This window comes from Marinobacterium stanieri (assembly GCF_900155945.1).
Lineage (GTDB): Bacteria > Pseudomonadota > Gammaproteobacteria > Pseudomonadales > Balneatricaceae > Marinobacterium > Marinobacterium stanieri.
In genome coordinates this window covers 1-115,343 of sequence record NZ_FTMN01000013.1, presented here as the reverse complement: position 1 = coordinate 115,343, position 115,343 = coordinate 1, and the positions used below count along the sequence as shown (strand labels likewise).

Below are 115,343 nucleotides of genomic sequence, written 5' to 3'. Positions count from 1 at the left end.
CGAAAGGAGTCTGCCATAAAGGCCTCTGTATTCAAGATCCGAGTGCTTTACATCATGCAAGATGTCTGGCTCACCAGGGAGCGTTTCTGTTATGAAGTGAACTGTTTGCATACTCTGGTCTGCTGTCGGTAGTGTTAGCCGCAATGAAAATGCGTATATTTCCACTATACAGAATATACAACAAATAGATTATCAGATGTGTTCGAGACTAGTGGCGACAACGTGAGCGCATTAGGTTTTCTCGATAGGACCGCCATCCTGATTCCGCATCAACCGCAGCATCCTGAACGTGATACTTGCCAAAACCAAAATTCCAATCAAGCTAGCGTGAGGGATGAAAGCGATCATTAACCAACATCCCTATGGCAAGCTCTCTATACTGTGCCCAGATACTGCGTACAAGCTCGTCAGAGCATATAGGCCCCCAATCTCGGATCGTGCCACCGTCGCGGCCGTCTCTGAACAACAGCCAAACTCTATTGGAGCCAGTGAGTTGATTGAAATCAAACATGCCAGTATTCAAATTCTAATGACGCCCTTGAGCTTTACTTCGGGGCAAGTGGTGACATGACGGAGTATTCATCCTCCGGATGGGCGTCAGACCAGCTATCACACACTGGACGCCCGTCGATTCGGCCAGGGTACGGCCCATGTGCATAGTCGTCAGTGATAGCTCCACAATCCGGGCACTGCCATTGAATGATGGGCTTCCGTATATACAGATCTCTGTGTCGAAACCCGGTCCCGAGATGGCGCCAGCGTGATTCCAGTTTTTCAAACAGGTCATCACCATTTTCAATGACAGAATGGGGCTCCATGCGAGACTCTGCACGACCACGAATAACCGAAAGAGCTGCGTTGTACCCTTTCTCGTCAAGCAATGTCAGATCAACCAAAGCGACGTGGTAGTTATATGAGTTATAGGTTGAGAGTAGAACCTGAGCAGCTGTACTAGCTCCACTCCCTGACTGGTTAAGAGCGTAATCCAAAAGCAGCTTTACTGAAGCCGAGTAGTTGGGGTCCATTTCGGGAAAATCCTCATCCTTTGATATTCAACTTAGTGCATGTGTGGTCGTACAGAGTTTTCGTAACCTAACTTTTAGAACCAAGACGATGACGTAGTTTGCTATTTACTTTCTAGGATTGGAAGGGTGCCTCCGAAATCTGCAATCTCTATACCGGCCTTTGTGTGGATTTAATATGTGCAGGCAGTAGGAAGTGGTTGGTTTGCCATGGAATCCCGCGTTGAAATGCTATGCCTGACAATGGCCCAAAGCGGACCTTAACTCGATGGTCCACGAAGACGCCTCCAACAGCTGAATAGCCACGCATCCGCCTAATGTGCAAAGGAAGTACGCGATCAAAGTAAAGGGAGGCTTCCGTAAAGTTTTCTACGCGTAGCATTGCGCTCGATGGGTGATAGTTTTCGTTTGCCATCTTGCTTATGCGCAGTGGGGTTCAACTATGGTTGTCCCATCTAAAACTTCTACTCCCGCAGGAGCAAGCAATTGCTGTATCCAACCAATAGCACGTCCTCTTTCAACGCATTGAGAAAAGAACGCACGCTGTTTTGCTCTGGTAAAGGCAACGAATAAGGTATTCAGCTCTTCACCACTATTCGGTTTAAGGCTCCACCAAGTCTGATGGTCGAGTCCGTAAAATATCATCGTATGGAACTCAAGACCTTTGCTTTTATGGACCGTCATCAGAGCCACCTGGCCAACACCTTCGAACTCATCCAGCGCTTCCGTCCAGCTACTGCTATGTTCTGCGCACTCTTTCAGGAGTATGACAAATCCACGCCACACCCTCTCAAAATCTCTTTCCCGTTGATAAGCAGGAAAGGATTGCCGCAAAACGGGCCTCCCGACGAACTCAAGAAGCATCTGTGCAACCTCTTCCGCCGACTCCGGGTCAGTCTGGCGGCACGCCAGTTTTGCTCTTAATTGACGAACGAATGCTTCAAGCTTAACCAGCAATCGCTCCTGAGTGAGGTCGTTATCCGGATCGGCAGTCTCCAAAAACAGATAGTTCTGCTGGGCTTGCTCCCAATTTTCCGGACTTCGGTCCGTCGCTCCCAAACGGAGCAAAGGAACGAAGATGCCGGTCAGCTCTTCACCAAGAAGGTCCTGTATCTGAATTTCACCGGCTAACCGGGCCGCATTTCTAATCCTGAGACCTCGTGCCGCAAAAGCAGGGGCGATCTCAGTCTCTACCTGATCTGCCCGCATTCTGATCAGAATAGCTACATCATGTGGTGCAACACGCCCCGACTGAACCTCACGGCTCACCCATTCAGCCAGATAATTGTTCTCGTCATCTGCGCTCCGGAATTGCCAGATAGCAGAAACCTCACCTTCGATTTCACGGGTCCCTTGTGCCTGCACTTCTTCCACATTGTCGTCTATCCGGCGGGCAATCTCGTGCTGAATACGAACCAGATCCACATGTGAGCGCCAGTTTGAAAGCAACGTTATACGTCTGGCATCAAAGTCGTTTTCAAACTGGCCAAAGGCGTCATCTATAGCTCCCGCCCACCCCATGATTCGCTGCTTATCATCGCCGACTGCCGTAAAGACAGCATCACTACCATCGAACGCCGTTAGCAGCATGTCGTACTGAGCATATGTGGTATCTTGGTACTCATCAAAAAATACGATGGGATATGTTGCCTGTAAGGCCCAGCGGATATATGAATTTTCCTGCAGCAACAGTTTCACAAGCCTGTTTATCATCGGGAAGGACAGGGATATTTCCTCTCCCCCGAAAAATTGGTCATGCCAGTAATCTGCTAAGGCGCGATGTAGTTCAGAGCCATTAGATTGATCAATTGGCAAGTCTGTCAGCGGCACTCTTTTCTCAAGACGTTGAGCACTAACGCTGCGATATCCGTAACGTTCAAGAAAATCCTCATAATCCCGTCGAAACGGCGTAACGATATGATACGTGCCCGAAGCATTGAACGGCTCTGGTATGGTAGGGCGGAACCGGTCCAAAAGCCCCTTGGTAAAAGCATCAAAGGTCATTGAATCAAAGCGCTTTGCCTGATCTCTCGGACAACGCTTTGCAACCCTTTCGGCAAGGTTTCGGGCGGCATCTTTTTTAAAGCTGATAGCCAGAATACGTTTGGGTGCTGGACAAATACCTGTCTGCAAAAGATAAGTCGCCTTCTGTGCCAGAAACTCAGTTTTTCCGGCACCGGCACCAGCGGTCACAAGGATGCTCCTATCGGTTTCACGTAAAGCCTCCCACGCTCTGTCTTCCAGCAGATCGACACCCTGAGGTACCCACTCGTGCCTGCTTACGCGGGTCATTCATCCTCTCCTGACAGATTGAGTTTATGCGTAACGTATTCAATGAGAGCCTTCAGCTCAGCAGGAGCGGACGTAGCAACATTGCCTTCCGTGATACGGGAAAACGCCGCCAGATGAGTTTCCGGCTTACTGCGGCTCAGGAACAGATACGGATACCATTTAAAAGCATCATCATAATGCGCGGTATACAGGTCAGGATTACCACCTGTTTTCAGCGTGCTGACCTTTTTGGCCTGAATAGCGTCAGCACTACCCTGAGGCCCATTGCCACCTGAATTGGCGACCTGATAAGCGGCTGGAAAGGCAAGCAACATGGCAAAATCGAGATCAATGGGAGCGGAAAAGAAAACTCCCTGCTCATTGAAAGCTTGAAGCCATTGACCTTGCGGACCTTCGTTATAAAGCTGTTGGTCGGTAAGCTGAGCAGCATTTGCACTACTTCTGCTCCCCCAATCGTTCCCAATATCAGCCAGATTCTGAAGACAACTCCTCATGGCGTTCGCCCCACCATGCCTGCGCCCCAGATCAAGATCGAGCAATGTGGCATGTGGAATCTCAAGATCATTCAGCAGCCGCCAGAAATGCGCCACGAATCGCCCGCCGAGCGGAACGACGGGAACGAATGATGGATCAAGGGGAACACCCATTTCCTCCGCAATTTTTGGAATAACGACTCGCTCTGAGTCTCCCTCACCTAGGATTACAAATCGCGCAAAATAAAGTTCGGGATATGCCTTTACGGCCAGCCTGACATATACACTTGCCTCAGTACCATCCTCCGGTAAGGTGAGCTCGCGAATCGAGGAGCATCGGGCGCCTCGATCCATACGATGATATCTCACTTCATTCGGCTCTATTCGGCTCAGAATCGCCGGTGAATGGCTAGATAGCAGAACCTGTGCGGAAGGTAGTGCGCCTACTTCCCTCGCTTGCCTGATAATACGAGACAAAAAGAACGGTGAAAGGCTATTTTCAGGCTCTTCGATGGCAAGGATTGTTAGGTGAACACGGCGTAACTTATCCTGTTCAAATGAGCTGGCATCAGCAGGCAAAGAAAAAGCTTCCCGCTCGGTTTCGAGCGTTGCCGCTGTAAGTGCAATATGGAACAGAGAGCGCTGACCGTCACTCAGCTCGGACAAACCGCGCTCCTGACCTTCTTCATCAGGCGTAAACGTAAATTCGGCTTTACGAACAAGCTCCTCAAAACGGTTTTCGATAAGCCTTAAACGCGGCTGACTGTCTGTATCGGCTTCATGGACCTGTTGCCACCGTCTTGAAAGACGCCCCAGCAAGACCCTTAACGGCTCTTCCTCCTCAAAACTGCTCTGGATCTGACCGGCATTATTAGAGCTTGCATCCCTAAATGCTGTCGACCATTTGGCAGCCTGCCATAACCGCCCCTTTAGAAGTGCGGTCACCTGCGTCGTCGCATCACGATTTGCCGGTAAGTAAATAAACTGGATTGAAGAGCGCTCTACAGCCTGAACCCTAGAACAGTCATTCCATTCAAAATTATCATCCAAGGCTCTTATCCAGCGTATATCCTCCTCGATTGCTCCTTCCGGCGTACCGTCATCCGTCCATGTTGCTTGAAGTCGTATCCGGGCCTTAAGGGGCTCTCCTGCACCTGAAGCAGCCATCTGATTGAAGAACTCTGGAATAGCATCAAGAAGAGAGTTGTCCTGTTCTGCCAGCTCAGGGAAAGCAAGTACCGCCTCAACAAACAGGATATCTCCGGACTGCAGTTCCTGCCGTTCAACCGATATGTGAAAATCACGGCGCTGTACCGCTCGTTGTGCTGATGATATGCCAAACAACCTGGACACAGCTTGCAGTACTGCAGTCTTTCCGGAGCCGTTTCCGCCAACAAGTGTTGTTAGAATTTCCTCGAAATTGAGCTTGACCACCTCATGCCCGAAACAACGAAAATTCTTTAGCCTTATCTGCTCTATTTTCATCCCTGATTTCCTTTGGTTAAGAGGTATCTTCAATACTCGATGATGAAGACCATTTCGAATCCAGCCAGCAGAAGGCGATCCTGGTCAGATAACGATAGATGGGAACCGTTTTTTGATAACACCTGCTTTGTGTGCGAAGGGGGTACCTGGTGATTCGGCAACCGTCAAAGTGGCCAGAACACCAAGTGTTGGCCCTTTGCAAACTTTAACCAAGTTGTGAATATAGCTTAATATGCACGCTGTTCAATGTCGTCATTTACGTCAAAGTTGAGCGGCGCGAGCCAGCGCGTCCGCTCGAACGACTTGTTTGGCAAGCGTATTTCGGACCTTCGGAGGAAATAGGTTCGCGTTCAGCCCGACTTACATGCAGTTGAAGCATTACGGCCTCGCGGAAACCGGCAAGAAGCCGTACCGCCCCACAGAATTCCTCGAGAAGTGGATGTGGTTACAGGACGCTTGCACATCAGCAGGGGGAGCAACGTTCTCGAAGACGACCACCTGGCCAATCGTGCTCGACAAATAGAGGTTCCGATAGAAGGCATCCTTCACCGAGGTGGCGACCTCGCCATCGTCGTCGGCGTCAGCCTCTTTGTACGGGTTTAACGGGGTATCCAGGACAACGAAGCCAGGGTGTCCCGTGTTTGCCACGAGTGCCTCTTGCATAAGTCCGATCACATAGCTGGCGCACATGACCGCACGCACGCCCTTGCCATGGCTAGTTCGCTTCCGACCATTCACAACGAGATCAGCACTTTTCTCGTCGAATGCCACGGTAATGTCGTCAGCCACCCTCCATGCGATGAGGAGCGCCCTGATCCTCGAACACACGTCGGACATGGTGTTCGCTGAGAGCTTGATGAACTCAAGCTTCTCTTTCTTGTCAGGAATGGTATCCAGGTCGAATATTTGGCTCTTGAGCGAGTCAATCTGGGCGCGCAGTTGCTCCACCCTGACAAACGCTCCGTAGCTGCCTTGGATCGTTCGTAGCTCGTTGGCCGTGGCTCGGACTTTCGGTGCAAGGGCTACCTCAATCTCTTCGGAAATCTCTTGGATCGCTGCTTCGATCTCCTTCAGGCTCGCCGCCAAAACACGCTGCTCGGTGGACAGCTGGTCCGATGCAACGCGAAGTTCCGCTCGGAGGCGCTTGACCTTGGCCGCTTCCGCTTGAGCGGCCTGGAGTGTGGACTCGGGTGAGTGCGTATCAGCGTCCCGCTGATGTTCTGGTTCAGCACCACAGTAGTCGCACGACTTGTCGCGGTACATCTGCAGGAGATAGGAAGACTCTCCCATCGCCTCGAGCCGAAGCAGATCAGACTCGTAATGAGCATCGAGCAACGAAGCACGTACAAGCATCCCGTCGAGTTCATCCAACCGTCTACGCTGCTCGCGTTGCTCGTTCACAAGCTTTCCTCGCTTAGACTCAGCAGCGCGCAAATCAGCCAAGGCCGTACTCGACAGCTCGCCCAGCTCACGCAGTTTGGCTTCAAGTTCGGACACCTCTTCCGGTGTCACCTCCATGTTCTCAAGGAGCTCGTCAAGCACGGCTTGATCGCGTTCTAGCAGCCCCTCAATCGCCTCCTTCCGTCCGGCCAAGCGGCCCGCGGACGTCTTCGGATCTTCTAGCTGGACAATGCCGGAGTCATCGACGCCCGTAAGCAACATCCGGATCGTGCTTGCGGCGGCGGTGTTGCCGGTTTTCTGGGAACCGAAGAGGGGGGAGCGTTTCGCGATGATTCGTTCTTCATCGACGAGCAAGGCCTTGGATAGGACCCTGAAGCTAACCTCCTGAGTCGTCCCTCTGTCGTTCTTGCGGACTCGCCTGCCATCAAGGCCACACAGGCCCAGCAAGAAGCCCGAGACAGACTCTTTGGCGTTGGTGGTCTCGCCCATTACCTCCCACTTGTCGTCGGCTCCGAGCGCTTCATCAATCCGCCCATGATAGAGTCCGATTTTCCCGCCAACAAGCGGACGCTTCAGGGTGTAGATCTGGCCGTCCGCCGCTTGGATGCAAAGATAGGCAACATCGTACTTTCGAGCTTGCGGGATTTCCTCGGGAGGCGTGCTAGCACCCATCACGAAGTCGATACAGCTTAGCGCATACGACTTCCCCGTGTCCGACGCCCCATCGATGACGTTGAGCCCGGGCGCGAAGTTAAGACTCCCGGACTCCTGACCTGGGCCACAGAGACGAAGCTCCCGAAGCTCGAACCCGTGTCGTGCGCGCTCTTTTGTCATGGTGTCCTCCCCGACCCACGATACTCGGCAAACTGCCCACCCCATCGGTCGAGCTCGCTACTGACGTATCGGGTGATCTCGCTGGTTTCCAACTCCCCGAAGCTCGCCGCGATCCAGCTTGCGCGGCTCCGCAAGGCTTCGACATACCTGCTGCGCAGCGAGTCCAGGAAGCAACCGCCCCGATCCGTCGCGCCGTAGCTGAAACCGTTCGCGTCCATCGTCACTGAGACAAGACCACGCCTGGCATACAGGGCAAGGCCAGGTTCCAGCATGGCACGTCGCACGAGAACCTCAGCTCCGCGTTGTGGCACTGCAGGATGGATACTCTCGGGGCCTCCGTCCACGTCGGCCGAGTGGACCAGCAGGTAGTCGAGCAGAACGAGCCGCTGAAGGTCGTGGCGGTGAGGGTCGAGTTCGACAAGGACGCACAGCGAGCGCAGTCCTAGCTCGACTGGCGAGTTGAACACCCAGGATGTTGTTGCATCCAGCGTACCCATCACGGAACCCACTTGAGTCGAGCGTTGTCGGCGAGCTGGTGGCAGATGCCAGCCTTGTCCTTGACCCCGAGCACCTGTCGCAGGGCGTTGTTCGTCGGGTCAAGCTGCTGAGCGACTCCTGTCGCGGCCTTCACCCGCTGAAATCCATCAGTGTGGCTGGTGTCCTCCACGGTGTCGATGACTGCATCGAAGAACTCCTCCTGGAGATTTTCGAATTGCCCTGGTGGAAGGCTTTCGCGGGAGAAGTTGCGAAGTGATTCAGCATGAAAGAAGCGCTCGCGACTCCGCAGCAGATGCCGAAGGAGAGGCTCGTGCGCGGCCAAGTCCACGGCGCTGAGGACCATGCCGGTGTGATCGGAGTATGCCTCGAGGAGTCGACTAATGTATGGGCTCTCAAACCTTTCCTCGTCGATGTGCGGGACTTCGGTTGGCGGTCGAGGCGGTAGGCCCCCTGGAAATCGAGCGGCATGCCATCGCGTGAGCGCATGTTGCTCAATGAGATCCATCGGCGGGACGTAGCTGACGATGCTGAAGTCGAAGCCCTCGACGAGGTCCAGGAGCTCGCCGGTCAGCGGGACCTTCTTCGTGGAGGTAATGTGTTCCTCGCACTTTGTCGCCCAGTCCTTGATTAGCCGCTCGCGGAGCTCCTCGGGCTTTTTGAAGAGCAGTGACAGACTGTTCCCTGCCCCTTGGGGAGCTACGAAGTAGTACTCGGTTGGGGCCGAATACGCCCTTTCGTGAACGTAGTAGCAGAGCTTCCCCAGCTCGAGGACGACCTGGTTCGGTTGCAGCGGGTCCTTATAGTGCTTGCACTGGTAGTTGTGCCACTCGTCGTCGGAGACGAATGCCACAACGTCGCGGCCGAGGTCGCCCGCTCCGCCGCAGCGCTCAACACGTTGGTACCGGCTCTTCAGGCTGTGGGCCCACTCCAGAGCGAAGTCTTCCCACTGGCCTGGGGAGAAGACGCGCAGGAGGTCGATGGCGGGCACAATCGCACTGCTCGCAGGCGTTGGCGCCACGGTGGCTACTGCGGGCTCCTTCAGCGGCTGCGTCGTTGTCTTGAAAAGGCTCATGGCCGGGGTCCTCGCTCGCTCTGCCTGCGCCCGGTTGCCCAGCGCCCACTTTCTTTAAACGCTATAACCGCTTTTGCGGTAGCAAAAGTGCGCAGCGGGTCAAACGTCACCTGCAACGTGTTGTTGGGCGAAAGTGCTAAGCGGCTCACAGAACAATACCCACGATAATTCCAGCTATCCCAAACACGACACTCCAAACCGCGAGCATGGTTTGAATCCTGAGTTTTTTATGGTGTGACGCATATAGCTCGCTTAATGAATTTGCGAGTTGGGCCGCTTGAGTGGAAATGTTGCCTTCTGCCGATGAAAGGGCTGACAACTGCAAGCTGACATTTTCGGGAAGCTCAGCAAAAGGCTCTGCCTGCTCATGCTCATGAAGTAGCTGTCTAAGCGCATCGCTGTGTTCCCTAAGCTTATCTTCATCACCGGATACAGCCTGCGAAAGTAGTACGCGAAGGCTTAGAAGAACAGACTTTCTATCTTGCGACCAACGCTCTGCTATGTGCTGGATGTCAGGGTATTTGAGATTTCCGTTGGCTATACCCTCGGTAAGTTGACGGCGAAACTGCTTTTTCCAATTCTGCTCACCGTATTCCTTCATGATGGGGATTAGACCTAATACGGTACCAATCAGACCACCAACAACAGCGGATGCAACGGATATAGACATAGAAATTAGTACTCTCCCTTACATGGCGACCAACATATTAATAATACGCATGCGCATATCTGTCTCAGCCAGAGATTAGTAGGGCCGTATCTAAATATATGAAGAGAAGGGATAAAGCGAGATATCACAGCCATTCACTCCCTGAAAACGAGCATGCGCGTTTTGCTGCTTTGCCGTGCGCATTATCATACAACGGCCAGTCCATAGTTCTCTGATGGTGAACGATTTTCCGGTCTGTTACCAGTCACAAATGAGCACAGCAAAGTAACAAAACAAGCACTCAAGGCACATGACCCTCAGTACACTGTATGTAATCACAGAAATTCAAAGCAGCTTGCCCACAGGTGCTGTGGTGCGCGGAACGACTGGCTGATCATCACCAACGTCCGCTATGTGCGCGAAGGGGCTACCTATTGCTTCGGCAAGTGTCCAGGTAGCTAGCACACCAGGTGATGGCCCATAGCAGACGTTAAATATAGTAACAGCTACTGGTGCCTTTTGATCCGGTTTAATAGGCGAACACCGTCTTGCGGATACAAGTTATGATTTGTTTGGTGCGGTTTAGTGAAAGGCCGGCTGCCCCAAGAGATTCAGGCAGCCGGGTACGTGTGGTTAGAAGAGCAGTTCGCTGACGCCTCCCTCACCGATCAGAATAATGGGGTCGCCCGTGTCTGCCACATCATCACGGATCAGGCTGTGGGTAGCGCCAGTGCCCGGGGCTTCCACATCGGCGGTGATGCCCTGCAACCACTGACGCACGCTGTCGAGATCACCGGCGTCAAATGTCGCCAGTACTTCGCCATCCGCATCCGGGTCTAGCAGCCATGTGAAAGTCTGGGCCGCGTCCAGCTTGTTTGTAATGGCAGCAGCATCCTCACCCTGGGCCCCCTCCAGAATATCCAGCATCAGACTACCGGCAGTAGCCGGACGGCCATCTTCGTAAGTACCATTGACGAAAGCGTTACGATAAAACATCAGTCCACCAGACTCTGGCACGCGATCAAACAGGGCCTGATAGAGATCACCGATAAAGTCGCTGACACTGGTATTTCTGATATTGCCGTACAGATCCTGAGACTCGGCTGAAGTGGCAAAAGCATCGACAATGCCATCCAGGTTGCCGTTCTGCTGTTCCAACTGCCCACGCCAGTAGGCCATACCGCCGCTGTCGGCCGGACGCTGATAATAGGCAACGTAGAGCGCCTGAATCTGTTCGCTGAAGGCATCGCTGCCAAAGCCCAGCGCCCCCGGGTCCTGAATCACGCCATTGGCTATGCCGTCGGCATCAAACTCGCCGCCATCGGTCAGCTCGAAGTCCAGGCGCAGTTTATCCCCTTCCAGCACGATCTTGCCGCCATTGTCGGCGGACGCCAGATTAACCCAGTCCCCCACGGCATTTTGCTTCCAGTAGCCGTTCACGGCGACCGAGCCTTCAACATAGAGGCTGAAGGTTTCCGTTGCGCCGGCTTCCTCGATGTCGGCATCGAATGCGATCAGGCCCAGTGGCATATCCAGCTCATCGGGGGCATTCTCGGGCCGATCCTGCTGATGCACGTTGGTCAGCTTGGTGCCGCTGCCTGTGGACTTGCCGTCTCCACTGCCACCGACAAGTGAAACAAAGATTGGCTTGGCATCCGGTTGCTGTGACGGCAGAGGCGTATCCCGGAACGGCACGGAAGCTACATCCTGCTGGTTGCGGTCGGCGATGCCATCGCCATTACCGTCACCGTTGCTTGCACCACCGCCGATTGACGGGACAAAATCCTCGACCGACTCGGGTACACCATCGCCATCCTCATCCGGCAAATCATCCCAGTCACCGGTATCCGGCAACTCGGGTTCCGGTTCCGGCTCTGGTTCCGGCTCAGGCTCGGGCTCGGGCTCAGGTTCTGGCTCGGGTTCCGGCGTGGGAGGGGGTGCCGGGGGCGCTGTGACATTGACCGTCAGCGTGTTCTGCGTTGGGTCGCTGGTGTTGGTGCTGTCCTCAACCGTGAAGGTGAAGCTGTCGCCTCCGGTGGCTGTGGAGGTGTATACCAGCTTGCCGATATCGGCCAGTGCTATCCATTGTCCATCCGTGACTGCCACGCCATCCAGTTTTAGTGTGCCGTTGTTGATGCTCTGCACATTGACCTGTACGCGGGCCAGGGTGTCGCCGGTATCGGCATCCGTGAAACCGAAGTCACTGGCGCTGAAGGTATGCGAAGCCCCTCGGGTCAGTGACAGTGTCTTGTCAGTGCCAGCAGGGTCATCCGGAGTATTCGTCAGATCCAGAGTGTAGGTCGCGGTTGGCGAGATATGGCCGCCCGCATCGGTGACAGTCCAGTCAAAGCTGGCAGCACCGATACCGGCCAGGTTCGCCGTCGGTGTGAAGTCCAGTTTGCCAATATCCAGGATATTGATATGTACGGTACCGGTCAGATTGCCCTGCGTGGTGTAGTAGCTGACACCGCCAACGCTTGATGTACCTGAAGTGCCGGTGGAATCCAGCGAGAGTGTACCGCCGGTGACGGTGGATATATCAATCGTGATGTATTCCAGTGCATCAGGGGTGCTCTGTGAGTCCTGTGTGGTCGGCAGTTCGGTTGCAGACAGGCTGGCCGGGGTGTCTTCATTCCCGCTGTCGGTGTAGCTGGTGGCAACCGGCTTGGTGTCATCAATAACCGTCACGCTAAAGCTCGCCGCAGCGGAGGTTTCACCATCGCCATCATTCACCGTAGCACTAAAGGTACGAGCGCCTTCGGTGGGTGCACCGTATTTAAGGTAACTGAGAAAATACCCAGCTGTTGCTGGGGTACTTGTCTCGTTCAGATTGATTTGGAAATCGGCACCGTTCTGGCCGGTTTTAGTGTTATCTACGGTGCCGATGGCCACAAAGGAACCGCCACCAGAGTACCAAACCGTATCACCCGCTGCAGGTGTGCCATCAGCGCCTGCCTCAGTGGTACCAAACTTGATTGTTTCGTCGCCTGTGTCACTCAGGAATGAGCCGTCGGTTGTGCCTGAGGTTTGTGTAATCAGGACATAACCGCCATCGAAATCGTCAGAATCAATATCCGTGACACCAGCAACAGCTGCTGTTTGGTCATCAATATACTCAGAACCAGCCAGGCTGGCTGTAACGGCGTCGCCGTCAAGACCCACAATCACCGGCGCATCGTTGACCGGGGTAAAGTTAACCGTAATAGTCGCTGTGGACGCGTCCGTGCCACCCTCACCGTCATTCACTGAAACCGTCACCGTATCGGTGGTGGTGTTATCGGTGGAGCCGGTGTAGGTAATGTTACTCGGCGTTGCCAGGAAGGTGTTGATCTCCGTGGCGGTACCCGTCAGCGTAATGGCATGGGTGCCGCTATTGCTGACGACGACACCGCTCGCATCAGAGGCGGTCAATACGGCTGAATTATCCGTTGCCGTTAGCGTTGCCACCACATCACCCGTGGTGTCTACATCGGCAAACACCGGGGTGCCGGTAATCAGGTTAGTGGCGGTGTCTTCCAGTGCAGTGATGGGCGATGTGACACCACTCAGAGTGGGCGCATCTTCAACGGCGGCCAGGGTCACGGTCAGTGTTGCGGCACTGGATACATCACCCCCGGCATCCGTCACGGTATAGACAACGGATGCATCACTGGTGGCGTCGGCGGTCGGGGTAAACTGGATATTGGCAATATTATCAACATGGACATGCTGCCCCGCTGTGAGAGTGGCGGCGGCATCAACCAGTGTCACACTGCCTGATCCGGCCGTTGATGTGGTGCCCGCTGTTGTTGCCGTGCCCGTAAAGGCCAGGGTGCCGCCGGACACGCTGCCGATGGTGATATATTCCAGCGCATCGGTAGCATTGGTTTCCTGGCCAACCACAATTTCCGAGGTGGTCAGGGTAAACGGTGTATCTTCGGTGCCCGCTTTGGTGGCGTTGCTGGCGGTCGGCGTATCGCCATTGGCGACCGCGATGGTGGCGGCAATATCGGCGGTGGTCCAGCTATTGGTGCCTGTTCCCTCATCGGTCACATTGGTGAGGGTAAAGACGCGGTCCCCGGCTGTGACGGCCCCCTGAGTGTTCTCATAGGTCATGCCATTCAGTGCTGCCTGGAAGACAGTATTGGCAGCCGTCGCTTCACTTGGACCTTTAAAGGTAACCGTTGCCGTTGAACCACTCACCGAAACGGCGTAGGAGATCAGCCCGGAAGTTGCTGTATTCGTAAAACTGCCGGATGTATCGGTCAGCAGATCAATCGCTGTGCCATCATAATTCAGCTTTTCATGGCCGGTATCTGCCAGGCCGCTGACGGTAAAGGTGACACTGGCGATATTTTCAGCTTCGATCGGATCAATGGCGGTAGCGGAAAATACTGAAACTGCAGAGCCTGCGCCGGTTGCTGCGCCGCTATCGCCCGTGGCGGAGACGGTTGGCGCATCGTTGACGGCGCTAATGTCGAGATTCACGGTTGGATTCGTCGATAAATTACCGCCATTACCATCATTAGCAGCAATCGTTATCGTAGCCGCATTGTCACCACTGGCATCTTGAGCGCCGGTGTATTGGATATTGGAAGCGGTATTGAGGTAGGTGTTAATGTCTGTCGCTGAACCGACCAGCGTAATGATATTACTGCCCGAGCTGCTATTCAGGGTTTCAGTCACGCCGCTTCCTACACTGCTCCCATCCGCAGGCGCGGCAAAAGTGCCGGCAGAAGCGGTCAGGGTTACGGTCAGCGTATCGTCATCGTCGTCCGCAAAGGTCACTGCCGATAGATCAATATTGCCCTGGGTATCTTCACTTAGTGTGGTGATATCCGTAGGCGCCCCGGTTACTGTGGGGGCGGCATTCGAACTCGGTGCAACCCAGCTATTACTGGTCACCGTGCCTTTAATCTGATCGGTTGAACTACCCGCAACAGCCGTTCCACCACCGGAGCCACCGACCCCATCGTTATTGGTAATAGTCGTACTACCAGCAGCATAATTCAGCGTTCCGGTTGTCCAAATGGCACCAACGCCATCACCACCAACGCCATCAGTAGCAAAAGCACCGCCGCCACCACCGCCAGCCCCTAGGTTAACACTGAAGGATGTATCCGCAATATTTAGAGTGCCGCTGCTGTAAATACCACCAACTGCGTGTCCTCCGGTTCCACCGTTTATGCTCCCGCCGTTATATGAAGCGCCACCGCCACCGCCGCCTATACTGTAAGCACCAGCACTGGCCGTTGCACCTAAACCACCATCATCACCACTGAAAGTACCATATCCATTAAGACCTCCAGTTGTAGTCCCCCCTAATCCCCCCGTAGTACCTTTTCGACCGTTGTAATACGAATTACCACCATTACCACCAGAACCGGCGCTGCCCGAAGTTCCACCATTTTCTGGAGAGGCACCTCCAGTGCCACCAATACCTGAACCGTAACCCCCGCCACCGCCGCCACCGGCACCGCCATAATCCCCAGCATCTTGACCGCCGCCGCCGCCGCCGCCGCCGGAGGCAAAGTTTTTAGTGATCACACTATTCAGTAGAGTCAGGGTACCAGCATTTTTAATAGCGGCGCCTAAGGCACTACCGCCATTTTCGGCATCCCCTCCACCATCACCCGCCAGTAGGCCTCCAGTGATGGTTAAACCATCCAGAGTAACGTCAGCACCACTGGCAATTTCCAGAATACGGCCGTTATAACCACCGGCTAGCGTAATATCAGCATTGCCGTCGTTATCCCGATCACCGTCGATATAGAGGTTTTTATTAATGTATAGCAGGCTATCATCATTTACCCCCGCCTTATCTTGAGCAAGAGTAGCGAGATTGATAGTCGTCACACCGGCATTAAATTCAATAGTGTCGCCCGCACTTGCACTGGCAATGGTATCGCGCAATGACCCGGCACCAGTATCATTAGCATTGGTTACAGTTAGCGTCGCTAATGAATAGTCATATGCCTGCAAGGCCTCTTGATTAATTGCCCCAGAGGCTTCAATAGCGCCGGTGGTGATCTCCAGTTCGAGATCACCACCCAAGGCTTCAGCTGCCGTACGGTCATTGGATGCGGCTATATCGGCCCCAGTCGCTTCTGATAGCGCTGAGATCAATGCTTGCCCTTCGTCTCCTTCAGCAATATTACAGCCGTAGAGCAGAATATCCCCTTGCTCGCTTAGTGACTGGCCAATACTGGCAAACTCTTCCTGATACTCAGACAGGTTATCTCGTGTAACCCGTGCCGTTCCCAGGATCAGCTCTGCACTATTACCATGGGAAATAATATGCAGTGCATCCAGATTCTGATACCCCTCTAGCATCTCAGCTAACTGCTGGATACCATCTAACTCAGGCTGCAATACGAGTACTTCAGCATCGCCATCTATCGTGTCAAGTAAAGCCTGATAGTTAGGTAAACGAGCATCAACGATGATCAATTTTTGAGCCTCTGTGGTAACAGATTTATCTTGAGAATTAGAGTCAGAAGACATGGAAACATCCTTGATATTATCTTATATTTTATTGGATATACTGCTATGGGAAATTTATAGACAGTCATAATAAATAACTTGTTAGCATACATCTATAATAATTTTTCAATATATAAATTGAGAGCATTAAAGGTAGAAGACAACGCCATAAAAAATCCTTTTTTTCTGCAACAATAGATAACGCGACCATAAACACACCACTCTTTTTTATTAATCACTATCCTTTATTCGAATGATATTCGCCTGACTGCCAGTTGTGTCTTTCCAAAATTCCATATGGCTATATTTCTCGAATAAGTCTGGCGGCAACACCGATTGATGCGTTTGATAACGAACAGGACCTTCGACATTATGAAGCCCGGGAATACCTAGGTTTTGATCAAAAGCGGTTTCACTGTAGCTGATATAATTGAAGTCATGTTGAAAATAAGGTTCATCAATAAAATGATAAATTAGCGAAAGCGTTTTTTCTGGTTGCTGTACCAGAAGATCATAATCAACCAGTAATAAAGAGGAAGAGTGGTCACTATAGAAGGCTTCCTTTAATGCTGACCATGCGAAGCCCACCACTCGGTCTCTCTGCCCGAGGGTATCAAGTCGACTATAGACCGTATTCGATTCTACAGCGTTATTAAACATCTTATTGTTTTGCAGAGAGTTTTTACGAAAACTCTTCTCGAAACTGTTCATAACCCAAGCGACATTACGTACACAGCAAATTATTTTTGCGTCGGGATATAGCTGCTTTAGCGCAGGAAGTTTGGCACACCACTGCCGATTGGTATCAAAAATAACCGCTTCTTCCTGACTGGCATAAAAGCTATCAAAAACGCCTTTGAGCACATCTTTACGTTGCTGCTCATTAATTAACACAGAACCTTCATTACGGCTGCTCATAGACTCTAACAATGATGAAAACAGTGCCGCTAACGGACTACTCATAGCAGCATGAAAATGAGGGTTCTGCCGTAATATTGCGGCCAGTAATGTAGAGCCAGAACGGGGTAACCCGGAAATAAAATACAATTTTTTTGACATATAAGGGCAATCTAATAAATAAATTAAAAATATAATTAAGGGCGTCGGACGCTTCAGTCACAAGCTCTAGGTTAGTTACTTGGTAGCGAAAATCCCTTCCAAAACAATACAAAATGGGACGCATGAATAGGGTTTACGGTTTTCATGGGCCTGAATATCCCCGGCAAATGCTCCCGGCAGAGGCCAAACCTGGTCACGAGCGGCAACAATAGCTAAGCCCATTGCCGTCCCAACCGCCCGAACAATAAAATACCCCTTACTCTCTTCACTCATACCCAGAAAGATAATATAGCCGGATTGATAGGTTGATAGTACAAAGAAGCCCCCTGTCACCTTTAGCCATTGATCAAACTGTGGAGATAGATGAAACTGAGACTGATCTGCTTCTTTAAAAATTTCATCCGTGCGCTCACCTTCCTCGTTAAAGATCGATTTTTTCAGACCAGATGGTGTCCATTCGTTCAGCGGTTTATTTGTTGTCAAAGGTGTCTTCTCATCCATTATTCAACTGTCCGTTTTTATCAGAGTCATCGGTTATACCAGCTAAAATGTGCTGCACAGAGGCATCAATGCTGAACGCTGCTGTATCCAGGCGGAGTTCAGGCCTGAGCGGTGGCTCATAGGGGGATTTCACCCCGGTCATTTGGGGTACAGCGCCGGTAGCGGTTTTGGCATACAGCTGTTTCGGGTCGCGCAGCCGGCACACCTCAAGCGGCGTGCTGAGATGGACTTCTATAAAACGCCCTTCCGGTAACAACTCCCTTACCATCGCCTGCTGTCGGTTAAGCGGCGTAATAAAGGATGCCAACACCCAATAGCCCTCATCCAGAAACATGCGGGCAATATGGGCGGCACGGCGCAGGTTTTCGTCGCGGTCGGTCAGGCTAAAGCCCAAATCTGAATTGATATCCTTGCGCAGCTGGTCGCCATCAAGATGGTAGGTTTTGTGAACTCCCAAAGCAGTCAGGCGTTGCTGCAGAGCAAGTGCCAGCGTAGTTTTGCCACTGCCGCTCAGACCGGTGAACCAGATGACACGAGGTATATGGGGCTGATGTCCGTCCATGGTGATGAACAATCCTCTTCCATAGGTACTCGACTCTCTCTTGAGGTGCAGCAAAGAGCCTTGGAATGATATCAGTGAAGCCAGAGTAGGTAATGTACACAATAAAACAAATATTTGAATTTTGTCTATTGAGGACAGTAGTGAAAGCTACACGACTGTTGGAATACACTGACGTTATCTCAAATTCGCCTGATGTAAGACAATAGCTCATGGCCAAATATGTTACTGCGTGTACCAAAAAAGCGAAGATGGCACACCCTTCTGTGATAGCAGCCACCTAACAATCAGTAGGTGCTTCTTCGGTTAAATCCGCTCTGCGCTCCGGCGTAGCCCTGCGGGCTGGTCAATACTTAGCCTCCCCAGTGTGAAGAGGATAGAACAATGATCGAACACAGTCTTGATGCAGGGCATCTGAACTCACCTTGGAATAAGGGAAAGCTACTGGGCCAAAAGCGCCCTCTGAAACTTAAAGAGATTTGGGGCATTCGCATTCGTCTTGAGCTTGCCGGCAAAACGCGTGACCTGGCGATGTTCAACCTCGCGATCGATAGTAAGCTGCGCGGCTGTGACTTGATGAACCTCAAAGTAAAAGATATCAGCCACGGTACAACGATCCAGAGTAGAGCCATCATCATCCAAAAGAAAACAGGTAAGCCAGTACAGTTCGAAATCACAAAGGAGACCCGAAAGTCTCTACGCGATTGGATCGGCCAAAAACGGCTGACGAGCAACGACTTTCTGTTCCCCAGTAGGGTGGTATCCAACCGACCTCTGACTACACGGCAATATGCCCGCATCGTCGATCAGTGGGTTACAAGTGTTGGTCTGGATGTCTGTGACTACGGGACGCACACAATGAGAAGGACCAAGCCAACTCTGATATACAGACGTACGCATGACCTGAGGGCTGTCCAGCTACTACTCGGTCATTCGAAGCTGGATAGCACTATCCGTTATTTGGGAGTGGAATTGGATGACGCTCTAGTTCTGGCCGAACAAACTGATGTTTAAGGGGGCTGAAAGGGCCGGCATGCGCTGGCCCATAGCAGACCATAGGGTGTGCTGAAGATTGCTACCTGCAAAGACGAAGCGCTTGCTTTCCCGATTTTGCAATAATTACACGTTTTTTGCTTTTAAGTGCTTTGAGTTTATCCATGATTACAGGTTTTGATTTTTCTGGATACTCCCAGATAAACTTAATAAAATCGATATCAAATCTCTCGTTGCAACCATCTGCTAAATACTGACGCTTACTACTAAAAATAATTCTCTTTAGTACTCGATAAATGCAGGCATACCGATTCACATCCAAGAATATTACTGTATCACAGGCTTTTAGCCTTATATCGAGAGTGCTCTGGTAATTGCCATCGATAATCCAATATTCGCTATCACAGATGCTGCTCTGAACTTTTATCCAGTCTTCTTTAGGAGGCTTAACCCAATTCGGCTTCCAATACAGCTGATCAAGATGATGAACAGGTAAATTCAATTCTTTACCTAATAAAGCCGAAAATGTAGATTTTCCCGAACCGCTAGAGCCAATGACTGCAATTTTCTTCATCACACCTACTTCGTCATAAATCCATTTACGTGTTCAATCGTGAAACTTCATGTTTTACATAGTTGTCGTAAGCACTATCCAGCAATGCCTAGAGCATAACTCTGATGTTGGACGATTCTCACACCTGTTGTCGGTTACAAATGCGCATAGTCATGTAAAAGAACAAACGGTCAGATATATAAATTGCAACTTTCCCAAAGCTCACTTGAAGCCTCCGTCCTTGTCCTATATAGCCAGTGTAACCATGACTTCAGACGCTGGCCCTTTGCAGACTTTTATGGAGTTCTAATGAGCGTACGCCGACAATGCACCTACCCACAAAAACATGTCACAAATTTTCTTTGCAAAAATATCGCCATGTTTTTTGTCAATTGATGCACTTGTTTTCTCGCAATCCTGCTGGCTGGGCCATGTCTGTGTCACCAAACACCGCGCTAGTGAAAAAGGCTCTGACAACCGCCTATGCATCCCGTGGCGAGCCACAAGGTGAACTGTTCCACTCCGGTCAGGGCTGCCAATATACAAGTCTCGATATTTGGAACAGGGGGTACATATAGTGTTTCAACCCAACTGCGTAATCCACATGTATGAATTAGGGCCTGATCACAGTCAGAATCCTTAACTAAAAATTCAAAAACCTACATCCCCCCCCCTGTTTTTTATTGTGTCCATATGAATTAGGATGCAAGGAGGGGAGATGTGATTTAATAAGCGTTTGACCTTTTGATTTTCAAAAAAACCGATGCTCAACTTTAAACATCTATTTGCACTTGTTTGGGAAATACCTTCTTACATATGTGTCAAGGAGAGAGTTAAGCTCCTTATCTAGCGCATCATGTTTTTGAGGATTTCTAAGCTTCTTAAGATGTTTCTCAATAAATTTATAAGACAATACAATTATGATTTTCTTATGCTCATAATAAAGTTCGCGAGCCCAATTTAGTTCTTTTCCTTTTTCAAGGTTATTATTTAATGCACGTGTAACAATGAATGCAAAGCTACCATAATCATTACTTAAATAAGAATTCAACTGTCTGTACTCTACTGCCCCGATCTCTTTGTAATTCTTAATCTCAAAAATTATTTGCCTAGTTTTATAATCATTAAACACCCTTTTCCAAAACTTACTTTCTTCTAAGTTTGTTGCAACAATATCTCGTTGCTGGAGAGCATTTTTATTTGGATGGGCTTCAACATTACACAAAGTTCCGGCGAATATTATCTTAATAGCATTCATGCACCAAGATTCAAAATCATACGCACCTTCCCGTCCCTCTTTGATCTCATGAAGCTCTTGAACAAGTGACTCAATTCGCCTATTTCTTATCGCTTTAGACTCTGATGTAATTTCGATTTCATATTCATCATGGATTTCTTCAGCCTCCTCCAATTTAATTCCGGACTTACCTATTGCCAATGATAACCAATAGCATGGATGTACTAGAATTCGGGTCTCTTCTGAAAATTCTCTATCGGGGTCCTTACCGTCATGGCAAAAAACAAATGATGCTGATTGCTCATTGTGAATCCCAATAAAACCGACGCTATACAAGCGCTGCAGTACTTGTCGAGAATCGCTAAAAATAAAAATATCTTGTTGTTTTCTTCGTTCAAAACGATCCTGAGAAAGCACGTTATCAATAAGAGGCTTTGCATCTCTAACTGAAATTTCAGATGCGCAGCCATAAAAGGACTTTGTGAATTCTTCTATTGAAGGAAATATGTATTCATATTCTTTATGAAGATCATTTAGTCTGTTTGTTGATATTGTCTTAGCAGTATATTCAATGTCTTCCAGAATTATTTGATTTCTATCATTGGAGTTCGCTTTCAAAAAGGCTTCATTTAGTAGAACTAAGATATCTCTTGGTCTATACAAAGTGAGCTTTAAAGCAAGCCTAAACCCCTCTCTACCCTTGAGTTCTTTTGCAGCATAGTGATTCCATATTCGTACGCTATTCTCATGCTCGCAATTGAAAGCTGATTTTAGTCGAAAGCAAACCAAGTTAAACAAATTGTACTCATCCCAATGGAGACGCAATGTTTGTCCTTCAATGTTTCTTGTAAAGTCAGGATCTAGTTTGGAAATTGCGCGATATATATTGTCACGTACAAAGGCAAAAGCTACGATCTTCTCTTTCATGCGCGACTTAATGTCTATCGCAGCTTGAATGAAACCATCAATTATGCCTACTCCAAGGTTGTCAGGGCTATAGCCTTCATCTAGACGATCTGCAAAAACAACGTACTGCACTTCAGATTTTTCTAGTGCCTCTAATAGAACCTCTTCTAAAAGATCAAGCTCAAGATTATCTGATAGATCAGCAATCCTAGACTGAGGAGAATCAGATTCATTCAATACTGATTTTAACTTCTTTCTGATTTTCGTAGAAATAGACTGACGCCTACTACCCCACGAAGTATAATGATCACGAACCTGGCTGATATCAACATTATTTTTATATTTATAGTGGCCTACAAGCTCGACAAGAATTTCCATGTATATGGCATATCTCCAAGCCATTTTTGTTCCAGCTTTTATGTGAAGATACTTTTCACCAAACTGTTCGAAAATATCTCTCAAGCCAATAACTTGCTCTTCTTCTGGTGAGATAGATAAAGCCAATGTCTTCGGCTTTGAGCTCCAATGTTTTGACAGTCGATATGCTAAGGCGCTCTTTCCTGTACCTCTTCGGCCCACTACAATTGGTCGATCATATGACTCCAGTAAAGACTTATAATCAGCAGATTCCCAAAAAGCTGTATCAAGCATATTTTGATCTTGCTCTGCCCGAATATCACCTAGTACGTTCCCTTTCAATGTAGCCTCCCCTAGTAAGACCTAGTGCCTTAAACGTTTGATTTTAAACTATACATCCCGACTTGAGGAATCGAACTCAATATCTTCAGGCTTTTGTATCCTTATTCTTACTTATTTAAGCAATGTTAACCAGACTGGCTATCGCATCGGGGTCAAGTTAGCATTTCTGATTTGACGTGTTTTAACGTGTTTAGCATCCACATGTAGCCGATTGCTAAAATTGTAGCTCGGCCATTCTAAGGTCCGCTATGTGCGCTTTGTGGCACCACTGTATCCGTGCAGCGGCGGAAAGTCGGTCGCGGTGTAGCCGTTTTTTACACAGCCACTGACTGTAAGGTGACTATGCCCACATAGTCCAACCTATCGATCGAGTCGGACGCGAAGCCGCCTCGCCCGTTCCCGGAAAGCAGCTTCACCACCTTCAAGAATGTCGCAAACCACCCTGCGGATCGCAACGTCCTCTAGCCCACCCGCTACATAGCTGATCGGTGGCAGACCACCTGAAAGATGTGGTCCAGCTTCGGCAACGATGATCTGATCCGCGTCGGTGTTGATCACGAGATTGGCGTTGTGTGTCACCATTATCACTTGGCGTTTCGCCTTCGCTGCGATGAACAGCGCCACCAGCTCGTCGAAGACCGACTTTGGATCTAGATTTTCCTCTGGCTGATCGATAATCAACGGTCGGTCGTCGGAATCGTCGAGCGCAAGGTAGAGCAGTAGTAGGACGATCCCCCGCGTTCCTGGCGACAACTTGCGGATGTCGACACCGTCGTAGGAAATCTCGTAGCGGACGGTGATGTGTTCGGTTCCGAAAAGCCAATGTGCGAACCGCTTCGACCACGCGCGGAATTCAGTTTGCTGCGTCGGGGAAAAAGGCGCGTGCGATAAAAGATCCTTCAGGTATTTTCCCATAAAGGTCGTCATGGCAGCCTGAACATCAGCGGCAGAGCCCTTTTCCCATGCAGGTTTGAGCGCATCCGTTGCGGCCGCGATCAATGAGCCGCGCCCGTAAAATGGCCCCGCCTTGCGTCGGTCGAGGAGCTCCTCTTCGGCAAGAGCACCCCAAGTCTCAACATCGGCAATTCTGCGGACTGAAAAACTCAGCTTCTTAAGCGTACCCGATGATGAAGAAAGGCGCTCCATGAGCGGTGTATACAGGCTAGCTAGTGTGTCTTGCTCGTTTATGATGGCCTCGAACACGCGGCCATAGGTGTCGTCGCGTTCTGCCTGCAGGTCCTTCCGTCGCGCTGCTGCGCCCTTGGCGTCAGTGAGCCGTTCTTCCAAGGTCTGAAGTGCCGAGTTCTCTTGTGCAATCCGCTTTGTAAGCGCTGCGTATTGCTCACGAACTACCTTGTCTGCGCCGAACAGCGCCTCGAGTCGTGCCATTTCTGCTTCGATCGGAGCAAGCGAAAGCATCGCAAGATCTTCGTCATCAGCAATCAGGGCAACATTTGGATCGCCGGGCGCTGGCGGAGCACCGCTTAGTTTGCGAAGCTTGCGGTCGGCCCATGCGGTGTAGTCCGTGAGGATCTTGTCGACATCGCCCTTGTAGATCAGCAGGAACTCATCCCATTGGTTGGCATCTAGGCCACTGTTGTTATGTCGCGCTTGGATCTGACGGAGCATTTCAGGCGCGCCGGTGGCGCGCATACTGCGAACTTCGTCCTGTAAAGCTACAAAGGTTCGGCGCTGATTGTTGTACGCTTGTATCTTGTTCCTTAGCTTCTGCGCCGCCTCGCTGAGCTGGGTGTGCCTTGCGACCTGTGCTTCGGTACCCTTGACTACCAGCTTAGCTTGGTCAGCGGTATAGCCGGCGCTCAGCTTCTTCTTTTGCTCAACCTGCTTGCTCAGGTTGGCCACGATGCTCTCTTTCTCTAGCTCGGTAGCAATGCGGTCGGAGATGTCGGCGATCGCATCCGCCTCTCGCTCGCGGGCTTGCTGGAAGCGAGCGGTCCGTTGCTCGCGGAGTTCGTTGAAATTAAGCGCCCACTCGCGGTCGTCCTGCGAGTGGGAATCGAAGATAACGCGCTCGATCTCATCAACGAGACCATCGGAGACACCCTTAGCCGAGCATAGCTCCTCGACGAATTGCTGAGAGAGATATCTCGCACGAGGGAACGACATATGGCCATTCGCGTCACTGCCATCAAGAGCACGCCTCTCCGTCGCACCACCGCCCCAAGTCAGTGTCACTGAGGCGTCCCCAATCAGTTTGCGTGCGCGTGCAAGGAACGATGGGCTGACGTTCTCGTCAGCCTCCCAGCCAGCTGGAGTTATTGCATCGCAACCGGCGGCGATCACATCGGCCAGAGCCGTCTTACCCGATCCCCGCGGGCCAATAATAGCCACTAGACCTGGATTGAGCGGAATATCGGGCGAGACCGCCCAATCCGCGCCCTCAATGTGTACATACGAGATGACCTGCGATGGCATGGCCGAGCTTGGTGGTTTCTCGCCGACATAGGCCCGGCCTTCCGGGTCGATGCAGGCCTGCCGTAGGGCGTCGAATGTCAGTGCACCCTTGATCCACGTGAAGCGGTTTTCGACTGGCTGCCCTACGGACTTCTGGTCGTGGGAATCGCTGCCATGGAGGCACGGCTTGCACCCGTCATAACGCGAGCTCAGTTCTTCGATGCTGAGGTTCCGTTGGCCGATCCAGAATTCACGTTGTGCGGGGCTGCTCGAAAAGATGATGTGGGCGAATTTCTCTATCTCCTGGCGCACAGTCGCGTCCGCAGCCTGACGGACGCCAGAAGTGCCGTCGCTGGAGCCACCGGCAACAGCGATCAAAATGTTCTTTTTCGCCCATTCGCTCTCAGCGATAACCTTTCGCAATTGATCGAAGTTGACTTTGAACTGTGTGGCGCCATGTCGGAGCGCAGCGCCGTCGTCAGTGATGGTCGTATCTGCACGCTTGCCCAGTTGTATTAGTTCCTCGCGCGTGCAGTCAAAGCGATCACCAAAAGCATGGAATTGAAGGCGCTTCAGGATGCGCTTCACTTCAGAGAGGTGTTCAGGGTCTTCAGGGCTTACCAACAAATGGACGTTCACGAAGCCTGTTTTCGCTGCCACATCGAGGCGCAGCTCGATGTTAGGGAAGATTAGCGACACATCGGGCAATCGGCCTGCGTCCTTATGCTGAAGGAGTTCCTCATATGTGTCGGTAACATAGTAGTCAGTGACCGCGACCGCCTCGATCTTCGGCGTCAAGGTTTCTAGCGTCGAGAGGTAGGAACTCCAAGGTTCAGATACACCGAACTGATTGTTTAGGATAGTGCCAGGCGCGTGGATATGGGGCTCCCACCTGTGCCATTCAGAACCGCGATTGCTCACTTCCATCTCCAGATTTTCATCCTTGCTTGGGCCGTTACGACCCGATTAGATAGGGAAGGCATAACGCTGATGGTAGCCAGCGCCGGAGCGCAGCGACGAAACCAAAAACAGTACGCTTTTACCTAACGTTAAGCCAACTCATACATCTCTGATGCTGAACGATTTTCCCTCGTGGTGCCAGTCACAAATGAGGACAGCTTAGTGACAAAATAAGCACTCAGTCCACTTAACCATCAATATACTGTATGGAATCACAAGAAATCAGAGCAGCTTGTCCACAGTCATCCATGATGTAAGGAGAGGCTGGTAGGTTCCGCCTAATGTCCGCTTTGTGCGCAGGCTGTGTGAAAACAACACGTCTGCGAGTGACTGGTGGTGCCGGTGTGACGCGATAGTTGCGGTCTCATATGGCAGATGACATGCCGCTCGCATCGATCCTGTTCTGTTAGATGGCATCCAGGGGCCTCCCGTCGCTTATACAGACGGCGGCGGCGAGGAAAAGCCGCTGAAACGGCTATTCTTTCAGCGCTCTCAACAAGTTTTTCGGTCCCGTTATGGAGAGCATTCGCTTCAGATTATACGCGAGCACGTGCAGCCCCATCTCTGTGCTGACATTTTTAAATCGTCTGGTCAGGAAGTGGGTCGCTCCCATCCAGGCCTTGATGGTGCCGAAGGGGTGCTCAACAGTACTCTTTCGTATCAACATGGTGTCAGGTGCCGCTTGTAGCCGTCGCTCCATGTCCTCCATTTCATCTTCATGGACCCAGCGACGCATCTTCCGCGGCTCTTTCTTTGAGCGTGTGCACTTGGCCCGGATCGAACAGTCCCTGCACGCTGCGCCGTTGAAATACACTTTCAAAGCCTGTCCCTTTTCAAGGGACTCGAAACGATACTGTAGTTCCTGGCCTGCCGGGCAGGTATAGAGATCCCGTTCCTGTTCATAGCGGAATAACGACTTGTTGAAAAAGCCATTTTTCTCTGACCCGGAAGTATCCCCTTTGGGAACCAGGGCAGTGACGCCCGTATCCTGAGCCTCTTTGATATCTGGCGGCTGTAATAACCTTTGTCGGCAATCACTGTAATTTCATCGTTGGCAAAAGCCGATTGGGCCAGCCTAGCCACATGGGTGAGCTGGCCTCGGTCATTGGTATTCGTGACCTCATGGGCGACGATGAGGTGATGCTTGGTATCAACAGCACTTTGAACGTTGTAACACACCTGCCGAGTCATACCTTTAGTCTTCAGTAGACGAGAATCTGGGTCTGTCGTTGAAACCTGTTTTTCTGGGTGTCGATTGACTTGGTCTTCGATGATCCTTAGTTCAGAGATGCGCTGTTTCATCCATGAAATCTTCTGAGCGACTGTGACTTCGTCTTCCCGGTGAAAATCTGCGGCATCAGCTTGGTCGAGTTGAGCAAGATATTGTTCGATGTGCTTTTCGAAGCGTTCGATATGCGCTCGTACTTTCTGTGGTGTGTAATTGTTCTGTTTACTGTTAACCGCTTTGAATTTACTGCCGTCGATGGCGACCACGGCCTCGGAAAACATATTCATGCTTCGACACAATTCGATGAAGGTCCGACATGCGTTCTTGATACCCTTGCCGTTATCTTTTCGGAAGTCGGCAATAGTTTTGAAATCCGGAGTCAGTCGCTCCATCAACCACATCAGCTCAACATTGCGATGAGCTTCTCGCTCAAGCCTACGTGATGACTGAATGCGGTTCAGGTATCCGTAGATATATAGCTTCAGCAGTGTAGCTGGGTGGTAGCCGGGGCGACCGGTAGACTTCGCTTTTGTTCTCAGGAATCCAAGACTATGTAGGTCGAGTTGATCCACAAAAGCATCAATGACTCTGATCGGGTTATCTTCCGTTACGAAGTCATCAAGAGCTTCGGGGAACAAGGTGACTTGGGATCGATCCTGTCCTTGAATATGGCATGACATATCAGCGATACCTTGGCTGGCTCGCTGCTAAGTGTAGTCAAATATCATATTTGAAGTGTCAAATTTGGATTATGGAATGGTTTTCACACAGCCTGTGCGCAAAGCGGCTGTTTTGAAATCTAACTAGACCAACCAGCTTATCTCTGAAATTTGATCCTGCCTCGGTGTGCTAAACTCCCGATGCTTCTGAAACGGTCCTTCTCAGTAGGTGAGTTATGGCCAAGATTTAACTTACAGAGTGGGCAGTCCATGGAGCGCAGTACATCGCTCCGACCCGCAATGCGATTAAGTAACGGCTGGTAATTTGGTCTTACAGCAAGGCCATCAGCAACCCATGTCCAAGGCGCGCCAAAGAGGCCATCATTTTGCGGCTCAGGGAAGCTCTGGTGCAGGTGGATATAAGATCTTACTGTTTCCTTTATCATATCTCCGTCAAGAGCGGTGCATGACTTGCAGCTCCTGTGGGAGTGGCCTGCGAGGCCTCCCATTTTAGATAGCTTTTAACACTAGAAGTAGCTTGTCTGAGGGTTTAGCCTCAACGGAAATGACGATCGAATAAAATACTATGGCAACGCGCCGCCAAGCAGCCGTAGAACCAAATTGTCAAACCCTGGCCGCCAAGGAACGTAAATGCTGCTACGCCAATCCAGGTCAATCCGGTTTGATTCGTAGTGGTAACCAAGTCCGGCAAAACTTCAGTCACCGCCATTGTCCAGTACCCGGCAATCAAGAACGCGATGGTGCCAAGGGGAGCAAGCACCCAATCACTCAAGTCATGTAGGTGCCGTGTACGCCTAGTCAAAAACGAGGCAGCTATGCGCTTGAAGAGTTGCATACCTATGTTTCCCTTGTTCAGTAAAAAACTATTAGTGTGTATAGAGGTACTCTCGAGCAACGGCCCAAGTGCACCTCAGACCGGCTTCATCGAGCCAAATTTGAGGATACAGAACAAACGGCGTATTCATCTACTCTTGCTCCAGGACTGTCTGCAATGGCAGTATGTCCATGACATCAGAGAACAAAGCCCGATTCCTCCAGTCTTCTCTATCACCAATCACATATAAGCGCCGTTTGGCACGTGTTGCCGCTACGTTCAGGAGATTCGGTTCCGATACAACCCAGTCTCGGGCAGCTGGACTCACCGTATTACCGCCTAACACCACGATAACGACGGATGCCTCCTTGCCTTGCATGGTATGGATCGTGCCGAACACCATCTTGTTGCGAAGCATGCGCTTGAGATTCTCTTGGACGGTTTTGAAGGGCGTGATAACCGCAATGTCGTTAGCCTCCACGCCATCCTCATGTAGCAGTGAAAGCAGCTCCTGCAGGGCTTTGCCTTCGGCGGGCACCCAGTTGCCTTGCGACGTTCCGCTCGCTTGAATCCATCCTGTTGGGAGGCTGGCAGGCGTTTCCTTGTCGGGGCGAGGTGCAAACGTTCCGTATACCATCGCTCCGTCATAAGCGATGCGGTTGGCGAGCGCGTGCATAGGCTTGTCGCAACGGCGGTGAACTACCAGCGGCAACCCTACCCAGGTTTTGCCATCGGCCGGACCCGCCATACGTCCCCAACGGGTGGCTTCATCGGCCAAGGTCTGTGCGGATTGTCGATTGGGGAGCCAATGGGTATCGACCTGGTAGCGCGTGCGCATGTGTTCGAGCACTGCGTCGGAGACGGTGACGATCGGCTTGAGTTGCAGGGGATCGCCCACCAACAATGCACGCCTAGATCGCCATAACGCACCGACCGCCGCTTGGGGGGCAGCCTGGCCTGCCTCGTCCACCAGCAGCCAGCCAATCTCGCTAGCTCCCAACGAGCCGAATGAGCGCGCAAACGACGCAAAGGTGCTACTCAATACCGGCACGACCATGAATAGCGAGGCCCAGGCCGAACGAATAGCATCACGCGAAGGGCCTTGGTAGCGCGTGCCCGTCAACATTCCATTGATAAGGAACAGGTTGGAGCGCATGCGGGATGCCTCCAACTCAAAAAACACCCGATGAAGTTTGAGTGCCTGAATGAAGACGCGAGCGCGTGCTTGGCGCCATCCCTCAATACACCAAGGTTCGGCCAGCTCGATGGCACCACCGCGACCGATAGCGCCGTCTTGCAGCCAGGTAAGCAGGTGATCGGCTTGGCCGTCCCTTGCCACGTCGATAGCAGCTTGTATATGTGCTTGGCATTGATCGCGCAAGCGCTGAAGCCCACGTTGCGTATCGGTAATCTGCTTTTCCAGACTCTCTCGCGTGGCATCCAATTGCTTGGTGAGGCGCGCTATCCGGCTGAACTCGGATTTGGCCAAGTCGTGCTGGCCTTCGAGCCATTTCCGTTTGGCATCCCAGTCTCGCTTCGCGCCCCACAAACTGAAAACTTTTACCCAGAATCCTGGCTTGCGCGCTTGATGTTCCTCAAGTTCATCCAAGCAGTGCTTGAGCGCAATGCTGGCAGGACGGCTCTCCTCAGCATCCAGGCGAGAGAGTTGATTGACCGCATCGGCTAGTTCCATTTCCATAGCGCGTAGCGATTCAGATTGATCCGTAACCTGCTGTTTTGTCTTGCAGAGGGCTTGGATCAACTCGCGAATACGGATGGCAACGGCACGTGCCTTGTGCTCCTCTATTTTAGAGGCTTCGTAATCGGCGACGGCAAGCTGCCACACCTCTTGGCGTTGTTCCGGAGAGCGTGTCTTGTTGACCTCAGCGCATACATTGAGCCATCCGAGAAAGCCTTTCGGCCCTTCCTCCTTGTCTGCCGGTGCCTCGGCGAGGTCCTCCTTTGTACCAGGATTCTCCTCCGCCGTGGAGGGCGTGGAAAGAAACGCGTTCAAAGCATCGCCAAATTCATCGTCTAACTCAGCCTCATCTTCGGCTTCAGGGGCCGCCTTGTCGTCGCTACCGAACGGGCGCTGACCGTAGAAGTAGCGCTCCACGAACTTAGTTCGCCGCGCCTTGCTGCCCAGCGCACCGGCAATCAATCCCCACGCGGGTTTCCCGCTCACCAGTTCGCCCAGCTCGGCAAAATACTCCGCCTCAGGCAGCCAGCTTTCGTCGATCTTGTCGCGCTGGGGTAACTCGAGCGTGACATTTTCAACTGCGCCATTATTGGACGACGCCACTACGATCTCAAAGCCATACAACGCCTGATTGAGTTTGAAGCAAGCATGTTGTTTACCTCCGTCGTTGGCTTCTTCGCGCCCGTTACCGATGAAGCCATCGGAGGCACGTTTCAGCTTGGAGAGCGCATCGGCTCGGTCGGTCACAATTGCAGCAATCAAGTCGCGGAGCAGTGTCGTCTTCCCGGTGCCAGGGGGGCCGTTGATTCCTAGTAGTCCTTGGGCATTGCCAAGGGTTCCCAGGATCGTATTGACGGCTAGTTGTTGGGAGTGCACCAGTCCCAGATGTCGCTCCGAAGGCCAGCAGCTCACAGCATAGGCATCTGGCATAAGGCGGTTGATCAGTGACAGTGATAAGCGGTCATCGTCTACATGCAAACGCTGCCGCGAATCGTGTTGGCGCAAATAGTGATTCAGCGGTTCGCTTTTCACGTCGTTAGCTATGCTGCTGGCGACTGTGGCAAGATCGTCTAGCAAGAAGCTATTAAGTGGATCATCTTCCGGTTCTAACTTATTGGGATTAACGGGCTGGGAACGAAAACGGAAGACTTGGAGATCAATGTCACGAAAGAAACCCGCTAGACCGAGATATTGGAGAGTCCAGAGGGTCAATTCACGCAGCGCGTCGCCGGATACTCTACCCTCTAATAACTCTTTGGCCTTATCGCCTAGAGCCCTTTGATCATCGTCGAAACCATGGGTCCAATCCTTCCCCGCCAACACACGCCCCAGAAACCATGCCTCGCTGGAGAGGACGAAACTGTCATTGACGAACTGCCCCTCCATGGTGAACTTCGCAGCGAACAGCGCCGATTCTCGAGACTGCGGTTCTCGATAGCCTTGGTCAGCGCCAAAAGCCTTTTTTAACTGTTCAGCAACCTTCCGACTGTCATAGAGATGGGCAAAGAGCGTATGACTCCAAACACGTCGCTTGGGCAAATACTGTCTTGAAACGATACTTGCTGCCGACCATGGCGGGATAACCTCCCCAATTCGCAAATCGTGAATATACGCACTGTAGTGATTGCTGCGTCTTTTTACCTTGGGGGCGGATTGCGGCTGCAGTAACTCAACAGCATGCCAATAACGGACAATGCTCTCCTGCTCAGTCAAAGCTCACTCCTTGAGTTAGCCAATATTGTTCTTCCATTTTTCTTACTGTTAAATTGTGAATGACGATAAACTAAGAAACGCTGTGCGCTACCGCTTGGAACCTGCACAATACTCTCAAGGGTAGTAACAGTAGTTTTTTCGACTCCTACATACCCTTTGGACTTCATCTAAAACAGATAACTTCTAGTAAACGGAGCTAAGTAATCTTAGAGCTTTTCACTCCGTACCGGATCTTCACCGATCAGTGTGAGAGGCAATTTATTTTCAGTCATGGTAGCTATGCCCTGCATTTGAGTGTTTACTCCCATTAGATGGTATTTCAGTCAGTATTAAGCTCGGCAACTTCTTCCAGACAGAGCTTGAAGGCGCGAAGCATCAGAGCTTTTACAGTTTCTGTTTAGTACGCAAACATTACCGATCTAGTACCTGATTCAGCGCTGAATTCCATGCCTCTTCAGCATAAGCAACTTCCTAGTGGTGGGCGCCGTTGCTAAATCAATGAGATTAGCTGTAATGGGATACGATGCTTGATTATATGTTCTTGTGTGATCGCCAGCTGGTTTAGCTCGATGTGCTGAATCAGTGTAGTTAGCGAAGCTGGCGCATGCTGCTTTAAGTATTGAAGAGCAACGCCTTGATGCCAAAAAGACTCTGGCTTATTGTAGTCTCTGACCCAATTGGCATCAGCCGTCAGGGCCGGCCAATCAGCCGGAATCAGCAGCCCATCAATGGGTAGCGTAAGGCCCATCTGAAGACCAGCAGGATCAAAATCAAAGAACCCCACCCTGCAGGCGGCTCCTCCGCCTTTCAATAGGTTCAGCACATGCTGCGCATCGCCCCCATGCCCCCGGTAGATGAGTATGGCTGATTTGATATGGTCCGGTAGATTGATTTCCTGCCAGTTGCGCATCGCGGCGCCATTTTCCACGATAACAACAGGTTCCTGCGCCACGATCAGGGCTTCGGACTCCACATTGAGCAGGGAGCCGGGGGGTACGATGGCTGGGCCAGCTGTTAATTTGAGAGCAGTACCATCGGCACGCGCCACCTTGATCATGCCCCCGAAAACAGGCTCCATCGCCAGTTTTTCATCCCTCCCCTGTTGCGCAAGGTCCATGCGTGTAGCACCGAGCTTTTCCTTCGACAGAGGGTCGACACCGGTCTTACGATTTAGCCAGTCCCTCAACTGGGCACGATCACCATGAGACAGCACCAGGGATGCCCCCACAAGGTCACCGATGCCCGTTTCTTCATGAATGCGCCGCCAAGTGACGTTCAACTTTACTTTGCTCTCAGCCCTCTGTAGGGCACGTTGAACGACTTCAAATTCACGCCGCATGGACACGCCCTTCCTTTCGCCGAAGCACTATATCGCTCACCCAACGATTACCGGACAGGACCGAATCAATGGCTTCGACAAACATCATGTCGAGTTGCTGTCGTTGCTTGTCTGACAGTGCATTCACCGTATTCACAAGCGTCAGCAGCCACATCTCCAGATCTGACTCGACGGGATAGGCACCATGAATTTGCCTTGCCGACACGGGGCGAGAGCTTTCAAGTGCCAGTTCGATCATCAAGTTGGCCGCGATTTGAACAGGATGGGGGGCAATAACCTCCGTTACCTGTTCCAGCCCATCCTGTATCAATGTTGGCGTAAATGCTTCCTCTTCCAAGGGATCCAGTCGAGGTAATCCATTCACGATGGCGATCAGGTCATCCTCATGCTCGGGGTTGCGCGGATCGACCATCGAACGCTGAAGTAAGGGAGGCGCTATGTTCAAGGCAGGTGGTACATCCTCCAGCCACTCGATGCTCGGCACGTATGCATGATCGGTCTGGTACAACCCGGCAATAGCATCAATGAGCTGGGAAAGCCGCTGATGACGGGTAATGGTATGTAGCATTTCGGTCAGCCGGGCGATCGCATGCACCAGCTCCTTGCCACATGCCTCAAGCGCTTTTGGCAAGGCGCGGAGCAGCAGGCGCCTGAGCTGGGGATCAACCCCGGCTAGTTGCTGCAAGGAAGCGTGGTCGAAGGTTTCCAGGACATCGTTGAGTTGACTGGCGCGGCGGATGACGCGCCGGTTCTCCCTCGCCCGGAGTTTGAGATCATGGATATAGGTAAAGCCGCTGCTGATATGATGGCTGAATTGCGCGACCCCCTCCCTCAGGTTTTCGATCAGCTGGTGCCCCAAGTCATAGGCCGTCCCAATATAGGTTTCGCAGTCAATGTGGGAACCACGTTGCTTGGCATCGCGGTATCCCTCAATCGCTTCCTGTATCTCTCGCCACAGGTGGGCAATCGACAGATCCGCTGTTGTCATGCGATAGCTTCGAGTCACTGCCGACAAAGTGGGGATTAGGGCGCTGCTGATCTGGACGGGTTCATCCTCTTCCAGACGCCAGGCCAAGTGGTGCTTTAATAAAGCTCGAATGACGGGCTTGTTATCCTCACTATCAGAAATCGCGCCATGATGGTTCAAGTAGGCGTCCAACAGCGCATCGCGATGAAGGCCAATCGCACGCAACCCATCGGCCGCATCATCCATTCGGGCCATTAGATCAGCTCCCCTTGGTCACTAATCTGGTCATCCGATTCCAGATCGAGATTCTCAAGCGTCCTCACTGTGTCCAGTACATCGTAGAGGTAACTGAAACGGCCCGTGGCTTTGAACCGTGAGCCTGTCGTGTCGAGCTTAATCAAATATCCCTCTTCGACAAGCTTCTCCAAAACTTGCCGGATACGGCCCTTGCCATCCTGAGCCTGGGACTTAAACAGCTTGTTCTTCGTCAGCTCTGTCAGCATCTCCGTCAATACTGGGGAGCGCTCTATGTACCCCAACATCTCACTGCCGTTCAGCAGTTCACCTGCTTCCAAAGGGCGGCCTGAGGGGTGGCATTCGCGTGCCAATTGAAGCCATTTCACCAACGGCTCCAGGTCACGCATGAACTCGCGGAACAGGCCTTTCACCGCTGTTTTAGCTCCGGTTTCGGATAGATCCAGGTAGGCACAGAAATAGGCCTTACCGTCCCCGGTGATCCGTACCGTACGGTCAATTCGGGTCAGGTAGTCGCGCACTACTTCCAGGTTGCTTTCCATTTGCAAGAAACTGTAGGGCATAGGGGCTGAGGCCTCGCAGATCACACGTCCGGACAAGAGTAATTGAGTGGTTTGAGCAAACGCATGTGTGTCCATATCAACCCTTCACCTCCATCATGGCTTGTTTCATGCGCTGGCGCGCCGGATCATCTTCGCCCAGCTCTACGAAGGCCACGGCTCTAATGCCGGTTTGACGGTCAATCAGGGTCCGATGCTTGAAGAACTTAAGTAGGTTCGGGTCTGTGCTGGGGAATGCCGAGAAGAGGTACAGGCCCGCTTCGTCAAACATCTCGAACACCCGTGCAATATTTTCCGGCGAAAGATTGGCGAGCTCATCGACCGGCCAGTGCAGCGCAATGTTCGGATTCGGGCAGAGATACCGAGCCATACCGATATAGATCACGATCAGGGCCAGGTATGACAGGCCGTTGCTGCTCAACTCATCAAATTCACGTGAATTGTTCACTACCGCCATGCGGCCGTTCTCCACTACCGTAATACGCAAGCCTATAAGAGATTTCAGGTCCTGCCGTATATCGGCATGTTGCAACGCATCGTTGGCATCGGTGAGCGCCGCCATCAGCCTGTCTGAGGGAAGCCCTGAGTCACGTCGTTCACGCCACTCGATCCACTGCTTATTGAATGCACTGAGTCGCTCCCAGTAGTCGCCTTCAACAACCTTGGATGTCACATGCAGCTCAATATTCGTCAGGCTGTCGATACGCTGATTGGTATTGATCTTCTCACGAAGATGGCGGGATACCTTGATGACTTCATCATTCAGCACTTTGAGCGACCCGTGGTAACGCGACAGGCTATCTCCCACGGCACGAATCTGTTCAAAAAGTGAATTACGCAGGTCCGGTAACTGCTCATCAACCAGGTAGGCCAGATCGTCCGGTAATTGCAGCTTGAACTCCATATCGAACTCATCCAATCCTGTTCGGGCCTTGCGCTGTTCGAGGAGGTATACCCAGGCGTTGTGTATCTTGGAGTCGCCATACTGGCGAAGAATATCCCCGATGCGTTCAACTTTGCGCAGCAGTTGCTGTCGCAGACGACTCTCGGCTTCCAGCATGCCCTCCAGTGAATCGGCAAGCGGGTCGAGATACGCTAAGTCATCCTCATGCACACCGTTTTCGACGGTGCCCACACGCTGCAGGACCAATTGAGCGCGAGACAGCGCCTGGCTCAAGGTATCCAGGGCTGACTGCTGGGTATGCAGTGTTTCCCGAAATTGATGCTCCTCCTGTTTGAAGCGCCTTTCCCGTGCGAGCACCCGCTCACGCGCTTCATCCCGCGCCAGACTCAGTTGGTGGAAGCGTGACTGTTTGGCCTCCAGCGTTTGCCAACGTTCCTTGAGCCATACGTCATACCGCAACAGGTCGGTTTCATACCCTTTCACCGTTTCGATCCGGACAGATTGGGCTTTCAAGGCCTCGCGGGCCGCCCGGATCTGTCTAGGATCGACACCTTCACGCAGGCATTGCTCGCTGAAGCATTGATCAATAAGGGCCACATCAACATCATGGTCACGGATAGCCTGTGCCAGCTGGGCCTTGACCCGCTTGATATCGTCCTCAATCACCTGGCGATTGCTTTGGTAAAGCGCATCCGCCTCCCGCGCCTGTTCATCAAATCGCTCCCGAATTGCTTGCTTGCGCTCCCGAATCGATTCTCGTACTGCCCGTATTTCCCCTTCGACTTCTTTCAGGGCTTGTCTTGCATCTACTTGACGCTGCTCAGCTGCAGTCTGGGTCTCGGCCCTATAGGTGCTGTAGCGTGCCTGCAGTGCTTCCGCTTCCCGTTGAATTCGGTAGAGTTCGTGCTTGGCCGCTAATTGTGCCTCCTGAAAAGGCTTCATTTTCGCGGTCAGTTGTTCACATCCCTGTTGCTGGTTCTTTTCAGTCTCTTTGGCATTACGCAGGACGGACTCAGCATGCTCAAGTCGCTCTTTCAGAACTGCTTCACTGGCGGCCGCGGGGACCGGATCTAGTTTTGACAGCGCCAGCGACCAGCCGTAGAAGGTCTCTTGCTCAGGCAAAAAGTGGGGTTCGAGATCCTTGCGGGCCAGTAGATCCGGGTTGATAACACGCCCGATCGAGTGCGCCCAACCAGGATGGTGCTGGCGCAGTTCGGAAAGCAATGTTCCATCCACTGGGTGCAAAAGGTTGGTCAGATAGGTGCACTTTTCTTCGGCTTTAGCCACAGCCTGCTTGGCCGCTTGGAGGGCCTCCAATGCTTGGTCAATCAGTTTTTGATGCTGGCGGGTTTGCTCTTCTGCATCCTGCCACTTCTTTCGGGCCAGTGTCTGCTGATCAACTGCCAGCTGGTGCCCCTGCTCCAGGCGAGTCAACGTTTGTTCTTCGTTCGAAGTGCGGGACGCCGTTCGGGCTTGGGCCGCCAAGTCACCGATCTTCTGGTTCAGCGGTTCCAGTGCCGAGTGAATGTCACTCGATTCGAAGTCATCGAGTGCCTGATCGCGTTCACAGGTGAGCTGCTGGGCATTTTCATGACGCAGCCGGTCCAGATCCCCCTGTTGCTGGGTGAGCGCCAGCTCGCGTGCGGCGAGCTTACTGCGATGCTGCTCATATGCCTGATCCGCTTCGGTGCTTGCCTTTGCCCGCTCTAACTCCAGATTTACAACTTTCGTGGTGAGCTGGTCTAGCGCTCTGCTCAGCTCTGACTCGCGTTGCGTTAGTTGCTCAAGATTCTTAAAGTCGGCCTTTTTCTGCGTGATATCCTGTCCCAGCCAGTCGGCATGCTCTTCATGAATATTTTTGATCGTGATATCAAGCTGCTCAACCTCGGATTGCAGGCGATTACGTTCGTTCAGCAGATCCCTGTGCTCGACTTCAAAGCATTGGCTCAATTCGGTGAGATCTGCCTCTAGGGCCTTGATCCTGCCTCCCAGCTGAACCCGTCTTTGTTCCCCCGCGACAACGGCCGACTTCAACTGGCCTGCAGCCTGATCAAGGTCCTGCAACAGAAGCGAGCGTGATTGGTGCAGTTCCACGCATTGACGTATATCCCCTTCCGCAGCACTGAAACTACGTAGGCTGCTGATATCATCGACCAGTGACTTATCACGCAGGTGGGCAGGTTTATCATCGATGTGGATGTCACCGAATTGGGTGTCGGCAATCATCTGTTGAAGGCGGTTAAACATGTCCTCCCGCTTCAAAACCGAATAACTCATTCGATCCAAGTGGCTCATGTGAGAATCGGGGCCACCGAGACAGTATTGCCGGGCTAGCGCCATGTCGCGGTTTCGATTGCTTCCGCCACGTCTGAGAAGGCGTCTATCGTTTTGGATAATCGCCCGGTAGTCCGTGATATTGTCGATCTGCCGACTGACTTCTATACCCTGTGCCAGCAACACACCCATGATTTCCGTTATCGGTCGACCGGCATTCAGCAGGGGCCGAATATCATCTCGAAGGAACGTGTCCTCCAGGGACCCGTGGACAAAACGATAAATGGTTCTGACGCCGGTGGTGTGTCGGTACATGAGCGCTAAGCGATGCCCGTCTTCCCTCAGATGCTCGAACACCAGTGCGCTGGCTTGGGTTGGCAGGTAGTAGTCGATGAAGGGTAGCTTACCGCTGACTTGACTGACCAACTGGTTGGGTTCTGCCCCGTATAGAATTGGAATGAGGTTGAGGGCTGAGGTCTTGCCGGCGCCATTGCCCCCACTGGCGTTCGAGTGCCCATCGGTATTGAAACAGACTGTCAGGCCATTGAAGTAGGAGTTGTGGAGCAGAATCCGAGTCAGTCCGTAGAGAGTGTTAGTCATTGAGCTTCCATTTCCATGAGTTCCCATTTTCTACCCTTTACCCTTACATGGTGCCTAGTGCAAGGCTCTCGGTTGATGTTCGAACGCGGCCGTCCCACCTCTTATTAGCAAATCTCCTGCAACTGGGTGGGAGTTAAGGCTCTGCGGTCGATGGTCATATAACCTACACCATACCCGTTCTTTCAGATGCTCGGTTCGTACGTACAAGGCTCAGGCGCATGATCTCTAACTTTGGCTATTCCCCAGACTTTGTTTTCCATTGACAATCTTTTCCTTATCAGCTCGCAGCTACTACTTATCGCCGTAGAAACTAGCAAACCAACTGATTGAGTTCATACATGGAAATCCAAATAGCACTACCAAACAAGGGTGCTGGTACACTTTTAACTCTTTCTGTTGATTCAGACACAATTCTCCCGACGATAAATCAAACTTTTTCCTGGGCAAGTTACCCGTTGCCATTATGTTAGCTTGCGTGTTTGCAGGTAGGCCTTCAGTTTGAAGGGTGTCTGACGATTCAAGGCTCCTAGCCCTGATACCATGCCTGTCGAAACAGCGATGTTCGTCACTCCAAAAGAGCGGCGTTTCACCTACAGACGGTAAATTATTATCAATCGATATCCATTGATTTCCGTTCTTACCCATCCACGCATGTGAATCAAGTCCGATCCTTCAAATACGAATCACTTCCCGAGGGTACATAGCGTGGGTATGACTGGGCTTCAGCATTGGGCACCTCTGCCATCAAGACGCATACGCTCCAACGTATGCCAAAGTGGCACACATTGTTGACCTTCTGGGGTTCGTATGCCAATATGGCATACAGGTATCGAGCACAAGTCAGAGAGACACTACGCACATGCCTACTCCCCGTGGCGCACTACGCCCCGGTTTGATGAATGAAAAGAGTGAGAATCTTTGTAATGGCAACAGTTGAGAAAGCTTCAAAATCATCACGGCTCGTAAGTCGTGCTGCACCGGAAGTGATCGAGCTAGTACAAGATGCGGCGGACATTATGGGCACCAGCGTTTCAGACTTCCTCCGTGAGATCGCCATTGAGCGAGCTCGGGAAGTGGTAACCAAACATGAAAAGTTTGAACTCTCCTTAAAGGGGCAAGCTCAAATCATGGACGCCATCATGAATCCGCCTCCGATTAATGAAGAACTACTGAATATCGCGAGGAAAATGAAAGAAAATGGTGGAATCAACATCCAACTCTAAAACCAAGCTGACACAGGTTCAGCTTGATAAATCTGTACATGATCGAAATGGATTTGACTGCGGCTCAGAAGAGCTGAACAAATTTCTGCAACAACAGGCCGCCGCAATGGATAAGCGGGGCCTAGCCAAAACGCAAGTGCTCGTGGATGAGCAGAATCCTAGCGAAATTCTGGCCTTCATGACACTGAAGAACTCTGAGGTTGTTTTTGCACCAGGCACAAAGGTGCCGGGCCGCTCAAACCCGCCCAACAATACTGCCCCTGCACTTCTGCTTGCTCGCATGGGTGTGGCTCAGCAACACCAGGGCAAAACCCTGGGTAAGCATCTAATCACCTCTGTAATACTGCAAGTTGCTGAATGTTACCGGCACCCTGCCATCCCGCCCTTTATTGGTATAGTCGTAGATCCAAAAGACGGTGCAGACGGGTTCTATCAGAAATTTGGCTTCGTTGAATTTGAAGCTCCTGATGGACAAACCCGCCTGTTTTTACCCCTTGAGACCTGTCTCCAGTTTGCTCAAGCCGCTGGCTATTAATTAGCAAGCAGGCAACACAAGGAATTTCAACAAAGCGGGATATGTCCCGCTTTGTTAGTCTCAATTTGTAAACACTGACCCCTACAGAACTTTCCGGGCCTTATCCCTAGCCCCCGTAAAGTCGAGGCTAGAAGTGAAACTGCCTTTCTACAGCTCGCAGGGTAGTAGAGCTAACTTTGATACCAGCGCTACTCATTGAACAAAAGGCGTTCGCTTTCCGTATTCCAGCTCCATCTCTGGGTTGTGAAACAACAGTATGCAGTGCAGTCAGACTGCATCATATTGGCCTACAAATGCAATTCTGCGAAGTTTAAATGTACCCATTTTTTAGCTTGCGTAATTTCAGCAATGGTTTACCGAGAAAACTTTTCAATACGAGGCTCACGATTCAAATGATCATGAATCTGATCGCAATCGAACAGGCGAAACCACTCTACAACAAATTCGTTTTTCTCTTGTTGGCCGTATTGGGCATGAGCTGCTCTAATCGCCCTTGCTTATGGTCGAGCATCAGCTAACGTTGTAAGCTCAACCATATAGAAGTTCCGATTATTTAATTAACCTATCACCATATATACACTAACTATCTGTGCAATAATGCCTGATCTACCCCCTTAACAGAGTGAAGTGCGACTATAAGAGCTATAGCAATCCCTTGATGCAAAATCGGAAGCCCGCAATGCAGTTAAAGGTATGAATCTTACAAGTTTCAACTATTTCAACACCAATCAAAAGCAACCATTCACTGTTAAATAAAGGCTCCTAATATTGCATCCTGACTGCACCGCGAACATTGATTCCATCAAGCAGCTGGCACCAGCAACTCCAAAGCCAACGCTGCGGGAATACACGAATCTAACTTGGACTTTTTTATGATGGAGTCGATTGAAAATCATAGGTTTATTGCAGACCAACCAGAACGTTATCGACCGGATGTGAAACTCCTAGCCATCGTTAAGAATGGTGCAATTCAATTAGCATTCTGTGATACCGAAAAGTCCCTAAACCTGAATGGTAGGCAATGGAACCATCTTTATGGACCTGAAGCCTCATACATTACGAATCATTGGTTGGACTTTGACCCGGATGGATTCGGTTTTGCGGGCGGTGCATCTACATTTAATTCCAACCGGCTCAAAACATATCGAGTGGGCTAATTGAAATGATATTGATGAAATCTACTCCAGTACTAAATACCATTGCGCTGCGCACCAGTTCTGATTCTGACCAGTACTTGAAAAGGGTCGGTACACGTACCCTTCTGGCTATTCCTGCCCCCCTTGGATATTCCGGCAGGATCAGCTTTTCAGAACCAGGAGGGTTAAAGGATTCATTGATTCATGCTCGAAAAGAGCGTGATCGCTTTTTGGGGTCTTTTGCCCCAACCGATTTACCCCGCAATCTGGTTTCACTACCAGCCGAAGATCTCCCTGAAGATTTCGCCAATGCTATAACAACATTCGTGAACCTGCTGGATTTGCACAGTATCAGCTGCAGCTCGCTGTTGGTGCTTGGCTGTTTCAAAGATAAGGCCCTAACCTTCCGACACGTTCAGAGTGACCTGCAAGTTGCACGCCAGGATATACTCAATCGGTTCTATGACCTGGTTAACAACGGATATGTTGAGGAGTACAAAACGAGTCAAGCCCCTGCAAAGCAGTTAACCACTAAAGGGATGGAAGTACTGAAGTCGGTAAAGGAAGTTCTGTTTCATTTGCGTGAATGGTACGAGGACATTTCTGCTCCCCCGTTCACATGGTACCAACAACACTGGTCACATGGCCGGTTGGGGCTTATCCCAGTATTACTACTACTTTTATCAGGAATGCACTCTGCAGCTGAAATAGCAGGTGTACTTCGTACGCATAGAAGTGTCATTTTTACAAAGCTGAATAGGCTCACCGAACTTGGCTTTGTTTGCAAACATACGCCCAGTGTTCACGGTGAAGCCTACCCGGTTATTACTGCGCTTGGTATTCAGGCACTCGCGGGCCTATACCGCGCAGTTTGACCCTTACTTACGCTTTAACGGACTAAGGCCTGAAGGTATTACGCGCCTGCTTAGGGCCAACGTAGTGCTTAACGTCAAAGACGTATTCAACGAGCCCCGTATCCGTGATCCAGGATCTCGTCATCTGTATGCTGATTACATCAAGACCTTCGTCACTGAAATGCTCCTTCAGCAATCGTTCGGCCTGGTGTAGATCGTGAGCTTCAACCGTGATCTGGCTTGTGGGCTCCAGAGCTGACTCAGTGCTTGTTTGATCAATCATAGGCCCTCTCGGATCTCCTGTGTGTAGATAGCACGCCCATGCTCAATGATGCTGTCTTTCAGGCCTTCCAATACGTTCTTGTTGTCCTGGGTTTCTTCCAGCGTCATCAGGCCCATATCCTCTGACTCACTCAATCGGTGTAGCCGCGTCTGGTATTCATCTTCGATCGAACCACTGGGGTACATCTTGGCCAGCAGTCGGCGTCCTGGTTCATCACCGAACTCCTGGTAGATGGCATCACGAACTCGTGAATCACGGTTCTTTGTTGAAAGCCCCCACAACTTTTGTGGCCCCATCTTCACGTTTACCAGCTGCGAGTAATAGCCTTCATCAGCATCCATCATTAGCAGGATCCACGCGCCCTCTTTAGATGGTGGGCGTATGCGTCTGATAACAAGCTCACGCTCGTTATCCGTAAGTTCAAGGCTCTTAGCAGCATCATCAATGGACTTCTTGGTGAATCCACAAATGATCCTGCAGGTAGAGAACTTGATAACACGCTGCGGCATCTCAGTCACGTCCTGGGAACTCAGGATAATACCAATTTCCCACTTTCGGCCTTCGTTGGTGATCTTGGTACGCATAGAGTCTGCCTGTGGGATACCGGCAGTACGCTGCACCTCATCCTCCATGAACACGTTCGTCGTCTGACGAATGGAACGGATCCAGTCTGAGTAATATGCCCGGTACCGCTCGGGAATGTAGGCCAGGCGGTCTTCCTTCCAGAAGAACCGGCTGGTCAGTATCCTCGCGGCCACAGTTACAAAAATGGCGCCCTGCTTCTTAAGCGAAAAGTCTGATTTCTTATCACCGGCCGGCACAACCTCTTCCATATCCAGCGCAATGATTCGAGCATCGCCAAGATCCAGTTGCGAAATGTTCGACAGTGCCGGGTAACGCTCGCTGACCTCACCAATACGGCGAGCGAAATACTCAACCAACTTTGTGCTGGTATCGTAATCTCCCGGGTACTCTTCGCGGATTTCAGATCGTGACGCGACTCGGGCAAGGAACGGCAATGTTGGAGCGGCAAAGCGCTGAACCAATGACGCAGCACGGTGTTCACCTGCATCATGAAGCTCATCGAAGATATACCACCAAGTGTCAGTCTTCTCCGGGCGTAGTCCAATGCGCTGAAGTGCAGAACCGATTTCTGGCCAGTAGCGATCGTTATGAGCGCTGCCGGTGTAGTAGTTCGGTGAAGACTTAGGGCCCTTATCCGCTTTCAGGTCGTATGCCAGTTTGAGCACTGCCTGTATAAGGCCTGGTAGATCAGGATGGATAGACTGAGTGCGGTCATCAGACAGCATCAGCTCCAGCAAGTTGGAGATGTCTGCATTGTGTTCTATCAAAGGTCGGCGCAGGGCGTAGTCAGTCTGCAGAATGTTATACGCATCACGCTCAACGTTGTTGAAGCGGTGGTACATGGCTAAATGCTTTTTGCCTTCTGGCAGGATCGATTGCGCTAGCCTAATGGAGCCTAATGAACTGGTGCCGATATCGGAGATGCCGATGTAAGGCACGTCCGGCGACGACATAACAAGGCTACTGATCATGTTGTTGATCGTGGCAGACTTACCATAGCCTGGCTCGCCAACCACCAGGTAAACGTGGTGTCGCATTACCTTGTAGTCGAACGGCTGGAACGCCAAGGGCCGGCCGTCTTCACTCAGGAACGTCATTGCACCTTTATCAAAGGGGAGTGACGGTCGAGTCAATGGCATCTGGTACAGCAGCTCTCGCAAGGGGCCAACACCCGTCGGCGCGATACTGCCGTTTCGGTACCCTGGCAAAGTGCTCATGAATCCTTCTTTGACATCATCACGCAGGAAGTAGCCATTGGCCTGGCCCCAGCCATTCACTATCTGTAACAAGCGATCGGCGTTCTGGCGAAGTCGGTCTTCTTCCCCGAGAGGTGCCCAGGTAGTCAAGCAATACTGGCCGGCTGCGTCTGGGAAGCCATGCTCTTTCTTCAACTTGCCAAGCGCATCTATCTGGTCCCGAACCTGCTTGTTCGTGCTTGGGATTGGAATGATCGTGAGCAGTGACATCAGGGCATATTTAGCCGTGATCTGGCCTGCACCAGCGGAATGCAGTAGCGCCGAAAACCGGAACGGGATCTTGTATCCATTCGCTTCACGCAGCAGTTTGTTGAATGGAATGCGTCCATTGGGCATTACACGCAGCGCCAGTATCTTGTAGACCCGGTTTCCGACAATGAGCATGTCCTTGAAGTCAGGATGATACTCAGGCTCTGAAGGCCATAGTTGGGTACCAATTCGCTCGGGCATTAGAGCAGCCGCGGCCTCCTTGACCATCTCCTTTTGGTTTTCAGCCGGATAAATGATGTTCCCAGTATTGGTGCCAGCCAAACGTGGCGACCAATTGTTCCCGGTCTTGTGTTCATCAATGCAGCGCCGGATATTGCGCGTAAACTCTGAATTATTCAGTCTTCGTAGCGAGAATCCGAGGTGGGTCATGGCTGCCTGTAGACGCTCAAGCATGGAGTTGTGCGTGCTTGCTCGCATGGAAAAGTCTGACATTTTCGTTAAAGACTGGCGGGTACGAGTATGGAGCTTCCGGAAAGCGTCGCCGGCCAGTAACTCACCGCGCGCAACCTGTGTTCTAACACTGGGTAAGGTCCAGCACACCAACCAAGTGCGCTCTATGTGCAAGAAGTCCTGCAACATAGTCATCTCTTCATTCAGTAGCTCATCATTCAAAAGCCCTTGAGCACGTGAAGCTGAGCGGATGGGCGAGTAAATGTATTCCAGCTCCCGTTTAATAACGCCCTTGTCGGTGTCTTGCTCATAGAAAAAACCGATGTCATGAGCTTTGGCATTGAAGTACTGCGCCAGCGTATCTTCCAGTTCCCGGATGTTTTCCTCATGCAGCTCTGCGCCGATGAAGGTCCGGTTGCCTCGGATCTCAATAACCGAGACCAAGCTGCCGTTATCACACACAGTGATGTGCGTATCACCAATCGGCAATGCCAGGTCACAGGATTTCCCGGGGTGCTGGGTTTTCTCCATGCCTCTGCTAATGCCATCCACTATCGAACCGAATAAGGAAACACCCACACTGTTACTCCGTCGCTAGAATATGATGATTGAGCTCAATCACTGATTGAGTATTTCCACTGCTTAGCATTGCCATTAGCATGCTGTAGTGGTCCCCTTGGCGTTCCTGGTATTGGACCTGAAGATCAGTCACAGGCATCAAGAGTCGGGACTGGTCGAGCGTATTGATAAAGGCGCTGCGGTCATTCAGTGACAACGCCAAAGGATGGCTTTCAAAGCCAATTCGGTTAACGCCATAGCCCGAAAGGCTAAAACCAAGTTTCTGGAAAGCTTTCACATGTTCGACCAGCGCCATTCGGGCTAGGGCAGATAGGTAGATTTCACTAAAACTGAGATGAGGCGTACTGACGCCTAATCGCGATCCTAAGATGGCATCAAACAGCAGGAAAAGACTGTAGGAGACTTGTTCGCGAATGAGTCTCTTACCCATCTCAACGCCGGCTACTTGGCTTAACGGCACTTCAGCTCCCAGTGTTGAATGCTGTTTGGCAACAATGCTGTGATCACAGGGCAGCGAGTACCCCAGTTCGGTGCAGGCCTGCTGATACTCAGGTAATGCCAGCCAAAGACCCTGCTCCGTTCTTCGGGGGGCATATCGATGATGTGGTAACAGCATCAACTGTTCTAATACTTGGTTGTTAGTGATAAGCACGAATGCCGTTTTTGGCATTGTTGATTCGAGGTCGAGGTAATCGACTGTTTCGCAGTATCTGAATTGACCGATGGGATAAGGCTTTGTTGATAGCGCCCTAAACAGCATGGTCGGCGGAACGTACACGAAGAAAGGTGTGCTCCGCGAAGGCGCGAGCTGACAAAAGCGCTGTGCTGCCTGGCTCTGCACTGATTTCAGACGTTTTTGAGGTGTCTTGGCTGGTGCTGCCCTCTCAACAAGCCGGGCAGAAAAACGATCATACGCAAAGCCATAGGACCTTTGAGCCTGGAGCGTCCACCCATATACGTCCTGCAGGAGAGTAAGCTGGTCATGTGGTGCGGCACTGCTTAAGCCCAAGTCACTCAATGCAGTCGCCATTCGGCTGTAGAAGTAGCTATTGTTCTTAATTCGCCAGCGCCCTGCATAGCGTGCATTCAGATCTGACTCGGTGAGATCAGTCATCCAGACACTATCGTCAGGCAGCGATTGGACGCCATCAAACTCGACCACAGAGCCATCTGGGCAGCACGCTAAGGAATGTTCAAAGAATGCGACACCTGGAGTCATCGTGACTGTGTTGTTCCGCTGTTGCTGGCGTACTCAGAAGCAAACCATGAACGTTCAATGGGGTTGATCCAGTAGCGGATCGCTTCTTCATATGGGGCTCTATCCAAGCGAACCCGGAGCTTCGAGAGGTATGCAGATTTAGGAAAGGCATAGGGTGCCTTTTCCAGCACCTCTTGGAGGATGTTCGGTTCACCCTTCCAATCCATTTCACTCCATTGTTTTGGGGGACAGTCGATCGCACGTAAAAGCCGATCAGCGGCCTGTGCCATGTCGCCCCACTCGGTACCGGACGATAGGGTCATGGCATAGCAAGTACGCACAACATTGTTCAGGCGCCCTTGCGAGATCCAGGGGGCTTCAATAAACATACCCTTCCCTTCAAGCAGGTCAAGCTGATTGAAGTCCACGCACATATCACACAAAGGCACCCAATTTGCCGGTTCCGAGTGCAAGCGTTTATCACGCACGACAACATGGAAATGGCCCAGCGGGACCTGGGCGGTGAGATAAGTCTGGAATCCGCAGTACTGACAGCGGTGATCGAAGGACTCGATCACACGCTGCAGTTCAGCAACGTCCACTCCCGTAATGGGCGCACTCCAGTTACCGAGCACTGAAGACATTATGCTGCCCGTACGGTAGTGAAATCAGCATTAACACTGGCAATGTATTCAACACTTGCCGGCTCAACAATGGAGCTGCCACGCAAACGGTTCAATCCGTCAGTATCTGCATCAGTGCCTGCAGCTGTACCGATGAAAAAGCCCAATACAGTCATCAACGCAGCCAGGCCTGCGCCAAACAGTGCTCCCATACCCAGGTTGCCCGTACCGGCTTGCTCAAACTTCTGTGTCGCGGGATTGTTAGGGGCCATTTTGATCATGGCCATGCCAATTAGACAGGTGCCGGCGATTACGACCCCTACAAACGCAAAGGCAAGAATCACGAACTGGAAAATGCCGCCCGCCTCATCCGCCCAGTGCCCTTGAGCCATGCTTCCAAGGCTTTCACCAGCCGCCAAAGCATTAGCACTCATAAGAGCAAAGGCTGAAGCCGCTATTACTGATTTCAGTGTTTTCTTAGTTTTCATCACGGATTCCTTCATGTGGTTGTGTGATAGAAAAGGTTTTTTAGCCAAACAATTTGTCGCCCATTCCTCCGAAGAGGTTGGCGAAGTCACGGATGTAAATGATGACGGGACCCACGATGACGCGGACAATACCTGCGCGCATCTGCTGCTTGTCACCTCCAGGGGAATTGGCGTGTGCAATATTTGCCAGGCCCCAAAAGCCAATGAGCACGCCTAATAATCGGAGGGTGTATTCAACGAACATGCCCATCATTTTGACGGGGGTGAGGCCACCGTTAACCTGCTCTGGGGGGAACAAAGAGCCGTAGCCATGGTCCAGAACAGACTGCCCAATCGTTGCAAACAACCAAGCTGCTACAACCATTCCGGTACCCGCCAATATGGAAAAGCACGCCATGCCGAAGTTGTACTCCTGGGGCGATAGCGTCATGAAAACTCGCAACTGAACCAGCCGATAGAAATTGACGCCAATAATGAAGACACCGACGAGCGCAAACGCCACAAAGCTGAACAAATACAGCCCAGGGTAGTTCGCACTAATGGCCATCATCATGTTAACGGCCGCTTCTGCAGTTGAGTTCTCAAACATATGGGTTTATCCGCCGCAAATGATGCCGTTCGTAAATTGGATGTACTGCGGGTAGTCACGATCGACAAACATCTGTACGCGACCTAACCCCGGTACCGGAGAGTGCATTTCGAGAAGTGTTCTGTAGCCGTCGCTGAGTCGCACAATCATTGCAGATGAATCGCTCAACATGGCCAGTTTCCATTCTTTGGAAGCGTATGAGCACGGGTTTTGACTCTGCGCAGCTGGGACCATGCTTTGGACACCCAAAGGCATGCTGGGGCTTGTGAAGCCACCTACTGTGGCGGGAACTTCAGCAGAGACACTTTCCTGAGGACCCTTGCCAGCGGGCTGAACGGGTGTCATGACAGGTACTGGCGAATTGCCCGTGATGACTTCGTTTGCAGCTTCTTTGGCATCAAATCCGCAATAGGATGCCCAACGAGAAATGCCAAGCGACTTTTCAACTTCGCACATGCGGGTATAGGACACCCATTTCATGTCCTTCTCGTGCTTTTCTGTCAGCTCGGCTGTCTTTTCCAGTTTCTCGACCCGGGCAATGAGTTTTGCATCAGATCCACCGGCTTTTTGGGTGCTCACGACTTCAGCCAGACGCTGCATCTCCTTCTGCATTTCAAGTATGACTTTGCTTTGCTCACGCAGTGCATCCTTCATGTAGCGCAGCTGATCGCCATGCGTTTGGTGAAGTACGGTTGCAGCCGAATCGAATTCGTTAAACTTCGCTGTTTGACGATTAAATTCGTTTTTGAGTGCATTCATTTCATTCAGCAGACTGACATGAGCCGCACTGGAACCTTCCGACAATGGCAGTGGGTCATTACCCTCCCGGTGTGCCAGACCACCAAGCTGAGTTGCACGAGCATGTTCATTGCCAGCTTGTGTTTGAGGGTTGGAATAGCCAGGCTCGTGGCTTGGCATCCCGGTAGCGGCACCGGTACCTGTGTTCATCGTAAAAACGGGTACCTGAACAGGCTGAGCTTGTGCAGCAGGGGCAGAATAGGCTCCAGCCGCTTGCGGCTGAACAGAAGCAGGCTGAGTAGTGCCCACAGCTGGTTTCGTCTGGATTGCAGGTCGAGCAGGAAGGTCAACCGGCTGGAACTGGGCATTCGTTTGGTTGAATCCACCGCCAACACTCATATACGCTGCCGCACCACCTACGCCAAGCACAGCAAGCCCCATGAATCCGACCATTAACTTCAGCACGGGGTTTACACCTTTCTTTCGCTTCTTAGGTGCCTCGACTGCTTCTGTGTCAGTGTCGGTTTGTTTGCCTTTTTCGGATGAGCCTGCATTTTCGGCAACGTCCTCTTCATCCAGCATCTTTTTCAAATCCTCCAGTTCGTGTTCTTCATCGCTTGGCTCTCTAAGTCCTAGAGTCGGGTCCAGACTGCCGTGTTCGTCATGCGCCATTGCTTAGTGGTCCTATTCAGTCAGTATTCGATTGATTAGTAGTTCCTTGAGGAACAGCCTCGTGTTGAATGGGGCACTGAGACCGGCTCCATAACCAACAACTGCATCTCTTGATGAGGAAAGACCCTTGACGTTATGGGTCGATCAAATAGCTCAATCAGTTTTTCTGCAGCTTTGTCTCCTGCGGAGGAGACAAAGACTTCTTTAAGCTCATCATCGGATAGGCTGAACGCTACAGCTGCTTCTTCATTGGTGACGGCCGCTGCCGTTGCAGTTGTCTTTAACGCTGCAAGCATTGATCCTGTAACTAAGCCCCCCCAGCGAACCAAAATGTGTCTATCAACTTCATCCACGAATGCCGGGAGCTTGGACTGATGATTAAATGCAACGAGATTTACCGGAACGGGCTGCCCGCCATACGACAGGGTGTTGAAAACAAGTGATAGCTCCTGGTTGTAGTTGCTCAGCCTTTGCCAGGTACCCAACAAGCGGCATCCATCCAGTTCACCACCCATGATTTCTGCAGCGACTTCATTACGGGCAACATCGGTATCGACTCCAGTTAAGGAGTACCCAAAAACAAAATGACCGGGATCTAGGACCTGACGGGCAACGGGTTCATTAACTTGGGCTGTCTGGTCCTCTGCCTGGACGCTGCCGCCTAGCTCCAACCCAGGTTGAGTGCGACCGGAGGGTGCATTGTTGGCAGCCAGCAGTTGTTCCTCCTCATCTGGCTCGAATTCAACCAAAGTTCCATTAAGGAATTCGCTTCCCTGGCTCTTGGCCTTCTTAGTTTTTTCGAGCGCAGCATGTAAGTATGGATTTTCCTTTTCCTGCTTAGGCTGGGTCGTAACCGTGTTTTGTTTGGCATCTTCTACACGCGGACTCGATGCGCGGCTGGCAGTTTCCAAGTCCAACTTGAAGACCGGCACATCAACTGGAGCAGCAGGCGCTGCGTCTTCAACCGCAACGACATCTGTCTTAAGCTTCGCTCGGTCACGTATCCCGGCCAGAACATCCTTGGTGCTAGTTTTTTCCGGGGCGGGTCGTGCACCGGCGAAGTTTTCCCCCTTCTCCCTCGCCTCACCGGCTGCTTCCGCATCATGCTTGGCAATTTCCGCGCGCGTACCTGCATCAAGAGTGTTGGTGTCCAGGCTGGTGCTTTCGGATGCAGACTCACTTGTTTCTGTGCGTCCTAAGCTTGCGGTCTGTTTGTCTTCGCTCATCCACCAGTACCAAGAAAAGGCGCCAACCAGAGCAAACACCAAAAGCAGGCGATTAAACCCACTATGAGGAGTTGCAGAACTAAACAGGCTGAAAAGTCCTGATATGAAGTTTTTCTTCTGTGTGCTGGTATCAACAACCGGGGCATCACTCATAAGGCATCCTCGCTGAAGCATCAAAACGAGCGCCGATCTCATTACTGGGCGCTGCTATTTCGAGAAAGAGTGCTTGTCCGGTCTTGGATCGAATGGAAAACACTTCACCCGCTAGATCAAACCGGTACACCCTGTATCCATCAGGGCCATAAACGATCCCTGTAGGGTCTGGCGCTGGATTAGTCAGGTGACGGGTACGGAAGTACAGCGAATCACCACAACTGAATACATACAGATCCAGTGGCGGGGCGGGATTGCCAGTAATTGTTCGGGCTTGAACAGATCGAGCAGCGCACCGGTATGCCGGGTTTGGCTGATAAGGGTTATCCAAAATTGCACGGGCAATTGGATCGTCCAACGCCGTAGGGTATGGAGGCTCTGCAGGAACAGGAATGGCTTCACCAGCTGCCCGAGGCGCAATCGAAGGCAGGGTTAGTTTCATGGAGTCGTGGTAAACCTTGATGTTCACAGCCACCGGAACGCTTACACCCATATCCAAGCCATCGAAGTACACTTTGAGGTTGCTTCGACCGGCCTTGGATGCGCCAGATGAATTCACACCAACGACATGTTCAATAACGGGATTTTTTTCGGCTGTGATGAGACTGGTGTTACCGGCTGTAACCTTCGCAACAGGCCAGGGTTTGCCCTGCATGTCGAAAAACGCCAACTCAGACTCATAACCAGAGACCAGTTTTAATTCAAAGTGTGGGGGTGCGTGCAACTTGACGGAGAACGTTTCATTCAGGGCACGTAGCTTCGGACTAAACTGCTCGGCATGTTCATAGACCTTGATCGCCTGATTGACCTCAGCATTCTCACTCGGCGTCAAATCGTTAAAGGCGCCCTTAATGGCTTCGACGACCTCCGGCGCAGGATCTGCATCGTACTCATCAGCCACAATTGGCTTTGCCTTTGCCACGGGATCGGCCTGAACTTGAGGAGGCACATCCGTTGCGGTTGTATCTGCCAGTGGAGCTTCATCTGCAGAGACCACTGTGGAGCCTGTTGCTAAGGTTATAGCCAGGAATAGACGAGCGAGCTTGAAGGCTTTCATCAGTTCACCGTTTCATCAATACGCATAACTCGAAGGCCACCACCGCCCTCTTCCGGGGGCACTTCCTGAATATCCATGGTTATGTTCCAGGTACGACTGCCGATGCCTTCAATGTCTATAACCTCTTCATTCACAATGACTTCAACTCGATACAAGCGGTAATGCCCGCTATAGAGCATTTGTTGTGTGACTTTTGCTGGACGAGGAACTACAGACTCATAGCGAGCACGGTACTCACGCGCACGCTGGAAGGTCCCACCGTCGAGTAGCTGGCCGGTGTAGTCAGAAAGTGCACGCGGATCCCAGTACGGGCGTTCATCTTCAAATGCTTGAACGTAGTTGTTATAGGTCCATGTATGGATGCTGATAGCGCGGTCACGGGCGAAGCTCTTGATGTCGCGCAATTCGTAGAACGCCTTTTCAGCAACAGCCACCTCAGCAACGGAACCGTCGTCACGCTTCTGAATGACTTTGATGTCCGTAACAGGCTGGGCAATTACGGCGAGGCCAACCCCCATGATGATGTTCAGAGCAAGTGAGCAGGAAAGCCATCTCGATAACGACTTTTCTCGTGTTACGCGGTCTTCAGTCATGACGCCTGAAAGTACAGAAGCAATTTGGCGATATGCTGCGACGTCTTGTTCTGACTTGTTCATCTGAGCGCGTGCAGTCTCAACTGATTTTTTTCGGGACTGTTCCTGGTTTTCAGGTTCCATACGCTAAGCCTGCTTAATCCCAGAAGTCGGGTTTAGGGTGGTAAAGATTTCGGTCAAGGCGGTATCCAGAAACACACTCCAAGTAATCCCAGATCGCTTTTTCTCGTGGGGGGGCGCGGAATGAGCTGTTATCTTCGGATGTAAACCAGCGGCGAACCTCTGAGGTGCTACACCCCAGCTCTTTCGCAACCAGTTCATAGGCCGACATGATCCCCGGTTTGTCCGCCAGCTTTATAAGCTCAACGCGCAGATCAAAAAGGCGATAGACCTTTTCGTTCTGATCCTCTATCACTCCAATTTGTCTCTTTTCAGACACTAAACCCCCCAGAAAGCTAGATTGCTCAAAGTGCGAGAAATATACTATATTGGTTACATATACGAAATATGTGATTTTCTGTTTTTGTACCTAATATAAATCAAAGGGGGTTTGGCGTGGGGGCAGGCAAGATGGGCATTACACAGGCTGTTCGAAAGTATTTTTTAAGGATGGTTACCGCTTGCGCTTTAGCATCCTCGGCAACCTGTACGCTGGCTGCCGGCGTTCCGGAGGCTACACAGAATCGTGCAGTGGCTCTTTTGAAGGCTCAGAACCCGAAAGCCAGCATCATGTCGGTAGAGGCTTTCTATGCATCATCTCCCAGCAGCCAAGTCTCAGCCGTCTTGAATGCCAGCACACTGGTGACTTACATGGTTCCAGGAGATTTGAAAGCATCATTTGCCATCATGCTTCCTGACGGTCAGCACATGATCATGGGGCCTATTGTTAAGCCTGAGCCAGGCGTAAATGCTGCCAACCGTTTAGCCACTGAAATGAAAGCGCCTGAAGTGCCGGAATTTTCGTTGATAACAAACTCTCAACCAGTCATCAGCTCCGCTGTACAAGCGCCAACTGTGGAGCCCAGTATATTTGATGATTACCGTTTGACTCCGGATAAGCTGGCGAGCAGTGAAAAGCACGGCACTCTTAACCCAGAAGAGTATATGGCTGCGCTTAAGGGTGTCAGCGCTATTACGACAGGTAATGGACCACGCCATGTATATGTTTTCACAGACCCTAACTGCCCTCACTGTCGCTCTGAATACAAGTACTCAAAGAGTCATCAGAGTGAATTCACCTTTCACTGGATCCCCATCTATAGCGTCACGCGCAATCCAACCGTGAGCCACATTGCGCTCCATCAGCCCGATCAAGCAGAGCGTCTTTCATACCTGGATCGACTCATGCAGAGCCCCAAAACGGCCATTGAACGCGAGAGTTTGATTGCGACAAATGATGTTGCGCTGTCGATGGCAGATGCGCAGAAGCTTTATATGCGCCTTAATGATCGCGGTACCCCAGTGACTCTTTTCGAGAGTCCAAAGGGGGGGATTACTGCAGTGAATGGATCAGATTCTAAGCTCTTTGAGATGATCAAAGACGAAATGGATCTCTAAATAGCCTGCGGGGGTTTACCGAGTTCTGATTAAAAGTGATAGTATTCGTATATATACACTATATGATATACAGACAATGACTGCAGATCTGATTCGTGAAATCCTCGCCACTCTTCCTCAGCGTGCTCAGCTAAAGCATGACAATGTTAAAAACTGGCTGAGGCAAACACATGAACAAGTGGGTGATAAACAGCTCTTATGGCATCTGAAACGTCAGATTGCTGTAGGGGGATCTGAAGTTGGAACGTTGCTCCTTGAGGCTCAGGGTCTCACTCCTCCCTTTGGTAGAACTGGGGCCACACTTGCCGCAGAGAAGCTGTTTCGCCTAACACCTGATAAGCCTCCGCCTCACATGATGCGGGGCATCAAGCTTGAAAGCCCACTTAAAGAAGCAATCCTGAAGATCTATGGCGGCAGCCGGGATGTTGCTGCCGAACAAGCACTTCAAACCCCTTGCGAAGACTCTCCGCAAAGCATGGCCGGCAATACGGACATGTACTGGACCCTCAATGATCAGCGCATTCTTGTGGATACCAAGGTTCCCATGTCCGCAACCGAAGCCGAAAACACCGGTTCTGATAACCACAAGCTGTTTACCTACAAGTCCCAAGTCCATCACTACGACATTCTGGGCGAAGCCCGAGGATTTCCTGCCGATCGTCTGGTGATTGCCGAACTGGATGTGCCTGTCGAGTTGGCAAAGGCATGGACCAGCATGGTGAAAGACAACCGCGCCATGGTTGTTGATCAGATGGTGAGTCTGCTTAAGCAGGAAAAGCCTGGCATGCGGGTGAATTTCATTGAGGTAGAACCCGACTTGTCGGTCGAACTCTATGGCAAACAGACCCCTATTCGCGATGCAATCGTTCAGGTTTGCGATGACTTCATGACCAACCTGGTTAATGGCGATGTGCGACCAGCGCAGAAATCAGAGCAACAGCCACCAAGCGGCAAAACGGCTCAACGGATCTCAGTGCTGGAAAGTAGGATTGCTTCCTTGAATGCCATGACTCGGTATGCCGAAGAGCAGAAGAGTCTGGCATATGACGAGTTGAAGGACGTGTTAAGTAAACAGCATGTGGATCCTGCCAACGTCGAAACATCCCAGCTGAACATCAAGGGCGTTGAGAAATTCGACATGGATTCGGCTGTATCAACGCTGGCCCGTTATTCCATCGACGTGGATAGCCTGTCCCAGACGGTAGATGTTAGCTCTTTGAACTCTCGCAGTCTGAATATATCCGCAACCTTGGAAGTGCTCAAAGAGCACAACCTGCTTCACAAGTGCATCAAAGATCCAGGGTACGACATCGATAAAGTTAAGCATGCACTCGAATCGTTGGGCGAATCCCCCGAGACCTTCGCCCAACAGGATTACTCTTTCCGCGTCAAAACGAACAAGGATGCGAAAGTTTATCAGCAGTCGCTCATTCAGCAGGCAGAAGGCCTGGAAGAAGTGCTGATTGCCAAACACACCCGCTCACTACTTGCCGAGCAAGCACCAGATGTGTCGAAACACCCTGATATCCAACCTAAATCCCCATCAGTAATGGGCATGTAGGTCTGGGTCTCAAATTGCGCCCTATGGGCAGCCCAATAATGATTGAAACCAATAAAGGTAAAGCCAATGTCCCTTCTTGATCAGTTTGAATCTGCTCGTGTTCAAAACAGTTTGCCGCCGAGCATGAATATTCCGCTCCGTGTGACTGGGTACCAATTATCCAATACTGGTGATCGAAATCAGGATCGAGTGATGGGGTATCGATTGGATACTAAAGAGTATGTGGAGGCATTGGTTTACCAAAACGCAAACCAAGCCAACCAGCCCCAAATTCGTGATGTTCAGAGCCGTGTAGCCATTGGCGGGACAGTGTTACTGAGCAACTGCTATGTAGACCAAAAAGCACAGCGTATCGATTCCAATGCAGCCTACACCCTCAGCACACGCTGGCCATCAACAATGATCCCTGATGCAAGTAAGGGATCGACCTGGGTCGGTTGTGCGCGAGTAAATCCGCCGTTCATCCATGATGATGGAAAGATGTCCTTATCAGTGGACTTGATAAGAGGGTCAAGCCCCGTCAGCTCACTCGATGAGTTTAATGAAAAATTCTTTGCTGGCTTGTCCCCCGCAGCTGCTTCCAAAGGAGGCTCTCCTCTTGCAGGTGTTCGCATTATTGAATTTGATGATAATGGCGAGCCGTCTAAGTCGATCCTCGAAACCTTTGCTCCCCAATGGCGCCAGGATACGTATGGCCCTGCCAGCATTGAGGAAACCAAGGCGCTGTATGCCACTCCCGGAACGGGAAGGCATGAGATGCTATCACGTATTGCAGGTGTCGTTGGCAAAGCGGTCCAGTCAGAAAAGTACCAGGTTGAAATAGTCAACTTGATACGATTTTCGGCTGGCCCGAAGACCAAACAAGACACAGCCAATAAGATGCAGAAGGGCCAATCAGGCAACTTGTTGCCTATGGAACCCTGCTATCTCTCCAGTATCGATCCTGAAACGGGTGTCATTGGTAAATCCAATAAAACAGGGTTCACAACCTTCGTAGTGGCGCTGCGTAAAACTGGAGATAACGGGTTGTTCGTGACCCGTGCAACGCCATTAATCCCTTCAAATCCAATTCTAATTTCTGGTATTGAAACCCAGCAGGATAGAGATTTAAACGGTGGTGTGATGAGCCAGCCTTCTCCAGCTCCAGCTCCAGCTCCAGCGGAGTCATCGCAAGCACAGCAGCCACAGCAGCCACAGCAGCCACAGCAGCCACAGCAGCCACAAAGTGTGGCTGGCCAAGCCGTTGCGTCAAGAGATCAACGAAGAGCAATGGCACGAGCAACTGGTCATCAGGCTCCTCATACTCCGGCGAACCAACAGCCCGTCCAGTCACATGCACAACCTACCGAACGGGTTGCCCCGGTGATCGCTCCCCCACCGGCAAAACAGCAGTTTTCGCTTGAGCCTGGCAATGTAGGACAAGTGATTTTGGTACCACCCCGTATGAGCGATGAAATGGCTAACTACTTCGCCTCAAACCTTAGCCAAGTGGCCACCTTGAATCAGCTACCAGACGGCACCTGGTCATTCCCGGCAGAGCAGTACGATGCTGTTCAGGAGGTATTGAGCAACACGCTACATGTTGTTGCCAATAACTATCCCGAATACGACACCCAAGTGAACACCACCGCCATGGAGGCTTTCGCTAAGGAGCCGGTACATGGCCAGGTGCCCCAGCAGCAAAATAACTCTTCCGGTCTTGATTTGGAGCTTTTGGGGTCGGAAGTGGACTCCATGTTTGCTGAATCAACCAGTGGCATCTCGCGCTGATTAAAGGGGTCGCTATGAAAATCAGTTTCGTTTCGTTCGATGCCCACAATCAGGCTACAGACGATAATCTGTCTGCAAATTTGCATGAAATCAACGGTAGAACCGTTTTCATATTGTTTGGTGCCGGCGATGCCGCATCCTTCAAGAAGATGGCGTTGGAACAGTCCGGGCTTAAGTTGTCTCAGCAAGGGGTGTGGGTGGCTCCGTTAGAGCACCTGGATCTAAAGGCACTGAAAGCAGCTTTCCCCCTTATTGAGCTGGATAACACCCAGCGTATGGATAGCGTGGTTCACACCAAAAACCACTTCCTCAATGTGCTTCAGCGCCGGGCTGTTGATATCGAAGTTGCTCCCGGCATCCGTGCCATGGAGTACCGTGGCAATCTGCCTCCTGCAGGTGAAAACCTTTTGGGGTGGTTTCGTGACAACGGTACCCAATTAAACTCCCGCATCGCGACAGCCCCTTTTGATGAACACCTGCATGCAACCCTGGAACGGTTAAATACACCGGGCCAAGTGCGCCTGCTCTTTCATAGCCCGGACTTTCATGCCAAACACGATGCTTTGCTTGAAGATGAGCGAGCAGTGTTTGCTGGCGCCCAAGTGGGTGGGGTTCTGGAACAAGATGGCAAACTGGTCATAAAGCTATCTGAGCGGATATTTGCACCTGCGGTTGAAACTCCCATGGGTCTACGTGCCCTACCGGACTACACGGCTGCTTCTCCGCAAGCTGCCCTGAGAGCAACGCCTGCAGACATTCTGGAAAACCGAGTAGCAACACTGGAGGCACTGTCTGCAGAGCCTGAATCATCCAGCGAAGTACATCATGAGGCTGAATTGGCCACTGAGGGACCTGCGCTTCACGAGAGTCCCGCTACTGCGACCGAGGAAAGCTCGTTAGATTTTGATGCAATCGTAGATGAGGCACAGCTGCCACCATCCCGTTCAACAGATCCAGTAGCCTCAAAAACTGCAGACCCTTCTGAGACTGATACCGCTGAAACGTCCTCCGTCGAAGCACCGGAGCAAGAAATAGTGGACGTGACGCTGGAGTCTGAATTCGATCAGGGTGAAGCTGATACTTCAGAGCCTGAAGAGTCGCCAATACAAACGCCGCAACCTGGGCATGACGACACAGCTGGTATCGATAGCGAAACTGTCATTGAAGCAACTGAGGCATACTCTCCCAGTGCTCAGTACCAGTCATACTTCGATTGGATTGAGGACAACCCTGTCATGGCTCTGCAACCGGGATTCCGCGACCAGGTTGCCATGGATGAGCGTCTGACCACTGAGGAAACGGATGGTTTGCTTACCCTGTTGGATGAGCTGCAATCTGAACAAAAGCCATCTAAGCCAGAAACAAGCGCCCAGAACGGCTCTGTAGCAGAATTCGACTCGGTTGACGCTTCACTTGTGAAGCATGATCAGGAAGCCCCCGCTGAACCCGCAGAGCATGATCGTCCTGCAGGCTCCGTTCAAACCGGCCCTGACCAGTGGGAGGTGCCTCAGCCTGGTGAGTTCTCTATCTTCAACCAGATTGACATCTTGGTTGATTTTGATGCGGACGGCCGTGCTGTGATCAAGGTGCATGATGAGCATCGGATCGAAAGCATGTTCGTGACTGTGTCTCGCTTTGAAGCCCTAGTCAGCCTCTATAACCAAGGCGAGTCATTGATTACACGCGATCAATGGGATGATGCTACAGCTGCTGCAGAAGGCCGTCCTGTTCAAAGTGAGGACCAGCAAGGGCAATCAGCGCCAACGACAGTTTTGCAACTGCATCCTCAACGCAAAGTCCCGGAAGTAGAGTTAGATACAAAAGCAATTGACGAAATGGTGAGCCAGGCCGAACAGGCCGGTGTTTCCATGGATGAGATTCGTAACCTTGCTATCCAGTATGTTGAACTGGACCGTGAGCGAGAACGAATGGGAAATGTCACCTCGCTGAAGACTCGCCGCATGGAAGCCGGCGTCATGGACGCATTTAAGGCGCTACAAGAAAAAGCCCTGCAGGGCGGCCTTGTGCTCTCGGAAAATGGCTTCTTCCAGATGGTAAACCGTCTGAATGGATACCTTTCTGAGGTCATCGATATTGACCCCTGGAAAGCGTCCGAAGATACCCTGCAAAGCATCAATGACGTGCTGTTCTTCGACATGCTGAGCCGAGTACCTGAAACCAGTACGGTTGAACGTGCGCTGATGGAAGCGAAGCGTCGCGGCTTCAAAGTGGGAATTCGTATTCTGGAAAACGCCTTGGAGCATGGTCTATCCGATCAAGCTTCACACATGGCGAACCAGCTTTGTACCGAGCTGAATACCAGTGAACGCATTTTTGCACTCAAGACTCAAATCCACGGGCTATTAGCCGGCGCCCATGAACAGCACCTGGGTACAAATGATAGCCGGGTACTGAGTGTTTGGCGGGAGGAGCTTGCTGAACTTGAGTACCAGGTCTCCGAAATTGAGCTCACGGATACGCTCAAATCCATTTACCGTGACGCTGGCTCATACACCGAGTCCTGTGAGGCCATTGCCGAGCACCTTTCTATCTCGGAAAGTGCTGCTGGCTATTTGATCGATCGAATTCGCGACCAGCTGCAACGGGAGCAAGAAGAGGCGTTCACAAATAGCCCCGAGTACCAGTTAAGCCAAAAGATCTTGGCCAAACTGGATGGGTTCGTCCCGGATACAAACGAAGAACGTTCAGCAATCGCGCTGCGCAATGTTGGCCCCTATACCCTACTGGTACCGGTAGCCGAAATCAGCGACAGTGGCGAAGTCAGAATGGATCTGTACCTATCCGACACGGGTCGATACGCTCGTAGTTCGGAGCAGTTTACTGTTACTGGGCAGATCAACGATGAGTCGCTTGTAGATAACCTGGCCGCCGAGATCAACGCTGTTGCTCAGAAGCACGAAACCCTAACCAAAATGGACAAGCTTCCACCTTACGGTAGCTTGCTGAAAACAGGCGAGAATGGCTCCACGCTCCACGATGTTTCTGAGATAAATAGACGCCTGCGTGAAACGATCAAGTCTGCACAATCGTCCGGTGAATTACCTAAAGGGGTGAAGGTATCCATTACTAAAGGTTCTTCATCCAGCATCTCTATTCGCGTTACCGGTCTGCCCGAGGGGATGCAGGCTGTATCAGAAGAATGGGCTCAATGGCGTAAAGACAACCCTGATGAGTCAAGCTATCACGCACCTCATATCTACATACCTGAATTCAGAGCAATCGAACGTTGGTTAACGGCCCAGGCTGAAGCGTACAACTACGATAAGTCTGATCGCCAAAGTGATTACTACAACACCAATTTTTACTTGAATGTGTCTTTAGGGGATACGCTACATAACGAACACATGGCTATGGCCAATGAGGCCATTGAAAAAGCACAGCCAGAAGTTGCTGAAGATGAGCAGAACAATTCGAATTCCGAGTCTTTTACTGTTGCTGATCCTGCCCCTGACGAACTGCCGGGTATCCCCGTTTCTGATTCACCCTCTACTCCTGCAACAGACCCTGCCCCTTGGGCAGTATTGTCAGATAGCACGCTTGAAGATACTCAGACGGCTGTTGAGGACGCACCGGTCGTAGATTGGGAAAGCATTTCCGCTGCCCAGTTTAAAAAGGAACTTGATAGGCTAAGCGACCACGATGCCACTATGATGCTGGCATATCGATTTGGGCACGGCCGCCCGCTGGAAACTTGCAAAGAACTAGATCTGGTTGTTCAGTCCGGCCAGGCAACACAACGTGAACTGGCCATCTTTGGCAGCATGCGCCAGCTGTTTACCAAACACCTTGATGATGCAATTTTGAAGGAGCAACAAGATGGAGAACGCACCAACAGACTTTCACAACCTAGCCCCAACGGCCCGGACAATCTACAGGCAACTGACACAGGGGCAGATCGCAGCTTTGAACAGGGAAGGCAACATGACAACCTGGTTGAAAACGAACGCGATCATGATCGACAAGAAGCTGGAAGTGTACGAGATCGATTACCGACAACTGAACCCAAGGCCGGAAACAAGCGACTTCCAACAGCTGGCGAGCTGGGAAGCGAAGCTGCAACAATATCTGGAGGAAGCACATACCGCGCTGATGAATCAGATACTGTAACACTGCCAATAGCACCACTTCGGGAGGTAAACTTTGATCCTAGCGAGTCCCTGAAATCTCTTGAGAGCCTGTCCGACTCGGAAATACGTAATCGCCTCACTGCAGCTATTCTCGTGTACGTGGGCCTGAAAAAAGACGATATCGAACCAAATGACGCCCAGCGCCAAATGCTGGCTGCCCTTTCCGGTACCGGTTCGCCTGCAATCACAACCGTCTTGAGTGGCCGGTATCCCGATACCAGCGCAATGGAACTCAGCAAAGCATTTAGCGCCCTACAGGCCGTGGACTCAGCTGCCGCCAATGGCATCAGAGCCTCAACAGTCGATTCGTACTACACCTCAACTACCGTAATAGACTTCATGTACTCGGCTTTGGACAAGCTGGGCATGAATGATCTCAAGCATCGTCTCCACATTACAGAACCCTCCGTGGGAAATGGACGCTTTGTTGGCCTGGCTCCGAAGGCTCTTCGTGAACATGCCGAAATAACCGCCGTTGAGAAGGATCCATTTGCAGCGACCCTCACATCCTGGCTGTACCCTGAAGCTAGGGTCTATAACTCAGGTTTTGAGGATGTTGTATTGCCGCGCCAGTCTCAGGATCTGGTTGTTGGTAATCCTCCGTATGGTGATTTCACCGTCTATGATCCTCAGGATAAGCGCCAACGCCTGGTACATGACTATTTCCTTAAACGATCTATAGAACTGGCCAAGCCTGGCGGCATCGTCGCATTCGTAACGTCTTCTGGGACGATGGACAAAAAGAATGCTTCTATACGCAAACAGGTAGCGGCCTCATCTGACCTCGTTGCCGGTTTCCGCCTACCCGCTGACACCTTTAAGTCTGAAGGTGCCGAAGTGGTAACTGACATTTTGTTCTTCCGGAAACGGCATCCTGGGGAGCTGCAGGGGGATACCACCTGGGTGAACACCGAAACTCTGGTGTATCCCGATCCTAATGCGGATGAAGATGCTGAACCCATTACCAAAGAGATAAACAGCTACTTTGCCAGTAATCCCGATCGCATTCTGGGTGAAGTTACATGGAAAGAAGGCCGATTTGGTCCTGGCCTAAGTGTCAGCGGTAGCCATAAAGACATCGACTGGGATGCGCTTCTCAATATGGTCCCCGCTGGGGCTATGAATCCTCATGAACACCCCGGTCATGCACGAGAGGATCAAACACGCCAACTGGTCGATCCTCGTTTTGCTGACAATAAGATCGGTAGTTATGTCGTAACAGACACAACACTGGCGATTCTGGAAGCGAATGGACTGCGCCCTATCGAGGTATCCAAGTCTGCTCAAACCAAAATGCCGAGGCTTATTGCAGTTCGAGACGCCCTCCTGCAGTTATTGGACGCCGAAAACCAGAATGATGTCCCTGCAGCCGAAGCCGCAAGAGAAACGCTCAACGCTCGCTACGATGAGTTCGTAAAGCATCATGGGTACCTCAACGGTCGCGGTAACAAGAACCTTCTGAAGCGTGATCCAGATCAGTACCTGGTGCTGGCGCTTGAGAAAGGCAACGCGGATACAGGTGCCTACTCAAAGGCCGACATATTCACGACACCGCTGACTCAAATAAACGTCGGCGCTTCCAGTGACGTAACCAACATAGAAGACGGCATTGCGTTTTCTATGAACGTCCGAGGTTTTGTTGATGCCTCATTGCTTGCCGATACCCTGAACCTGACGGTTTCAGAGGTAGAAGAGCAGCTGCAGCCACATTGCTTCAAACAGCCCGAAACGGGTCGTTGGGAGATCAAAGCACTCTACCTGTCCGGCAACATCTACGAAAAACTTGAAATCGCTGAGCGTGCTGCCAAACAGGACCCAAGCCTGGAGCGAAACGTTAAGGCGCTCAATGAAGCGGTACCCGAGGCCATTGGGATTGATGAGATCCACATCCGCTTGGGCGCCAATTGGATTCCGCCAGAAACCGTTCGAGACTTTGTGGCATGCACCCTAACTGAGGGGAATCCGCTTAACATAAATGGCGAGATTCAGCTGACACACGTTCCTGTCACGAACCATTGGGACTTGAGATTAACTGGCAGGGGTAAAAGCATTTGCCATAGTGCCAATACACTGGAGCACGGCACCCGAGAGTTCACGTTTGCTAAGCTCGTGGACCTTGCACTGAATCTGAAGCGCCCCACCGTCAATAACCCTAATGGGACGATCGATCACGAAGCGACTCAGCTGGCACGATCGCGTCAGAACGAAATCATTCGTGAGTTTGCCGATTTCGTTAAGGATTCGTCCTTCCATTCTTCACGTCTGCAGGATGCGTACAACCGCACCTTCAACTCCTTCCGTGAAGCTCAATATGATGGATCCTATCTGACCTTTCCCGGCATGACCGGTGTGCTGAAGGGGCGCCCACTAAAACTGCATGATCATCAGCCTGCGGTAGTTGAACGCATCATCACGTCCAACCGAGGCGTACTGATTGCCCATGAAGCCGGTGCCGGTAAAACCATTGAGATGATTGCTTCAGCAATGGAGCTTCGTCGCTTGGGGGTCGCCAATCGCCCATTGGTTGTCATTCCAAACCACATGCTGCAGCAAGCCACCAACGAAGCCCGTGACCTCTACCCTGGCGCCAGAATCCTCACGGCCACGCCAGAGGACTTCACGGCGGAAGGCAGGGCAGTCTTCGCCAACAAAGTTCGGATGAACCAGTGGGACATGGTTATCTGTACCCACAACATGTTCGCCAGCATGGCGCTCCAGGATGAGTTCATTCAGCAGCAGATTGAAGATGAACTGGATGAATACAGGGGTGCACTGGTCAGTACGAATAGCCAGGATCGAATTGCCATTCGTAACCTGGAAACAAGTATCAAAAAACTGGAAGCTAAACTTAAGCAGGTAACAGCAAAAGCTAAGGATAACTATGACGAGAATGTTATTTCCTTTGCTGAATGCGGCTTTGATGGCCTCTTCTACGATGAAGGCCACTACCTGAAAAACTATGCACCTCCAACGTCTCTGAGCGGTGTCGCAGGTGTTAATAGCGTGACATCCGGCCGCGCCCAGGATGCGGTGATGAAGGCAGATTTTATTCGCCAGTCACGCGGTGATCAGAAGGGTGTATACCTCGCCACAGGCACTCCGATCACCAATTCGGTGACCGAAATCTGGGTGATGCTGAGAATTACTGCACCTCAAACCCTGCGAGATCTAGGCTTGTATCAATTCGATGCGTTCGCAGCAAACTTCTGCGAAGTAGTGGAGCATGTTGAGCTTAAGCCAGAGGGTGGTGGGTACCAGATCAAGGAACGCTTGAGCCGCTTCCACAATGTTCCCGAAATGATCCGCATCTTCCGCTCTGTTGCCGACATCAAAACAGGCGATGACCTCAAGCTGCCGAAGCCTGGCCGCAATGATGTTAAACATGTGGCCAAGCAAAGCAGCATGATGAAGAAGTTCATGGACTGGCTGGGGCATCGAGCACAACTGGTTCGTAACCAAGACAAAGAGCCTTGGGAAGATAATCTGTTATCCATCTCAAACGCGGGTCGCTTGGGTTCGCTGGATCTTCGCTTGATTGATGAGGACCTGCCTGACGATCCGAACAGCAAGGTAAATCAGTGTATTGCTAATGTATTGGGGAAATGGAAAGAGCATGAAAGCGACCGCCGTACCCAGCTCATTTTCCTTGACCGAGGCACGCCCAAAAAGGGCTTTAACCTCTATGACGACATCAAGAACAAGTTGATTGCTCAAGGTGTGCCGGCTGATGAAATTGCCTTCATACATGACGCGAAGAATCCGACTCAGAAGGAAGCTCTTTTTGAGCGTGTGCGCAACGGAGAAGTCAGGATACTACTGGCCAGCACTGATAAAGCGGGTGTAGGTACAAACGTTCAGACCCGTGGGTCAGATCTTCACATGCTGGATGTGCCTTGGAGACCTACCGACCTGGAGCAGCGTATCAAGCGTTTCGAGCGCCAGGGCAACCTGTTCGATAACGTAAACATCCATTACTACACCACCGAAGACAGCTTTGACTTGTTCATGCTGGAGACGGTCATTCGCAAGCTGAAGTTCATTACTCAGGCTATGTCGAATCCGGACAAGGCAGCTCGCTCTATGGATGAAGACGTGGAACCAACATTGGCTGAAATCATGGCCATCACCACGGGCAACCCGATTATTCGAGATAAAGTGGAAATTGATATGCAAGTCGAGCAGGCCGAACTCCAACGCAGAGGGCATATCAGTAAAGTCCGCAACGCACGTTCTACGGCAAACCAAATCAGAGATATGGTCATGCCATCTTGGGAAGAAGAGAAAGTTGCGCTTACCAAGGCGATAGATGCCGGCATTCCAGAACGCTTCGAAATGATCGTGGGTGACTCCAAGATGGACAACCCGAAGCAAGCAGGCTTACGCATTCATTCAATGCTGGCGGGAGGCTTCATAGGGGAAACCCAACTTGGCTCTATTCAAGGGTACCCAGTCGTTGCCGTACTCAAAAACGACAAAATTCATGTCCAGTGGAACGGACCGGTTCGCTGCAGCACGCCACTGACCAAAGGCCCTGAAATCTTTACGACCAATCTGATCAAGAAGATTCAGGAAATGCCAATGCGATTGGAAACAGTCAACAACCAGCTCACGTCTCTCAATCACGAACTGGATACGGCTTTGGAGATTGTTAAGGCCCCCTATCAGAAACAAGACGAATTGGATGCGCTGCTGGCCAAGCAAACTGAGATCAACATCGAAGTACGCAAACTCGAAGACTCTATGCCGCCTGCAGACAAGTCAGTGATTCATGAATTTGAAGAGATTCTGAACCAGCTTGAGGTTAATCGTAATCTGGAAAGCCAAGTCCTGACTCAAGAAGAGATCGATGCAGCGAATGAAGCTATCGATCGGCAGAAACAGATGGAACAAACAATGAGCTTGGGTGTGTAAATGGGTTTGCAAGTTTACATGGCTGAAAAGCCGAAAATGGGCCGAGTGATTGCACAGGCTTTGGCCGCCCGTCAGGGCGTGCCTTGCCCGAGGGAAGAGAAAGGCGCACAAATGATACGGGGTAATGGCTGGGCTGTCGGTTGGCTGGCAGGTCACGCTTATACCCTGTACGACACGGCCGACTATCGCCCAGAGTGGGCCGTTGGCTGGAATAACATGCCGTTACCGCTGTTACCAGAGCCATTCCGTTTCAAACCAATTGATATGGAACACCTGGTGAAGATAAGAGCGGCCATGTCCAGCTTGTTAACGGAAGCTAATTCAGTCGTCATCGCAACCGATGCAGGTCAAGAAGGACAAATCATTGCCGAAATTTTCCTGAGCGAAAACAATTGGTCTGGTCCTACCTATAGGCTCTGGAGCAGTGCACAAGAAATTGAGGCAATGAAAAGTGCCCTGTCCAGTATTGAGTCCAATGACTTGATGAAATATCAGGGACACAAGCTGTCTGGCCTGGCACGTATGAAGTCGGACTGGCTTATTGGTATCAATCTGACTATCGCGTACACCCGCTTAGCTAGGAAGGCAGGTTATAACGTATTAGCCAGTGCCGGCCGCGTTCAAAGCGCCTTGCTGGCTATTTGTGTGGATCACGAAGACAAAGTGCTCGCATTCAAGTCAGGTCACTATTACGACATGGTGGCTGACTTAGTAACCGCGGACGGCACCCGCCTGACAGCTGAGTTAGTCATTCCCGAAGAGCTGCTGGATGGAAAGCACTGTACCGATCGCGATGCGCTACAAACTATCATGGGGCAACTACAAGGCCAGAGTGCCAAAGTCTCTGCTATCAGCTCAAACACACACACCAGACACCCTCCGACCCCATTTAACCTGACAAACCTGTGTATCTATATGGGCGGTGTATCAGATATGTCTGCGGCTGAAGTTGTTGCCAAGTATCAGGAAATGTATGAAGCCGGGCATCTGACCTACACCCGCACGGACGATACATTTTATGAGGATGAACAACTTACCAAGATTGGTCAGTTGTTTGATGCTCTTGCAAAGGATGAGGAGCTGGCGCCATTGGTCGCGGGTGCCAATAAAAATCTTCGACCCAGCAGCTTTTGTAGTTCAAAAATCACAGAGCACCCGGCGAATAGCCCGACAAGCTCACTCCCTAACTGGGGCAATTTCGATTCGGCCTCTCGCCAAATATACCTGGCAGTGGCCAAGCGGCTCATTGCCCAGTTTTATCCGGACTACATTAGTACATCATCCACAGCCGCTATTTCGATCGGAGGGCAGCAATTCCAGACAAAAGGCGTAACCGTTGATCAGGCCGGCTGGACACAGGTACAGCCTCTACAAGGAGACGAAGACGACCGACAGCCACTCCCCACTCTAACTAAGGGGCAGAGCCTCACAATTGAAAGTATCCGGCTTGAGGCCAAAAAAACACGTGCCCCAGCACGGATGACTGAATCTCGACTACTGAAAATCATGGAGAATGCCTCTGGCCATCTTTCAGACCCACGGCTTAAGGAACGTCTGAAGGACAACGCCAGCCTGGGTACCAGTGCCACGCGACACACCTATGTCGATCTACTGGTGCAAAAACGCAAATTCCTGTCTCTCTACCCCGATAAAACGTTGAGACCCACCAAGCTTGGGCGGCAGGTCAGATCTCTTTTACCTGTAGAGCTGACATCGCCGGATCTTACAGCGCTGTGGGAAATAAGCTTTAACAAGATTCGATTGGGGCGCCAAGAACCTGATGCCTTCATGAACAACATGAAGACCTGGATTAGTGCCCAATGTGAAAAGGCGACAGCTCTGAAGCTTGAACGCAACCCAATGGCTGTTCCCTGCTCTGCCCCCTCATGCGAATCAGTGATGATTCGTCGTGAGAGTAAAGCCAACAAGGGAATGTTTTTCTGGATGTGTACCGATGATGACTGCCGTAACTATGTAGCAGATGATGGTGGAAAACCGGTAGAACCACTCGCTGGTGATGGTACCCCTTGTCCTACCTGCGGAGAGCCTTTCAAAACGAGAATGAGAAAAAGAAACCTTAAGAATGTCTCTAAAACGCGACACCATACAGATAGACGGTATATAATGTGTGCAAACAAGCACTTCCCGCCGAAAACCTCAAATAATAAGCCTTCATGATAGTTCTTTCAGGGGGGCATTGGTCGTCAATTGGTCGAATTCTGCGACCATATTTCAAAAATCTTACTTGATTGCTCAAGTCTTGAGCACATATAATGCGCTGCAACATGGTGCATATTAGGTTAATATGCAAAACGATTTTTTAAGTATGAGGCCGTGAATGACATCTTCTGTGAATGCCATCGAGAGAGAAATGTTGGGTAACTTTTTCCCAGCATTAATCTTCCCCTGCTCGTGTGGTAGTGAACTTAACGAAGATCTGCGTAACCGCAACTTGGTGTGCCATTCCTGCGGCAATACCGTTTCGGATAAGCACCGTATGATGATCGAGTTGGTTTCACGCACATTCCAGAAACGTGCAGAAGCTGCCGACATCGAAGGCGTCATGTACGGCGTGACCGAATTCGACATAGATGAAGCCGCACTGCCTACCGGCCTTTTGCCCATCATCATGACCCGCGTTATTCAAGCAGCGCACCTGGCATATCCTAACCATCCCTATCTGTTTTCCGTTGGTGAAGTCACAACTCCTAATGAGATGCTGGCCTCAACTTGCTACTACATCAGCGTTGACCCTGAATCGACCATGGACGTTAAAGCGGCGTTGGTGATCTTCAACCATGTCGTGAAGAAGATGATCGATTTCTCGCGTACTCACGACCGTGAAAACCCAGTTATTAGCGATCTGCACAACATCACGATGTCTGTATTGGCTGAAGGCCTCAACTCCGACAAATAATGGAGGGCAGTTATGAGCCAGAGCCTTTTAGACGGCTTGCACTCTAAGGAATTCGTTACCTCCTCAATCCGCCCGAGGATGCACCTCGTCAAAGTCTATTCCCCCGTTATTTCGGCCCGGATGGAACACATAGCCGCAGGCGGCAAGCCCGATGAGATGCCGTCACTTCTGAATCAAGTTGAATCAGCAATCGATTCCCTTTTGACTGACACCGGCATTGAACTCCCCGGAGAGGCGTGGCAACGGGCTACGATCCGTTCTGCGATCATTCCACTCGCAGCAGATGACGTTAGAGTTTACGGTGCCATCAAGTTGAACTGGCTTTCCGATGTCAGTGATCTCATGAAATCCCTCCAGGTTCAGGCCGGTTTATCCCAGCCTCGTCCTTCTCCTGGTGTTCGGACCAAAATGGCATTTACGTCGGCCCATACCCTCATCATTGCGAAGCTCAATGAATTTTCCTGGCTGCACGACCCTACTCAGTTGTCTAAACAGCTGTGTCGGACCATTTTCGATGACTGCAAACAGCTACTAACCGTTCATGGTCAGCAGCAAACAGGCGAGGACCAAGCATCCTTGATGGAAAATCTGGTGCGATCTCATACCAAATTGATGTTGTCCGCCATGAATGCTGAAGAAAAGCGTATCGGCCAGTTAACAGCTCAAGACGTTCAGAACCATCCTGATGGACTTCCTCTGGATGGCCTCTTTGCTGCGTACCGAAAAAATCAGATTCAATTGGATCAGTTGGTGAATGACTCACTTAAAGCGGAATCAGGCTCTTTAAGCTACGCCAATCAGACCTCTCAAACACCGAGTTTCATGCGATGAGTGAAGAGCAGCCAACCAAACGCAAAGGCAAGGTTGCGATCGGCATAGTGAAGGAAGTATCCACCTTCACGTTTATAGAACGTGCCGTTAGGGCAAACATCCGTGCCGTTTCCCAAGGTAAAAACTACCTGGTGGATTCGTATACGCAGCTTGTCGATCAGACAAAAAGTGACATTGAGCACGGCCAAAAAGGTGATCACATCACGGCAGCTGAACTGCCGCTGATAGAGCGTCAGGTTTATCTGTTGAATGCCTGCTTATCCATGTTGATATACTTCGTGGGTACACTAACTACCATTGGAAGCATGATCACTCTTGCCCTGTCACCGTCAGGACAACGCTTGGTCGATACTTTCAAGGCATCACCCGTCCTTTGGTATGGATCGACTGCCATATCAGTCTTCGCAACTGTGTGCATCAGTCTCATGATCACCGTTACTTTCAAGCACTTTCAAAGCCTGAGATCCTGCACGCTAACACCTGCTCCGCTTATAGCGGAATACCGAAACTCGTTTGATTTTTTGATCAATGCAGCCCTGATTTACCTAGCAACGCTATTGTTGTTCCAAACGACTAATAGCGATATTGCACGTACCGTTTTTGGGGTTGTCTTAATCTCTACTGGAATCGGCACCTGGCGTTCCTTTCGGTGCATTTACTCTCCAACGATCTCAGCTCGCACCGGCAGCGGCCGCTATCCAAAGCTTCTGCTGGGTTTGAAAGTTTTCCGTCTGCCTGCAATCAAGGCATCGGAGCATGACACAGCCAGTCGAATCCCTTACCTGCCTCTACTCATTATATGGGGACTGTATCTGGCCACTTTGGCCACTAAAAACATGTCACTGATCAGCCTGTTCAGCTCCTTCGCCGTGGTCATCATCATTGGCGTATTAACCAGCGTCTTCATAGCAATTTGGATATTGGAACACGATGGACCTGCCACCCGTTGAGCCCATTACTTACCAAATGCTTGAGGAAGTCTCTCAGATTACTCAAACACCCGTTCTGGGGCTCTATCTGATCTTGCAGGTTGAGGGCGGTACGACTGGGGAATGTGTACCACGGAAATACAACTCAGACTGCGGCCCGTTCCAAGTCAACACCATGCATTTTGACGAACTTCACAGTGAATTTGGGCTCACGAGGCACAACATCGTGTCTAGCACCAAAGGCAATGCGCTAGCGGCGGGAGCAATCCTTAATCGTAAGCTCAAGATCTGCATTAAACGTAATTATGACTGGTTTGGGCGCATTGCCTGCTACCACAACTTCAATGCGCCTCATCGTGATCGCTACCGCAAACGCCTGATTGAGCATGCAAAGTTGATACTGACCGATGAACAACTAGCAAGGTACTTCGTGAAATGAGCAACCAGAAAGGAATGCAGGACTACAATCGCAACTCAAGTGATCTGTTTTCCAGCCTACTCATTAGCGGCGTCATTATTTCAATTTTTGCTGCCGTAGCCTGGTACCTATGGTCTCCATATATTCTTTGGGGGACCACTCAGGTTGCACTACACACCCGGTACCTGCTCTATCCAATGACCTTGTTCATGTCTGAAGACATGGCAGACTTCATTTTGCGAATGCCATATCACTTAAGCCAGACATTAGACTTCGCAAACGCTCAATTTACTGATGTCTCATACCTATACAGCTTAAGCATGCGAGCACTTTCAGTGGTATTTGTACCTCTCTTGCTGTGGCGCGGCACCTCCAACCTGATATACGCCAAGGTCAAAGCATTTACCCGGGTTCTGGATTTGGAGAGCCTGGCAGAGATTCAGGCTACCCGCTATCCACGTATTAAGCCTGCTATCCGTGCCAAACTGCTCAAACAAGACCAGCGATTTGGTCCATGGGCAACACAACGTAACCCTCTACCATATTGCATTGCTGAAGGCCTAATCAGTGATGTTGAAGATGACGATGCCAAAACGCTTGGACTTCCCCGCTTCAAGTCTTTAACTCACAAAGATCAGATGAATAATCTGATGCAATACTATGGTCGCCTTACGATCGACTTGCCCAAGCTAAAACAAACCATGAGCCTCCAACTCGGCTCTAGGGTGCAATACGACGACGAGGGCATAGTAGATATCCACGCCCTTGGCGTAGTAGAACGTGCTTTAGCCATCATATTTCTCGCAGCACTTACTAAATCCCGAGCAAACCGCAAAACGATCGAAAAGTTACTCGACCAGTTCGGTGACAGCTTTATTGAAGGCACAGGGCACACCCCCCACCAAGTCGATCTCTCCGGCGTCGATGAATTGTGGGAAACCGTTAAAGATAACATCCATGTTCGCCGGGCCCTTTTGCACGCCACCAAAACACATGCCTACTGGGGCACTGTTTTTACGTACTTTTTTACTCGTGTGTATGACGTGTACGGCAACATGATTTCTCGTGACTTCATCTTTCTGAAACCGGTTAATCGTCGCCTTTATTTGCTTTGTAATCAGGTCGGGCTTGAGCGTCCTCGTGCTGAAGCGTGTGCGATCCGGGATCACTTTAATTTTGAAACGAAATGTCAGTACCCGATCGTTGAACCCCAGATTATGAACGTGATGAACGAGCTGATATTGGACATCCAGGAAGAAGGATGGCTCTTCCAAGACATGGTGGTACGCCATGAAGAGGATGACTTGGCTCGATTGAACGAACAATGCGCCAAAGACCTGGCCGAATACAAAGCCTTCCAAGAAGCGGAGAAGACCCATGCTTAAACGGACTGAAGTCACACTAAATGGATCCAACATCCATATCAGCCACCAGAACAGCACTATCGTGTTTGCATCAACGGAAGGGTTTACATTTGATGAGGCTGCGATTGTGACAACACAAGGCAGTCAACGTCTTCCCTGCTCGCAGAACGATTACAAGCGCATTGTGAAGCAATACCACAAAGCGATCAGGCCCCAACGCAAACCTTATTTGCTCTGGACCGGCTGTATCACTGTTGTTTGCCTCTGGGCTGTAGCAGTTGTCCCATTCAATGGGGATCAATTACTTGCTCAGCAACAATCAACAGCACCCATTGGTTTAGATAACAGCAGTAATGGTGTTCACGCCCCCCGCCATACACAGGGGAATTCTGATCAAGCCTTTCCATTTGCGAGCAACTAAACGTGAACCAGCAGAAGCAAGCCATTAACCCAAATCGCATCATTGCGGATCGACGGACCATAGGAGGTTGGTTCAGTGATGCGTGCCGTTCGCCTAGCGTCAGAGGGTATCTATACCTGGCGTCAGCATTTGTGCTTCTGCTATTTCCCGGCATGTTGCCGGTCATGCTTATCATTTTGCTGCCTGCTTTTTTCTCCAACCGGGTACCAGATGTTCCGTTACGCCTTCCGATGGAGGCCAACTGCATCGATAGGTCAGACCCCAAGGGTGGTGGTGAGACTTTCAACCGCGCCCGAGGTGCTGTGTATTTGGGCAATGAACGTGGGTCTGGTAAAGAGGCGTGGGTTAGTTGGAGTGATCAGCGCTATCACGACTACATCATGGGCGCTACAGGTTCCGGTAAGACGGAAACAATCCTGGCTATCAACGCCAACTACATACTGGCCGGCTCAGGATTTCTGATCGGTGACGGCAAGGGAACCATGATGTTCCCGAAACAGACCACTACCCTCGCCCGTTTGGGTGGTGCCGATGATGATAGCTTCGTCATCAGTTTCCTATCAGGTTACAAAGACCAGTTTGGCCGTACTCCGATCAAACGCTCAAACAGGATGAACCCATGGGGTGAAGGTAACGCATCCACTGTAAAAGAGCTTTTGACATCAATGATGTCTCAGGGCGGTGGTGATAACCAGATCTTCCAGGACGGTGCTTCCTCCTTGGCAGATTCGTTGTCCCCTGCCTGGGTAGAGGGGCGTGATAATCACCTTTGGGATCTGAATATCGACCTGATCGGCCAAACTCTGCCGTTGGCGGCCGTGTTCAAATTGAGTCAGCACGATCAGCTTTCTCCCCTCACCCTGAACCATATAAAAAACTACCTTAGTAATTTGGGCTATGACTTCAATAAGCCCCCCAGCCAGCAGCCTGAAAACGTTACCCGAATGCACGGGTACTACGTGAATTACTTCATGCGCGTTGTAACAAGCTTCGCCATTTCATATAGGCACATCTACGTCTGTAAACAAGGCGAAGTGAACATGCGTGATACTGTTCGCTCAAGACGCTGCCTGACGTTCACTCTGCCCCCCTTGGAGAAGTCACCAGACGAAGTTCAAGCACTCGGTAAAATCCTACTGGTATCTGCACGTTCGGCCTCCTCCGCAGGCTTGGGCGCCAGTATGGAAGGTAAACGGGAAGAAACTCTGGATAACCTGATGGGGAACCGAGCGGTTCCTTATAAGTACAACTTCGATGAATTCTCTTTTTACGTGCTGGAAGGATTCTCCTTGATGCCGGCCCAGTTGCGCGGCATCAACATCTCCTGCTTGCTCGGGGCTCAGGACTTCGTGGGTACTCAACGTGCTGGGGAAATAGATGCAGAATCCATGCTGGCGAATGCGCGCCTGAAGCTATTCGGTGCCCTGGAGGATGGCGGTACCTGGGAAAAACTTCGCGCTATCTTGGGAGAGGTTGATGTAGCAGTCTACGATCGCATCATGAATGTTGGCTCCTATGCCAGCCGGTACGTGCCAGATATGGACCTGCGTCTCACTCGCCGTACTCCTATCGAGATTCAGGACCTGCAGGAGCAAGTAGAAGGCCAGTTCCATTCTCTGATGCGTGGATCACTCCGTGCCCTAAAGGTTTACTATCCGGGCATCGATGATAACAGCGTCCTAGATGATTTTGAGCTCATTCGCTTGGTGGCATGCCCAATGCCAAGCGAAGCGCAATTGGTACGTCTAAAGCAGCACAACGACTTTATTCAAATGCTGCGCCAGCAAGAAACCTTGTTCCAACCTGCAGGTGTTCTAAAAAATGCCTTTTCCACTCCAGCCTCAGGATGTGTCACAACCGATGTCTTTGATTGCCTGAATGCTTTCTACAAGAAAGACAAACTACGCGCTGCAGCCCCACTACCGTCCCCGGAATCGGATACTACCGAAAATGATCTCCTGGAGTCGGATACCGGTATTTCTGATGCAACTGCGTGTGAAAACAGTGAAGGGGCTGACGATACACCTGATACCTTGCCGGTAACGCACGACACCAGTAGCGTTAGCAGTGTCGATCAGTTCCTGGGTGATCTGGATGATGATGACTTTTTGAGCGGCCTTTCTGATGCAAGTGGTGAAGCATCTAAGCCTATGCCGCCTTCAGATCACAGTCATGCTGAAGCTGCAGCTCAACAGTATGAGCAATACTCGAACCATGGCTATGCCAGTTCCGATGATTTACTTCCGGCAACGGAGGAAGCGGCAGAGTTTTTCTACCAGCAGGACGGTTCTCAGCCTTCACTTGAAGAAGTTGATGGCGCCTATGGCATGACCGACGAAGAAACGGCTAAGATTGAAGCACGCTATGTGGCCTTAGGTACACTTCTTGGGCAGTCAACGGAATCAGCACACAGCGATGCCAAGAGTATAGTGGATACCATGCGAAGGACAGCTTTCTATCTGATACCCCCGAAACCTCAGTCAGAGCCCAATATTGAGGCCAGGGTAAAAACGCTGTTTGAGCAAGTGGAGATGTTCAGTCAACCAATTGACTGAACTCTGCGTATGCATTGATTGCACTCTTGGGGTGTCTATTTATACCGGTATTCCGGTCATCATTCTGATACCATACTGGCGACAATTTGAGGGGTGGCATTAACAATCCTATGCCTTCGCCCATGTATCTATTTGATTAATAACGATACTAAGTATCGACACTGAACAGAGCCGCAGGTATGACGACCTATGTTAGCCGAATAACAGGCCGAGATATTGATGAGCTGCATAAGCGTTATGCAGCCTTCGACCTGCAGCACATGATCGGCTTGTACCTGAGCAAAATTCAGGAATACTGCAAAGAAGGCGAATCAGAGACTAACGTTGATGATGTCACACGTTGCTTTGTGATTCGTACTCTCCAGCAGCACCCAGAGTTAGTCCCTGGCTACAAATACTCTTATTACAAGGATCTCGTTGCTGTTCTCGATAGTCTTGATGAAGGCTTCATATTGCCAAAAAATGAGTCACTCGCTGGTGTCTGGTTCGGGAGAAGCTTTTCAACCGCCTATAGCATTAAGAGAGGCCGTGAGGAGTCACAGCAGATTCGTATCTGGCTAACGATGCTTCTCAGTCACATGGACGAGATCAAATCTCAAGGAGCTGCTCACCCACTGGTCAAGGTCATGGAGCAAGAAGCCCTAGCCCGCTCCACTACCTTGCAAGAAGTGATTGATCACAAAGGCTGGCCAAGTGAGTCCGAAACCGCTGTTAGCAACTCACTATTCCCACGTATAACCGGTGAGCATTTAGTTCAATTGAATGAGCAGATGAGCACAATTGACTTTCAGGCAATCACCGGGCTTTACCCCGCTCGCTGCTACCAATTGAAGCATCCTCGAAATATCAACAATGTTTTGAAAGATACAACCCAGTGCTTGATAGTACGCACACTGCTGCAGTATCCCGACATGGCCCCATTGCCAGAGTTCCGCCATGTTCCTGAGTTGTATGAGGCTCTACAGAAGCTGCCGGCGAATGATGTTTTTCCGGATATATTCCCCACCATGAAGTCCAAAATGGGCATTGTGATCGGACGTAGTGCATCGATCACTTCCCCCTTGGTTAGTGGCAAAAGAGAGGAAATGCGGATTCTGACAATCTGGGCAACTATCCTGATGGAGAATCTGGATTCGATTATTGAAACAGGCCCCTCCCACCCTCTGGTGCAGGTGATTTTGGACGAAGCGAAGAGCCGAAATCTTACATTGGACCAACTGCTGGAAAAACGTGGCTGGCCTTCTTCTTAGACCAATAAATTTTTCAGTATTTTGACTCCTGTTTTGCAACACATACAGATCAAAAGAGTAAAGTGAACTGAGGTTTTAACAATAGGGGCATAAGCATTTATGTATTAAGTTCACGGAAGCGTGCGAACGGCTTTTCATTCTAGGGAACCTGTGATTAAGTCTCCACTTCTGCTACAACCAGCACCCGTAGCAACTGGGGCCCCATTTAGGCGCCACTATCCTGCGTTTTCCATCGGCGAGGCGCCTTTTCAGGCACTTCAGACGGATTAACCCTGTGCTCGCAACATCTGATCCACGCGCACGAGGTTTGACAGCGCGAACAGCATCGCCAGTTTGCCGTCATTTTTCTTCAGACCACGGTAACGGGCTTTCACAAAGCCGAACTGGCACTTGATGATCCGGAACGGATGCTCAACCTTGGCACGCAGGCTGACCTTCAGATACTCGGTGCGAATTCTGACCTTATTGATGCGAGGATGCTTTTTCAGGGTCTCCAGCTGCCCGGGTTGTTCGACGATGTGCCAGTCCGCACTGACATCTTTCAGCTCTTCCCGCTTTTCGGCGCCTCGGTAACCCGCATCGGCTAAGATGAACGCTTCATCACCATGAAGCAGGTGCTCTGCCTGGTTTAGGTCATGCTCATTGGCTGCCGTAGTGGTGAAGCTGTGCGTGATACCGGTGCGGGCATCCACGCCGATATGGGCTTTTAGCCCGAAGTGCCATTGGTTTCCCTTCTTCGTCTGGTGCATCTCAGGATCGCGCTCGCTACTGCGGTTCTTATTGACCTCGTCGAAGATCTGGCGTGCCAGGCCATGTTGTTCCAGCAGATGGCGGAACTTCAGAATCGTTGAATGATTTTGGATGGCCTTATCCAATGACAGACCGGCAAACAGGCGCATGGAGGCAATCTCGTACAGCGCATCCTCCATGGCCGGATCACTGAGGTTGTACCACTGTTGCATGCAGTGAATCCGCAGCATGGTAGACAACGGGTAAGGACGGAGGCCGTTACCGGGCTTGGGATAATGAGGTTCGATGACGTTTTCGAGACGCGGCCAAGGGATCAGCTTGTCCATCCGGCCAAGGAACTTCTCCTTACGGGTCTGGCGGCGCTTGTTGCTGAACTCGCTGTCCGCGAATGTAAGTTGCTGATCCATCTCGATGTCCCCAATCGTATGCAGCGGACATTATCTCATGCAGCAGACTTGATCACAGCTTCCTTCGGTATTCGAGACATTGGCGGTAGATTTCCGATACTGCCATGAGGGCGCTGTTTATTGTAGTGATTGATCCAATCTGTCAGCGCCCGAGTCCTTGATATGTCATTTACGTAGGGCACCGCATATGCCCACTCCCGGATCATTGTTTGTATAAAACGCTCCGCCTTGCCGTTCGTTCTGGGCGTGTATGGGCGTGTGTACACATGCTTGATCCCTTCCCGTTGTAAAACTGCATTGAACCGACGTGAGCGATAGGCTGGACCGTTATCGGTCATCAGGCGTTTTACCTCCACACCTATTCCGCGGTAGGCCGCCAGAGCGTTTTCCAAAAAGCGCGTTGTGGTGCCTTGCTGCTCATCTGGTAGCACCCGGGCAAACGCCCAGCGGCTGTGATCATCAATGCAGATATGGACGCATTCATAACCCGCACCTCGCGTGTTCTGGCGACGGTTGTTTGTTACACGGTGGCCGGGCCTATCGAAGCGAGGCAGCTTCTTGATATCCATATGCAGCATGTCACCCGGCGCGGGGTGCTCGTAGCGCTGCACAGGTTGCACCGGCTCCAGGTGTGAGGCGCGATTAAGCTTTAGTCGACGCAGTACAGCTGTCACGGTGGAATAAGCCAGACCCAGTGCCTGTGCGATCTGCTTGGCGGTCCACTTGAGCGTCAATCGCATCTTCTGAATCAGCTCAATCCACTGTTTTGGCATCTGCCTCGGTGAGGCATGGGGACGGCTGGATGCTGACTCAAGACCAGCCTCACCAGCCTCTCGATAACGAGCAAGCCACTTGTAGACGGTGTGCGTGCTTATACCAAAAGTGCTGGCATTGTCTCGCACCGGCTGCTGTTTACGGAGGGCTCGATCAACGATCAGGGCTCGAATATGAGGCGTAGTTCGGGCATTCTTGTGAGGGTTGTTCATGTCGGTTGTTCTGTGCTGTTTGTTTGGCGATAACCAGCATCTCGAACTTAACTGGCGTGAACAACCTCCTCAGCATCTACACCTAGCTAAGAGAACTGGCAGTCGAGTAGTCCGCCTGCTGCTTCAGGGCTGTTAAAACTTGGGCGCAGTGTGAAATTGTATTTTAGGAGTACCTTCAAGCTGCATAGAAGAGTGTCGCAATTGAGTGTTGAAATTGAAAATCAACCAACCAAATAAAATCAAAGCCTTGCTTTAAATTGGCGTACAGCATCAACTACTTGTCGTGCACCTGTCTGTATTTTTTCCATTACATTTCCCGCACCACGGGAGTACTCAAGTGCGACTCGAGCTTCAGCTTGGCTCTCTTCTATGTGCCTCACAGCTTGCTGCGTCAATTCATGGTTTTTACCTACCATCTCGATAATCTGCTCAGTTGCACCGCTGGTTCGGGACGCCAGTTGCCTTACTTCATCCGCAACAACAGCAAAACCACGGCCATGCTCTCCTGCCCTAGCTGCCTCGATGGCGGCATTGAGAGCAAGCAAATTAGTCTGGTCCGCGATCCCGCGAATACTATCTACCAACTCAGATACTCGGGATGATTGCTCGCTCAGATTCAGGATGCCTGTATTAGCAGCGTCCATTTTTTTCGTGAGCCCCTCCATTGACTCGAGTATGGAACTGATAACTTCCATACCACTTGAGGCGTCGGAATCTGTTTGTGTTGAGATTTCGTAAGCTATATCCGAAGTTTCGGTAATAGCCATCTCCCGTTCGACTTGTTCTGAAATCACCGACGCCAGCTTAGCAATTTTGTACAACCTACCATCTTCATCGTGAATAGGATTGTAGGTAGCTTCAAGCCAGACCGATCGGCCCGACCGATCAAAACGCTGGAAACGCCCAGCGAAAAACTCACCAGCCCCCAATTTGCGCCAGAAAGCCTTATACTCATCAGATACAGCCTCTTCCTCAGAACAAAAGATCTGGTGGTGCTGACCCAAGATCTGTTTTTTGTCGTATCCCATTGTCCTAAGAAAATTTTCATTGGCATCTAGGACAGTCCCGTCAAGTGAAAACTCAATGATGGCCGAAGATCTGTGTAATGCAGCAAGCATATCCTCTTTCTCACGAGATCGAGTAATCGTACGGGTTACCTCGGTGCCATAACATAGCAATCGAACTTGCCCTACTTGAGCATCGACCACTGGTTGAATAATCAAGCGTAACCAGGCCTCGTCATTGTTTCGAGTCTGCATATTCAGCGCACCATGCCAGTGAGTTCCTGACCTAATCGACTGAAGCATGCGTTGTGTATGCTCTTTACCGAGAGAGCTCGGCATTAGGATGGTTTTGATATCCATTCGCGACAATTCGTTGTCGCTGTAACCGGAAGATTCTAGGAACCGCTGATTAGCTTCGATGAATTTTCCGTTGAGATCGATACGGAAATAGATCATTTCCGCCTTAAGATCAGCCTGTATATTCTGAAAGGCTTCCAGTTCGACCGACTGAATTTTGATCTGGTTTCTCAATTTTTTTCTAGTGAATAACATTATGAATGCCACCTATAATCTGTAGTGCTATAAGTCGTCCAAAGGTGTTTGTTCAGGACTTGAAAAGGGTAAATTCTTAAGCTCGTAATGCTACAATATCTTGTAGCGGGCTTCGCTTAGCAAGATGATAGATCGACAGCAGTTTAGGTCGAGAATACAAAAGACCTGTTCACAGTTTCGGCATACGAGACACCGGTGGTAGATTTCCCATATTGCAATGAAGGCGCTGTTTATTGTAGCGATTAATCTAATCTGTCAGCGTTCCGTGCACACTCTGACGGTCATTCAGCCACTGTTATCCATCATCGCCCATACGAGCCAATGCCTCAACTGCGTGGCGGTCTTCCACTGCTATTTCTGGAAACAAAATTCCGCCAAATGCCCGTGCAGTAAGCGGGATGGGCAACGTAGAAAGAACAGGGGTAAAACGGATCTGAGGTCATGGGCGTTTTGCAATGGATTCTGGTGGTCTGCCGTAATAGCGCTCGAATGCTGCGCTGAAGCTTGACAGGTGTTCGTAGCCGACCTTGTAAACCACGGTTGAGACATATAGACCTGTCTCCAGCAGTTCCCAGGCTTTCTTCATGCGGATGTCCATGAGCATGCGGTGCGGGCTGGTGTCGAACATGGCCCGGAAGCCTTGCTTGGGTTTGAATTCGTTGATGCCAGCTGTGGCGCACAGGTAGGCAACCGTCAATTGCCGGTCGTGTTGATGCATCAGGATGTCGCGCACGCGCAGTATCCGGTCCTGCTCGTCGCCACGCAGCTGGCTTTTGACCTGTGTTGCGGGAAGGAGTGTGCGGGTCTGTTCGGCCAACATGCTGAGAGCGGCTATCTGAATATCCAGCAACCCTGCATCTCGACCATGCAGGTGCACCAGTGACTGCGCCAGGCGTTGGGTTCCAACTACACCCAAATGATGATCGGTGCGGGTTTGAACGATATCCAATCCCTCGGCCGTGTCGATTTCCCTATGGTGCCGGTCTGGCTTCACATGGGAAGACGCCCATGAACCAGGTAACGATACCCGCACCGCGCTCATGGTGGCCGCAGCAATTGCTGATCGGCTGGCTCAACCTGGTGTTGACCGCACCAATCATCTATCTGTTTGTGGGCCTGCCACTGGTGATAAATCGGCCTGCTGCAACTGGCGGGCCTGCCCGCGATGCTCAAGTTCCTCCTCGCTACGCTTGTTGATCGCTGGCGGTTAGGCGCTGCCAACTACAAAAACTGGGGAATATTACTAGGTATTCTGTACGCAGCAGCGCTTGCGCTGTTGGCTGTCTATAATCTTGCCGATACGCTCTATGCGCTGCTGTTTGCGCTGGCCATGCTTACAAGCCTGCTGGGCACGTGGGTGGATGTGCCTGTCAATGCGTTAGCGATCAGGCTGCTTCCCGAATCCGAGCGTATCCGGGCCGGAGTTATTCGCTCGGTTGCAGCATCGTTGGCTGCCAATATCTTTCACGGGCAGCTGCGTAAATCGCAATCCTACGGTATCACACCTTCGCTTTTGCCAACCTTGTTAGCGCTGTGCTGACAAAAAAAGGCCGAGATTGAATCCGCCTGTTCGAAGTGTCGCTGTTGCAGCAGATCAAGGGGCTGCACGACAACTTTCACGACGTGGCTTCGTGCAGCCGACGAGGTAGGCGAAGGTATTGTGGTGGGCGCGGTGTGGAGTGATCCGTTGATGGTGTCGGCACCAACGCGCCATCCACTGCGCGGCACAAGCGTTTAATTCTGGAAAAAGTGCTAGGCTATCCGCTGGTGATGTGCGCCCCAACTGTGTGAAGTACCCGCTCGCCTGATCGAGCGGGTACTGCGTTGCCCGGATGCGGTACCGCCGAGTCGCGTGATTTTCGCAAAAGACTTGATATCGGCCCTTTTTATTTGTAGCACCCTACACTCACAGCTTTAGATCGGTAAGGTGGACGACTTAGAAGCAAACAAGGCTATTTGCGGTTTATCTCTCTCATGATCCCAGATAAATCCAGTCCAAGACTGTCAGCCAATCGTCCAATATCACTCGGAGGCGCAGGAGGGGCGAAGCGGTTCGCTCTCTCAGCTTTCTTGGCAGTAGCCATGATTTCTAACTGAGCAACTATCGTGTCCAATTGCTCAGGCTGTAACGACATCAAAAAATCAACAGAACGCTCATCGTGCATCTTTCATCACTTCTCCCAGGTTATGAGTCTGCTTCATCGCTATCTTTAGAATCACCCTTTTGCTGCGACTGCGGGAATTCAGATAAGTGCGACACTCATGGTTGAACGGAGAGGGGTGGCCAACTGCTGATTAGTGGTACGCTTTCACTCGCCAAAGTAAAAGATGTATCGCCATGAGTTATCAGCAGTTGACCGAGGGGAAACGATACCAGATATCGGCCCTTCTTGTGCAGGGCTATTCCCCTTCAGCGATCGCCAGAGCGGTCAAGATCCACCGTTCCACTGTCTATCGGGAGTTGAAGCGTAACAGCGACCAGAGCGTGTACGAACCCGAGAGTGCGCATCAGAAGGCCTTGAGTCGCCGTACCAGCTCTCACAAGCGTCGCGTGTCAGAACTGGTCGTACAGTATGTTGAAATGACGCTGTCTTGGCTATGGAGTCCTGAGCAAATAAGCGGTATCGGTAAACTCATTGGTCTACCCGTCAGCCATGAATGGATTTACCGCCATATTGCTGCCGATAAGGTTAGTGGCGGCAAGCTTTACAGGTGTCTGCGCCAGGGACATAAACGCTATCGCAAAGGCAGAAACAGCAAACGGTCGGCTATCCCGGAGCCGCTTTCGATCGATGAGCGTCCTGCTATTGTGGACGCACGGACACGCTTCGGTGACTGGGAAATTGATACTGTGCTGGGTAAACACGGAACCGGTGCTCTGGTGACGTTGGCTGAGCGCAAAAGTCGCTTGTATCTGGTACGTAGAGTCGGCTCCAAACGAGCGACAGACGTTCGTGACGCAGTTATTGCAATGCTCAAGCCCTATGCTGAACATGTGCATACGATCACGGCAGACAACGGAAGCGAATTTGTAGAGCACCAAGCAATCGCTAAGGCATTGAAGACAAAGTTTTATTTTGCCCACCCGTACTCATCAGGGAGCGCGGACTGAGCGAGAACTTTAATGGTCTGTTGCAGCAGTTCATTCCGAAAGGTACGGATCTGCAATTAATTTCCGACGAAGATGTTCGTCGCGTAGAGAAAAATTTAAACCTGAGGCCCCGCAAGTGCCTTGGGTTCAGACAGCCTGAAGTTGTTTTTCGGGAATACCTTCAGGCTGCATAGGCGGGTGTCGCACTTCGGAGTTGAATCAGCGAATATCAAATATATTGATTTAAAATTCAAATAATATTCATTATATTGTTTCTATAATTATATGTATAGTTACCTAATCTATTCATTTGGAGATGGTAATGAATTTAGAATCAGCAGGAAAATGTACTATGCTCATTTCATTAATAATAATGACTATCAGCGTAGTGGTCGCTTTCAAATTTGAATCTAGTTCAATTCCGATTGCCTATATTGTTATAAGTCATGCTTTTATTATGCTAAGCGCTATTAGCCTTAAAATTGGATATATTATTTATCTGGAGGGCGAAAAATTAAATAATAGATATGGATAGCATTTACTGCCAATGATGATTTATATAAAAATAGCTATTTATCATTTACTCGTGTAAATTTGATTAAAAATCATTATAAATTTTAGTACTCAAATAAAACACTCCATTCCAATTTTCAAATTTGTTCTTAGCACAAAAAATAAAGGTAATACTATGAATAAAAGTTCAATTGACGGTATTTCTTGTACGATATGCAATTGTGGTAATGAATCTAGAGGTAATAATACTTCACAGAAAGGAATTCTATATGCCAGTTGGGGTAATAGATCTAAACACGAATGTGAAACGTACATGTTATATTTATGTGAGAGTTGCTTTTTCTTGACTATCAATTATTGTAAAGAACTTCATAGGTCCATTATTATTAACGCCGGTGAAGATTTTGAGGAGAGTTTTGAATTTGGAAGGGCTTGATATATTTTATTGGAATAGGAATGAAATATCGAAATTAAAAATATTCAGACAACTATATAGAGCCTTTTCGGATGATAGGAATTTATTCATTTCATCCTGAGAGGGCTCTACCTTAAATCAGCCATGGAGCATCCATCCTTGCAACGCGCCTTAGGCCATCTAATACAGCAGGATGTAAATCAGCCAAATTTTGTTGGTATGCTAAATAAATAGGATAAGTAAATTCGGACTGATTAGGTATACGTCGTAACCTTCCGTTGTTGAGATAGGGTTGCACAACACGTGTACGAAACCAACCATTCCCTCCGAAATTCAACATGAAATTTAATGCTGCAGGTCCGAGATCAAAGCTATATGGGATAGATTCACGGACTGAAGCTACTAAACGATTAGTTTCATCAAAAGATGTTCCCCAGTCAATATGTAAGTTAGGAAGAGGCTTATTGCAGTTTTCTACATGGATAAGCTTTTCCTCCATAACTTGCTCTATATGTAAGCCGGAATAGTAATTAGGAAGATGTATAAGTGCACCGTCTAGTTTTTGATCTTTGAGTGATTGATCAATAGATTCAGCATCAGAAATTTTTGCATTTATGGCTAATTCTGGCTGATTTTCAGATAACCAGTGTATCCATTTAATCAATAGAGGATTCCACAAGTTATTTTCGCTTCCTAAGGTAATGGATGACATTTTACCTGAAGACAACGTGACACTTTTCTTGGCAACTTTCCAGGCTTGCAATACATTATTTGCCTGAGGTAAGAAAGCTTCGCCCTCATTTGTCAATTTTGCACCAGCACGATTTCTCACAAAAAGCCGTGTACCTAACATAGATTCTAGTGATTTAATCCGTGCTGTTACAGTAGTTTGTGTTACGTGCAATCGTTCAGCGGCTCGCACAAAACTACCGGAGCTAGCAATTTCAATAAAGGTTTCTAAGTTAAGAATATCCATATGTGAAATGATAAAAATTTAAAAGAGATTTAATTGTAGTAAATAAAAATAAGAATTCTATTTATATTTTCATTATAATGAACTGGATTTTAATTGATCGGCAATATCGTAAGTGTACTATTGTACACCTTTCATCATAGTTAAACCAAAAGCCGGATCATATTTAATCATAAAGCTCACCGCTGAAATCAATCTAGTATGCCTCAATATCCAACCTCATAGCTCATCTTGAGACAGGGACAACAGTTAAAAGCACTGGAAGAGAAATTATGAACGAGAGATCACAGTCACTTCTTCCCATGAAATTGAACACGCGCGCTTTAAGCGCTTTGCCGGACAAAGTATACTACAAGGGTAAACCATAGTTCTCTGACAATGAGCTATTCTTAAGTCTGTTGCCAGTCACAAGCTAGTACATGTCGGAACAAAACAAGCACCTTCGGCTCGTCGCTTTCATCAAACTGTATATAATCAAAAAATGCAACACAGCTTGACCACAAGCGCCGAATGCTAAAAGCGACTGCCTTATTCCCACTCATGCCCGTAACGTGCGAAGCAATAAACCCTACATCACATAAGTGATAAACTCATCAAATGCCCTTTTAATCCTGTATCTTTCAGCCCCTTCTGGATACAGCTTCACCCCCATTCGATCACTGTTTTTGGCGCCAAGTACCAGCAGATCATTCACCACCCCATGATCGTTAAGGCAGTCCTCTACATACGCTTCAAACGCCCTGGAGAACAAGCTTGCTCCCCTGCAAAGAGCATCATTTCCCTCTTGTAGTGACAGTAACCTGGAGTTCTTCAAATATGCTGTAAGCCCTGCGTACTCAACATTGCGATCGATCAACTGCCAGTTATCCCTGAGGCACTTGGCACTTCGGATCCACTCCAGTTTCACTGAATCATTCACACCGGTGGCATGTACTTCATTGCAGAGATCTTCAAACTCAACAGGGTCCAATGTATGAATGGGAAACAAACTAGCTTGACCAATAAACCCGAGTAGCTCGCTTTCCAACACATCGCCTCCTGCACTAAGCGTATGAGTCGGTCGATATCTGACCGATTGATACCCAATACATGCTAAGAGTTCAGCCAAAGCAGGATGTTCGACTGCAGGGAAATACAGGGTGCCTACTGATTCAGGAACCAATGAGCGATACAGCAACTCCCCCCAGGCAGCAGCCAAGCCACCCAACCCTGTGACCACATGGTCAGTGCTATTCCACATAGCGAGATTTATATGCTCCCCTTTACCGGCAACGTGTAGTCCCAATTCCCCGGAGAAACCAAACATTGCGGGCTGTATACCCGTGCACTCCAACAACTGAACAAAGGCCGCACTCAGCATGGGCTCTTGTTCATCATCGTCTAACGCCTGGTACTCTGTGATTCCAATTGAGCTCAAGGGCTCCGAAGACCACGGAAAGGTAAACTTGCGCTTGGATGGCCGATGCAGTGCAGCGCTCACGCACTCACGTGGATCTTGGCCCTCTTGATACCCTGGAAGCAGGTAGCGTTTGCCTGCAGGACCAAGATACCAATAGTCTTCAGTGCCGGATCCGGGGTCTACCAATAGATGCACACGACTGATGTTCACTCGCTCCTGCAGGTATCGTTCTAGTAATTCTCTTCGCTCGAAACTCGGTGTAACGGCCATGCCGTCACGAAATCCAGACCAGCCTAAACCTTTATTCTGAATCTGGTAGCCTCCCAAAGCTCGAAAGAGGCCATCTGAGAGCAGGTAAGATCCTTCATGCTGGTCATCATAAATAATACGTAAAAAGCGCTGTTGATCACTCAGAGCGCTTCCAGCTAGCTCTTGGAGCCAAACCTTCCCTTCTGAGGTCAGAAGTGTATTAACACTGCCGAATTGGATACCCTGCGTTAGGCCCATTTCCATCAAGCCTTGTCGAACACCCAGTATAAAATCTTTCCAACTCTCCCCGGGGCTACTCTCGATTACAGTGTGAAGGACTGTGATAGCAGACCAGAATCCCGGCCGCGCCCCCTTCGATCGGATGAATGTACCCCCCGCTACTTCTAGCAGTTCTGCTAATAACCGTTTGTGAAAAACGGCCAGTGAGCCCGGCTCAATAAAAAGACGATCGGAAATAGCCTGGTTGAGCGCAATCCTCTTCTCATACGCACTGGCAGCATTTATGAATTCCGCATATCGATCATCAGGGTTAGCAGGTTTCGATGCGTCACCCTCTACATCAGGCGGATCAGTAGCATCATCCGATATGGCGTTAAGCAATGTATTTACAGCGTTAGGCTCATCTGCGTTCTCCATGTAGATCCAATCAGACAGTGAAACTTTCTGCTCATGGGTACCAGTTTCATCGACGCGCCAAATCCTTCGTGACTCAGCGTCAATAAATTGAAAAGCCTTACCATGGGGAGATACAAATAGTCGGTGATTTTGGTAAGTGATAACACGACCGCTTTGATTGGGTGTTACCCTCTTTTGAAGCTCATCAAACTCCACCTGGTTGCGGCGGATCCAGCTGTACTCTTCCAGAGATCGATCAAGCAGCACCCCTTGATCGGGATGACATGGCGTTAAATATCCTTCACGACAGACATAGGTGTATAGATCAGAGATCGATTCAAATGGCAGAAACTTCAATCGCCCCGTTGTCACGAACAGGCTTGCAAGCGTACAGGTCAAACGGTCGATACGAACGAAATCCCGATCTGATCTGGCTAAATCATTTGGAAGAACATCATAGAGATCAGCATCGTCATAGGCGTCACGCTCAATCATTAAATCGAAGACCTGGGCAACATCCACTTCGTGATGCTCATCGCGGTTCAATGCCGCCAGCAGTCGGTTTAGAAAGGCAATAGCATCAAGTGCCGCAGGATTACGATCGATGACCTGACGTGCAGCGGTTTCGAGCACTGGTGGGACATAGGACTTATCAAGCATCCCCTGCAGGGCGCTATAGCGGCACACCTCAATCGAAGACACGTATTCTATATGCCCTGCCGTAATAACCTGCAGCTGCTCATCGGTGAGTTGTTTAATGCGGTCGCTCACAATGCCGGGAACAGTAATCTTCTTACCGGTGTAGCCGGCATTTACAACTGTAGGTTCCTGGTAGTGCGATTGTGTGCCCGGAAAAAGGGATTGCCAGCCAGCCATATCTATCTGACTCACCGACATAAAACGACCTTCGCCTATACGAACGAACATTCCAGTTGGCAAAGTAGCGGCAACCTCGTCAGGTACATGCTCCAACACAAAGCCTGTTAAGGCTCGGTCTTGTGACTTAAGAATCAGAGGGCGGCATTCAATGCCATAGCTGATATTCAGTATGGGCGTTTCGATCATCTGCATGACAGGTACCTACGGGCAGCTAAGCGCAAAAAAAACCCAATCAAGGATTGGGCTTTTAGAACGGTCAAATCAAGAACTTAAGCCGGGGCTGGGCCTGCGTTTTGGGAAGGCCCACCAAACACAGATCGCATCTTTTCGAGAAGCTGCTCGACAGCTTGTCGAATCTTATCCATTTGCTCAGACAGTGCTGCCTGCTCTTCCGGAGACATCTGCTTATTGTTCTTCATTACAGATTCAATGGTTTCCATGGAAGACGCCATTTCGTCACTGTATTGCTGAACATCAGCCCCCACCAAATCAAAGATCTCATCCTGAGACATTCCAAGCTTCTTGCCCATTTTGGCAACGCTATCCAAGTGACCAGCGAGCAGACGGTTGCTGTACTCCATGACTTCCAACTTTGAAGATAGGTAGTCATCGCCTTGAGCCATCAAATAGGAATTAAGGACATGTTTAGCCAGGCTGGCGCCCTGAGAAGGCTCTTTACCTGCTTCGATCGCATCCTGTCCTTTCTGTACCTCGCGAGCGATCTCCGAAAAGGTCATATCAAGCTCGGGCTGAACACGCTCAGTCATGAAGCTCATTTCTTCACGACCTTGACGAATGATGCTACTGATATTGCGAGTAGCCGACCCAAACACTGACTCCCTGAATGACTCGCGTTTACTAAGTCCTTCTTCAGGTGACATTTGTTCAGCTGAGGCGATGTTGTCATCAACACTTTCACCTAGCTGATTAACCGATTCCTGACGTGCCTGGGCACGTTTATCAAGCCAACCATTAAAAGCGGATCGACCTGCATTAATTGAACGAGAAGCTGCGCTATGCCCCGCCCCAGCAATCGCAGTTGCAACATTTGCAACGTTGGCCGCTGTTCCCAGCATTGCCGACATCAAACGAGCACCTTCCTGACGTGCCGGTACATACGCCGTGCCGGGATTATGAGATGAACCTACATTAACCGTCGGCTGATAATCATGGCTACCTGGCTGCTGAGTCGGCTTCCGATCGAGCCCGTTATCAAGCCTCTCTTCCTGGTCATCATCTAACAGCTCGTCAGCTTCAACATCCGATTTAATGGTCGATGCTTTGTTGGCGTCAGGCGAGTTCTGGCCATTTTCAAAATCGGCGTCAGTAGCCAAATCATCAAGTGAGAACACATCATCCTGGTGAATTGAGTCCGCGACAGGGGATTCTGCGAAAATATCGTCGGGCTCAGCCAGATCAGGATGAGCCATTTCAGGCTCATCCATTGCAAGCTCGAAGCTGAAGTCATCGAGTTCAGCTAATAGGTCAACTTCCTCCGAGGATTCATTCTCAAAGGAAGCAGACTGATTTAGGGTCTCAACAAATGCTGCATAGTGATGTGCAACCAGCTGATCATTAGTACCTTGATCAATGCGAGCCTGTAATTGGTCACGTACCTCTGGCTCCATACTGTAGGTATGGCTATCACTCAACTCATCTTCATTGACTAATTTTAGAAACGCATTCCAGTGCGGGTCTTCGGAAGTGCTTGTATTATCGGCATCCAATTCCAAATTGTTTTCAAAATCCAGTTCACTGGTATCTGAATTCATAGAATCCTGCTGTTCCAAATTGTTATCAGTCATTTTCAACCCCCCCCCTTGGAGGTATCTGCCCCCAGTATACCATTCATGTCCTCAGAAAATAATCGAGGCTCATCGTCAAACGCTAAATCTGGAAAGTCCCTTTTAACTTGCTTCACCATTTCTTCAAATTGGTCAATTAGAGATGGTGATTTAATTACAACCGATACCGTACTCATTATTTATTCACCACTTTGAATGAAATTTGTTTTAGCACGTAAGGATTTCTGATTATTATCTGTTTCGAATCCATAGCGAGCGGATTTCATTCGAGTACTCGCCTGGTTTACACGTAACTCAAGGAAATAAATCAAATTCCGCTTTTTTTGTTCTGTTGCTATCGCAAGCTGAACATCCCTCGGGCCAGCATTAGCAATAGAAGACACTAACTGATCTGGATCGTAGATCGGGTGCTCAACACGGTTTTCAAGCCAGGTCATAACACTTTCCTGGTCTTCCGTTGGCTTCATACGCATAGCTTGGTCTATCGCAAACAGCTCAAGCGCCGGCTTAATGCGGCTTGCCCAAACAACACTCTCACCGCTTTTTAGCTGGTCACGGGTCAAGCCTTCTGCCAAACGTTCCGAAGAAGCGAACTCAGTCACATGGTAGTAAGGGCTGTCATGGCCAGAAAACAGCATCTGCTGGGTCAAATACACCAGTTGTGCGGCTTCTTCAGCTGTTTCGATCTCTCCAGACCACAATTTGTCTTCTGCAGCATAAAGCTCATCCTCGTTAACATACCGATCGAACAAGCCCTGCCTTGGAAACTCATATAGTCCAAAAACCTCATTCTCGTAGGTGCCCAAGAATTTCATGTAATCATCAGTCGTGAACTCCACCTGAGTTCCATATGTATCAAGTACGGTAGTTGGAAGGGTTCCTGAATATGTGTTTTCAAGATACCGCTTCTGCTCCATCACATTGGATAGCTGTGTTCGAGTTTCTTCCTGATAATTAAGTTCATCCAGCAACCGCTTTTCAATCTCAGCGCTATTCGCAATCTCAGCCTCTATATTGGATGAAGCTGCACGAATAGACGCTGCCGTGACATTACCGTAATAATACAACTGCGTTTCAGTAGTAAAGAGACCAGAGACCGTTACCTCGCCCATGTAATCAATAGCTGCGTGCATTTTACTGAAAGCAGCTGAAGCAGAAGCTTGAGCAGCAGCCAATGCCGCAGCAGTACATGCAATACAGGCGTAAGCACTTGCACAACCCGCATAAGTGGGCTTTGACGGAGTTAATAATGCAAATGTAATAAACAATGAAACAGGGAGACTCCTTTTAATTATCATTAATTCCTGCTCCTGCCTCAATGATAGGTAGTCTTAATCTCAAAGATTCACGCTTTTCATCACTGATAGTTGCCAGACTAACTGCTTCAATACGACCCTGGTTTATGTTTTCTTTGAGGTTGGAAAATGCAATTGCATTACCTATTTGTAGATCTCTCAAATAAGTTTTCATAACCTTAATCGGCGGTGCACCAGCAATATCTTCTAAAGAATTGGGATTTAATGAAGAATATACCTCTTTAGCGAAAAAACTCTGCAATGATTGCTCCCCTTCCATTAAGGGTGATTTCATCACTATTTGATCAACAAGTGCGTGTTTACTTGCATCAAGTCTTAAATGAAGTGATTGAATTTCAGCATAATGCTTTCGCTGATCGGAGTTAATCCCGGAATAGTCATCCACTTCATTAATAATAGTCACTGGAACAGGTTCGACAACTTGGTTAACCCACTCTATTGCATTTTCTACTTCTCCATCACTATACTGATCCTGGTTAATGAACTTAGTCGAGCTAGAAGCAAACTCAAGGCTTCTTGCATGATATTTCCAAGTTTCTTCCGGCAGAGGGTGGTCATTTCGAAATTCATCGTAATACGTTTCCAAAAATACTCGAAGCTCTGGTTCAGACATTTCACGCATTGTCTGAAGCTCATAAGCATCGAAGTAGTTCTGGCATGAATCAACCGGCAAGGTGGCTTCGCCGTAGGTTTCATCATAATACTGTTTTGATTCAGTAATATACTGTGCCTGCGCACGAGTTTCATGCTGGCGGTTATATTCATCCAACATCCTTTTTTGTAAAACAGAGCTACGCTCTATTTCTCCTGTAATATTTGCAGACATGGCTTTAAGCGAAGCCTGGATAGTGCCAAAAACCTCTTCCATCATCAAAAGCAAGCTCGCAAACCCTGCCTCAATTGCTGCAGCTTGAGATAATGAATTAGCTGTCCCTTCAGCTGCATTACTGACTACTTCAGCACCAAACGAGTTAGCTTGAACACAGGTTGGACACGCATATGCTTTATTCGGAAAATAACCTGATATACTGCATATAAAAGCTAACCCAGCTATTGCTGGTGCCCTTGATTGAAGACCAAGTTTCATGTGCCAGGCCCTCCCGACTCAGGATTTCTCATAGCTTCAAGTTCCGATTGGATGTTCTCCAGTACACTTCCCGCGCTGAACTCCCCATCTTCACCCATGGTTCCAAAATCTACAGACTGGTCCCAAGTGATACCGCCCCCGGAACTATTACCAATGACTTTATCCATGTTGTATTCAAAACCATCTATGCCAGTACCAAGACAGCTTTCAGCATCAAAGCTACCTAAACCACCTCCACCTGAAAGACTGACAGAGACGTTTGCAGTACAGGTCAGAAATTTATCGGTTTCTTCCTTGAGATTGTTTCCAAAGTCACATACTGCATTCCTGATGGCATTGATGAACTGCTTCTTAAGCTGCTCAAAGGCTCCACCAATTATTGAGGAAATGGATGGAACCAACATGAAGCTGTCAAAACTGATGTCAAACAAGCTATCCACGCACGCAGCCTCAGACAGCGAGCTACCAGCTGTAATACCCGTAGCCTCAGCTGCTGATTTAGCCTTCCGATTGCTCAAGGCACCTTTAGCAGCTGAAATGAGCGGCTGGCACCGCGCCATAACATCTGCAGGTAATTCAGCCCGTGCTGGTTGAGGTGCTACGAAACTGGTACCGGATATGACTAACGAAAGAGTCATGGCCACAGCCACGGCTTTAGCAGAACGTTTAACCGTCATGGATGATCGACTCCAGAATCAAAGACAGTGATTGAAAGTTCTCATCGCTGTGAAATGCCAATTGCAGTTCTCGTTGCTGGATGACATAGGCCCGGCCGAGCAGCGTCTTTGCAAACCCCTTCAAAGGCGGGTTCTGATGAAGTGTCTCGATCAGCCATTGAAAGAACGGTTCGTACTTTTGAAAGTCATTCAAATAGGAAAATGCCTGGTCCACGGGTGTTGCTGCAATTACCACCAAAAGTGCCTCAACAAGGTCATTCATTTGATCTGAACTTCTTTCTGGCAGACCGGCGCCGTGGCTATCAAGGAACCTCAGCACTGCACGAATACTGTCGTCCATAGACTCCAACTTGCTGGGGTCCGACTCCACCCAGGACTCATAGCCCCTGATAGAGGCAAAGACTGCCTGCAGGCCCGGATCGCCGGAGAAGTTTTGCTCTATTTCGCGCATGCCTCGGTATTCTCCAAAATTATCAGATAGTATACTAATACAATATATAGATAATGATCAAAGGTTAGACAATGCTTAGGCAGCCACTCAAAGGGCCATGTCTTCTGATCTTGACCCTGCTGATATGCTCAATTGAGCCATCATTTGCAGCTGATTCAGGACAAGACAAACTGGATTCGAGTTATGCGGTACAAATCTACCGTGCGATCTTTGGCGGGGTGACGTATTACAGCGTCCTAGAAGCGCCTCCAGAAGGCATGGACAGTGCACTGGCTGCAATGTCTTTAGTCTTCAACCTGGGAGTACTGGTGGTACTCAGCAACTTGCTGCTGATTATGATCGTGGGAAAGTTGATCTCAAGCGGTAATGACGGCGAGATCATGTCCAAGCGCTACAACGACACTATGGCTGTAACACGAGGATCTATGTCCTTTGTTGGCCTAACACCTGTCGCGAATGGCTTTAGCCTCGCTCAGGTAATGGTCATGTTCTTCGCTATAAATGCCTCCTTCCTTGCTGATCAGGTCAACGAGGCAGGCAACAAGCACATTTACTCAACAGGCTCAGTAAGCACTTTCCGCCCTGATGCGATCGCTATTAATACGCTTGTGGAAAGTATGGTTGCACCCGTTGCGTGCTCTATAGCATCAAACTACTACTATTCTGAACATCCAAAGTTTGATTCCTACTATAAAATCAGCATGGTAGATAAAAATATAACTGCCGAAGATGATGCTGTTGCTTTTCAATACAACTTCCAAAACGCCAAAGGTTTACCTGTTTGTGGCAGCGTTTCAATGGAGATCGGAAGTAATAAGTATTTTGGAGATCTCGGTGATCCCACTGGAACATTCTCTGAAATGACTTCATATCAACTGGAGGTTAGACAGTTAATATTTGATGCTCATCGCTATGCGGTTGTTGAGACCTATAACAAAATGACCTCAATTTTTAGTCCTGGTCATTTCATTACTGGTGCTGAAATTGACTCTTATGGAATTTCTCACTCACTAGACTTGATCAAAAAGTATTACAGGTCGAAGCTGTATGCTGGTTTTGAGTCTGGTTCTCAAAAGCTTGCTGATGCGTGGGATCAACTGCAAAACAATGAAGAAACCAATAACTCTCTTTCGCTTTCTGCACAGCATGGCTGGGTTTATACAGGGCTTACATGGATGGATAAATCCAGAATAGAAAGCTTTATGGCTAAACTTTCCAGAAGCATTCCCCGTGCTAGCGCACCAGATTACAAACTTATGGAAGGCGGTTTTGTTGAAGATCAATGGAACAAATCGCAAACTCTTATAAAGGATTCTTTCACAATTGCAAATAGTACAACTGGACTACAAAAGAATTTTAAGAAAGATCCAGGAGATGTAAATATATCACTTGAGCAGTTAACTAATGATTTAACTGCCAATGATTCTGTAGAACAGGCACTGGCCAATTTTTCAGGATTTCTACTAAAGGACGTTTTAGTATCATCGCAGTTCAATTTTGAAGATTATGATCCTATTACCAACCTACAGCACCTTGGCTTAAGAATGGTGAATACCGGTTGGTTAATGATATTTTCATCAACATTCATGCAAGCCACTGTGGATGGATTTAAAGAAGGAACCGATGCAAACATTGTGGCAAAAGTCGCCGATTGGATCTCCATGGGAACTATTTCGGGAGCTAAGGCATTTGGTCATTCAATTATTTCATCTGTTCTAGGGCACTTGATGACAATGGGAGGGGTGCTTGTAGCTGTAGGCTCTGTTCTTGGGTATTGGTTGCCTTCTTTGCCGTTTTTCATGTGGACACTGGCAGTAATGGGCAATTTTGTTCTTGTCATGATTGCATTCCTAGCAGCTCCTATGCACTGGGCTGCCAACTCTTTGCCAGGTGGCGATGGTTTCTCCAACGATCATGCACGACAAGGCTGGATAACGTTACTCACGATCCTTGCACGCCCTTCTATTATGGTCATGACTTGGCACCTCTCTTTACTTCTTATGCGTGAAATGGGGAATTTTGCATCTGGATACCTGTACTACGTTCCAATGATGCAAGCGGAGTCGTTTGTCGCAATTTGGGGCACTTTCGTTACCTTCATAATATTTATTGTTATTCAGTGGGTTATTTGCAATAGATGTATTTCATTGGTTTATGAAATCCCAGATCAAATCCCTTTGTATTATGGTGCTCAACAAACAATGGCAAATGAGTCAATCGGTGAGAATCGTGGACAAGGTGTAGTAGCAGGCTGGTCCCATCAGACACAACAGCATTTAACAGGTGCATCTAAGCTTGGTGGTACTGATTCACTACAGAAAAAAGACAAGAACAACAATGATTTCTAAAGGTTAGTAACATAGAAAAAGGGAGCTATTAAGCTCCCTTTTTTAATCATAAACTATAATCAATTTTCTGGTGTCCATTTTGGCTTAATTCCAGCCGCCAAGCACGACATATATTCTTGCGTTAAAGCACTGTTCCTCTTATCCAAAAAAACTTCTTTGTACACATCGAGAAATTCTGATTCATTCAGATCAGGAAAGCACTCGTGAAGCAGCTTGATTCGATTATTAGCGTCATTGATTTCATCATCAATATTCTTTACCGCTGTATTCACTGACTCTGATTTCAGGTGATATTTAATACCCGATAGTTCAAATAGTGGGTAATCTATGAACCCTTTAAATAGCTCTGAATCGGCTGATACGCGAAATGCCCCAGTGTATGACATTTTTAAAAAAACACCACAGACCGCATATGAAAAAATCATCCAAAAGGCAATTAATATAATATTTAATCCTGCAAAAGATAGAATCCAGTACAGAAACATCACTATTGATATTCCACACAAATAGATCGAAGCCTTATACAAAAAATACAATCGGTCATATTTTTCAGGATGGATTTCTTTGTTTAGGATTATGTAACCTAAAATTTCATAGGGTGCATGCTCCAATAGAATTTTTCCATGTCCCTCGTTAACAGTGTCATCTGTAGCCCATCCACGGTACTCACCATCTGCATAACTCAAAGTCAGAAATGAAGCCACAAAGAGCGCAACAGCAAGAGTTAAAATCCCTGTTCTAGCTTTCATAATTCATCCTCAATATTCCTTTCACCCAACGAAGCACTCTATGTACTCCTCGGGGCCTAAAATTTACCTCTAGACAGAAACAACTTCCTACACATATATTACCATCAAATAGAGATAAGGGAAACAACATATGCCACTAATTCGCAATTTTCCTTCACAACCACGAAAGCGCCAACAAAGCGCCACGAAGTAGCCACGTATCAGCCACGAAAGTTCCAGCCATCCTTCCCTAGCATCCGCCCATAAAAAAACCACCCGAAGGTGGTTTCTTTCATATCCATGGTTCAATCTTCCAGTGACCTGGCACGCCTGACTTTTACCGCACGGCCATTTATGACCAACACCCCATCACCCTCCTCTGGAAGATCTGCACTATCGGCTTCAATGATGATGTGAGTTTTCTTGGCCTCCTGTGCCCTCTCAGTCATTTCCTCGCGCAGAGGATCTACAACAGACACACGGGGCTTCACCAGGACCAAATGCTGGTTCCAGTCGATGTCGTACACATAGCGCTGCTTCACGCCGATTTCGTACAACACTGCAATCCAGTTCTTTCCGTGGCCATTCCATGCAACCTTGGCTTGGGCATCGATGCTCTTATCCATATAGACGCGCCATCCATCCGGAACAATTGCATTTAGCGAGATCCACAATGGGCTGCTTCCCAAACCAGCGCCACCATGTGCCGGCAGTTGCGTCGGTGGAACACCGAAGTGGTTGATGATCTTTTCTGTTCGATCAGCCACAACCTGGTAACTGTTTACATCGAATCGTACCTTCGCCTCTTCTACAGCCTTTATTTCCTCTTCCTTCTCCTGGATCCGTGCCAGCTGCTCAGCCTCCAGCTTTGCCTCCAGTTCTGCCTTTTCCCGTTCCTGCTCTTTGATGATGGCAGCTTGATCATGTTGGATGATGACTAGCCTTGCCTGTGCCTCTGTCCCAAGCGACAGAGCGATTGTGCCGATCAGGGCAGCGATACCTAAGTTACGTTTCATATATTTCACCCCATCATTCCCATAACACTTGATGACCGGTTCCTTCTTCGACGTTGACTGCCTGAACCCGATGCAGAGGTATCGCCCCCACTGCTGCTTACGGGCTCATTTTGATCCGTCACTTCATGTGTTTCAGAGAATGCTGGCGGCTCCTCTGGTTTTAATTCACTGTTCGATTGCTTTTGTTCCTGGGGTTCTTCTTGATGATGCTTGTAAGCCCCTTCTGAAGCACATTGATCAAGCCCATCTAAGGCGGTCTCCATTGCTCCCTCCTCGGATTCGACCAGATCCCTTGCCTGGTCTGCGGCAGTCTCAGGTGGCAAAAGCGCCGGCTCAGATGCATGTGCTTCCGCATTGCATTGTTCCGCCGCCTTTTGGCCATTTGGTTGCGCAGTTCCCGGGGACTCTGTTTCAAGCTGACTAGCAGAAGCAGTTTTACTTGTTTTGCCCAATGCACCTCTCAACAGAGCAGCAATCAGCTCCTTGTCGCCATTGATCTCGTCGTTAGACACAATACCAATGACGACATCGAGCAAGCCCAACTCTTCCAACACTTGGCCACCCTGTAGCAAGCGCAACATACCCAGGCTCTTATGATGTCTAGGTGTTTTCGCATATTGGCTCCAGACCGCCTTTTCGAGCCGGTTTGGATTCGTAGGGGCTGTGATATACATCTTCGGAAGAGCCATTGTTCAGGGCCCCCTTACGCTGACTTCTGCGCACGCAGTGCGCGACTGTTGTTTACTTGTTCCATGATCTCTTCCAGGTCAGACAGGAGAGAGTATTTCAAAGCACCGCGTGCATTTGCGCCGTCTGGGTTATCAAGAATGATGATGTTCTTGTATCGCTCACGGATGCTGTTCTGCATAAGCGCCATGCCACCACCAAAGCCAATGATCTCGCGCAGGCTCGGGAAATCGCGCATGAACGCCTTAACCGCTTCCAGGATTGGGTCCATTACGGTTGAAATCGCATCGCGTACTTCGGCTTCCACATTCTCCTTCTCCCCCCCGAACCACTGCACAAACCCAGTCCGAAGGGCTTCTTCCAGCATGGCTTCATCAGGATGAAGGTCGAATCGGGCATTCATCAGCTGTCGAAGACGATCTTTGACGTGTGACACCCCATACTTGATTGTTTGACGTGCACCTACCTGATTGCCAGGCAGGATGATGGCCATATCGGTCGTGTTACCACCGATGTCCAACCCCAAACGAACAACATTGGGATCCACCCCTTCGCGGTTATCACCATATTCGTCCACCAGGTAGTCGATCATCCCGCAAACAGCTTCCGGGTATACCTTTACTGAATGCACAATGGCTGAGGGCTTAGATCCGGTACCGATGTAGCAAGGGCTCATCAGGTTTGCGCATTTCTTATCAATCAGTCGCGTATTACGTTCGTCATCACCGGCCATGTACTGCTTGAGCGGCAGACCAGTTGCAATTGCCACTTCTTCTCCAGCCAAACCCAAACGATCAAGGGCTGCATGGACCAGCATCAGGTTAAGAGTTGTTGTTGCGTAGTCATCAGTACGGGTATCTTCTGGATTAGCCAGGTACTGGGAAACAGTGTATTCCTCACCTGTATCTACGCGGCCATACAAATTCAAAGCCCCACCAGCCATACCAGCAGTGTGTCGGCCTCGTGAAGCCAGGGCAGGCATTCGATCTTCAACGATCTTCAACTTGGCTTCGCCATCAGCCATCTCAATGACCATGAGAGCAGAGTTGTATTGAGCGTAGCCGTCATCGATAGCCACTAACGGGACAATCAACTCACCTTCGAAGTGATACTGATTCATCTCCGCCAGGTATTCCTGAACGCTCTTACCTTTAAAGTAGTCGTGGGCATTATGGTCGCTCATTTTGTTGTCCTCAGTAGTATCCATTGAAGCGTGCCTTACTGTCTTTCACGCTATAGACGCGCATTCTGTTATCTGTGATCTGACGCTTTATCCAAATCAAAAACGTCACCATGGTCTTTCGGAAGATCAAACTCATAATGATGTTCAGCATGACGAGGAACATTACGAACTTGATGAAGCCAGGGAACGGGAAAACGGGTATAAGCACCATGGCTGCAAATGGCTCCCCGCTCATACCTAAAAACCGTGTAGGCTGTGCGGTGATCCACCATTTCAGTCGAGATATATGCCCTTCAACGATCTGTTCCTGTTCAGTCATTGCGCTGGCCATTTGCGCCTCCTGCAATGATGTCCATAGCCTGTGTTTCAACGAGCACTGATTTGAAAACGTCGGGGGCAATCTTGCCGGTCTCGACCGCTTGTTTAGCGCTCTCCAGCTTGGTCAAACCGTGCTTCTTAACCAGGCTGCTTAAGAGGTGGGTAACGCCTGCCATCCCGCCATTCATGAGTTCACGCAACAAGGCATCTCGCCCATCATCACGTAAGACGACATACTCCATCAGGGGCTGTCGGCCGCTGTAGCCCGTGTGGTTGCAAGCATCACACCCTGCCGGCTGTCGAATTCCGTCAAGATCAACACCACTGTCATTGATAATGCTATCGAGTCGGTCATAGGGCGTGGCGCAGCTACATAGCTTCGGAACCAGCTCCTGGTTAAGGACTGTTCTAAGCGCGTCTATTATTGATGCGGCGATCGCCATGCGCTCTGAGTCAGGGAAGCTAACGCAGATACGGTCTATCACGGCAGCAGCTGCGTTTACGTGCAGCGTGCTGTAAACCAAGTGGCCGGTTCGTGAGGCTTCTGCAGCCAGGCGAATCGTATCCTGGTCACGCAACTCCCCCACCATGATCACGTCTGGGTTATCACGCATCAGACCTTTAATCGCATCAGGGAAGGATCGAACGTGTGTATTCAAGCCAGACTGGCTTACGCTGGATTGAGTCTCGTCATTCAAATAGAACAGGTTGAATTCAATTGGATCTTCAACGGTAGTGATATGCAGGGCTTCATTTCGAGCCTTCTGATCCAGCGCAGCTCCTAGCACTGTTGACTTACCAGAGCCGGTTTCACCAGTCACAAGGATGATTCCCTTGTTGCGGTTAGTTGTCAGCGCTTCAACAAGGTCCGGTGGAAGGTTGAGATCATCCAACCGTGGCGGTCGGCTAGAGATCGGACGGGCAACCAAACGTATACCATCGTCAGCCATACCTTCATTAACGGATGTAGCCTGCAGACGATAGCGGTCACGGCGGCGCTCACCACTGACAACATAGGCCAGAGATCGAGGATGGCCGGCACCGATATTAGTTACAGTAGCCAGAGACTCTGATTCCTGAATGAAACGCTCGATGGACTCCTTATCAATCTCCACCTTGGTTACGGCCTGCAGTGTACCGTTAACCCTTGCGCGTACAGTGCTTCCGGACCTGAAAATCACGTCTGAGGCATTGTGATCCCTACATACTGTCAGCAGGTTTTCAAACACGTTAGGGCCCACAATTGACGGTAGATCCTGCAGGGGAACCTGAGTCCCGGTAAAACGAGCTTTTTGTTCATTTTCACTACTGCTCATCACTCACCCACCTGGACCTGTTCAGTAATGGCATCCCATTCAGCACTGGCGTTGAAAGCGGCTGGTTTCACAATTGAAACGACTGTCTCCCCGATGTTCAGAGATCGCCCATCTTCTGATACGACAACCCCGAAATCCTGTTTGGCCATCTTGGGCATCGCAATCACGCCCGTTGCCACCAGCTGATGAAATAGACGCACACCCGTTAAATCACGCTTTAGGCGAGCCAGATCTGCATTGAACTGCAGGTCTGCTTGCTTACGTCCGATGGTCCAGCCTTCCTTAACCCAAAACGCCCAGTTATCCCGTTCCACTGGAGTACGAGGTAGACGGAATCCTGTTGGCAGCGAAGGTTCTGGGTAGTGGCGAACGAGATAATTCAAATAGGAAGGGGGCTCGATGAGGACAACAGCCTCGGTCAGCATGTGATAGCTGTGCCGGGTAGACTGGAGTTCTTTACGGCCTTTTTTCTGGATCATCCCCTGTGTTTGGCTCATCACCGGGGGAAAGACATTGCCAGGCAGAAGGTATTGGGAGAAATCATAGATCCGGCCCAGCTGCGGCTGCGTCTTCATTAGAATTGCATTCAGCTGGTTTCGCCGCTCGTACAAACCGACCCGTGTACCAAATGACACTGCTACATCATTGAGTGCCTGGTAGCGCGTACCTTCACCAATGAGGTCATTAAGTGATTCAGATCCTGCGCCCTCTTGGGTTGTTAATGCTATTGCGCTGCTGAGAGAGACATTCCCTCCCCAATTCGCTTTTGCTGCACTGGCTTCAGCAATGGATGGAACAGCCATGTTCTGTGAACTCGGCTCATTACTGGCACACCCAGACATAGAAGGTGCAGCGATAGCCAGCGCCAGCGCTGATACAGAACAGATCTGCTTCACAGTCGCGGCTCCTTGTATTGAATCTGGACAGAGGGGGGGTCTATCGTCAGATCCAGCACCACATCTGCTCGGTATCCTGCCTGGCGCCCAGCGTCTGCTACATACTCACCCACGGTTCTCAATTGGTCATCAAAGAACACATAGATATTGCTTAAAGGTCTTATTCCTTGAGGAGATAGGTATGACATCCCTCCCGCTTGCGCCAGATGCTTGAGCACTGTTTCCAAAGGTAGCTGCTGGCCTCCTGGGAAACTGATGATTCGTCGCATGTCGGCAGGTAAAGCCTGAACGGACAGTTGCTGTTCTTCTTCTATCTGATATTTCTGAGTCAGAACTGAATCATGTATTGCATCACGGGAGTGGACCGCCTGAGCAACTGATACCAGCTGCTGCAAAGCGGGGTCACTGTCATAAAGCATGTTACTGCTTACTGGAGCTGGCTCTGGGGTATTTGCAGCACACCCTGAAAGCACAAGCCCAGCACTGGCTAAAACAAGACGTAAGCGTGGGGAGTTCATAGGCGGATATATCATATTAGTTAACCATACGAACATTACACCACAAAACCCCATTGCAGTGAAGCAAAGCACCTTCAAATCACCTCCATAACACCGCATAAGTGCCAGCAAAACGTTACCGTGGCGCTGCAGAAGCGCCACAGAAGCGCCATGCAGGCTCCACAGCACAGCCATGAAAGCGCCAACCCTGATAATGCAGGGCATGCAGTGCATTTATGCCGTGCTATTAGATGCAGTTAAGCCGGCCCTCTCTCAGCGAGACTTTCCATGCCTACTTCAATCAATTCACCTGGATGGACCGATCCAACAGCAAGCAGTACTCCCAAGACCTGTTTTAAGAAGACCAAAAAGGATCTAATGCACTGAATTAGGTATCTAGGCAAACACTATCAGCCTTGAACCAATACCGGTGTAGTGGGAAGATGGCGCCCATATCATGGCGTTTTCATATTGGAAGTAACGCCCCGCGCCTTATTGGAAGTAACGCTTTGAATATGTCGGTTGTAACGTGGGGGCTATATGTTTGATACCTGCCTTGGAGACCTTTATTGATGGTGTCTAAATTCACACCTCCTGACAGACTAACTGACAACTACCAACCAACTCGCGAATCAAAAACCGAACAGGCCTACCATAATCGTGCTGTGGGTCGTTTGAATGCCTTTCTTACTGAGACCAATTGTGACTGGGACCTGCATCAAACACGCCTCCTAACTTGGCTGGAGTCATACCGAGAAACGGTATCGGTACCTGCATGGCGTCAGAATCGTGCTGCACTCGCGTGGTATATGGAGTCAGTAGAAGGCGAAGAGGCACTGGCGAATCAGATCAGGGCCATCAAAACAGATGAATGCTCTGAAGCGACACGCACCAGTGCTAACAAGAAAAAGTCCTTGGGCACAGATGAGTGGACAGAGCTGAGCACTGCCCTGCTGGCATCCCATGAACGACACCTGGAACAGTTTGGCACCGAAGAGGGATCGGTCCCCATGGCTACTCTATGCTTCCTGAGTGCGACTGAGACCACTGGAATGAGGCCCTCTGAATGGTGGGGTACCGTAATGGAGATGGAATCAGACGAGACTGAGCCCGGAGTAGTGCTTGACACCATCGTGCTGACCGTAAAGAATGGCAAGGCAAGCAACGGTCGTGCTAACGGCCAAAACCGAACCCTTCGCCTGAGGGGACTAACGGAAGAAAAGAAGCTTGCCCTTCTAAGACATTACAGGTCAGTTAAGCAATTAAGTTCTGAAGCCGACTTTGAGCGGTACCAGAAGTCCTGTACGTCCTGCATGACCTATACCACCTCTAAGCTATGGCCCACGCGCAAGCGCAAACCCAGCCTGTACTCTGGACGGCACCAGGTCTCTGCGAACTTAAAAAAAGATAGAGTGCCACTGGATGTGCTTGCCGCCATCATGGGACATGCCACCGATAGAACGGCCACCGAGCATTATGGGCGGCGTAAATACGGTCGAGGCAATGAAAGCATGATCGAGGCAGATCCGGACGATGTGTCACGAGTACGGCAGGTTGCCGGTGAGCGGACTGCACCTGATTTCCCCGGACGTATCGGCGCCGGCTCTAATGGCCCCAAAATGGGCTGACATTTTGTATGTGTAGCGTCAGCATATTGGGGCGTACTATTTATTTCTGAATCGTTACTCAAAACAAAGAATTGGGCTAACGAAAATATTTTGGAAGGTTGGCTTGGATAAGTAACTGGGCGACAGCATTCGTAGTTGATCACTAGGAGGGCGAGAATTTTTCTTCGATTTATCTGGGGTTGGGAAATCCAAAGCTGCAATGGCCCAAATACGGTAAGATTACACTTTCAGTGTACTAACTTTAGGGCATGCATATGGTCAACCGCAGAATCACTATAATCCCTCTTCTTCTAGCTCTATGCGGCTCCCCACAGGCACTTTCTGCTGATTTTGATAAAGGATTCGAAGCTGCCCAAAAGGGAGATTATAAAACAGCATTGCTAGAACTTACGCCGGTTGCCGAGCAAGGCAACAATCGTGCTCAGTATGCCCTCGGGGTGATGTACTACTAGGGCATGGGCGTGGTGCAGGACTTCGCTGAGGCGAAAAAATGGTATCTCACTGCAGCCGAGCAAGGCCACAGTAATGCTCAGTACAACTTAGGGCTGATGTATTACAAAGGTAATGGTGTTCTGCAGGACTACGCTGAGGCAAAAAAATGGTATCTCCTGGCAGCCGAACAGGGGAATGACCATGCCCAGTTTTATCTCGGGGTGATGCATAAAAATGGCATTGGCGTTCCTCAGGACCACTCTGAGGCGGTCAAGTGGTATCTGTTAGCAGCCGAGCAGGGTAATAGTCTTGCTCAGAACAACCTCGGACTGATGTACGAAAGTGGCGCTGGCGTTCAACAGGACGATACCGAAGCATACAAGTGGTTTCGGCTAGCTGCTGCGCAAGGCAACAGTTATGCTCAGCACAAAGTCGGGGTGGCGTACTACAAAGGCTGGGGCGTTCAGCAGGACAACGCTAAAGCGTATAAGTGGTATCGTCTGGCAGCCGAGCAAGGCCACAGTGGTGCTCAGTACAACCTCGGGTTGATGTATTACTTTGGCACAGGCGTCCAGCAGGACTATTCTGCGACAATAAAGTGGTTTCGTCTGGCAGCTGAGCAAGGCCACAGTAGTGCACAGTACAACCTCGGGGTGATGTATTCTGAGGGTCAAGGTGTCATTCAAAGTTATACCGATGCCCATATGTGGTATAACTTAGCAGCGTCACAAGGGGACTCTAAAGCTGTTAACAGCAGAGATCGCTTGTCGAAGATGATGACGCCAACACAAATCCATGAAGCCCAGAAACGTGCTCGTGAGTGGTTCGAATCACATTGAGCATTCATCACCAACGCTGTTTACCATGCCCGGCCCGCTGTTTGCATGGTTGGGCTTGCAGTGAAAGCTATGAGAGGTTACTTGTTTGCTGGCGCCAGCAAAGGGAATCTGGGATCGGTACAAGCGGGAGCCGTATGGACGTAGAAGACGCCTTTATCGAGCAGATCCCGGAGAGTGCTTCTGAGGTAAGGTATCGATGCCCCTTCTGGGAATAGGGTTCTTAGAAATGTATCAAATGTCCCCAAGTAGACAATAGCCTAACCTGGTAGTAGTACGAGGGGACATTGACATTCCTATACTCTATAAATCCGCAAATTTTATCAGAGCAACCAAATTCCGCATTTGCCCCTTACCTGACCTTAAGATCTTTCTAATGCATCCGGATAACAGTAAGCATCTGACGGACCCATCTTGAGCCACCGGTCGTCCACTGGCGATAGTGGACACTATCAGTATCAAGATCCCACGAGCCAACAGTAGCATCGTCGTGAACTGGCCGCTGTCTGCGTTGGTTGCAGGGTCTGCTGCGATGAGCCGCATCGATGAGGTCTGGCTGGCCACGAAACCATGGATATACGGCCCTGGCTCGGGTCATAAACGTGTTCGGTGAGGCTCGCCCACACTGCGCTTACCTGTTTAACAACAAGGGTGGTGACCGGATAAAGGTATTAGTGCATGACAGCCTGGGTATCTGGCTATGCGCACAGCGCCCCAACAAGGGCAAGTACCACTGGGTCGAGGCCTGGCGTGATGATCACCAGGTCTTAACAGCCGAGCAGCCGACTGCACTGGTACAGGGATTTTCTTGGTAGCGCGTCGGCGCTGCCGGGTGTCATTATCTAGATTTGAGGCGGCAACCCTGTTGAGCACAGAGGGGCCTGATGAGCTATTAGCCGATCCGGGCATCCTCAGACCACCCAAACTAGGGCATACTGTCGTCCCCAGATCTGACCCAGCTCACACCTGAGCGGCTCCGCCAGAGCTGCCCGTACCGAATTCCATCATGAGCCGGACAATACTGCTTGTGCGTGCGGCTGCCAGCTCAAGCGCATCGGCGAAGACGTCAGTGAGAAGCTCGACTACACGCCCGGCGTGTTCACCGTTGAACGACACATCCGGATCAAGTGGGTTTGTGATCAGTGCGAGACGTTGACCCAGGCGCCAAGTACGCCGATCACCTGCCGCTGTATCGACAGGAACAGATCTTTACCCGTGCCGGCGTCGCGTTGTCGGGCTCCACGTTGGCCGAGTGGATCGGTGTCTGCGGCGTACAGCTACCTAGCTAGCTTAAAATCGGTATGGAAATTTTATCCCAATACTAAAATCGGATGCGTCCGGTGTCAGGCCAACGCCTACTGAGGTCAGCATCGACAAGCGATTGCTAAGAGCATAGGTCACACCTGTCGTAAAGGTAGCGGCGTTACCATCACTGCCAATAATTTTGCTGCTATTTTGTTCGCTTTCCAAATTGATACGATGAGATAGAGCCATACTTAGACTCATGCGTTCATTCATCGCGAAAGCTATGCCGACGCCGTAATTAAATGAGTCACCCAATCGGATTTCACCAGTGTCACCACCAAAATTTTTGCTGAAGTTATGGGTATATCCTACGTTGGCAAACAGAATGGCCGGGTCTGTTGTTTTGAGGAACGACAAGCCCGTACTAAGGCTCCACATGCCGCTACCAGTAGGCAGCTGTTTAGGAATTTCAAGACGGTTACCATTGTCGTCTTCTACAATTTTAGTGTCGACCCCATACGGGTCTTTCCCGGTCGGCGCTTTAACACTGAGGTTCCAGACAATATCTGGACGGCTCTGGGTTTCCGCGAATAACTGGTATGCAGAAGTCAGCGTAATATCACCTAAGCCATAGCCATCGGTGCTGCCATCAATGATAGTGCGGACTTCGCCTGTCGCAGCATCGCTATCGGTTACAAAGTTCTTTTGATAAGTGCTTGTGCGATAGATAAAAGGAATACTGGCACCCAACTGCCAGCGCTTATTGATGTTATAGCGGCCATTGAAATCCCAAGTAAAAATGTCGGCATTGATATCGTCTACTGCGATATCACCCAGGAAAATCGCATCCAAAGCCAGAAAGCCATCCAGCGCCAACTGTTTGCGGTCGTAGTGGGTATAGTCCATACCAACTTCAAAGGTAAACTTGTCGGTAAACAGAGTGTGTTCTTCCAGAAGGATATTTTCCACACTGGCGGTTGGGTCGGCAGAACGTTTAGTGGGCGCTGTGTTACTTGCAACAGTGGAGCTTTTCGATTTACTCAAACTAGGTTCAGCACTTGGTTCCAGCTGGTTCAGCCGGTTTTCCATTTGCTGCAATTTCTGGATATGACTTTGATTGAGCAATTTCAATTGTCGAATTTCAAAGCGGAGTTGTTCTGCTTCACTGGCGGTCAATGCCTCAGCAGCACTGGCTGTAGGTGCTGTAGCCAGCAACGCCAATCCAGCAATAGCCCTAACGAAAAAAGCATCTCGTTGTGAAAAGACAGGCATGTGATATCCCCTGTAAGTATATTATTTTTATTAGTCATCAGTTGATTTCCTTACATCAACTATCAGTAACTTTAGAAAATCTGTCAAATGTACATTTTTCAACACTTACAATCCCCGCAACTGCTCAAGTGATCGGTTTAGCATACGCAGCTGCTCCATGTTTTTGTGGGCTGGGCTCAGATCGACCTGCAAGCCAATATGATTCATCACCTGATTGTAGTGACTATGGATTTGTGAACTTTGTAGTAATGCGCCTCCTTTCAGGTTTTGGCTGGAAAGCTGTTGAGTAACGCGACCAATGTCCGGGATATCAATCTGATAGCCAATCCCTTGGTTACCAATGACCACTTGAGTATGGCGACCGGAAAGGTCAACGTAGTGGCCGCCTGCAGTTGCTGGCGTCATGCTAAGCCCTACAGAACTCGGGAGAAGCTGCTGTTCACGCACTTCCCAGTTAACATTATTGTGAATACTATTGCCGTCACCAGCGACCTGAATATTTTGCACTACGCCTGAAACTGAATTCAGCGCGCCATTGTCACTGACATCAACCAGTGCTGGAGTGAAAGCTCCAAGTGTAGCCGTGCCGATATCCTGACTATGGTAAATATTTATTATCGGTTGGTGGCGGCCAGAAGACAGATCTATGTTGACGTTCATCTGCATGTTCAAAGAATGATTGTCGGATTGGATCCAGTTGGTGCGCATTTCGACACCAAAGAAAGCGACCTGACGTCCTTCTACAAAACGCCCACGTATGGATGCTAGTATCTGATCAGGGACTTCTTGCCCTTTTAATCCAAAGGTGCTTTTTTTCTCCATTATCGTTCCTGCGTTGCTTGGAAGGCTGAAAGTGACCGATAAAGTTAGTGCCATTACCCAATTTGGTAATGAACCTATATGACATAATAATTGTGTCATGACGATTCCTCCCTGCAGTATTCACAGCAGATCGGTATGGCCGAATCCATACTCCAGTAGTTCTGCATTAGTGATGGGTGCGAAAACATTGATTAGGCCACGTGTGGTTAAAGGAGGGGGCGGGTTCAGTAAAGTTGATTCACGGTTAAAACCTTTGCCGATAACGGCAAAAACAATGCCGTTCCAATTGTTCATGAATTCATCTTTGGGCATGATTTTGTTGCCCAGTGCAGGATCGGCCAAGTATACCAACCCATCAGCTGATTTCTTGAGTACGACAAAATGTTTATAACCATTCAGATCCAGCAGCACTATAGTGGGTATTTTGAGTTCATCCAGCGTTTTGGCGTTAACCACATAGCCACGGCCTCGAAAGCCAACACGCTCTACGTAGTGTTTTATGTTGAGTAAGGAGAACCCCTGTTGTTGAACAACCTGAGGGTCGCTGACGGCAAATAAGCCATCAAGCACGTCGGCTTCCGTGACATCTAGGCCGTAGGCATAGCGCAAGATGGTTGCTAAAGAAGCAGCGCCACAGCTGAAGTCGGTCTGTTGTTGTACCAGGCTGGAATAGCGTCGCTCGCGCAGACTGATAATTTCTTTGTGGACAAATGAACCGCTCGGGAGAATGCCCCCAAAACTTTCGGCTTGCGCCGGGCTGCCCAGTGTAAGTACCAATATACAGACCAGTGGGGGTAATGCTTTGAATAGGGTGCGAGATCTGAACATGGCACGCCTCTTTATTATTGTAATCATTGCCCGACCTAAGTCGGGCAATGATGGATCGTTCTGAGGTGAAAGATGACTCATAGCGCGAGGTTATTCTCCCGGAGTTGGGTCAACTGCGCCAGCTACATTGAGACGGCTAAGTGCCAAACTATTGTTTTGCAGGTTATTGGCACCAGCTGTTACGTTCACACCAATATTGCCGCGTGCACTATTCAATACACCTCCACTCATAGAGGCATTGTTTTCGTGCCGCGTGTATTCTTTACTGATGAGATGGTCAACAGACCCTGACAGAGTGCCGCCTAGTGACTGCAAGCCTGCTTCAGTGAACTGCAAATTTCCCTGGTCAGAGTCAGGGATTACATTGCCATTCACATCGAACTCGAAAACCCCGCCACTTGGGTTTTCGGTGTCGAAGTCGAGATGACCAACAAGCTCTGAAGTGTCTCCATTATCGTGTTCACCGTCGTCCATCCACATTTCTGGGTAAACGGCACTGGTTTGTACAGCTGTACCATCAATGCTAGAGCCTACGGTGTCATAACTACCAAGACCGCCACCTTCATAGCTGCCATTCAAAGTGCCATCAACACTAAAGTTGGTGGTAACCACTTCAAAGGCTTCTTCTGGCAGTGTATTTGTCGTGTTATTGGTTGTACTCTGTTTAACTGACGAGGTTGCTTCGCCCATAGAGCCAGAGGCGACCGAACCACCAAAGGCGTTGCTTTGAACGTTAACAGCACCGGCTGCAACGTTGACGCCGATATTACCGCGAGCATTAGCTAAGGCACTCCCGCTTATGCCAGCGTTGTTCATTGTTCCGATAAAGTAAGTCACGTTTTCTGTAGACGTTTGATCTACAAAAACTTCGGCATCAGCGGAACCAAAGGCAAATGAAGCGTCTGCAGCCGCTAGTGCCGCAGAGTTACTTTGTACGTTGTTATCGCCTGCACTAATGTTCACTCCAATATTGCCTCGGGCACGACCAAGCACCTCGTCACCAATAGTGGCATTGTTATCGACTCTGTCGACCAGGCTTTCATTCTTTATAGTTTCCTGCTTAAGATCCACAATTGCCATGCCAAGTGAATCAACGCGTATTCTTCCGTCGATATCGACTTCTCCCTTGTAGTCAACATGTTTGCTGACATGCACTTTCTTACTTAAGCTCGCGCCTTCTTTGTGCTTACCAGGACCCTTATGGCCATCACTTCCATGATCATTGGCAAGAGAAGGCATACTGAACGCGGCAACTGCCAGTGCCAATGGAGCGATTTTGAATACCTGTTTCATGACATTTCTCCTTTGTTATACAAATGACCGGACGTAGAGCTCCCCCGGTCACGGTGTTGACCCCAGTGAAACACTGAGACCAAAACTATTGCTGGTCGCATTACCTGAACCGGCCAGCTGATTTATCTGTAGCACGCCCTTGGCGTCAACAAAGGCATCTGCGCTGATGGAGGTTTCCCGACTATGTGAAGATGTGAGTGAATCATCGACAGTCACAGGCTGTCCGCTGACAGACATACTCAATTCGTTTTCTGAAACTGCCACGCCGTTAGTGGATAAACTAATGGCAATAGCGTTCGTTTGAGCATTGCCGGCACCGCTGACAAGATTTACTGAAATTAAACCTCTGGAGTTTGAAAATGCTTTGCCCTCGATCTTACTGATAGTGCTGTTAGGCGATTCAGAAATAAGGTGTACATGCTGCTGAGTTTGGTTGCGGGCGCTGCTAACCCCTGGACCGGTGCTTAGGGATAGAGCACGCGCATTGATCTGATCGTTGCTGTCGCCTGCTGACAAGTTTACCCCCACGACTCCGCGCGTGTTGCTAAGTGCGATACCTTGAATTTGGCTCTGTGTAACGTAAGGGGATAAAGGAGGATCTATTTCAGATGCCGCCATAGTAGGCAACGTGATTCCGGCCAGAAGTATAACGATCATTCTGTGAAAACCTGCCTTGTCTGCCATGATCTTGATTCCTGTAACAGCGGTTGTCTGCATGAGTGGTACTCCATCCAACATTCGTCCCAAAGGATGATATTCATGTCGGTTGGCACCTCGACGTTTTGATGCTTTTGTGCAGAAACACTGCATGAATAGCGCCATGGTTGAGAACATACTGTTTCATATGTCTTTTTTGACAGGTATAGAGGGGAGGGGGAGCTTGATGAAGAAAATGAGGGAATTGCTAGGTCTCTGATGGTGTCAGGTATTTAACACTTTATGTGAGATATTGATAGGAGTAATTTGAAAACAATTAGTTAGAAACATGTGCAGCTGTAACATCCCTGTTACACTGGGCATTAGTTGAGTCTATATTTATCCAATAATCGGTACAACGTGATGCGTGATACCTGTAGTTGTTTAGCAGCCCTTGTTATGTTGCCTGCTGCCTGTGCGATCGCTTGCTGCACCGCTTTTTTTTCAGCACTTTCACGTGCGGACTTCAAACTCTGGCCCGGGTATTCAGATGGATTTTCCGACGGCATGGGAAGCCCTAGATCAGCGGGTGAAATCATGCGTTTTTCGCACATCACGATAGCCCGACGTATTCTGTTGATTAGTTCGCGGACATTACCTGGCCAGTTATGCCGCTGTAACGCCAGCAAAGCGTTTTGGCTAAACCCCCTAACAGTTTTGGTACCCTCCGATTGAAAGCGTCCGAAAAAGAAACGTGCTAGCAGTTCTATGTCTTCATGCCGCTCCCTTAATGGTGGGGGAGTTAGCTGTAACACGTTAAGCCGATACAGCAGATCCTCACGAAAATACCCGTCCTTGACCGCATGCTCCAAATCTACGTGAGTTGCCGCAAGGACTCTAATGTCGACAGGTGTGTCTTGGGTTGCTCCCAGACGCCGAATATTTTGTTCTTGCAAAAAACGGAGCAAATTGACCTGTTGATCCAATGGTAGATCCCCTATCTCGTCCAGAAATAGCGTACCTTGATTGGCAGCTTCGATCTGGCCAATTTTCTGACTGACAGCACCAGTAAATGCCCCTTTTTCATGACCAAAAAGTTCAGATTGCACCAAGGCGTCAGGCAAAGCGCCGCAATTTACGGCAATAAAAGGCTTGGCATGGCGAAATGAACGCTCGTGAATGGCACGGGCAATTAGTTCTTTACCTGTGCCACTTTCTCCAGTAATTAAAACCGGTGCATCAACCAACGCAACTCTACGCAGTGCCTTGAATAACTTAAGCATGCCATGACTAGTACCTACCATTTCGTAGTCATCACATACGTTGTCTTCACGTGAACGCCGTTGCAAGAACGACATGCCCAAAGCATGCCCTAAAGTGAAAGCAAGATTTTGAATGGCATCTGCATGAAGTGGCAAAGTAAAGTAGTCATAGCAGCTTTCAGTAATAAGGCATCGCACTACTGGACTGTTGATACACTCTTCGGAGGTTAATGCAACCCACTGTGTATCCGGATGTTGATCAATAAAATTGCGTAAATGCCCCAAATGAAAATCATCAGTTTTCTCCAAATGAAGAAGCCCGACATGCGGTAGACTTTCGTACATAGATTTTTCTTGAATATCAGTATGCTGCACGACATTCAAATTCCAATTATCTTGCAGCTGGTTGATTACTTCATTGTCATCAGTCCGATTTGGTTGTAAATACAATACAGACTGGGCTATATGAGCGTAATCTGACATAGTCAGTACCTCTTCTAATCCTTAGGTGAGTTCTGAAAGAAGGCGGGGTACTACTGAGAATAGTTTATATGGCGCATCCTGTGTCTGAGCCTGTAAACCTGATTGTGTAACTGCCCACGAATAAGTAGCCTTTTCAAGAGGATACCTTCGCGCGGATTCAACTACGAAGTGCGACACTCGCCTATGCAGCCTGAAGGTATTCCCGAAACACGACTTCAGGCTGCCTGAACCCAAGGCACTTGCG

81 protein-coding genes and 5 pseudogenes are annotated in these 115,343 nt (G+C 50.0%); 27 read left to right on the top strand and 59 right to left on the bottom strand.

The annotated features are described in order from the left end of the window. Positions 1-545 precede the first annotated feature (545 nt). The 11 genes from BW956_RS22950 to cysC form a co-directional block, all read right to left on the bottom strand. A complete protein-coding gene (locus BW956_RS22950) occupies positions 546-1,025 on the bottom strand; it encodes a DUF7673 family protein (RefSeq protein ID WP_076466163.1) in 480 nt (159 codons plus the stop codon). 417 nt (positions 1,026-1,442) lie between these two features. After that, complete coding sequence (locus BW956_RS20875) at positions 1,443-3,314, bottom strand: UvrD-helicase domain-containing protein (protein ID WP_076466160.1); 1,872 nt, start codon at positions 3,312-3,314, stop codon at positions 1,443-1,445. Then, entirely contained in the window at positions 3,311-5,272 is a 1,962-nt protein-coding gene (locus BW956_RS20870) for an ATP-dependent nuclease (protein WP_076466157.1), read from the bottom strand. Before BW956_RS20870 ends, BW956_RS20875 begins: the two co-directional genes overlap by 4 nt. 378 nt (positions 5,273-5,650) lie before the next feature. Continuing rightward, positions 5,651-7,507, bottom strand: coding sequence for a hypothetical protein (locus BW956_RS20865; protein WP_076466155.1), 1,857 nt, complete (start codon positions 7,505-7,507; stop codon positions 5,651-5,653). Beyond that, the gene (locus BW956_RS20860) at positions 7,504-8,004 is read right to left on the bottom strand and encodes an ABC-three component system middle component 2 (protein WP_076466152.1); all 501 of its coding nucleotides are present in this window, start codon (positions 8,002-8,004) and stop codon (positions 7,504-7,506) included. The genes BW956_RS20865 and BW956_RS20860 overlap by 4 nt, the downstream gene beginning before the upstream one ends. Next, entirely contained in the window at positions 8,004-9,077 is a 1,074-nt protein-coding gene (locus tag BW956_RS20855; RefSeq protein ID WP_076466149.1) for an ABC-three component system protein, read from the bottom strand. Before BW956_RS20855 ends, BW956_RS20860 begins: the two co-directional genes overlap by 1 nt. A gap of 145 nt (positions 9,078-9,222) precedes the next feature. Beyond that, the gene (locus tag BW956_RS20850) at positions 9,223-9,747 is read right to left on the bottom strand and encodes a hypothetical protein (protein WP_076466146.1); all 525 of its coding nucleotides are present in this window, start codon (positions 9,745-9,747) and stop codon (positions 9,223-9,225) included. Positions 9,748-10,359: 612 nt separating this feature from the next. Beyond that, on the bottom strand, positions 10,360-16,209 hold the full coding sequence (locus BW956_RS22135) for a DUF4347 domain-containing protein (RefSeq protein ID WP_083703182.1): 5,850 nt from the start codon (positions 16,207-16,209) through the stop codon (positions 10,360-10,362). Between the two features lie 210 nt (positions 16,210-16,419). Continuing rightward, entirely contained in the window at positions 16,420-17,247 is an 828-nt protein-coding gene (locus BW956_RS20830) for a sulfotransferase family protein (RefSeq protein WP_076466143.1), read from the bottom strand. 75 nt (positions 17,248-17,322) lie between these two features. Then, the gene (locus tag BW956_RS20825) at positions 17,323-17,748 is read right to left on the bottom strand and encodes a hypothetical protein (protein ID WP_076466141.1); all 426 of its coding nucleotides are present in this window, start codon (positions 17,746-17,748) and stop codon (positions 17,323-17,325) included. Continuing rightward, positions 17,741-18,310: an adenylyl-sulfate kinase gene (gene cysC / locus BW956_RS20820; protein WP_076466185.1), complete on the bottom strand. Its 570-nt coding sequence runs from the start codon at positions 18,308-18,310 to the stop codon at positions 17,741-17,743. Before cysC ends, BW956_RS20825 begins: the two co-directional genes overlap by 8 nt. A gap of 381 nt (positions 18,311-18,691) precedes the next feature. On the opposite strand from cysC, the gene BW956_RS20815 reads away from it, so the two are divergent. Next, the gene (locus tag BW956_RS20815) at positions 18,692-19,321 is read left to right on the top strand and encodes a tyrosine-type recombinase/integrase (protein ID WP_076466138.1); all 630 of its coding nucleotides are present in this window, start codon (positions 18,692-18,694) and stop codon (positions 19,319-19,321) included. 61 nt (positions 19,322-19,382) lie between these two features. On the opposite strand, the gene BW956_RS20810 is transcribed toward BW956_RS20815, so the two are convergent. The 10 genes and pseudogenes from BW956_RS20810 to BW956_RS20760 form a co-directional block, all read right to left on the bottom strand. Next, positions 19,383-19,877: a P-loop NTPase family protein gene (locus BW956_RS20810; RefSeq protein ID WP_217695157.1), complete on the bottom strand. Its 495-nt coding sequence runs from the start codon at positions 19,875-19,877 to the stop codon at positions 19,383-19,385. 757 nt (positions 19,878-20,634) lie between these two features. Continuing rightward, positions 20,635-22,695 (bottom strand): P-loop ATPase, Sll1717 family, encoded by a 2,061-nt coding sequence (locus BW956_RS22680; protein WP_076466132.1) that lies wholly within the window; start codon positions 22,693-22,695, stop codon positions 20,635-20,637. 360 nt (positions 22,696-23,055) lie between these two features. Further along, positions 23,056-26,031: a TrlF family AAA-like ATPase gene (locus BW956_RS20795; protein WP_076466182.1), complete on the bottom strand. Its 2,976-nt coding sequence runs from the start codon at positions 26,029-26,031 to the stop codon at positions 23,056-23,058. 514 nt (positions 26,032-26,545) lie between these two features. Next, a pseudogene (locus BW956_RS20790) lies at positions 26,546-27,978 on the bottom strand (IS1182 family transposase). Positions 27,979-28,513: 535 nt separating this feature from the next. Beyond that, positions 28,514-28,813 carry a hypothetical protein gene (locus tag BW956_RS20785; RefSeq protein ID WP_076466130.1) on the bottom strand — a complete coding sequence of 100 codons (300 nt, stop codon included), beginning with the start codon at positions 28,811-28,813 and terminating at the stop codon, positions 28,514-28,516. Positions 28,814-28,943: 130 nt separating this feature from the next. Continuing rightward, a complete protein-coding gene (locus BW956_RS20780) occupies positions 28,944-32,204 on the bottom strand; it encodes an AAA domain-containing protein (protein ID WP_076466127.1) in 3,261 nt (1,086 codons plus the stop codon). A 490-nt stretch (positions 32,205-32,694) separates the two neighbouring features. Then, positions 32,695-33,543, bottom strand: coding sequence for a DUF7281 domain-containing protein (locus BW956_RS20775; protein WP_076466124.1), 849 nt, complete (start codon positions 33,541-33,543; stop codon positions 32,695-32,697). Continuing rightward, the gene (locus BW956_RS20770) at positions 33,533-34,765 is read right to left on the bottom strand and encodes a hypothetical protein (RefSeq protein WP_076466121.1); all 1,233 of its coding nucleotides are present in this window, start codon (positions 34,763-34,765) and stop codon (positions 33,533-33,535) included. Before BW956_RS20770 ends, BW956_RS20775 begins: the two co-directional genes overlap by 11 nt. Further along, entirely contained in the window at positions 34,765-35,403 is a 639-nt protein-coding gene (locus BW956_RS20765) for a condensin complex protein MksE (RefSeq protein WP_076466119.1), read from the bottom strand. The genes BW956_RS20770 and BW956_RS20765 overlap by 1 nt, the downstream gene beginning before the upstream one ends. 1 nt (position 35,404) lies before the next feature. Further along, positions 35,405-39,103: an ATP-binding protein gene (locus BW956_RS20760; RefSeq protein ID WP_076466117.1), complete on the bottom strand. Its 3,699-nt coding sequence runs from the start codon at positions 39,101-39,103 to the stop codon at positions 35,405-35,407. A gap of 923 nt (positions 39,104-40,026) precedes the next feature. On the opposite strand from BW956_RS20760, the gene BW956_RS20755 reads away from it, so the two are divergent. The 4 genes from BW956_RS20755 (at position 40,027) to BW956_RS20745 (ending at position 42,872) form a co-directional block, all read left to right on the top strand. Continuing rightward, on the top strand, positions 40,027-40,326 hold the full coding sequence (locus tag BW956_RS20755; protein ID WP_076466179.1) for a type II toxin-antitoxin system TacA family antitoxin: 300 nt from the start codon (positions 40,027-40,029) through the stop codon (positions 40,324-40,326). Then, on the top strand, positions 40,301-40,861 hold the full coding sequence (locus BW956_RS20750) for a GNAT family N-acetyltransferase (protein ID WP_076466114.1): 561 nt from the start codon (positions 40,301-40,303) through the stop codon (positions 40,859-40,861). Before BW956_RS20755 ends, BW956_RS20750 begins: the two co-directional genes overlap by 26 nt. An 872-nt stretch (positions 40,862-41,733) precedes the next feature. Further along, complete coding sequence (locus BW956_RS22335; protein ID WP_139327262.1) at positions 41,734-42,018, top strand: hypothetical protein; 285 nt, start codon at positions 41,734-41,736, stop codon at positions 42,016-42,018. A 14-nt stretch (positions 42,019-42,032) separates the two neighbouring features. Continuing rightward, entirely contained in the window at positions 42,033-42,872 is an 840-nt protein-coding gene (locus BW956_RS20745) for a hypothetical protein (protein ID WP_076466112.1), read from the top strand. A 22-nt stretch (positions 42,873-42,894) separates the two neighbouring features. On the opposite strand, the gene BW956_RS20740 is transcribed toward BW956_RS20745, so the two are convergent. The 11 genes from BW956_RS20740 to BW956_RS20690 form a co-directional block, all read right to left on the bottom strand. After that, the gene (locus tag BW956_RS20740) at positions 42,895-43,134 is read right to left on the bottom strand and encodes a hypothetical protein (RefSeq protein ID WP_076466109.1); all 240 of its coding nucleotides are present in this window, start codon (positions 43,132-43,134) and stop codon (positions 42,895-42,897) included. Beyond that, positions 43,131-46,214, bottom strand: a complete 3,084-nt coding sequence (locus tag BW956_RS20735) for a hypothetical protein (protein ID WP_139327261.1) — start codon at positions 46,212-46,214, stop codon at positions 43,131-43,133. The genes BW956_RS20740 and BW956_RS20735 overlap by 4 nt, the downstream gene beginning before the upstream one ends. A 4-nt stretch (positions 46,215-46,218) precedes the next feature. Then, a complete protein-coding gene (locus BW956_RS20730; RefSeq protein ID WP_139327260.1) occupies positions 46,219-47,328 on the bottom strand; it encodes a hypothetical protein in 1,110 nt (369 codons plus the stop codon). A gap of 101 nt (positions 47,329-47,429) precedes the next feature. Beyond that, positions 47,430-48,056, bottom strand: coding sequence for an HNH endonuclease signature motif containing protein (locus BW956_RS20725; protein ID WP_139327259.1), 627 nt, complete (start codon positions 48,054-48,056; stop codon positions 47,430-47,432). After that, positions 48,056-48,571 (bottom strand): hypothetical protein, encoded by a 516-nt coding sequence (locus tag BW956_RS20720; protein WP_139327258.1) that lies wholly within the window; start codon positions 48,569-48,571, stop codon positions 48,056-48,058. Before BW956_RS20720 ends, BW956_RS20725 begins: the two co-directional genes overlap by 1 nt. Beyond that, positions 48,564-49,112 (bottom strand): hypothetical protein, encoded by a 549-nt coding sequence (locus BW956_RS20715; RefSeq protein WP_076466096.1) that lies wholly within the window; start codon positions 49,110-49,112, stop codon positions 48,564-48,566. Before BW956_RS20715 ends, BW956_RS20720 begins: the two co-directional genes overlap by 8 nt. A 6-nt stretch (positions 49,113-49,118) precedes the next feature. Beyond that, a complete protein-coding gene (locus BW956_RS20710; protein WP_139327257.1) occupies positions 49,119-50,522 on the bottom strand; it encodes a hypothetical protein in 1,404 nt (467 codons plus the stop codon). A gap of 35 nt (positions 50,523-50,557) precedes the next feature. Beyond that, on the bottom strand, positions 50,558-51,901 hold the full coding sequence (locus BW956_RS20705) for a hypothetical protein (protein WP_076466091.1): 1,344 nt from the start codon (positions 51,899-51,901) through the stop codon (positions 50,558-50,560). After that, positions 51,894-52,958 carry a DotH/IcmK family type IV secretion protein gene (locus tag BW956_RS20700; RefSeq protein ID WP_076466088.1) on the bottom strand — a complete coding sequence of 355 codons (1,065 nt, stop codon included), beginning with the start codon at positions 52,956-52,958 and terminating at the stop codon, positions 51,894-51,896. Before BW956_RS20700 ends, BW956_RS20705 begins: the two co-directional genes overlap by 8 nt. Continuing rightward, on the bottom strand, positions 52,958-53,674 hold the full coding sequence (locus BW956_RS20695) for a DotI/IcmL/TraM family protein (protein WP_076466086.1): 717 nt from the start codon (positions 53,672-53,674) through the stop codon (positions 52,958-52,960). The genes BW956_RS20700 and BW956_RS20695 overlap by 1 nt, the downstream gene beginning before the upstream one ends. Before the next feature lie 13 nt (positions 53,675-53,687). After that, on the bottom strand, positions 53,688-53,990 hold the full coding sequence (locus tag BW956_RS20690; protein WP_139327256.1) for a hypothetical protein: 303 nt from the start codon (positions 53,988-53,990) through the stop codon (positions 53,688-53,690). 131 nt (positions 53,991-54,121) lie between these two features. Between BW956_RS20690 and BW956_RS20685 the strand changes: the two genes are divergently transcribed. The 13 genes from BW956_RS20685 (at position 54,122) to BW956_RS20625 (ending at position 78,183) form a co-directional block, all read left to right on the top strand. After that, entirely contained in the window at positions 54,122-55,108 is a 987-nt protein-coding gene (locus BW956_RS20685) for a thioredoxin domain-containing protein (protein ID WP_139327255.1), read from the top strand. Between the two features lie 76 nt (positions 55,109-55,184). Then, positions 55,185-56,669 (top strand): hypothetical protein, encoded by a 1,485-nt coding sequence (locus BW956_RS20680; RefSeq protein ID WP_076466078.1) that lies wholly within the window; start codon positions 55,185-55,187, stop codon positions 56,667-56,669. 66 nt (positions 56,670-56,735) lie between these two features. Further along, positions 56,736-58,439, top strand: a complete 1,704-nt coding sequence (locus tag BW956_RS20675; protein ID WP_139327254.1) for a hypothetical protein — start codon at positions 56,736-56,738, stop codon at positions 58,437-58,439. A gap of 14 nt (positions 58,440-58,453) precedes the next feature. Then, entirely contained in the window at positions 58,454-67,498 is a 9,045-nt protein-coding gene (locus tag BW956_RS20670) for a helicase-related protein (RefSeq protein WP_076466072.1), read from the top strand. Then, positions 67,499-69,676, top strand: a complete 2,178-nt coding sequence (locus BW956_RS20665; protein WP_076466069.1) for a DNA topoisomerase — start codon at positions 67,499-67,501, stop codon at positions 69,674-69,676. A gap of 160 nt (positions 69,677-69,836) precedes the next feature. Beyond that, positions 69,837-70,415, top strand: coding sequence for a hypothetical protein (locus BW956_RS20660; RefSeq protein ID WP_076466066.1), 579 nt, complete (start codon positions 69,837-69,839; stop codon positions 70,413-70,415). Positions 70,416-70,427: 12 nt separating this feature from the next. Beyond that, positions 70,428-71,246, top strand: a complete 819-nt coding sequence (locus BW956_RS20655) for a hypothetical protein (protein ID WP_076466063.1) — start codon at positions 70,428-70,430, stop codon at positions 71,244-71,246. After that, complete coding sequence (locus BW956_RS20650; RefSeq protein ID WP_076466060.1) at positions 71,243-72,196, top strand: hypothetical protein; 954 nt, start codon at positions 71,243-71,245, stop codon at positions 72,194-72,196. Before BW956_RS20655 ends, BW956_RS20650 begins: the two co-directional genes overlap by 4 nt. After that, positions 72,177-72,614 carry a lysozyme family protein gene (locus tag BW956_RS20645; RefSeq protein ID WP_076466058.1) on the top strand — a complete coding sequence of 146 codons (438 nt, stop codon included), beginning with the start codon at positions 72,177-72,179 and terminating at the stop codon, positions 72,612-72,614. Before BW956_RS20650 ends, BW956_RS20645 begins: the two co-directional genes overlap by 20 nt. Then, positions 72,611-73,978 carry a secretion/conjugation apparatus DotM-related subunit gene (locus BW956_RS20640; RefSeq protein ID WP_076466055.1) on the top strand — a complete coding sequence of 456 codons (1,368 nt, stop codon included), beginning with the start codon at positions 72,611-72,613 and terminating at the stop codon, positions 73,976-73,978. Before BW956_RS20645 ends, BW956_RS20640 begins: the two co-directional genes overlap by 4 nt. Next, on the top strand, positions 73,971-74,378 hold the full coding sequence (locus tag BW956_RS20635) for a hypothetical protein (protein ID WP_076466052.1): 408 nt from the start codon (positions 73,971-73,973) through the stop codon (positions 74,376-74,378). Before BW956_RS20640 ends, BW956_RS20635 begins: the two co-directional genes overlap by 8 nt. A gap of 2 nt (positions 74,379-74,380) precedes the next feature. Beyond that, positions 74,381-76,933, top strand: a complete 2,553-nt coding sequence (locus BW956_RS20630) for a type IV secretory system conjugative DNA transfer family protein (protein WP_139327253.1) — start codon at positions 74,381-74,383, stop codon at positions 76,931-76,933. Between the two features lie 179 nt (positions 76,934-77,112). After that, on the top strand, positions 77,113-78,183 hold the full coding sequence (locus BW956_RS20625; RefSeq protein ID WP_076466046.1) for a hypothetical protein: 1,071 nt from the start codon (positions 77,113-77,115) through the stop codon (positions 78,181-78,183). A 266-nt stretch (positions 78,184-78,449) separates the two neighbouring features. Here the strand turns inward: BW956_RS20625 and BW956_RS20620 are convergent, their stop codons facing one another. From BW956_RS20620 to BW956_RS20605, 5 genes and pseudogenes are all read right to left on the bottom strand, one after another. Beyond that, positions 78,450-79,340, bottom strand: coding sequence for an IS5 family transposase (locus tag BW956_RS20620; RefSeq protein WP_076466043.1), 891 nt, complete (start codon positions 79,338-79,340; stop codon positions 78,450-78,452). A 35-nt stretch (positions 79,341-79,375) separates the two neighbouring features. After that, complete coding sequence (locus BW956_RS20615; RefSeq protein ID WP_076466040.1) at positions 79,376-80,326, bottom strand: IS481 family transposase; 951 nt, start codon at positions 80,324-80,326, stop codon at positions 79,376-79,378. Positions 80,327-80,565: 239 nt separating this feature from the next. Beyond that, positions 80,566-80,997 (bottom strand): annotated as a pseudogene (locus BW956_RS22945) (methyl-accepting chemotaxis protein); the annotation flags it as partial. Between the two features lie 114 nt (positions 80,998-81,111). Beyond that, positions 81,112-81,786 (bottom strand): annotated as a pseudogene (locus BW956_RS22940) (PAS domain S-box protein); the annotation flags it as partial. A 535-nt stretch (positions 81,787-82,321) separates the two neighbouring features. Beyond that, complete coding sequence (locus BW956_RS20605) at positions 82,322-82,831, bottom strand: helix-turn-helix transcriptional regulator (RefSeq protein WP_076466035.1); 510 nt, start codon at positions 82,829-82,831, stop codon at positions 82,322-82,324. A gap of 59 nt (positions 82,832-82,890) precedes the next feature. Here BW956_RS20605 and BW956_RS22505 point away from each other — a divergent pair, with 59 nt between their 5' ends. Beyond that, the gene (locus BW956_RS22505; protein WP_175612056.1) at positions 82,891-83,079 is read left to right on the top strand and encodes a hypothetical protein; all 189 of its coding nucleotides are present in this window, start codon (positions 82,891-82,893) and stop codon (positions 83,077-83,079) included. Next, positions 83,048-83,422 (top strand): MFS transporter, encoded by a 375-nt coding sequence (locus BW956_RS22935; protein ID WP_076466032.1) that lies wholly within the window; start codon positions 83,048-83,050, stop codon positions 83,420-83,422. Before BW956_RS22505 ends, BW956_RS22935 begins: the two co-directional genes overlap by 32 nt. Before the next feature lie 412 nt (positions 83,423-83,834). Here BW956_RS22935 and BW956_RS20595 read toward each other — a convergent pair whose 3' ends face one another. Then, positions 83,835-84,047, bottom strand: coding sequence for a hypothetical protein (locus BW956_RS20595; protein WP_076466030.1), 213 nt, complete (start codon positions 84,045-84,047; stop codon positions 83,835-83,837). A gap of 173 nt (positions 84,048-84,220) precedes the next feature. On the opposite strand from BW956_RS20595, the pseudogene BW956_RS20590 reads away from it, so the two are divergent. Both BW956_RS20590 and BW956_RS20585 read left to right on the top strand, forming a co-directional pair. After that, positions 84,221-85,167: pseudogene (locus BW956_RS20590) on the top strand (IS30 family transposase). Positions 85,168-85,295: 128 nt separating this feature from the next. Next, a complete protein-coding gene (locus tag BW956_RS20585; protein WP_139327252.1) occupies positions 85,296-85,508 on the top strand; it encodes a hypothetical protein in 213 nt (70 codons plus the stop codon). 526 nt (positions 85,509-86,034) lie between these two features. Here the strand turns inward: BW956_RS20585 and BW956_RS20580 are convergent. The 7 genes from BW956_RS20580 to BW956_RS20550 all read right to left on the bottom strand — a co-directional run bounded on the left by BW956_RS20580 (position 86,035) and on the right by BW956_RS20550 (position 95,373). Then, on the bottom strand, positions 86,035-86,877 hold the full coding sequence (locus BW956_RS20580) for a LysR family transcriptional regulator (protein WP_076466024.1): 843 nt from the start codon (positions 86,875-86,877) through the stop codon (positions 86,035-86,037). A 565-nt stretch (positions 86,878-87,442) separates the two neighbouring features. Continuing rightward, on the bottom strand, positions 87,443-90,229 hold the full coding sequence (locus BW956_RS20575; RefSeq protein ID WP_076466021.1) for an LPD1 domain-containing protein: 2,787 nt from the start codon (positions 90,227-90,229) through the stop codon (positions 87,443-87,445). Between the two features lie 77 nt (positions 90,230-90,306). Then, on the bottom strand, positions 90,307-91,842 hold the full coding sequence (locus BW956_RS20570) for a hypothetical protein (protein WP_076466018.1): 1,536 nt from the start codon (positions 91,840-91,842) through the stop codon (positions 90,307-90,309). A gap of 179 nt (positions 91,843-92,021) precedes the next feature. Next, a complete protein-coding gene (locus BW956_RS20565; protein ID WP_175612055.1) occupies positions 92,022-93,110 on the bottom strand; it encodes a hypothetical protein in 1,089 nt (362 codons plus the stop codon). A 19-nt stretch (positions 93,111-93,129) separates the two neighbouring features. Continuing rightward, complete coding sequence (locus tag BW956_RS20560) at positions 93,130-94,245, bottom strand: hypothetical protein (RefSeq protein ID WP_139327251.1); 1,116 nt, start codon at positions 94,243-94,245, stop codon at positions 93,130-93,132. Further along, positions 94,242-94,922: a hypothetical protein gene (locus BW956_RS20555; RefSeq protein ID WP_076466012.1), complete on the bottom strand. Its 681-nt coding sequence runs from the start codon at positions 94,920-94,922 to the stop codon at positions 94,242-94,244. The genes BW956_RS20560 and BW956_RS20555 overlap by 4 nt, the downstream gene beginning before the upstream one ends. Further along, on the bottom strand, positions 94,912-95,373 hold the full coding sequence (locus BW956_RS20550) for a hypothetical protein (protein WP_076466009.1): 462 nt from the start codon (positions 95,371-95,373) through the stop codon (positions 94,912-94,914). Before BW956_RS20550 ends, BW956_RS20555 begins: the two co-directional genes overlap by 11 nt. Positions 95,374-95,483: 110 nt before the next feature. Between BW956_RS20550 and BW956_RS20545 the strand changes: the two genes are divergently transcribed. Beyond that, positions 95,484-97,721: a DotA/TraY family protein gene (locus BW956_RS20545; RefSeq protein WP_175612054.1), complete on the top strand. Its 2,238-nt coding sequence runs from the start codon at positions 95,484-95,486 to the stop codon at positions 97,719-97,721. 59 nt (positions 97,722-97,780) lie between these two features. On the opposite strand, the gene BW956_RS20540 is transcribed toward BW956_RS20545, so the two are convergent. The 8 genes from BW956_RS20540 to BW956_RS22330 all read right to left on the bottom strand — a co-directional run bounded on the left by BW956_RS20540 (position 97,781) and on the right by BW956_RS22330 (position 104,557). Continuing rightward, the gene (locus BW956_RS20540) at positions 97,781-98,470 is read right to left on the bottom strand and encodes a hypothetical protein (RefSeq protein WP_076466004.1); all 690 of its coding nucleotides are present in this window, start codon (positions 98,468-98,470) and stop codon (positions 97,781-97,783) included. 284 nt (positions 98,471-98,754) lie between these two features. Then, a complete protein-coding gene (locus tag BW956_RS20535; protein ID WP_139327250.1) occupies positions 98,755-99,465 on the bottom strand; it encodes a hypothetical protein in 711 nt (236 codons plus the stop codon). 5 nt (positions 99,466-99,470) lie between these two features. Then, the gene (locus BW956_RS20530; RefSeq protein WP_139327249.1) at positions 99,471-100,046 is read right to left on the bottom strand and encodes a hypothetical protein; all 576 of its coding nucleotides are present in this window, start codon (positions 100,044-100,046) and stop codon (positions 99,471-99,473) included. A 122-nt stretch (positions 100,047-100,168) separates the two neighbouring features. After that, positions 100,169-101,335, bottom strand: a complete 1,167-nt coding sequence (gene parM / locus BW956_RS20525; RefSeq protein ID WP_175612053.1) for a ParM/StbA family protein — start codon at positions 101,333-101,335, stop codon at positions 100,169-100,171. A 10-nt stretch (positions 101,336-101,345) separates the two neighbouring features. Further along, complete coding sequence (locus BW956_RS20520) at positions 101,346-101,666, bottom strand: hypothetical protein (RefSeq protein ID WP_076465993.1); 321 nt, start codon at positions 101,664-101,666, stop codon at positions 101,346-101,348. Next, positions 101,647-102,969, bottom strand: coding sequence for a type IV pilus twitching motility protein PilT (locus BW956_RS20515; RefSeq protein ID WP_076465991.1), 1,323 nt, complete (start codon positions 102,967-102,969; stop codon positions 101,647-101,649). Before BW956_RS20515 ends, BW956_RS20520 begins: the two co-directional genes overlap by 20 nt. After that, entirely contained in the window at positions 102,969-103,865 is an 897-nt protein-coding gene (locus BW956_RS20510; protein WP_076465988.1) for a type IV secretory system conjugative DNA transfer family protein, read from the bottom strand. The genes BW956_RS20515 and BW956_RS20510 overlap by 1 nt, the downstream gene beginning before the upstream one ends. Continuing rightward, positions 103,862-104,557 (bottom strand): hypothetical protein, encoded by a 696-nt coding sequence (locus tag BW956_RS22330; protein ID WP_139327248.1) that lies wholly within the window; start codon positions 104,555-104,557, stop codon positions 103,862-103,864. The genes BW956_RS20510 and BW956_RS22330 overlap by 4 nt, the downstream gene beginning before the upstream one ends. Positions 104,558-105,171: 614 nt before the next feature. On the opposite strand from BW956_RS22330, the gene BW956_RS20500 reads away from it, so the two are divergent. From BW956_RS20500 to BW956_RS22125, 4 genes and pseudogenes are all read left to right on the top strand, one after another. Next, positions 105,172-105,990, top strand: a complete 819-nt coding sequence (locus tag BW956_RS20500) for a site-specific integrase (RefSeq protein WP_076465983.1) — start codon at positions 105,172-105,174, stop codon at positions 105,988-105,990. Between the two features lie 455 nt (positions 105,991-106,445). Then, positions 106,446-107,261 (top strand): SEL1-like repeat protein, encoded by an 816-nt coding sequence (locus BW956_RS20495; protein ID WP_217695156.1) that lies wholly within the window; start codon positions 106,446-106,448, stop codon positions 107,259-107,261. Between the two features lie 542 nt (positions 107,262-107,803). Further along, positions 107,804-108,073 (top strand): IS66 family insertion sequence element accessory protein TnpB, encoded by a 270-nt coding sequence (tnpB, locus tag BW956_RS20490; protein ID WP_083703177.1) that lies wholly within the window; start codon positions 107,804-107,806, stop codon positions 108,071-108,073. Between the two features lie 175 nt (positions 108,074-108,248). Further along, positions 108,249-108,538: pseudogene (locus tag BW956_RS22125) on the top strand (IS66 family transposase zinc-finger binding domain-containing protein); the annotation flags it as partial. Positions 108,539-108,548: 10 nt separating this feature from the next. On the opposite strand, the gene BW956_RS20475 reads toward BW956_RS22125, so the two are convergent. The 6 genes from BW956_RS20475 to BW956_RS20450 form a co-directional block, all read right to left on the bottom strand. Continuing rightward, positions 108,549-109,775, bottom strand: a complete 1,227-nt coding sequence (locus BW956_RS20475; protein WP_076465980.1) for a transporter — start codon at positions 109,773-109,775, stop codon at positions 108,549-108,551. A 105-nt stretch (positions 109,776-109,880) separates the two neighbouring features. Continuing rightward, positions 109,881-110,696, bottom strand: a complete 816-nt coding sequence (locus tag BW956_RS20470) for a hypothetical protein (protein ID WP_139327247.1) — start codon at positions 110,694-110,696, stop codon at positions 109,881-109,883. Between the two features lie 21 nt (positions 110,697-110,717). Next, the gene (locus tag BW956_RS20465) at positions 110,718-111,425 is read right to left on the bottom strand and encodes a C39 family peptidase (RefSeq protein WP_076465976.1); all 708 of its coding nucleotides are present in this window, start codon (positions 111,423-111,425) and stop codon (positions 110,718-110,720) included. Positions 111,426-111,515: 90 nt separating this feature from the next. Further along, positions 111,516-112,718, bottom strand: coding sequence for a hypothetical protein (locus tag BW956_RS20460; protein WP_076465973.1), 1,203 nt, complete (start codon positions 112,716-112,718; stop codon positions 111,516-111,518). A gap of 48 nt (positions 112,719-112,766) precedes the next feature. Then, entirely contained in the window at positions 112,767-113,435 is a 669-nt protein-coding gene (locus tag BW956_RS20455; RefSeq protein WP_076465971.1) for a hypothetical protein, read from the bottom strand. Positions 113,436-113,737: 302 nt separating this feature from the next. Beyond that, positions 113,738-115,099 carry a sigma-54 dependent transcriptional regulator gene (locus BW956_RS20450; RefSeq protein WP_076465968.1) on the bottom strand — a complete coding sequence of 454 codons (1,362 nt, stop codon included), beginning with the start codon at positions 115,097-115,099 and terminating at the stop codon, positions 113,738-113,740. Between the last annotated feature and the right edge of the window lie 244 nt (positions 115,100-115,343).

What these genes read in the sequence shown, in the direction of transcription:
- BW956_RS20750 (WP_076466114.1), top strand. Translation starts at nt 40,301, where the DNA reads ATGGTGGAATCAACATCCAACTCTAAAACCAAGCTGACACAGGTTCAG.
- BW956_RS20850 (WP_076466146.1), bottom strand. Translation starts at nt 9,747, where the DNA reads ATGTCTATATCCGTTGCATCCGCTGTTGTTGGTGGTCTGATTGGTACC.
- BW956_RS20785 (WP_076466130.1), bottom strand. Translation starts at nt 28,813, where the DNA reads ATGCAACTCTTCAAGCGCATAGCTGCCTCGTTTTTGACTAGGCGTACA.
- BW956_RS20695 (WP_076466086.1), bottom strand. Translation starts at nt 53,674, where the DNA reads ATGGAACCTGAAAACCAGGAACAGTCCCGAAAAAAATCAGTTGAGACT.
- BW956_RS20710 (WP_139327257.1), bottom strand. Translation starts at nt 50,522, where the DNA reads ATGGCGCATGACGAACACGGCAGTCTGGACCCGACTCTAGGACTTAGA.
- BW956_RS20775 (WP_076466124.1), bottom strand. Translation starts at nt 33,543, where the DNA reads ATGCGGCGTGAATTTGAAGTCGTTCAACGTGCCCTACAGAGGGCTGAG.
- BW956_RS20530 (WP_139327249.1), bottom strand. Translation starts at nt 100,046, where the DNA reads ATGTTGCGCTTGCTACAGGGTGGCCAAGTGTTGGAAGAGTTGGGCTTG.
- BW956_RS20755 (WP_076466179.1), top strand. Translation starts at nt 40,027, where the DNA reads ATGGCAACAGTTGAGAAAGCTTCAAAATCATCACGGCTCGTAAGTCGT.
- BW956_RS20860 (WP_076466152.1), bottom strand. Translation starts at nt 8,004, where the DNA reads ATGGGTACGCTGGATGCAACAACATCCTGGGTGTTCAACTCGCCAGTC.
- BW956_RS20470 (WP_139327247.1), bottom strand. Translation starts at nt 110,696, where the DNA reads ATGACACAATTATTATGTCATATAGGTTCATTACCAAATTGGGTAATG.
- BW956_RS20670 (WP_076466072.1), top strand. Translation starts at nt 58,454, where the DNA reads ATGAAAATCAGTTTCGTTTCGTTCGATGCCCACAATCAGGCTACAGAC.
- BW956_RS20575 (WP_076466021.1), bottom strand. Translation starts at nt 90,229, where the DNA reads ATGCAGATGATCGAAACGCCCATACTGAATATCAGCTATGGCATTGAA.
- parM (WP_175612053.1), bottom strand. Translation starts at nt 101,335, where the DNA reads ATGAGCGACCATAATGCCCACGACTACTTTAAAGGTAAGAGCGTTCAG.
- BW956_RS20730 (WP_139327260.1), bottom strand. Translation starts at nt 47,328, where the DNA reads ATGACTGATCTCACCGAGTCAGATCTGAATGCACGCTATGCAGGGCGC.
- cysC (WP_076466185.1), bottom strand. Translation starts at nt 18,310, where the DNA reads ATGGACGGACATCAGCCCCATATACCTCGTGTCATCTGGTTCACCGGT.
- BW956_RS20625 (WP_076466046.1), top strand. Translation starts at nt 77,113, where the DNA reads ATGACGACCTATGTTAGCCGAATAACAGGCCGAGATATTGATGAGCTG.
- BW956_RS20580 (WP_076466024.1), bottom strand. Translation starts at nt 86,877, where the DNA reads ATGGATATTCTTAACTTAGAAACCTTTATTGAAATTGCTAGCTCCGGT.
- BW956_RS22505 (WP_175612056.1), top strand. Translation starts at nt 82,891, where the DNA reads ATGAACCAGGTAACGATACCCGCACCGCGCTCATGGTGGCCGCAGCAA.
- BW956_RS20830 (WP_076466143.1), bottom strand. Translation starts at nt 17,247, where the DNA reads ATGTCAAAAAAATTGTATTTTATTTCCGGGTTACCCCGTTCTGGCTCT.
- BW956_RS20665 (WP_076466069.1), top strand. Translation starts at nt 67,499, where the DNA reads ATGGGTTTGCAAGTTTACATGGCTGAAAAGCCGAAAATGGGCCGAGTG.
- BW956_RS20535 (WP_139327250.1), bottom strand. Translation starts at nt 99,465, where the DNA reads ATGAAACGTAACTTAGGTATCGCTGCCCTGATCGGCACAATCGCTCTG.
- BW956_RS20760 (WP_076466117.1), bottom strand. Translation starts at nt 39,103, where the DNA reads ATGACTAACACTCTCTACGGACTGACTCGGATTCTGCTCCACAACTCC.
- BW956_RS20675 (WP_139327254.1), top strand. Translation starts at nt 56,736, where the DNA reads ATGTCCCTTCTTGATCAGTTTGAATCTGCTCGTGTTCAAAACAGTTTG.
- BW956_RS20655 (WP_076466063.1), top strand. Translation starts at nt 70,428, where the DNA reads ATGAGCCAGAGCCTTTTAGACGGCTTGCACTCTAAGGAATTCGTTACC.
- BW956_RS20740 (WP_076466109.1), bottom strand. Translation starts at nt 43,134, where the DNA reads ATGATTGATCAAACAAGCACTGAGTCAGCTCTGGAGCCCACAAGCCAG.
- BW956_RS20765 (WP_076466119.1), bottom strand. Translation starts at nt 35,403, where the DNA reads ATGGACACACATGCGTTTGCTCAAACCACTCAATTACTCTTGTCCGGA.
- BW956_RS20770 (WP_076466121.1), bottom strand. Translation starts at nt 34,765, where the DNA reads ATGGCCCGAATGGATGATGCGGCCGATGGGTTGCGTGCGATTGGCCTT.
- BW956_RS22335 (WP_139327262.1), top strand. Translation starts at nt 41,734, where the DNA reads ATGATGGAGTCGATTGAAAATCATAGGTTTATTGCAGACCAACCAGAA.
- BW956_RS20495 (WP_217695156.1), top strand. Translation starts at nt 106,446, where the DNA reads ATGGGCGTGGTGCAGGACTTCGCTGAGGCGAAAAAATGGTATCTCACT.
- BW956_RS20455 (WP_076465971.1), bottom strand. Translation starts at nt 113,435, where the DNA reads ATGCAGACAACCGCTGTTACAGGAATCAAGATCATGGCAGACAAGGCA.
- BW956_RS20700 (WP_076466088.1), bottom strand. Translation starts at nt 52,958, where the DNA reads ATGAAAGCCTTCAAGCTCGCTCGTCTATTCCTGGCTATAACCTTAGCA.
- BW956_RS20540 (WP_076466004.1), bottom strand. Translation starts at nt 98,470, where the DNA reads ATGAAAGCTAGAACAGGGATTTTAACTCTTGCTGTTGCGCTCTTTGTG.
- BW956_RS20515 (WP_076465991.1), bottom strand. Translation starts at nt 102,969, where the DNA reads ATGAGCAGTAGTGAAAATGAACAAAAAGCTCGTTTTACCGGGACTCAG.
- BW956_RS20705 (WP_076466091.1), bottom strand. Translation starts at nt 51,901, where the DNA reads ATGAGTGATGCCCCGGTTGTTGATACCAGCACACAGAAGAAAAACTTC.
- BW956_RS20620 (WP_076466043.1), bottom strand. Translation starts at nt 79,340, where the DNA reads ATGGATCAGCAACTTACATTCGCGGACAGCGAGTTCAGCAACAAGCGC.
- BW956_RS20560 (WP_139327251.1), bottom strand. Translation starts at nt 94,245, where the DNA reads ATGAAACTTGGTCTTCAATCAAGGGCACCAGCAATAGCTGGGTTAGCT.
- BW956_RS20660 (WP_076466066.1), top strand. Translation starts at nt 69,837, where the DNA reads ATGACATCTTCTGTGAATGCCATCGAGAGAGAAATGTTGGGTAACTTT.
- BW956_RS20865 (WP_076466155.1), bottom strand. Translation starts at nt 7,507, where the DNA reads ATGACAAAAGAGCGCGCACGACACGGGTTCGAGCTTCGGGAGCTTCGT.
- tnpB (WP_083703177.1), top strand. Translation starts at nt 107,804, where the DNA reads ATGAGGTCTGGCTGGCCACGAAACCATGGATATACGGCCCTGGCTCGG.
- BW956_RS22950 (WP_076466163.1), bottom strand. Translation starts at nt 1,025, where the DNA reads ATGGACCCCAACTACTCGGCTTCAGTAAAGCTGCTTTTGGATTACGCT.
- BW956_RS20650 (WP_076466060.1), top strand. Translation starts at nt 71,243, where the DNA reads ATGAGTGAAGAGCAGCCAACCAAACGCAAAGGCAAGGTTGCGATCGGC.
- BW956_RS20635 (WP_076466052.1), top strand. Translation starts at nt 73,971, where the DNA reads ATGCTTAAACGGACTGAAGTCACACTAAATGGATCCAACATCCATATC.
- BW956_RS20615 (WP_076466040.1), bottom strand. Translation starts at nt 80,326, where the DNA reads ATGAACAACCCTCACAAGAATGCCCGAACTACGCCTCATATTCGAGCC.
- BW956_RS20520 (WP_076465993.1), bottom strand. Translation starts at nt 101,666, where the DNA reads ATGGCCAGCGCAATGACTGAACAGGAACAGATCGTTGAAGGGCATATA.
- BW956_RS20550 (WP_076466009.1), bottom strand. Translation starts at nt 95,373, where the DNA reads ATGCGCGAAATAGAGCAAAACTTCTCCGGCGATCCGGGCCTGCAGGCA.
- BW956_RS20465 (WP_076465976.1), bottom strand. Translation starts at nt 111,425, where the DNA reads ATGTTCAGATCTCGCACCCTATTCAAAGCATTACCCCCACTGGTCTGT.
- BW956_RS20585 (WP_139327252.1), top strand. Translation starts at nt 85,296, where the DNA reads ATGAATTTAGAATCAGCAGGAAAATGTACTATGCTCATTTCATTAATA.
- BW956_RS22935 (WP_076466032.1), top strand. Translation starts at nt 83,048, where the DNA reads ATGCTCAAGTTCCTCCTCGCTACGCTTGTTGATCGCTGGCGGTTAGGC.
- BW956_RS20815 (WP_076466138.1), top strand. Translation starts at nt 18,692, where the DNA reads ATGATCGAACACAGTCTTGATGCAGGGCATCTGAACTCACCTTGGAAT.
- BW956_RS20645 (WP_076466058.1), top strand. Translation starts at nt 72,177, where the DNA reads ATGGACCTGCCACCCGTTGAGCCCATTACTTACCAAATGCTTGAGGAA.
- BW956_RS20680 (WP_076466078.1), top strand. Translation starts at nt 55,185, where the DNA reads ATGACTGCAGATCTGATTCGTGAAATCCTCGCCACTCTTCCTCAGCGT.
- BW956_RS22135 (WP_083703182.1), bottom strand. Translation starts at nt 16,209, where the DNA reads ATGTCTTCTGACTCTAATTCTCAAGATAAATCTGTTACCACAGAGGCT.
- BW956_RS20870 (WP_076466157.1), bottom strand. Translation starts at nt 5,272, where the DNA reads ATGAAAATAGAGCAGATAAGGCTAAAGAATTTTCGTTGTTTCGGGCAT.
- BW956_RS22330 (WP_139327248.1), bottom strand. Translation starts at nt 104,557, where the DNA reads ATGGCTGTGCTGTGGAGCCTGCATGGCGCTTCTGTGGCGCTTCTGCAG.
- BW956_RS20825 (WP_076466141.1), bottom strand. Translation starts at nt 17,748, where the DNA reads ATGGATGAGAAGACACCTTTGACAACAAATAAACCGCTGAACGAATGG.
- BW956_RS20745 (WP_076466112.1), top strand. Translation starts at nt 42,033, where the DNA reads ATGAAATCTACTCCAGTACTAAATACCATTGCGCTGCGCACCAGTTCT.
- BW956_RS20640 (WP_076466055.1), top strand. Translation starts at nt 72,611, where the DNA reads ATGAGCAACCAGAAAGGAATGCAGGACTACAATCGCAACTCAAGTGAT.
- BW956_RS20855 (WP_076466149.1), bottom strand. Translation starts at nt 9,077, where the DNA reads ATGAGCCTTTTCAAGACAACGACGCAGCCGCTGAAGGAGCCCGCAGTA.
- BW956_RS20460 (WP_076465973.1), bottom strand. Translation starts at nt 112,718, where the DNA reads ATGAAACAGGTATTCAAAATCGCTCCATTGGCACTGGCAGTTGCCGCG.
- BW956_RS20475 (WP_076465980.1), bottom strand. Translation starts at nt 109,775, where the DNA reads ATGCCTGTCTTTTCACAACGAGATGCTTTTTTCGTTAGGGCTATTGCT.
- BW956_RS20685 (WP_139327255.1), top strand. Translation starts at nt 54,122, where the DNA reads ATGGGCATTACACAGGCTGTTCGAAAGTATTTTTTAAGGATGGTTACC.
- BW956_RS20595 (WP_076466030.1), bottom strand. Translation starts at nt 84,047, where the DNA reads ATGCACGATGAGCGTTCTGTTGATTTTTTGATGTCGTTACAGCCTGAG.
- BW956_RS20450 (WP_076465968.1), bottom strand. Translation starts at nt 115,099, where the DNA reads ATGTCAGATTACGCTCATATAGCCCAGTCTGTATTGTATTTACAACCA.
- BW956_RS20725 (WP_139327259.1), bottom strand. Translation starts at nt 48,056, where the DNA reads ATGTCTTCAGTGCTCGGTAACTGGAGTGCGCCCATTACGGGAGTGGAC.
- BW956_RS20500 (WP_076465983.1), top strand. Translation starts at nt 105,172, where the DNA reads ATGGAGTCAGTAGAAGGCGAAGAGGCACTGGCGAATCAGATCAGGGCC.
- BW956_RS20555 (WP_076466012.1), bottom strand. Translation starts at nt 94,922, where the DNA reads ATGACGGTTAAACGTTCTGCTAAAGCCGTGGCTGTGGCCATGACTCTT.
- BW956_RS20715 (WP_076466096.1), bottom strand. Translation starts at nt 49,112, where the DNA reads ATGTTTGAGAACTCAACTGCAGAAGCGGCCGTTAACATGATGATGGCC.
- BW956_RS20875 (WP_076466160.1), bottom strand. Translation starts at nt 3,314, where the DNA reads ATGACCCGCGTAAGCAGGCACGAGTGGGTACCTCAGGGTGTCGATCTG.
- BW956_RS20570 (WP_076466018.1), bottom strand. Translation starts at nt 91,842, where the DNA reads ATGACTGATAACAATTTGGAACAGCAGGATTCTATGAATTCAGATACC.